This window comes from Wenzhouxiangella psychrophila, assembly GCF_042310375.1.
Taxonomy (GTDB): Bacteria; Pseudomonadota; Gammaproteobacteria; order Xanthomonadales; family Wenzhouxiangellaceae; genus Wenzhouxiangella.
Window position 1 is genome coordinate 55308 of sequence record NZ_JBHJMQ010000010.1, and the last position, 94402, is coordinate 149709.

At 63.8% G+C, this 94402-nt stretch carries 84 protein-coding genes (1 of these 84 running past the window's edge); 43 read left to right on the top strand and 41 right to left on the bottom strand.

Annotated features, from left to right (window positions below):
- Positions 1-377: the 3' portion of a nuclear transport factor 2 family protein gene (locus ACDC66_RS12490; RefSeq protein ID WP_376697063.1), read on the top strand. 94 nt of this gene lie to the left of the window's left edge; the window shows 377 of its 471 coding nt (coding positions 95-471); the start codon falls outside the window, past its left edge; the stop codon is at positions 375-377.
- A 3-nt stretch (positions 378-380) separates the two neighbouring features.
- Here ACDC66_RS12490 and ACDC66_RS12495 read toward each other — a convergent pair whose 3' ends face one another.
- From ACDC66_RS12495 to ACDC66_RS12505, 3 genes are read right to left on the bottom strand one after another with little or no spacing between them, the layout of a single operon-like run.
- A complete protein-coding gene (locus ACDC66_RS12495) occupies positions 381-1427 on the bottom strand; it encodes a synaptic vesicle VAT-1 family membrane protein (RefSeq protein WP_376697064.1) in 1047 nt (348 codons plus the stop codon).
- Entirely contained in the window at positions 1424-1759 is a 336-nt protein-coding gene (locus ACDC66_RS12500; protein ID WP_376697065.1) for an SET domain-containing protein, read from the bottom strand. The genes ACDC66_RS12495 and ACDC66_RS12500 overlap by 4 nt, the downstream gene beginning before the upstream one ends.
- Positions 1756-2847 (bottom strand): hypothetical protein, encoded by a 1092-nt coding sequence (locus ACDC66_RS12505; protein ID WP_376697066.1) that lies wholly within the window; start codon positions 2845-2847, stop codon positions 1756-1758. The genes ACDC66_RS12500 and ACDC66_RS12505 overlap by 4 nt, the downstream gene beginning before the upstream one ends.
- 15 nt (positions 2848-2862) lie before the next feature.
- Between ACDC66_RS12505 and ACDC66_RS12510 the strand changes: the two genes are divergently transcribed.
- On the top strand, positions 2863-3336 hold the full coding sequence (locus tag ACDC66_RS12510; RefSeq protein ID WP_376697067.1) for a GNAT family N-acetyltransferase: 474 nt from the start codon (positions 2863-2865) through the stop codon (positions 3334-3336).
- On the opposite strand, the gene ACDC66_RS12515 is transcribed toward ACDC66_RS12510, so the two are convergent.
- The gene (locus ACDC66_RS12515; RefSeq protein ID WP_376697068.1) at positions 3325-3894 is read right to left on the bottom strand and encodes a YkvA family protein; all 570 of its coding nucleotides are present in this window, start codon (positions 3892-3894) and stop codon (positions 3325-3327) included. The two genes, ACDC66_RS12510 and ACDC66_RS12515, sit on opposite strands and share 12 nt — an antisense overlap.
- 121 nt (positions 3895-4015) lie before the next feature.
- Positions 4016-4390, bottom strand: a complete 375-nt coding sequence (locus ACDC66_RS12520) for an MAPEG family protein (protein ID WP_376697069.1) — start codon at positions 4388-4390, stop codon at positions 4016-4018.
- Positions 4391-4563: 173 nt separating this feature from the next.
- On the opposite strand from ACDC66_RS12520, the gene ACDC66_RS12525 reads away from it, so the two are divergent.
- Positions 4564-6729 carry a putative bifunctional diguanylate cyclase/phosphodiesterase gene (locus tag ACDC66_RS12525; protein ID WP_376697070.1) on the top strand — a complete coding sequence of 722 codons (2166 nt, stop codon included), beginning with the start codon at positions 4564-4566 and terminating at the stop codon, positions 6727-6729.
- Here the strand turns inward: ACDC66_RS12525 and ACDC66_RS12530 are convergent.
- The 5 genes from ACDC66_RS12530 to ACDC66_RS12550 all read right to left on the bottom strand — a co-directional run bounded on the left by ACDC66_RS12530 (position 6709) and on the right by ACDC66_RS12550 (position 11911).
- Positions 6709-7740, bottom strand: a complete 1032-nt coding sequence (locus tag ACDC66_RS12530) for an FAD:protein FMN transferase (protein WP_376697071.1) — start codon at positions 7738-7740, stop codon at positions 6709-6711. The genes ACDC66_RS12525 and ACDC66_RS12530 overlap by 21 nt on opposite strands.
- Positions 7741-7775: 35 nt before the next feature.
- Entirely contained in the window at positions 7776-8210 is a 435-nt protein-coding gene (locus ACDC66_RS12535; protein WP_376697072.1) for an LEA type 2 family protein, read from the bottom strand.
- A 103-nt stretch (positions 8211-8313) separates the two neighbouring features.
- Positions 8314-9171: an ABC transporter permease gene (locus tag ACDC66_RS12540; protein ID WP_376697073.1), complete on the bottom strand. Its 858-nt coding sequence runs from the start codon at positions 9169-9171 to the stop codon at positions 8314-8316.
- Entirely contained in the window at positions 9168-10130 is a 963-nt protein-coding gene (locus ACDC66_RS12545; protein ID WP_376697074.1) for an ABC transporter permease, read from the bottom strand. Before ACDC66_RS12545 ends, ACDC66_RS12540 begins: the two co-directional genes overlap by 4 nt.
- Entirely contained in the window at positions 10127-11911 is a 1785-nt protein-coding gene (locus ACDC66_RS12550; protein WP_376697075.1) for an ABC transporter substrate-binding protein, read from the bottom strand. Before ACDC66_RS12550 ends, ACDC66_RS12545 begins: the two co-directional genes overlap by 4 nt.
- Positions 11912-12122: 211 nt before the next feature.
- On the opposite strand from ACDC66_RS12550, the gene ACDC66_RS12555 reads away from it, so the two are divergent.
- The 3 genes from ACDC66_RS12555 to ACDC66_RS12565 are packed head-to-tail and all read left to right on the top strand — an operon-like array spanning position 12123 to position 14525.
- Complete coding sequence (locus ACDC66_RS12555; RefSeq protein WP_376697076.1) at positions 12123-12869, top strand: EAL domain-containing protein; 747 nt, start codon at positions 12123-12125, stop codon at positions 12867-12869.
- 1 nt (position 12870) lies between these two features.
- A complete protein-coding gene (locus tag ACDC66_RS12560) occupies positions 12871-13725 on the top strand; it encodes a DUF6502 family protein (RefSeq protein ID WP_376697077.1) in 855 nt (284 codons plus the stop codon).
- Positions 13726-13766: 41 nt separating this feature from the next.
- The gene (locus tag ACDC66_RS12565; RefSeq protein ID WP_376697078.1) at positions 13767-14525 is read left to right on the top strand and encodes a hypothetical protein; all 759 of its coding nucleotides are present in this window, start codon (positions 13767-13769) and stop codon (positions 14523-14525) included.
- Between the two features lie 164 nt (positions 14526-14689).
- Here ACDC66_RS12565 and ACDC66_RS12570 read toward each other — a convergent pair whose 3' ends face one another.
- Positions 14690-15052, bottom strand: coding sequence for a SirB2 family protein (locus tag ACDC66_RS12570; RefSeq protein WP_376697079.1), 363 nt, complete (start codon positions 15050-15052; stop codon positions 14690-14692).
- Positions 15053-15165: 113 nt separating this feature from the next.
- On the opposite strand from ACDC66_RS12570, the gene ACDC66_RS12575 reads away from it, so the two are divergent.
- The gene (locus tag ACDC66_RS12575) at positions 15166-17061 is read left to right on the top strand and encodes an acetyl-CoA hydrolase/transferase C-terminal domain-containing protein (RefSeq protein WP_376697080.1); all 1896 of its coding nucleotides are present in this window, start codon (positions 15166-15168) and stop codon (positions 17059-17061) included.
- Positions 17062-17131: 70 nt separating this feature from the next.
- On the opposite strand, the gene ACDC66_RS12580 is transcribed toward ACDC66_RS12575, so the two are convergent.
- A complete protein-coding gene (locus tag ACDC66_RS12580) occupies positions 17132-17974 on the bottom strand; it encodes an alpha/beta hydrolase family protein (protein ID WP_376697081.1) in 843 nt (280 codons plus the stop codon).
- Between the two features lie 108 nt (positions 17975-18082).
- Between ACDC66_RS12580 and ACDC66_RS12585 the strand changes: the two genes are divergently transcribed.
- Positions 18083-18676, top strand: a complete 594-nt coding sequence (locus ACDC66_RS12585; RefSeq protein WP_376697082.1) for a carboxymuconolactone decarboxylase family protein — start codon at positions 18083-18085, stop codon at positions 18674-18676.
- Positions 18677-18740: 64 nt separating this feature from the next.
- Here ACDC66_RS12585 and ACDC66_RS12590 read toward each other — a convergent pair whose 3' ends face one another.
- Positions 18741-19766, bottom strand: coding sequence for a threonine aldolase family protein (locus ACDC66_RS12590; RefSeq protein ID WP_376697083.1), 1026 nt, complete (start codon positions 19764-19766; stop codon positions 18741-18743).
- A gap of 326 nt (positions 19767-20092) precedes the next feature.
- Between ACDC66_RS12590 and hrpA the strand changes: the two genes are divergently transcribed.
- The 3 genes from hrpA to ACDC66_RS12605 all read left to right on the top strand — a co-directional run bounded on the left by hrpA (position 20093) and on the right by ACDC66_RS12605 (position 27722).
- Positions 20093-23944, top strand: a complete 3852-nt coding sequence (gene hrpA / locus ACDC66_RS12595; RefSeq protein ID WP_376697084.1) for an ATP-dependent RNA helicase HrpA — start codon at positions 20093-20095, stop codon at positions 23942-23944.
- 153 nt (positions 23945-24097) lie between these two features.
- Positions 24098-25402, top strand: a complete 1305-nt coding sequence (locus ACDC66_RS12600; RefSeq protein ID WP_376697085.1) for a hypothetical protein — start codon at positions 24098-24100, stop codon at positions 25400-25402.
- 187 nt (positions 25403-25589) lie between these two features.
- Entirely contained in the window at positions 25590-27722 is a 2133-nt protein-coding gene (locus ACDC66_RS12605) for a RelA/SpoT family protein (protein WP_376697086.1), read from the top strand.
- Positions 27723-27925: 203 nt separating this feature from the next.
- Here ACDC66_RS12605 and ACDC66_RS12610 read toward each other — a convergent pair whose 3' ends face one another.
- A complete protein-coding gene (locus ACDC66_RS12610) occupies positions 27926-32413 on the bottom strand; it encodes a glycosyltransferase (RefSeq protein ID WP_376697087.1) in 4488 nt (1495 codons plus the stop codon).
- A 135-nt stretch (positions 32414-32548) separates the two neighbouring features.
- On the opposite strand from ACDC66_RS12610, the gene ACDC66_RS12615 reads away from it, so the two are divergent.
- Genes ACDC66_RS12615 through tsaB form a run of 4 tightly spaced genes read left to right on the top strand, consistent with a single transcriptional unit; the run spans position 32549 to position 37985 of the window.
- On the top strand, positions 32549-34831 hold the full coding sequence (locus ACDC66_RS12615; RefSeq protein WP_376697088.1) for a transglycosylase domain-containing protein: 2283 nt from the start codon (positions 32549-32551) through the stop codon (positions 34829-34831).
- Positions 34832-34874: 43 nt separating this feature from the next.
- Entirely contained in the window at positions 34875-35396 is a 522-nt protein-coding gene (locus ACDC66_RS12620) for a tetratricopeptide repeat protein (protein WP_376697089.1), read from the top strand.
- 28 nt (positions 35397-35424) lie between these two features.
- Positions 35425-37332 carry an ATP-dependent DNA helicase gene (locus tag ACDC66_RS12625; RefSeq protein ID WP_376697090.1) on the top strand — a complete coding sequence of 636 codons (1908 nt, stop codon included), beginning with the start codon at positions 35425-35427 and terminating at the stop codon, positions 37330-37332.
- Positions 37329-37985 (top strand): tRNA (adenosine(37)-N6)-threonylcarbamoyltransferase complex dimerization subunit type 1 TsaB, encoded by a 657-nt coding sequence (gene tsaB, locus ACDC66_RS12630; protein ID WP_376697091.1) that lies wholly within the window; start codon positions 37329-37331, stop codon positions 37983-37985. The genes ACDC66_RS12625 and tsaB overlap by 4 nt, the downstream gene beginning before the upstream one ends.
- Before the next feature lie 189 nt (positions 37986-38174).
- On the opposite strand, the gene ptsP is transcribed toward tsaB, so the two are convergent.
- The 14 genes from ptsP to ACDC66_RS12700 all read right to left on the bottom strand — a co-directional run bounded on the left by ptsP (position 38175) and on the right by ACDC66_RS12700 (position 49134).
- Positions 38175-39917, bottom strand: coding sequence for a phosphoenolpyruvate--protein phosphotransferase (ptsP, locus tag ACDC66_RS12635; protein WP_376697092.1), 1743 nt, complete (start codon positions 39915-39917; stop codon positions 38175-38177).
- Positions 39914-40183 carry an HPr family phosphocarrier protein gene (locus tag ACDC66_RS12640; protein WP_376697093.1) on the bottom strand — a complete coding sequence of 90 codons (270 nt, stop codon included), beginning with the start codon at positions 40181-40183 and terminating at the stop codon, positions 39914-39916. The genes ptsP and ACDC66_RS12640 overlap by 4 nt, the downstream gene beginning before the upstream one ends.
- Positions 40180-40557, bottom strand: a complete 378-nt coding sequence (locus ACDC66_RS12645; protein ID WP_376697094.1) for a PTS sugar transporter subunit IIA — start codon at positions 40555-40557, stop codon at positions 40180-40182. Before ACDC66_RS12645 ends, ACDC66_RS12640 begins: the two co-directional genes overlap by 4 nt.
- Positions 40554-41417 (bottom strand): RNase adapter RapZ, encoded by an 864-nt coding sequence (gene rapZ, locus ACDC66_RS12650; RefSeq protein WP_376697095.1) that lies wholly within the window; start codon positions 41415-41417, stop codon positions 40554-40556. Before rapZ ends, ACDC66_RS12645 begins: the two co-directional genes overlap by 4 nt.
- 13 nt (positions 41418-41430) lie before the next feature.
- Entirely contained in the window at positions 41431-42372 is a 942-nt protein-coding gene (gene hprK / locus ACDC66_RS12655) for an HPr(Ser) kinase/phosphatase (RefSeq protein ID WP_376697096.1), read from the bottom strand.
- Positions 42369-42839 carry a PTS sugar transporter subunit IIA gene (locus tag ACDC66_RS12660; RefSeq protein WP_376697097.1) on the bottom strand — a complete coding sequence of 157 codons (471 nt, stop codon included), beginning with the start codon at positions 42837-42839 and terminating at the stop codon, positions 42369-42371. The genes hprK and ACDC66_RS12660 overlap by 4 nt, the downstream gene beginning before the upstream one ends.
- A 31-nt stretch (positions 42840-42870) precedes the next feature.
- Positions 42871-43191, bottom strand: coding sequence for a ribosome hibernation-promoting factor, HPF/YfiA family (gene hpf / locus ACDC66_RS12665; protein ID WP_376697098.1), 321 nt, complete (start codon positions 43189-43191; stop codon positions 42871-42873).
- A 52-nt stretch (positions 43192-43243) separates the two neighbouring features.
- Complete coding sequence (locus ACDC66_RS12670) at positions 43244-44665, bottom strand: RNA polymerase factor sigma-54 (protein WP_376697099.1); 1422 nt, start codon at positions 44663-44665, stop codon at positions 43244-43246.
- Positions 44666-44879: 214 nt separating this feature from the next.
- The gene (gene lptB, locus ACDC66_RS12675; protein ID WP_376697100.1) at positions 44880-45599 is read right to left on the bottom strand and encodes an LPS export ABC transporter ATP-binding protein; all 720 of its coding nucleotides are present in this window, start codon (positions 45597-45599) and stop codon (positions 44880-44882) included.
- Positions 45600-45602: 3 nt separating this feature from the next.
- Complete coding sequence (gene lptA / locus ACDC66_RS12680) at positions 45603-46076, bottom strand: lipopolysaccharide transport periplasmic protein LptA (protein ID WP_376697101.1); 474 nt, start codon at positions 46074-46076, stop codon at positions 45603-45605.
- Positions 46042-46647 (bottom strand): LPS export ABC transporter periplasmic protein LptC, encoded by a 606-nt coding sequence (gene lptC / locus ACDC66_RS12685; protein ID WP_376697102.1) that lies wholly within the window; start codon positions 46645-46647, stop codon positions 46042-46044. The genes lptA and lptC overlap by 35 nt, the downstream gene beginning before the upstream one ends.
- Positions 46644-47147: a KdsC family phosphatase gene (locus ACDC66_RS12690; protein WP_376697103.1), complete on the bottom strand. Its 504-nt coding sequence runs from the start codon at positions 47145-47147 to the stop codon at positions 46644-46646. The genes lptC and ACDC66_RS12690 overlap by 4 nt, the downstream gene beginning before the upstream one ends.
- On the bottom strand, positions 47144-48121 hold the full coding sequence (locus ACDC66_RS12695) for a KpsF/GutQ family sugar-phosphate isomerase (RefSeq protein ID WP_376697104.1): 978 nt from the start codon (positions 48119-48121) through the stop codon (positions 47144-47146). The genes ACDC66_RS12690 and ACDC66_RS12695 overlap by 4 nt, the downstream gene beginning before the upstream one ends.
- A gap of 32 nt (positions 48122-48153) precedes the next feature.
- The gene (locus ACDC66_RS12700; RefSeq protein ID WP_376697105.1) at positions 48154-49134 is read right to left on the bottom strand and encodes a calcium/sodium antiporter; all 981 of its coding nucleotides are present in this window, start codon (positions 49132-49134) and stop codon (positions 48154-48156) included.
- A 70-nt stretch (positions 49135-49204) separates the two neighbouring features.
- On the opposite strand from ACDC66_RS12700, the gene ACDC66_RS12705 reads away from it, so the two are divergent.
- Both ACDC66_RS12705 and murA read left to right on the top strand, forming a co-directional pair.
- The gene (locus ACDC66_RS12705) at positions 49205-49486 is read left to right on the top strand and encodes a BolA/IbaG family iron-sulfur metabolism protein (protein WP_376697106.1); all 282 of its coding nucleotides are present in this window, start codon (positions 49205-49207) and stop codon (positions 49484-49486) included.
- A 5-nt stretch (positions 49487-49491) separates the two neighbouring features.
- A complete protein-coding gene (gene murA, locus ACDC66_RS12710; RefSeq protein WP_376697107.1) occupies positions 49492-50751 on the top strand; it encodes a UDP-N-acetylglucosamine 1-carboxyvinyltransferase in 1260 nt (419 codons plus the stop codon).
- A 24-nt stretch (positions 50752-50775) separates the two neighbouring features.
- Here murA and yidD read toward each other — a convergent pair whose 3' ends face one another.
- Complete coding sequence (gene yidD / locus ACDC66_RS12715) at positions 50776-51009, bottom strand: membrane protein insertion efficiency factor YidD (protein ID WP_376697108.1); 234 nt, start codon at positions 51007-51009, stop codon at positions 50776-50778.
- 79 nt (positions 51010-51088) lie between these two features.
- Between yidD and dksA the strand changes: the two genes are divergently transcribed.
- Complete coding sequence (gene dksA, locus ACDC66_RS12720; RefSeq protein WP_376697109.1) at positions 51089-51517, top strand: RNA polymerase-binding protein DksA; 429 nt, start codon at positions 51089-51091, stop codon at positions 51515-51517.
- Between the two features lie 313 nt (positions 51518-51830).
- On the opposite strand, the gene ACDC66_RS12725 is transcribed toward dksA, so the two are convergent.
- Positions 51831-52250: a SufE family protein gene (locus ACDC66_RS12725; RefSeq protein ID WP_376697110.1), complete on the bottom strand. Its 420-nt coding sequence runs from the start codon at positions 52248-52250 to the stop codon at positions 51831-51833.
- On the bottom strand, positions 52247-53626 hold the full coding sequence (gene cysS, locus ACDC66_RS12730; RefSeq protein WP_376697111.1) for a cysteine--tRNA ligase: 1380 nt from the start codon (positions 53624-53626) through the stop codon (positions 52247-52249). The genes ACDC66_RS12725 and cysS overlap by 4 nt, the downstream gene beginning before the upstream one ends.
- Before the next feature lie 71 nt (positions 53627-53697).
- Between cysS and pepQ the strand changes: the two genes are divergently transcribed.
- Complete coding sequence (gene pepQ / locus ACDC66_RS12735; RefSeq protein ID WP_376697112.1) at positions 53698-55035, top strand: Xaa-Pro dipeptidase; 1338 nt, start codon at positions 53698-53700, stop codon at positions 55033-55035.
- A gap of 227 nt (positions 55036-55262) precedes the next feature.
- Here the strand turns inward: pepQ and ACDC66_RS12740 are convergent, their stop codons facing one another.
- The gene (locus ACDC66_RS12740) at positions 55263-55700 is read right to left on the bottom strand and encodes a nucleoside deaminase (protein WP_376697113.1); all 438 of its coding nucleotides are present in this window, start codon (positions 55698-55700) and stop codon (positions 55263-55265) included.
- A 136-nt stretch (positions 55701-55836) separates the two neighbouring features.
- Between ACDC66_RS12740 and ACDC66_RS12745 the strand changes: the two genes are divergently transcribed.
- From ACDC66_RS12745 to ACDC66_RS12770, 6 genes are all read left to right on the top strand, one after another.
- Complete coding sequence (locus tag ACDC66_RS12745) at positions 55837-56715, top strand: hypothetical protein (RefSeq protein ID WP_376697114.1); 879 nt, start codon at positions 55837-55839, stop codon at positions 56713-56715.
- Between the two features lie 16 nt (positions 56716-56731).
- Positions 56732-57289 (top strand): RNA polymerase sigma factor, encoded by a 558-nt coding sequence (locus ACDC66_RS12750; RefSeq protein ID WP_376697115.1) that lies wholly within the window; start codon positions 56732-56734, stop codon positions 57287-57289.
- Positions 57282-57680 carry a hypothetical protein gene (locus ACDC66_RS12755; RefSeq protein ID WP_376697116.1) on the top strand — a complete coding sequence of 133 codons (399 nt, stop codon included), beginning with the start codon at positions 57282-57284 and terminating at the stop codon, positions 57678-57680. The genes ACDC66_RS12750 and ACDC66_RS12755 overlap by 8 nt, the downstream gene beginning before the upstream one ends.
- Before the next feature lie 272 nt (positions 57681-57952).
- Positions 57953-58627 carry a class I SAM-dependent methyltransferase gene (locus ACDC66_RS12760; protein ID WP_376697117.1) on the top strand — a complete coding sequence of 225 codons (675 nt, stop codon included), beginning with the start codon at positions 57953-57955 and terminating at the stop codon, positions 58625-58627.
- 116 nt (positions 58628-58743) lie between these two features.
- Entirely contained in the window at positions 58744-60696 is a 1953-nt protein-coding gene (locus tag ACDC66_RS12765) for a S9 family peptidase (protein ID WP_376697118.1), read from the top strand.
- 129 nt (positions 60697-60825) lie between these two features.
- Positions 60826-61710 carry a metallophosphoesterase family protein gene (locus ACDC66_RS12770; RefSeq protein ID WP_376697119.1) on the top strand — a complete coding sequence of 295 codons (885 nt, stop codon included), beginning with the start codon at positions 60826-60828 and terminating at the stop codon, positions 61708-61710.
- 38 nt (positions 61711-61748) lie between these two features.
- Here ACDC66_RS12770 and ACDC66_RS12775 read toward each other — a convergent pair whose 3' ends face one another.
- On the bottom strand, positions 61749-62690 hold the full coding sequence (locus ACDC66_RS12775) for a CHAD domain-containing protein (RefSeq protein WP_376697120.1): 942 nt from the start codon (positions 62688-62690) through the stop codon (positions 61749-61751).
- A 165-nt stretch (positions 62691-62855) separates the two neighbouring features.
- Here ACDC66_RS12775 and ACDC66_RS12780 point away from each other — a divergent pair, with 165 nt between their 5' ends.
- From ACDC66_RS12780 to ACDC66_RS12805, 6 genes are all read left to right on the top strand, one after another.
- Positions 62856-64166 (top strand): alkaline phosphatase PhoX, encoded by a 1311-nt coding sequence (locus ACDC66_RS12780; protein WP_376697121.1) that lies wholly within the window; start codon positions 62856-62858, stop codon positions 64164-64166.
- 17 nt (positions 64167-64183) lie between these two features.
- Entirely contained in the window at positions 64184-66565 is a 2382-nt protein-coding gene (locus tag ACDC66_RS12785) for a sialidase family protein (RefSeq protein WP_376697122.1), read from the top strand.
- A 133-nt stretch (positions 66566-66698) separates the two neighbouring features.
- Positions 66699-68618 (top strand): TonB-dependent receptor, encoded by a 1920-nt coding sequence (locus ACDC66_RS12790; protein ID WP_376697123.1) that lies wholly within the window; start codon positions 66699-66701, stop codon positions 68616-68618.
- A gap of 25 nt (positions 68619-68643) precedes the next feature.
- The gene (locus ACDC66_RS12795; protein WP_376697147.1) at positions 68644-69495 is read left to right on the top strand and encodes a TonB-dependent receptor domain-containing protein; all 852 of its coding nucleotides are present in this window, start codon (positions 68644-68646) and stop codon (positions 69493-69495) included.
- Positions 69496-69606: 111 nt separating this feature from the next.
- The gene (locus ACDC66_RS12800) at positions 69607-70512 is read left to right on the top strand and encodes a cation diffusion facilitator family transporter (protein ID WP_376697124.1); all 906 of its coding nucleotides are present in this window, start codon (positions 69607-69609) and stop codon (positions 70510-70512) included.
- Entirely contained in the window at positions 70512-70781 is a 270-nt protein-coding gene (locus ACDC66_RS12805; RefSeq protein ID WP_376697125.1) for a DksA/TraR family C4-type zinc finger protein, read from the top strand. Before ACDC66_RS12800 ends, ACDC66_RS12805 begins: the two co-directional genes overlap by 1 nt.
- 57 nt (positions 70782-70838) lie before the next feature.
- Here ACDC66_RS12805 and ACDC66_RS12810 read toward each other — a convergent pair whose 3' ends face one another.
- Positions 70839-71927, bottom strand: coding sequence for a TRAP transporter substrate-binding protein (locus ACDC66_RS12810; protein ID WP_376697126.1), 1089 nt, complete (start codon positions 71925-71927; stop codon positions 70839-70841).
- 158 nt (positions 71928-72085) lie between these two features.
- On the opposite strand from ACDC66_RS12810, the gene ACDC66_RS12815 reads away from it, so the two are divergent.
- The 3 genes from ACDC66_RS12815 (at position 72086) to ACDC66_RS12825 (ending at position 74922) form a co-directional block, all read left to right on the top strand.
- Complete coding sequence (locus ACDC66_RS12815) at positions 72086-72979, top strand: TRAP transporter small permease (protein WP_376697127.1); 894 nt, start codon at positions 72086-72088, stop codon at positions 72977-72979.
- Complete coding sequence (locus ACDC66_RS12820; RefSeq protein WP_376697128.1) at positions 72972-74303, top strand: TRAP transporter large permease; 1332 nt, start codon at positions 72972-72974, stop codon at positions 74301-74303. The genes ACDC66_RS12815 and ACDC66_RS12820 overlap by 8 nt, the downstream gene beginning before the upstream one ends.
- Before the next feature lie 79 nt (positions 74304-74382).
- Complete coding sequence (locus ACDC66_RS12825) at positions 74383-74922, top strand: glutathione peroxidase (RefSeq protein ID WP_376697129.1); 540 nt, start codon at positions 74383-74385, stop codon at positions 74920-74922.
- Between the two features lie 21 nt (positions 74923-74943).
- Here the strand turns inward: ACDC66_RS12825 and ACDC66_RS12830 are convergent, their stop codons facing one another.
- Both ACDC66_RS12830 and ACDC66_RS12835 read right to left on the bottom strand, forming a co-directional pair.
- Positions 74944-78264, bottom strand: a complete 3321-nt coding sequence (locus ACDC66_RS12830; RefSeq protein ID WP_376697130.1) for a UvrD-helicase domain-containing protein — start codon at positions 78262-78264, stop codon at positions 74944-74946.
- Positions 78257-80875 carry a PD-(D/E)XK nuclease family protein gene (locus tag ACDC66_RS12835; RefSeq protein ID WP_376697131.1) on the bottom strand — a complete coding sequence of 873 codons (2619 nt, stop codon included), beginning with the start codon at positions 80873-80875 and terminating at the stop codon, positions 78257-78259. The genes ACDC66_RS12830 and ACDC66_RS12835 overlap by 8 nt, the downstream gene beginning before the upstream one ends.
- 104 nt (positions 80876-80979) lie before the next feature.
- Between ACDC66_RS12835 and ACDC66_RS12840 the strand changes: the two genes are divergently transcribed.
- Positions 80980-81384 carry a DUF423 domain-containing protein gene (locus tag ACDC66_RS12840; protein ID WP_376697132.1) on the top strand — a complete coding sequence of 135 codons (405 nt, stop codon included), beginning with the start codon at positions 80980-80982 and terminating at the stop codon, positions 81382-81384.
- Between the two features lie 6 nt (positions 81385-81390).
- Here the strand turns inward: ACDC66_RS12840 and ACDC66_RS12845 are convergent, their stop codons facing one another.
- Positions 81391-81825: a hypothetical protein gene (locus ACDC66_RS12845; RefSeq protein WP_376697133.1), complete on the bottom strand. Its 435-nt coding sequence runs from the start codon at positions 81823-81825 to the stop codon at positions 81391-81393.
- 87 nt (positions 81826-81912) lie between these two features.
- Between ACDC66_RS12845 and ACDC66_RS12850 the strand changes: the two genes are divergently transcribed.
- The gene (locus ACDC66_RS12850) at positions 81913-82500 is read left to right on the top strand and encodes a DUF6940 family protein (RefSeq protein WP_376697134.1); all 588 of its coding nucleotides are present in this window, start codon (positions 81913-81915) and stop codon (positions 82498-82500) included.
- A gap of 61 nt (positions 82501-82561) precedes the next feature.
- On the opposite strand, the gene ACDC66_RS12855 is transcribed toward ACDC66_RS12850, so the two are convergent.
- Positions 82562-83428 (bottom strand): diacylglycerol/lipid kinase family protein, encoded by an 867-nt coding sequence (locus tag ACDC66_RS12855; protein ID WP_376697135.1) that lies wholly within the window; start codon positions 83426-83428, stop codon positions 82562-82564.
- Between the two features lie 137 nt (positions 83429-83565).
- Here ACDC66_RS12855 and ACDC66_RS12860 point away from each other — a divergent pair, with 137 nt between their 5' ends.
- The 3 genes from ACDC66_RS12860 to ACDC66_RS12870 all read left to right on the top strand — a co-directional run bounded on the left by ACDC66_RS12860 (position 83566) and on the right by ACDC66_RS12870 (position 85669).
- The gene (locus tag ACDC66_RS12860; RefSeq protein WP_376697136.1) at positions 83566-83991 is read left to right on the top strand and encodes an OsmC family protein; all 426 of its coding nucleotides are present in this window, start codon (positions 83566-83568) and stop codon (positions 83989-83991) included.
- 56 nt (positions 83992-84047) lie between these two features.
- Positions 84048-84695, top strand: coding sequence for a hypothetical protein (locus ACDC66_RS12865; protein WP_376697137.1), 648 nt, complete (start codon positions 84048-84050; stop codon positions 84693-84695).
- A gap of 65 nt (positions 84696-84760) precedes the next feature.
- Positions 84761-85669, top strand: coding sequence for an MBL fold metallo-hydrolase (locus tag ACDC66_RS12870; protein ID WP_376697138.1), 909 nt, complete (start codon positions 84761-84763; stop codon positions 85667-85669).
- Here ACDC66_RS12870 and ACDC66_RS12875 read toward each other — a convergent pair.
- Entirely contained in the window at positions 85642-86346 is a 705-nt protein-coding gene (locus ACDC66_RS12875; RefSeq protein WP_376697139.1) for a spermidine synthase, read from the bottom strand. The genes ACDC66_RS12870 and ACDC66_RS12875 overlap by 28 nt on opposite strands.
- A 126-nt stretch (positions 86347-86472) precedes the next feature.
- Positions 86473-88191 (bottom strand): winged helix-turn-helix domain-containing protein, encoded by a 1719-nt coding sequence (locus ACDC66_RS12880; protein ID WP_376697140.1) that lies wholly within the window; start codon positions 88189-88191, stop codon positions 86473-86475.
- A gap of 144 nt (positions 88192-88335) precedes the next feature.
- Between ACDC66_RS12880 and ACDC66_RS12885 the strand changes: the two genes are divergently transcribed.
- The gene (locus ACDC66_RS12885; protein WP_376697141.1) at positions 88336-89100 is read left to right on the top strand and encodes a hypothetical protein; all 765 of its coding nucleotides are present in this window, start codon (positions 88336-88338) and stop codon (positions 89098-89100) included.
- A gap of 117 nt (positions 89101-89217) precedes the next feature.
- The gene (locus ACDC66_RS12890; RefSeq protein ID WP_376697142.1) at positions 89218-90198 is read left to right on the top strand and encodes an amidohydrolase family protein; all 981 of its coding nucleotides are present in this window, start codon (positions 89218-89220) and stop codon (positions 90196-90198) included.
- 505 nt (positions 90199-90703) lie between these two features.
- Here the strand turns inward: ACDC66_RS12890 and ACDC66_RS12895 are convergent.
- On the bottom strand, positions 90704-91930 hold the full coding sequence (locus ACDC66_RS12895; protein WP_376697143.1) for a serine hydrolase domain-containing protein: 1227 nt from the start codon (positions 91928-91930) through the stop codon (positions 90704-90706).
- A gap of 168 nt (positions 91931-92098) precedes the next feature.
- Between ACDC66_RS12895 and ACDC66_RS12900 the strand changes: the two genes are divergently transcribed.
- Entirely contained in the window at positions 92099-92602 is a 504-nt protein-coding gene (locus ACDC66_RS12900; RefSeq protein ID WP_376697144.1) for a DUF2165 family protein, read from the top strand.
- Positions 92603-92641: 39 nt separating this feature from the next.
- Positions 92642-93790: a pyridoxal phosphate-dependent aminotransferase gene (locus ACDC66_RS12905; protein WP_376697145.1), complete on the top strand. Its 1149-nt coding sequence runs from the start codon at positions 92642-92644 to the stop codon at positions 93788-93790.
- Positions 93791-94402: the final 612 nt, after the last annotated feature.

Below are 94402 nucleotides of genomic sequence, written 5' to 3' on the forward strand. Positions count from 1 at the left end.
TTGCGCGCCTGCTCGAGGCTTTCCTGGACGGCGCCTCGGTCAATGATGCGGCCGTCCACGACCGGTTCTGGGCCGAGGACCTGATCTACACCAGTTCGGACGGGCAGCGTTTCGGCAAGGCCGAAATCATGGACTCGCTGGCCGAGACGGAAGGGGATGGTGCGGACGCGACGACACCGCCGCCTGATTATTCCGCCCGGGACGTAAGAATTCAGCTCCATGGCGACACCGCGGTGGTGACCTTTCGGCTGATCGCGCGGCAGGACGGGGAAGTCGTCGGCGAGTACTACAACACCGGCGTGTTCCGCCGCCGCGACACCGGCTGGCGAGCGGTGACCTGGCAGGCGACGAGAGCCGCGCAGCAGGTCGGAGAGTAGCGCTCAGGGAATCAGCGCGAGCTTGCCGAGCGTTTGTCCGGATTCGATCCGACGTTGCGCATCGGCGGCTTCGCCAAGTGGGTAGGATTCGACCGGGAGCGGCTGGAGACGCCCGTCGGCAAAGCGCTCGAGCAGCCACTGCATGCCTTCACGCATGGCCGGCGCGTGCGACTGCAGGAAGCTGAGGTTGGCTGCGAGTACGCTGCGATTGGTCTGCGTCATGTCCATTGGGTTGAAGCGCGGCGTGCGCAACCAGTCGCGAGCGAGCTTGAACCAGTTCAGCCGGCCGTTTTTCGGCAGCATGGAAGCGAAGCCGTAGACCACCAGCCGTCCGGTCGGTGCCAGGTGATCGTAGCTCTGTCTGAGCGTGGCCACGCCGTTGGCGTCGAAGACGGCATCAAAGCCCTCCGGTGCCAGCCGGGCCGCTTCTTTCCAGAGATCAGCGGTGGACTTGTCGATGACCTCGTGCGCGCCCATTGAGCGGGCGTGTTCAACCTTGTGAGAAGCGCCGACCACCCCGATTGCCTGTACTTCGGCCAGGCGAGCCAGCTGCAGCAGGGCCGATCCCACGCCGCCGGCGGCCGAGTGAACCAGCCATGTTTCGCCGGGCCGGGGGTAGACCTGCCCATGCACCATCCACCAGGCGGTCAGGAAGACCGTCGGCAACGTCGCGGCCTCCTCGAAACTCAACGCTGCCGGCTTGGCGAATACGCCTTCGGCAGGCAGCCGGAGATGGCTGCTGTAGCCGTTGAACAGGCTCAGGCCGATGACCTCGTCGCCGACCCGCCAGCCTTCGACGGAGTCGCCCAGGGCGGCAATCGTTCCGGCTACTTCGAATCCGGGCGTGATGGGATAACCGTGCAGTTTTTTCGCCGAGGCGTAGAGGCCCATGCGGATGATGCTATCGGCGTAGTTGATGCCGCAGGCCCGACAGGTGATGACCACCTCTCCCGGCCCGGGGTCGGGAATCGGTTCCCGGATCAGTTTGAGTGCTTCGAAGCCGCCCGGTCGTTCGATCACGATACGGCGCATGCGGCCGGCTGAGCTCACTCCTCCTCGTCCCAGCCGTAATCGAAGGTGATTTCCTCGTCCGTCTCGATCATGCGCAGGGCGTAAAGTTCATCGCCCCACCAGTCGGCGTTGGGCTCGGAAGAATGGTTGAGGAAACGCATCTCGTTGCGGCCGTTGATTCCTTCCCATTCTTCGGTTTCATCGTTCCATAGCCATAGCACATGCATGCCGTCGCGCCGGGTGTCAGGCCCCTCGTAGGTGCCGATGTAGTCGTCGGCTTCGATGCGCTGGCGCGCGAACAGGCCGCGGCCGTGGATCGGGGAGTCGGCCACGTAGGCCAGGGGATTGTCGTCGTATTTTTTCTGGCTCATGTTCTGGCCGGCCGCAGGCGGCCGGTCTCCGGGTCGGTGTGGAGTTGCTGGCTGGCATCGAAGTGCCTGAGTCCGCGTGCGGCAAGGTCACGCATCACCCGGTTGGCCGATTCCGGCCGCAGCGGATAGATATGCATCATGCGGCCGTCTTCGACCACCGTCCAGGCGAGAAGGCCGATATCGGGATGATGATGAACGGTGATGCCGTCGGTATGATCAATCGGGCCGGTCGACTCGATCATGCTGTAGTTATCGGGGTCGAAGACCACCGGCGCCTCCGGACGGGCGCGCCAGTCGACTCCGTGGCTGTCGAGCAGGGCGGTCAACGTGCGGAAGGCACGTAGCCAAAGGGCATAGTCGTCGTTGTCGCCGCTACACTGGTCGAGGCTGACGAAGGGGATGTCGACCCGTTGTCGTGATGGTTCCCAGTTTGCCCGCAGCCCGGCCGGCAGCTCGTGCTCGTGTTCGCGACCGGCGTCAACGAGAACCTGCTCGATCACGGGCCAGAAGCCGCCCAAGCCGGCGCCGTCGAGCTGTACGTGTTGCAGGGCGATCAGGTCGGCCAGGGTGAGCAACTGGCCGTGTACCGTCTCGAGCCCGGCGGATTCACTCAGCAGGGCGCGAGCAGGCGGGTCGATGCTGCCGCGTTCGAACAGCTCTGCTTCCAGTGCCTTCTCGAGGGCGTCGGCCTCGTCAGCCGGGCAGATCAGGGTAATCGGTAGTGCCAGGAACTGCCCCTGGGGCACCTGTTCGGGCGGCTGCAGGTTTTCGTGCGGCATTTGCGAGCGGTGCGCGCCAATAGCGAGGATGCGGGGCTCGAATCCCCGTTCGCGAAGGGTCGATTCGGCCAGTTCTTCCAGCGCCTGCCAGGCCGGAAAGCCCGGCTGCATCAGTTCGAAGGGTTCGAACAGGCTGGCCGCGAGTACCAGCATGGTTCGCTCGACGGCCGGGACGACGCGATGGAGGTCCTCGGCGAGATGGCCGGCGAGTCGTTCGGCCTCGTGCCGATCCAGGGTGCGCCGGGGCGGGTCGCCGGGCTGGATTTCCAGTCCGGCCAGCAGGCGGATATGATGCACGCTTTCACTCATGATTCGGACTTGTTCATGACCATGACCGAGCAGCTTTCATGGCGCGTGGAGCGCTTTGATGAACTGTCACTCGATCGACTCTACGCCATACTGGCCGCCCGGGTGGCGGTTTTCGTGGTTGAGCAGGATTGCCCCTACCAGGATCTCGATGGGCTCGATGGCTGTGGCCTGCACATCGGCGCCTGGTCGGGCGAGACCGTGCTGGCCTACGCCCGGTTGCTTCCGCCGGGCAAGCGATTTGCCGAGCCTTCGATCGGACGCGTGCTGACGACGCAGGCGGCACGGGGAACGGGCCTGGGCCGCGAACTGATGCGCCGGAGTATCGAGGCCGCCGGGCAGTGCTTTCCGGATAAGCCGTTGCGAATATCCGCCCAGCAATACCTGGAGCGTTTCTATGGCGAGCTCGGGTTCGAGACGGTCAGCGAGCCGTATCCGGAAGACGGCATTGCCCACGTTGAGATGTTTCGGCCCTGGCGTTCAGAAAAGTGAGAAAGGCGATTTGCCGCTGCCGCCACCGCCGCCGCCGCGGCGTCGCCGCCTGCGCATGCGAGACAGAAGGGCCTGTTCGCGCGATTCCAGGAAATCACCGCGATTGAGTTCCTCGGGCTTCATGCCGCGCCGCTGCGCTTCAGCATCGCGGTAATTGACGAAGTCCTTATAGGCGTCGATCTCGGGCTTGAGCTCGCGTGTCATCAGTTCAATCATGATGGCATCGTCGAGAAAGCCCAGGCCGGGAACGTGGTCCGGAATGAGATCCTGCGGGTCGTTGAAGTAGGCCAGAGCCGCGAGAACCCGCTGGCGTCCTACTTCCTGCATGCCCCAGCCTTCGTCTTCGAGCATATCGATGAGCAGGCCGAGCATGTCGAGGCGTCCGCGTACGAACTCGCTGCTCTTGCCCCGTCCGGAGGCTTCCTCGATCAGCTTTCGTGCGCCGGAGATAATCTGTTCAGGGTTTTGCTCCCTTGTGTTGTCCTTGGCCTTGCGGGCCATTTCGCGGAAGCGTTGGAGATCCTTTTCGGAAAAGTCGAGAGTGATTCTTAGGCTCATGGGTGGATTCCCTTGCAGTTCTTCAAGAGCGAGCGGGCCAAACGCATAGCCTAGATCGCCGCCCGCGGGGCGTCAATGGTTCCCGGTCCGCGCCCGCACCTGACCGGAGGTACCTTCAACATCAGGCGCCGGCGATGAATAGCCATACAGAGCAGATCATGCCGCCCAGCCACATCAGCGAGCGGGCCAGGTGGATGTCGGCGAGGTAGCAGATGCCGTAGGCAATGCGGAAAGCGATGAAGGCGATGGCCAGTGCATCGATCATCGGTTGGGCGGCGCCGGCCAGGTGCGCGACCAGGACGGCGGCTGCAAACAGCGGAAAAGCCTCGTGAGAATTCTGCTGAGCCCACCAGGCCCGCTTGCGGTAGCCGGTGACCGATTCGTACCAGTCCCTCGGACGACGATTGTTGAATGTCCTGTCGCCGGCCTTGGCAACGCCGGCGAGTACAAGCGGCATCACGCCGGCGATCAGCACGCACCAGAATGCAATGGTCATGATCTGTGAGCTCCCTCTAAAGACCTCATTTTACAACACTGGCTCAGAGCCGCCGCTGGCTTGCCGAACGCCGTCCCGGACAGTACTCTGGTCGTCAAACCAGGGTCGATAACAAAAAACGGGGACCCACACCAAATGATTTTCATGATATTCCACCCTGCTGGAAAGAGCGCGTGCGCGCCGGACTGAGCCTGCTCGCCGCACTTGCGGTTTTTTTGGGTGGGCAGCTCTTGCTGACCCGCACCATTCATGGTGAGCAGCAACGTGATGCTGAACTACAACGCTTCCTCGCGCTGCAGGAGTTGGCGGCGGTTCGGGCCCGGGTCGAAGGGGAGCTCAACGCCAACTTGATCAGTGTTCGAACTCTGCGAGCCCAGATTGCGCTCAATCCGGAGCTGGAGACAAGGCAGTTCGAGCGTCTGGTTTCGGAGCTATTGACTGCTGATCTGCATACCCGTCACATCGCCGCCGCGCCCGATCTCGTGGTGCGCTATATCTTTCCCAGGGAAGGCAATGAAGCGGCTTTGGGATTCGATTACCGCACCAATGCCGAACAATATCAATCGATCGAGACTGCCATCGATGCCGGTGAGATTGTCATCAATGGTCCCGTTGAACTGGTACAGGGCGGCCGCGCCCTGATCGGGCGCGTCCCGGTATACAAGCGCGCTGACGGTGAGTTCTGGGGCGTCATTTCGGTGGTCATCGACCACGAGCGCTTGTTCAGGGATGCGGGGCTGATGACATCCCAGCGCTGGCGGATCGGATTGCGCGGGCAGGACGGCAAGGGCATGTCGGGCCAGATCATGCTGGGGGAACCGGCCCTGTGGCAAGAGGAACCGGTAACGGTACCGGTTGAGCTGCCGGTTGGCAGTTGGGTGCTTGCAGCGGTGCCGGCCGACGGCAGTTGGGAAAGTCCACTCCTTTCCTATCGCTGGCAGTGGCTCATTGGATCCGGCCTGAACATGGCTCTGGGGCTGATGATTTTCGGATTGCTGGTCAGCCGACGCCGGTTGCAGGGCGCACTGTCGACGATCAGACACCAGGCGCGGTTCGACAGTCTGACCGAGCTCCCCAATCGCCAGTACTTCATGCACCAGCTCAGCGAGGCCATTTATCGGGCCAGGCGGGAACAGCGGCGATTCGCCCTGCTTTTTATCGATCTGGACCATTTCAAGGAGATCAACGACTCACTGGGGCACGATGCCGGTGACGAGCTCCTGCAAAGTATCAGCGAGCGTATTCGGGTGACCCTGCGTGGTCAGGACATGGTCGGTCGATTCGGTGGCGACGAGTTCGTCGTCTTGCTGCATGACTTGTCCGATCCCGTGGATGCCGAAATCGTGGCCGGCAAATTACTGCATGCGCTGCATCCGGCGCAGTCGATCCAGGGGCACGATGTGACCATCGACGGGTCGATTGGTATTGCGGTCTATCCCGAGGACGGTCACTCGGCCGGCGATTTGCTCAAGCACGCCGATCTGGCCATGTATGCAGCCAAGTCGGCGGGACGCGGCACCAGCCACTTCTTCAACGACTCGCTCCGGCAACGGGCCGATTCGCACTTGAAGCTGCACAATGAGATCAAGCAGGGGCTGGCGGAAGATCAGTTTCAGGTCTATTACCAGCCCATCGTGGAGGCAGCCAGCCGGCGCGTGGTTTGTGTCGAGGCGCTGTTGCGCTGGCAGCATCCCCGCCGTGGTCTGCTCGGACCGGGCCAGTTCATCCCGGTGGCCGAACGGACCGGCGTGATTCGCGACCTGGGAAATTTCGTACTGCGCAGGGGGTGCAAGGATCTCGCTTCGATGCTGGCGTCGGGGCTGGATATCCGCCTGGCGCTTAATCGTTCGCCCAGAGAATTCAATGACCGCCAGACGGTCATGCGCTGGCTGGAGATGATCGACGATAGCGGGGTTGCGCGCGAGCGACTGACCTTCGAAATCACCGAATCGGTACTCATGCCGGACCAGACCCGACAGCATCGGCTGTTGCGCCGGCTCAACGCCGAGGGTGTCAGCCTGGCCATCGACGACTTCGGTAAGGGCTACTCCTCGGTTACCTATCTGAGGAAGTTTCCCGTCGGTCAGATCAAGATCGATCGCGTTTTCGTTCAGGACATGAACGACGGTCCCGAGCAGCTCGCGCTGGTCGAAGCGCTTGCGAAGATGGCCCAGGCCCTCCACCTGCAGGTAGTGGCCGAGGGCGTGGAAACCGACGAACAGGCCGATCGTCTGACCGAGCTGGGCTGTCAGCTGTTGCAGGGCTTCCTGTTCGGTCGACCCATGCCGCTGAAGGAGTTGCTCGAACGCTTCGCCGCTTCAGCCTCGCCCGGAAAGTGAAATGACCTGAACGGTCCCGGGTTGCTGCTTGTGCCAGTGAATCCGCTCGGCCATTGCGGTCGTGATGTAAATGCTTCCGTCCGCGTTGACGCGCATCACGCGCTCGACGCCGAGGTCCCCGGCGATACGCGCCCACTCCGAGGGGCCGGCCACGGCCAGGGCCGTTGCGGCTGCGTCCGCGCTGCCGCCGTCGACATCGATGACGGTCACGGAGCTGACCTGATCGGCCGGGTAGCCGTCGCGCGGATCGATGATATGACCGTGGCGAATGCCCTCGTCCCGGCGATAGCGCCTGTAGTTGCCCGAAGTGAAGACGAACTCGCCGTCCTCGACGTCCAGCCGGGCCAGGTAATGGCCGCCTCCTCCGTCCGGGTGCTGTACGGCGGCTCGCCAGGGCCGGCTGCCGCGCCGGCCAATCACGCCCAGGTCGCCGCCGGCATTGACGATGGCGTGGTCGATGCCGTCTCGAGCAAGCATGTCGAGCGCCTTTGCAACCGCCACCCCCTTGATATAGGCCCCGAAGTCGAGCTGGACTGCCGGGTTGCTGCTCGATAGTGTTCGGTTGCCAAGTTCGAGGTCGCCCATCGATGGCGATTGCCTGACCAGGTCGGCAATGAGATTGTCGGCCGGCGCAGCCCCCTTGGGCAGATCGCTGGCGTGAAAGCCCCAGCTTGAAAGAAGTCGCCCGATGGCCGGGTTGAAGAGTCCGTTGCTGGCCGCCTCGAGGTCTCGCGCGCGCCTGATGATCTCGATGGTTTCGGGTGAGAGCTCGATCTCGCGACTTTCGGCAAGAGCGTCGTTGATGTCCCCGAGCATGCCGGGTTCCCAGGCATGCCATTGTCGATGCATTCGCTGGAATTCACGGTCGATGGCGGTTACTACATCGGGGTTGTCGTTCCCCGCACGCAACGTGATGGTGACTTCCGTACCGAAGGCGGCGAGGCGATGCTGCCTGAGTTCGGGCTCACGGTCGCACGCCGACAGCAGGCCCGCGACTAGCAGAAAAAACACCAGCATCCGCACGGTCGTGTCCGGCTAGTGGGCCATTAGCGAAAGCGGTCCGGTTGGCCGGGTACCGGATGCAGCCAGCCATTGGCGCGTGCCCTGCGCTTGGCGGAACTGCTGAGTGTCAATTGGGCTTCCAGGCTCCATGGCAGGCGCGCTACGTCACCTGTAGCCAGTTCGTTGAGTCGCTGCAGACCGGCTGGCTCGGCCGCGAGGGTGAAACGCAGGACCTCCCGGCCGCGCGACGAAATGATCAGCGGAAGATGCCGATCGCCTACTGCGAGCGGCTCGTCATCGAGCGTCAGCGTAATCGAGACGCCGTCGAGCTGCAGCGGCTCATCGTTGACGTTACGCAGGCCGAGCGCGACGATGACACCGTCGGATGTCTTCTCCAGCCCGTCGAGAGAAGCCTGTGGCGGCTGGTTGGTAACTTCACGAAGATTTCCGCTGCATGCCGCCAGCGTGATGAGAGCCATAAGGAGGGCCGCTAGTCTTTGGGTTGTTCGCTTCAACCGTGTCTCCCGCATCCGTGGTTGATTCTTCATGATGATAGTTCCTTCTGCGAGATCAATCCCGTCATCAGGGCAACCGTCGATGCGCTGATGCATGCGTTCTGGGGTCGATTCTTTCCTGTAGCCGGTCGGTCAGACGATTGATCGACAGCACGAGTCCGAACAGTGCCAGAGAAGCGGCCAGGAAATTGCCGTAGTGGCCGGCGAGTATTTCCTGGGAAGCCTCGGCGATCATGATGCCCCAGCTGATCGAGTTCTGCAGGCCGATGCCGAGAAAGCTCAGAACCACTTCCGCCTTGACGGCCGCAACGAACACCAGCGAGCACTGGACCAGCAGCAAGGACGCCAGGTTGGGCAGGATATGACGCAGAAGGATCCGGGGCGTGTTCAGGCCGCTCGCCCGGGCTGCGAGGATGAATTCCCGGTTTCTCAAGCGTATCGTTTCGGTGCGAACGAGTCGGGCCGTCAGCGTCCAGAAGCTCAGGATCATGGCCAGATGCATGGCGCCGGGCCAGCCCCGAAGCGCGACAGCAACGGCTGCAACAAACAGGTAGAACGGCACGGCGTCGATCGTGCCGATCAGCCAGGTCGCCACCCCGTCGATCGGCCGGTTCGCGAAAAAGCCGGCCACGCTGCCGACCAATGCCCCGAAGATCACTGTTGCCAGGGCAACGATCACGCCGACCTCGAAGGCAGTGGCGGCGCCGGCGAGCAGGCGTTGCAGCACGTCCTGGCCGAGCCGATTCGTGCCCAGCCAGTGCTGCCCCGAAGGCGGTTCGCGAAGTTCTCCGCTGATGGCTGCCCATTCGGTGCCCCACAGCCCCGTCCAGACGCCGGCGGCGGCCACCAGGTAGGCGAGCACGATAGCCAGGGGCAGCAACTCCGGCGCAGGACGCTGTCGCGTTGCAGGCGGCCGCCCCTTCATGTGCCGCGCGACCTCGGGTCGGCCAGCCCGGTAAGCAGGTCCGTGACGGTCAGGGCCAGTACAAACAGGATCGAAGACAGGCTAACGACGGCCATCAGGACGGGCTGGTCGCCCGACATGACGGCGTTCCAGGTGATCAGGCCGACGCCGGGAATGCCGAAGTGCGATTCGATGATCAGGCTGCCGGAGATGACGATCAGCGGGATCGCGACCAGAACACGGGTGAGGATCGGCGGCGCTGCCGCTCTCAGGACATAGCCGGTTGCGATGCGGCGTGCCTCGAAACCGTAGGCGCGTGCCGTGCGTACCGGTGGGTCGGCAAGTACGTCACGAAATACCGCGCGAAAGAATCGCAGGTTGTAGCCCATGTTCGCCGCAATCAGTGCCATGGTCGGCACCGCCACATGCATCAGGTAGTCGGTCGGAGTGTCCACACGCCAGCCGCGAACGGGAAACCAGTCGAGCCAGACGCCGAAGACGGCCTGGAGGGCGATAACGATGATGACCAGCGACAGGCTCATGCCGGTAGCCGAGGCGAGGTCGCAGAAGCGGTCCAGGCGGCCGCGCTGCCGCCAGGCGGCCGCCAGGGCCAGCACCAGGGCGAGGACGATTCCGAGCAGGAAGCCCGGTGCCAGCAACAACAGCGAAATGGGTGCCGTGCGGGCAAGCAGGTCGAGAACCGGTTCGCCGTTGGCGTAGCTATGGCCAAGATCAAGCCGAGCCAGGTTCATCAGGTAGCCGGCGTAGCGCAGCGGAAACGGTCGGTCCTGGCCGAGTGAGTGGCGTACCTGTTCGATCTGCTCGGGCGTGGGGTTTCGGCCGAGCTGTTCCCAGGCCGGATCGGGCCCGAAATGAACGGTCAGCGTGAAGCTGACGAGGGTGACGCCCAGCAGGAGCGCCATGGCGCTGCCCAGGCGTCGCGCAAGCTGCCGGCCGAGGGTGTCCCCCGCATGCCTCATCTCTCGACGGCCACATCCACAAAGCGCAGGAAGAAGCCACCGACCATTTCCCGGTCCGGCAGCATGCGCACGTGCCGTCTCCACAGGTGCAGGCGCGTTCTTGCCAGCGAGCCGATGATGACGCAGTCGTCAATAACCATCTGGTTGAGCCGACGATAGATCCGGGTGCGCTCGGGCCCCGGGGCCATGCTCGAGGCCCGTTCGAACAGGCGATCGAATTCCGGGTTGGCGTAATTCATGCTGTTGGCCCCCGGCGCGGCGTTCGGGCCGTAGAAAAGTTGCAGGGCGTACTGGGCATCCGGGTAGGCAAGGGTCCAGCCGAGCAGGAAGATATCCAGCTCGCCCCGGCCGATGGCGCGTGCGTACTCGCCGAAGCTGGCAAACGACCGTGGCCGGAAGCTGCCGTCCGGAAATCCGACGGCCTGCATCCAGGCGCGAAACTGCTCGAACATCTGCCGCTGCTGGACGCTTGCCTCGAGGCCATAGTTGAGCTGAGGAAGCGATTCGTCGTGCCAGCCGGCCGACTCGAGCCGCTCCATCGCGCGCTCGGGGCGATACCTGATGGATTCCCGGGCTGCTTCGGGGTCATGGCTGTCGAGTAGCGGCGGAATGACGCCGGGAAAGACCGCTCCCAGGCCGTGATAGAAGGCGCGGTTCTTTGCCGTCCAGTCGAACGCGTCGCGCATGGCGCAGCGAAGTTTGTGATTGCGCCGCTCGCGTTGTGGATCGTCGTTGTAGCCGATGGCCGGGTTGGCCATGTTGAATCCATGGAACACGAACCCGGCTTCCAGCCCGGTGAGGCTGTGGTAGCGCTCGCGAATGGACGGCCGGAGCGACAAGGGTTGACGTTGTTCCAGTACACGGTCGGCCATTTCCGGCGGCACCATGACGGCGTCCACGCCGCGGCTGGAGGCAAAGCTGCTCCAGCGAGCCGTCGGTTCGGTAATGAAGTGGATTTCCAGGCGGTCGAGCAAGGGGTAGGGCTGTCCGTCTATTGTCTCAAGCCCATACTCGGCGTGCCGGTCGGCGTCGTATCCTTCTTCGTCAAGATTGATGGTGCCCCGGTCGAAGTTCGGATTCGGTTCCAGAACGGCCAGGGATTCGTCGAAGCGTTGCAGCGTGAATGGGCCCGAACCGACCGGATTCACGCCGAACGATTCTCCGTAGTGCTCGACCGCTTCGTGCGGCACCACCGCCGAAAGCGCCATGGCCAGGGTATGCGGGAATTGGGGAAAGGCTTCGGTCAGCTCGATGCGAACGGTGCGGTCATCGATGGCCCGCAGTCCGGCGACCGGTTCCTGGGGATCGCTGATCTCAACGCCGTCTTCCAGCCCGGCGATGCGGTCGCGCCACAGCCACGCGCCGCGTGAGCGCGTCTCGGCCATGAAATGGCGTTTCATGGAGTAGACAACGTCCTGGGCGGTTACCCGCCGTCCGTGACTGCCCGGGAAAGCCGTGTCGTCCGCAAACCGGGCGTTTGCACGCAGTCGAATCCGGTAGACCCGCCCATCGTCCGAGACTTCCGGAAAGCCCTCGGCCAGATTGGGTGTGAGTTCGTAGGGGCGCTCCAGGTATTTGTAGCGATAAAGGGTATCGAACAGGTTCTTGACCAGGGTGGCGGCGTAGACATTGTCGGCATGCGCCGGATCCAGGCTGGTCGGCGCTCCGTCGATGGCATGCCGGTACACCTTTTCCTGGTGTCCGGTGCCCGGATCGGATGGCTGGCAGCCGACCGTTGCGAGCACGGCCAGCCAGAGCGCGGCCAGGCGAATGCTGGGCATCGATATCTCCCTTGTGTATCGGCTCGAATCACGGCCCTGGTGAAGGCTTGCCCCGGGGCCGGGACCGTTTGCGTGCGCATAACAGTAGCGGATGGCAGGGATCCCCCACAAGCGTCCATGTGCCGTCCCGTCGAAGGGGTTGCAATTTATGGCAAATGCCGATATTGTCAATAGCCAAAATTGGCAAACGCCCAAAAAGAGGAATGCCCGCATGGATGCTCAGGTCGCTCGCACACCGCCGCTGCAGGCAACGGCCGACTTCTGCACATTCGCCGTCCATGAGATTCGCGCGCTGGATTCGTCGAGCGATCGATTTGGCCGTGCACATCGTTGGTACGAGGCCTTGATTCGGCCTCACGGCCCGTATCGCAGCCGGTCGCCGGGCGAATTCATCGATCGGCTTTATCTCGAACGCCCGGTGGTGACGACCGACCTCGAAGTGCTGCGCCGAGTCGGTGCCTGGCTGATCGAGCGTGACGAGCCGACACGCATCAGCATCAACACGCACCCGGAATCGCTGACCAGCTCCCTGTTCGTGGAGACTGCGCTCGATTTTCAACGCAGAGCCCTCCAGGGCGGACACTCCATCTGCCTGGAGTTGATCGAATACGGTCGCAGCCGGGACAAGAATTCACTGGTGGCCAATGCGCAGCGCCTGCGCCGGGCGGGCTTGCTGATCGCGCTCGATGACTTTGGAAGCCGGGTCAACTGTTTCGATCTGTGCGCGGCCGGGATCGTCGACCTGCTCAAGATCGATACCAGTGTTACCAGCGCCGTGCACGTCGACCGCAACCAGCGCGCCATCGTGGAAAGCATCAAGACGCTTGGGCGGGGGCTCGGTGCAGGCGTGATTGCGGAAGGCGCCGAAACATCCGAACACGTGGAGGCACTGCGTTCACTCGGGGTCGAGTTCGCACAGGGCTTTTACTTCCACAAACCCCAAATGCTGGAGATCTGAGATGGCTGGTGCACTCGCTCACGAGCAACAGAATCAGGATATCGGGTGGCTGGTGGACGCGATGACGCGGATGGTGCGTCCCATCGTGCGGTTCGCGATCGGCCGGGTGTCCTGTGCGGCCCTGGTGAGCCTCGTCCGCGAGGTTTATGTGGAAGAGGCCAGAGACTACCTCGAACGGCAGAACCCGGATCGAAAAGTAACGCGTTCCGCGCTGGCCTTGCTGTGCGGCATGGACGGACGGGCCATCAAGACTTTCGAGGAGAACCCCGATCGGACCTATGCCGCTTCTGACGTCTGTTCCGAAGCCGCCATCCTGGAGATGTGGAACAAGGACGAGGCGTTCGCGGACAGTGAAACGGGTGAACCGGCCGAGCTTCTGATCCACGGTCCGCATGGCACTTTCCAGCGCCTCGTCAGCCGGGCCGCGGGGCGCGCGGTTACGCCGCAGACGGCGTTGGAGCGCTTGCTCGAAAGCGGCAATGTCGAGCTTCTGGAAGACGGCATGAAGGTTCGGCTTGTCGACCCTTTCTACAAGCCGGTCAAGGAGTCGGAGCGGACCGCTATCGAAGCGGGCAGCCTGGCCATCAACCGTCTGGGCAAGTCGGTCATTCACAACACCAGTGGCTTGCCCTCGAGTGCTTCGCCCTGGCTGCAGCAGGATCGCTGGTCCATGCGCATTCCGGCGCATCGGGTGGAAGAGTTGCGCAGCAACCTCAGAGAGGTTCTGCAACGACACATTCTGGAAGTCGAAAGCTGCATGGAGGCCGAGGAGAAGAAGCCTTCAGAGGTCTCCGAGTGTTCAGTAGGCGTGGGCTGGTATTACTGGGAAAGTCCTTCTGACCCGGATAGGTCCTGACCATCCCCTTTTCAATTCAATGCTTCAGGAAGGAGCGAATTATGGTGAACGTGATCGAAAAATCAGGTACAGGAATCGAGCGAAGCGGTACGGGTATTGAAAAATCCGGCACCGGCATCGAAAAGTCCGGAACGGGCCTTGTCCGCGCGACGGTGGTTCTGGCCGCGCTTGCCGCAATGCTGCTCAGCGTTACTGCGCTTGCCGCCGATACGCGGCTGGCGATTTCCGACAAGAACGGACACGCCATCGTCTCGGTTCACGGGGAGGATGGTGTGATGGTGGGCGCATCGACAGCTCCGATCGATGGGTCGGGTTATGCACGCATTCCACTGTATTCGGTACTTCAATCCGCGAACGACGTGTTTTCCATGGGGCTCATGGTGCAGGGGTCCGGCAGCGGGTCGGCCGGTGAGTCGGCCGGCTCCCGGGGCTCGAGCCTGCTGGTCCAGGGGTCGGGCAGCGGTGATGCCGGCGAGTCGTTCGAGAACGGAGGCCAGGTCCTGGTCCAGGGCTCGGGTAGCGGTTCTTCCGGCGAAAGCTGCAGTGACGGGCCGGGCCTGCTGGTTCAGGGCTCTGGCAGCGGTTCGTCGGGTGAAAGCTCGGGCTGCAGCGGTTCGGTGAATATCTGGGGCTATGCCGAGGTGGTCTTCGACCAGGCCGGTGCCCATGTCGTTGTCAATCAGGTTCAGGGAAGTCGGCAGGAGGAATTCCTCGTCGCCTTCCTGCCCGGGTCGAACGGTGAGTTTGCCTACTCGTCGGATCGGGGGCAAAGCAACCGTGGATTCGTGGCGACTCCCTGAGGTTTACCAAGACGTAACGCCAGAAACCGCGTTGCATGATTGTTGGGCGTTTGAGTCGTCAATCTCCCCCTTCCCGTTGACGGTTCATGCGTTGTTGGCTGCCCCGGCTCTGCCGGGGCTTTTTTATTTGTGGGACACTCCGCGCAGGGTTGTGCAGAGGCGTCCTACAGCGGCTTGTGTAGCGCCAATGCTGCGATCGTCACGAACACGATCAGTGCCAGCAGGTAGAAAGCCGTGGCGCGCGCCTGACGGTCGGCTCTGAAGGCGACTATTCCCAGCACGATGTAGGCGACCACGAGCAAGAGCTTGACGCCCAGCCAGGAGAGAACGGGCCAGCCCACGATGATCCACAGGGTGACGCCCGAGGCGAGCAGCAGCGTGTCGACGATATGCGGCGCGATCTTCCAGGCCTTGTGCTGCAGCGGCCGCACCAGCACGAGCCGGATGAATCCGCGCAGCGCAAAGCCGATTCCGCTGGTCAGCGCCAGGATAATGTGGATATTCTTCAGTAGCGGGTAGTAGTGCATGAGCAGGTCAGTTTGGGCACGGCTGCGCGGGAAATCCAGTGTGCGAGGATAGTGTGCGTGGGTGGTGTCCGATTGCCTGCATTCTATCGATAACGAGGACGGGACGAAACGGCGTGACTGAGAATACTACGGCACCGTATGAAGACCTGATCGACCGTATCATCGAGCGGGTCGGACGACGACTGGTGGTCGGCCTTCCACTGGGGCTCGGAAAGCCGAACCGGCTGGTCAACGCCCTCTACCGGCGCGCCTGCGATGATCGGGATCTGCAACTGGAGGTCGTCACGGCACTGTCGCTGGACCTGCCCGAGTCTTCGCACTGGCTTGCCAAGCGCCTGATGGATCCGGCCGTCGAACGGCTTTTCGGCGCCGATTACCCGCGACTGGATTACGTTAGAGACCAGCATGCCGGATCCGTACCGGACAACATCCGGATCACCGAATTCTACTTTCAGTCCGGGGCGGCGCTGGGCGTATCGCTCATGCAGCGCCACTACGTGTCGTCGAATTACACGCACGTGGCCCGTGACCTGGTCGGCCGCGGCATCAACCTGTTGCTGCAGCTCGTGGCCGGACCGGAGCAGGGTCGATACAGTCTGTCGTGCAATCCCGACGTGACCCTGGATGTCACGCAACGTCTGCGCGAGGAAGCTGACTGGCCCTGGATGGCGGTGGCCCAGGTCCACCCGGAGCTGCCGTTCATGCATGGCGACGCCGTGGTTGATGCCGATTTCTTCGATGAGGTGATCGACGAAGATCCGCGACAGCCGCTGTTTGCCGTGCCGCGCCCCTCCGTTTCGCTGCAGGATCATGCAGTGGGCGTTAACGCCTCACGCCTTCAGGCAGATGGCGGAACGCTCCAGATCGGTATTGGCTCGCTCAGCGACGCCCTGGTCAATGCCATGATTCATCGTCAGGCGGACAACCACGCCTACAGAGAATTGGTCGACCGGCTCGACGCGCCTTCGGCCAGTTTCGAGCATCTCGGCAGCTTCGACCAAGGGCTCTACGGCGCCAGCGAGATGTTCATGGACGGTTTCATGCATCTCTACCGGGCCGGGATTCTCAAGCGTGAGGTATTCGATGATCTCGAAACCCAACTGCGGCTCAACGCCGGCGAGTCCGTCGAACAGGCCGGCACGGGCGCTCTCATGGACGGCGGATTCTTCCTGGGCAGCGGCGAGTTCTACCGCTTTCTACGCGAGCTGGACGGTTCTGAATGTCCGCGCTTCCGGATGCACGGGGTGGGGCGGATCAACCAGCTCTACGGCGGGCAGGAAGCGCTGGAAGTCGCGCAGCGGCGGCATGCCTGTTTCATCAATACCTGCATGATGGTCACGGCGACCGGTGCGGCTGTCTCCGACGGACTGGCCGATTACCAGGTGGTTTCCGGCGTTGGCGGCCAGTACAACTTCGTGGCCATGGCGCATGCCATGGACGACGGGCGCTCGGTGTTGATGCTCCGTTCGACGCGCACGGACAGCAGCGGGGGTGCGTCATCTAACGTCGTCTGGGAGTACCCGCATACGACCATTCCGCGCCACCTTCGCGACCTGGTAGTGACGGAGTACGGTGTGGCCGAACTTCGTGGCCGCACCGACGAGGAATGCATCAAGGCGATGGTCGGCATCATGGATGCCCGTTTCCAGGACGAGCTGGTCGAGCAGGCGAAGCTGGCGGGCAAACTGGATGCCGACTGGGAAGTGCCTGCCGCGGCCCGGCGCAATACGCCGGCGCATCTCGAGCAGGCGTTCCAGGATTTTCGACCCATGTTTTCCGAGTATCCCTTCGGCAGTGACTTCACCGAAGTCGAGCAGCGTCTCATTCCCGCCCTGGAGCGCTTGAAGCGGCTATCGTCGGACAAGATGGGCCTGTTACGAGCCCTGCTACGTGGTCGGCCTGCAGCGCATGCCGAGGAGCTGGACCGGCTGGGTTTGGCTCGCCCGACTTCGTTCAGGGAGCGAGCGTACGCACGGCTTGTTGCCGCAATGCTGGAAGATGACGATTAACCCACCGTTTCCGTCATTCGAACATTGGTATTTCGAATTTGTTTGAGATTTGGTGCTTCGAATTTGGTGCTTAAAGCGTAATCCATTCCCCAATTGCCTCCGCCGTTCGTTCCGGCTGCTTCATCCACGCGTAATGATCTGCTTTTTGTGTATCGCCCTTGGCCTCGATGACCCGCATCGAGACATCGCACTTGCCCAGCTTGCCCAGAAGCCAATCCAGCGAACCGGGTGGCACGAACCAGTCGTCGGCCATATCCAGGGCCAATACCGGGACCTCGAGTGCCTGCAGGCCGGCTTCCAGGTCCATATCCACCCCTGAAGGTCGATATTGCCCGGAGCGCGCGCTGCGCGCCCAGTCGGCCATCACGTCTCGCGCTTCGTTGCCGGCAAAACCCACGCGTTTTCCGGGGTAGTAGCCGAAAATCGAACCCAGGGCGGGGAACGCGAACATGGTGGCCATCATTACCGCTTTCATGGGCCAGGGAAAGGCGCGCCAGTAGGGCGAACCGCCGGCGACGATTACCAGTCCCCGGCAGCCTTGTGCTTCGGAGGCGGCGCTCAGGCAGGCGAACTGCGAGCCCAGGCTGTGGCCGCCGAGCATGTGGCCTTTCGGGGCATGTTCCGTCACCGCCCGGCGGGCGGCGCCGATATCATCGATCAGTTCTCGGTAGCCCCAGTTCGACTGCCGGCTCGCGCGCAGACTCGACGAGCCATTGCCGCGCCATTCATGGATGAAAACCTCGATCCCGCGGTCTGCCAGTGAGCGGGCGAAACGGATGAACAGGCGTGCGCTCAGGCCCATGCCGGGCAGGAACAGCAGTGTGTGGCGAGGCTGCTCGGCGGCGACGTGGATCAGTTCGAAGCGATGGCCGTCGCGGGAAGTGACCGGGATGACGGGCTGGTCGTGGGGCATGGGGCTCGAAGTGTTAAGTGTTAAGTGTGAAGTGGGAAGTGACAGGTACTACTGAGGTTGGGTTGGGGTTTATAGTGGTTTGCTTTCATGGTACGGACGTTATTTCTTATGGCACATATTGATCCCTTGCCGGCAGATCATACCCCGGAGCTGGCTGAGACTTTCGAGCACTTCGAAGAGATTCTAGGCTTTGTGCCCAACAGCTTGCTGACCATGCAGCGGCGGCCGAAGATCGTGCAGGCCTTCGGCGAGTTGACCGCCGCGGTGATGGAGCCCGAAGGGAGCGTGGATCCGGCATTCAAGCGCCTGCTGGCGCATTTTGCCAGCCGTGCGGCCGGCTGCCAGTATTGCGAGGCCCATTCACTCGTGGCCGCGGGTATCAGCGGCCTGCCTGATGAAAAGCTCGAGGCGCTATGGGAATACCAGACCAGCGAGCACTACTCGGAAGCCGAGCGCGCGGCGCTGGATTTCGCGCTGGCCGCCGGCTCCGTGCCCAACGGCGTCGACGAGGAACTCATGGCGCGACTGAAGCAGCACTGGAGCGAGGACCAGATCGTCGAGCTACTGGCGGCCGTGTGCCTGTATGGCTTTCTCAACCGCTGGAACGATTCCATGGCCACCGACCTGGAAGACGGCCCGAAAGCGCTGGGCGAGAAGGTGCTCCAGTCGGGCGGCTGGACCGGCGGCAAGCACGTTAAGTGATGTTGGCTGGTTTGCTGGTTGGCTCGTTCGCTTGTTGATTGCGATTGCAGGTCGGCGTCGCGACCTACGAATCGAGTGCTTCGAGAAAAGCCGAGACCTGTTCCTGCGTGGTGGCCCATGAGCAAACCAGCCGCGCGAGATCGTCGTGGCCCGGCCAGATGTGGAACTGGAAGCCCTTTTCCTTGAGCGCGGCCAGCTTTTCGGGCGAGGCTTTCATGAAAACTTCGTTGGACTCGACCGGCCAGTACAGCGAGGCGCCCTCGATAGCTTCGATGCCCCGGGCGAGTTCCGTAGCACGCGCGTTGGCGATTCCGCCGAGCTCCAGCCACAGGTCGTCATCGAGCATGGCCAGCAGCTGGGCCGAGATATAGCGCATCTTCGAGAACAGGTGGCCGGCGCGCTTGCGTCGCCGCTCCATGCCTTCCAGCCATTCGGGGTGGCCGAACACGACGATCGCCTCGGCCGTCAGTGCCCCGTTCTTGGTCGCGCCGAAGGAGAGCACATTCACCCCGGCCTTCCAGGTGGTCTCGGCGGGATGGCAATCGAGGTGATGCACGGCGTTGGCGAAGCGTGCGCCGTCCATGTGCAGGTTCAGTCCCCGCTCGTGCGTGGCTTCGGCGATGGCCCTGATTTGCTCGGGCCGATAGCTTGTACCGCACTCGGTCGCCTGGGTGATCGACACGACCGAGGGCTTGACGTTGTGAACGCCGTGCGCGCCCGCGCTGTCGATGGTGGCCGCCACCGTATCGGCATCGAGCTTGCCGTTGTCGCCGGCAAGCGGCAGCAGCTTCGCGCCGCCGGAGAAGAATTCCGGCGCGCCGTTTTCGTCGTTGTGGATGTGGGCCAGCTCGTGACACAGCACCGCGCCCCAGGGCGGGCTCAGTTCGGCGATGGCCACACAGTTGGCCGCCGTGCCGGTGGCGATCGGCAAGACGCTGCAGTCGGTGTCGAACAGTTCCGAAAAGCGTTGATCAAGCTGCTTGCTGTAGCTGTCGTTGGAATAGGCGGTAGCAAAGCCCTCGTTGGCCCGCGAGATCGCCTCGATCATGGCCGGATGAGCCGGCGCTTCGTTGTCGCTGGTGAAATTCATGAATTGGGTTGGCTGGTTCGCTTGTTTGCTTGTTGGCTCGTTGAGTGATCGTACGGCACGAAATCGATGATTTGATGCCTATCGGCATTGCATTATGCCAGCCTGAGTGAGCACGCTGTGGAACCAGCGAACCAGCGAACCAGCGAACCAGCGAACCAGCGAACCAGCGAACCAGCGAACCAGCGAACCAGCGAACCAGCGAACCAGCGAACCAATAACGCCCCCACCGCGATGACGAACCCGGTCGCCGCGCACCGCGTTAGGGCCGGCATTTCCCGGCACCACCCGTTCCCACTCCACCCACCAAAAGGCGACAATACGCCCCCATGAGCAAGATCCCGACCTTCGATCCCGCCGAGGTGATGCAGCGCGACATTGCCGGGCTGAAGCGGCGTCACAAGCAGTTGGCGCGCTTTCGCGGTCCGGCCGAGAAGCGGCAGCGCCTGTTCGACGAATATCGGCAATGGCTGGATGATTCCCGGGCAAGGCGGCAGTTGCGGGCCGAGAACCGGCCCGACACCGGCGAGCCGCCCGATCTGCCGATCAGCGCGCATGCCGAAAGCATCGTCGAGGCCATCCGCGACAACCAGGTGGTGATCGTCGCCGGCGAGACGGGGTCGGGCAAATCGACCCAGTTGCCCAAGCTTTGCCTGAATGCCGGCCGCGGGGAGCGTGGCTTGATCGGCTGCACCCAGCCCAGGCGTATCGCGGCGCGCTCGGTGGCACGCCGCGTGGCGGAGGAACTGGACACCGACCTCGGCCAGGCAGTCGGTTTCCAGGTGCGCTTCACCGACCGGGTCTCCGACGAGAGCTATATCAAGTTCATGACCGACGGCATCCTGTTGGCCGAGGTCCATCACGATCGCCTGCTCGACGCCTACGACACCCTGATCATCGACGAGGCGCACGAGCGCAGCCTCAACATCGACTTCCTGCTCGGCTATCTCAAGCAACTGACACAACGCCGACCGGACCTGAAGATCATCATCACCTCGGCGACCATCGACACCGAGCGATTCGCCGAGCACTTCGACGGCGCCCCCGTGATCACCGTCGAGGGCCGCGGCTACCCGGTCGATATCCAGTACCAGGAACCGAATGAGAGCGAGGATCTGCCGCAGCAGGTGCGCCGGGCGGTCGACACGGTCAGCCGCATCGACTCGCGTGGCGATATCCTGGTCTTCCTGCCCGGCGAGCGCGAAATTTTCCAGGTCTCGAGGGCGCTCAAACGTGCCAACCTGTCGCACACCGAGGTGCTGCCGCTCTACGCCCGGCTGCCCTCGGCCAGCCAGGACCGGATCTTCAAGACCGGTAAGGGCCGGCGTATCGTGCTGGCGACCAACGTGGCCGAGACCTCCCTGACGGTGCCGGGCATCCGCTTCGTGATCGATTCGGGGCTTGCGCGGATTTCGCGTTACGCCGCGCACTCGAAGGTGCTGCGCCTGCCGGTCGAGCCGGTCTCGCAGGCCTCCTGCAACCAGCGCGCCGGGCGCTGCGGCCGCGTCGGACCGGGTACCTGCATCCGGCTTTTCGACGAGACTGATTTTCTCTCGCGCCCGGATTTCACCGAGCCGGAAATCCAGCGTGCCGGGCTGGTCGGCGTGGTGCTGGAGATGCTGGCCCTCGGATTGGGCGACCCCGAGGAATTCCCCTTCGTCGATGCGCCGCCTAAACGGCTGATCGGCGAAGCGCGCCAGAGCCTGTTCGAGCTTGGTGCGATCGATGAAGAGCGTCGACTGACGAAGCCGGGTCGCCAATTGGCGCGCCTGCCGGTTGATGTTCGCCACGCCCGCATGCTGGTCGAGGCCGCCGGGCGCGGCGCGCTGGCCGAAATGCTCGTGCTGGTTGCCGGCCTGTCGATCCCGGATGTCCGCGACCGCCCGCTGGACCAGCAGCAGGCCGCTGACCAGGCTCACCAGCAGTTCGTGGTCCAGGGTTCGGACTTCCTCACCCTGCTGGAATTGTGGCGGTGGTGGCAGGACGCACGGGCCGGGCACTCCCGCAGCCAGGCCGACAAGCTGGCCCGCAGGCATTTCCTCGCGCCCCAGCGCCTGCACGAGTGGGGGCAGCTGCACGGCCAGTTAAAGCAGATCGCCAGGGACGAGCGCTGGCGGGCGGGCAAGCTCGGCGCGGCCGAGCCGGAAGCGATTCATCGCAGCCTGCTGGCCGGGCTGCTGGGCATGGTGGGCCAGCACCAGGAGAGCGGCGAATACCAGGGCGCGCGCGGCCACAAGTTCCGCATCTTTCCCGGTTCCGTGCTGGCCAAGCGCAATCCCGGCTGGATCATGGCGGCCGAGCTCGTGGAGACGGCACGACCCTATGCACGCATGGTCGCGCCCGTGAAACCCGAATGGCTGGAGCAGCAGGGCGCGCACCTGCTCAAGCGCCGGGTATTCGACCCGCACTGGGACAAGCGCTCCGGGCGAGTGATGGGTTTCGAGCAGCTCAGCCTGCACGGCCTTGTGCTGGTCGAAAAGCGCCGGATTCACTTCGGGCCGCACGATCCGGACACCGCCCGCTCGATCTTCATCCGCCACGCCCTGGTTCGCGGCGAGATACATGCAAAGGCCGAGTTTCTCAAGCGCAATGCCGCGCTCAAGCGGGAACTGGCCGAGCACGAGCACAAGCGCCGCCGCCGCGACGTGCTGGCCGCCGAAGCCGAGTTGGAAGCTTTCTTCGCCGAACGTCTGCCGCCGGCGATCTACACCACCAAGGCCTTCGCCCGCTGGTACGAGAAACTCGACGAGGACGAGCGAGGGCGCTTGCTCTACGACCGCGCCACGCTATTGAGAGACGAGGCGCCGCTGGCCGGCCAGGAGGCTTTTCCCGAGTCGCTGGCGATGGAGCCGGAGCGCTTTCGTCTGCACTACCATTTCGATCCGGCCTCCGAGCGAGACGGCGTCACGCTGGACTGCCCATTGCACCTGCTCAACCGGCTCGAGCCCGGCCGATTGCAATGGCTGGTGCCCGGGCTGCTCGAGGAGAAGGTGACGGCCCTGATCGCCAGTCTGCCCAAGGCCAAGCGCCGTTCCCTGGTGCCGGCGGCCGACTACGCGCGTGCGGCCATCGAGTCCCTGGGACCACCCGAGGGAGCGCTGATCGACCGGCTGGCCGAGGCGCTCACGCGCATGTCGGGGATGGCCGTGGGGCCGGGCGATTTCAAGCTCGAAAAGCTGCCGAGACACCTGAATTTCCTGGTGCGCGTACAAGGCGAGGGCGGAAAAATACTGGGCCAGAGCCGGGAAATCGACGCGCTGATCGAACGCTTCAGTGACCAGGCCCGGCGCGAGTTCATGGATCGTCAGGCCGGAGAGTGGCAACAAGACGGGCTGGGCCCGGACGAGTTTCCCGACCTGCCCGAAGTGATCACGACCCGCGGCGGTCACCGCGCATGGCCGGCAGTGGTGGACCAGGGAAATCGCGTCGGCGTGCGACTTTTCGACAGTGTGTCGGATGCACGGCATGCTCATCGGGAAGGTTTACTGGTGATTCTTCGGGAAGCGCTACGCGACAAGTGGAAATATCTCAAGAAGAACCACGGCCTGTCGCGCGAGGCCCAGCTGGCCTGGACGCGCGTGGAGGATGTCGGCGCGCTTACCGAAGCACTGCGCAATCTGGTGCTGAGATATGCTCTGGGAGATGCCTGGGCGGTTCGGGACTCGGCCGCCTTCGATCACCTGGCGAGCGCCGTTCGTCGGGAATTGCTGGGAAATTACAGCGAACTGGCAAAGACTATCGATGAATGTCTTCGAAAATGGCATGAGCTATCGATGTGGATCGATTCCCTGGAGGAGGCCGTGCCGGCTGCATTCGAGGATATGCGAAGCCAGCTCGACGACCTGATGTACGCCGGTTTTCTCGACGACATCGAAGCCGACAGGCTGTCATGCTACCCGCGCTATCTTGAGGCGCTCCGCCTGCGACTGGAGGCGCTGGAGCTCGATCCCGTGCGCGACAAGCAGCGGATGGAAGAGGTGCAACCGTGGTGGCAGCGCTATTTCGACCACCTGGCCGAGGGTGGCTGGTACACTCCGGCGCTCGATCGCTATCGCTGGCTGATCGAGGAATATCGCGTCCAGCAGTTCGCGCAAAAGCTGGGAACGGCCGAGAAAACCTCGCGACAACGACTGGAATCGGCCTGGTACGAGGTGGCTGCCGAGAGCGGGGAAATTGCGTGACCAGTGTCTCAATTGTCTGACTGAAATACCTGAATTAACGGAACTTTTATGGATTGAGCATAGTCCCTTGACCGTAAAAGACAGTACAATGGCGCGCAAAGTGCCTGTTGCAAGGCGCACAGACCAGCCAGGAGAATTCCGATAGTGAGACCAGTGAAGTTCAAATTTGTATCGGCCCTAGTTCTCTCGGGCTTTTTTGCAATGGCCTCCGCCCAGACGATCGAGTCCAGCGGCATCTCGTTCAAAGTCGCCGGTTCGGATGGCTTCCCTATCCTTGATACTGGGGCAGGCAGCATTCTTGACTATGACTTGTCCAACAATCGCATCGATTTCAAGGTCGGTGCGACCGGCAGCCTGGAAGACCCTTTCTTCTGCTTCGATTTCTCCGATCCGGGCAGCGCTGCTGTAACCCTTAATGCTACGGATGCTAACGGGCACGTGGTGATGGATGCGGTGGGCCTGGCTTCCGAACTCAGCTACAAATTGGCTGACACCATTTCATTTTCGCCGTCGAATTCGGTGCAGTGCTTCTTCCAGAATAATACCGAGCAGAATCCCAATTTCGGCCTGTTCGGTGAACTGGCCGACAATCAGGCCACTGAAACTGTGGACGAAGGCTCGTTGTTTAGTGACAAGTTCGCGGCGTTTGCGGAACTGGATGTTCAGTATTCCAGCTTGCAAATCAATTCGCGCGAATCAATCGGTTTCGGCGATGTAGCGATTTCCCCGGGCGATGTCATTGATTACAAATTGGTGATCAAAAACACCGGCAATGCTGCTGCCGACGAATTAGCTTTCCAGGAAGTCTTTCCGGAATATCGGGACGTTAATGATCTGCCGGAATCTCACTTTACAGCAGCTTTGAGTGAGGGGGTTTGGCAATGCGTGCCTTCTGGTAATGCTGTTTGTCCCGGTACGGCAGTAGAAAATCCGGAAATCCCTGGTACTACCGAAGGATTTGGATATCTGCGATTTGAGCCTGGGTCTCTTGAATTGCCTGCCGGAACCTCCTCACTGACCTTTACCATTACTCGGCAGGTAATGATGGGGTCTGAGGGCTCCATAAACTTTTTTGCCGGTGCCGTTAATGGGCCAGGTAGTAACGCTAAGAACGCAGCCGCGAAAGCCAGCCTGTCCATTCTCGAGGAACCGGCCAGCATGGCGTTCGTTGAGCAGCCAACAGACGCTGTGTTGAACGAGCCGATCAATCCTGCGGTGACCATCGAATTGCTGGACGACAGCGGCGCACGACTGAATGTTGATAGCACTACGCCACTTGATCTTTACCTGTGGACCAGTGACGAAAGCAGTGCGAGCCGAATCAGGAATGGCGTAACCCCCGAGAATGGTTTGTACACTCTTGACAATATCGTGATCGAGACAGCGGGGGAGTACTTTCTGAGAGCTGATGTCGATGGCCTCGCAGACGTGGATAGTCAGACTTTTGTAGTCGACTGACAACAACCCAGCAGGCTTTTCAAATCTGGCATAGATGTCTTTGGGCATTTGCGAAATCCCGGGATGAAGGCCGTGGTGTTCCCCGCACCTACTCCCACTCCGCTTCGGCTGGAGCCCGGCTGTCTGGCCGATCGAGTGCAGAATGACGGATTCGACAGAGGGACTTGAAGCGGGTAAGGCTCGTTTCATGCAACTCATTTTGCGCTGGATCGAGAACTACGCGCAGAGAACGGGAAAATCCGTAGACCAATTGCAGCTATTGCTCCACGAGCTCGCCGAATCCCCCAGCACAAACTCGGAACAGACGCTATCCAGCATCTGGCACGCGCTTTCCGCCCTTTCCCGCATACGGCCCGAGCGAGCCGTCGTAGAAGCTACCATCCTCCTGCCGCAGGCCCTGGAGTCGCAGCAGTCCGATCCGGAGTTTCCTGCTGAGTGCTCGGAAGAAGTGGCCGGTCTCTTGGAGCAGCTCAGGACCCTGACCTTCTTCGGGCGGACCTACCTGCCGGACGACCAGGCCCGGGCCGAGGGTCTGAGGCAGTTGCTGATGGCGCTGGTGGCCGACGTTCGCGTGGTGCTGATCGCGCTCGCCTGGCAGATCGCACGCCTGCACGCGGCACGCGACGCTGACGAGGCCACCCGGCGCGAAGTGGCGCGCGAGACGCAGCTGATCCACGCACCGCTGGCCAATCGCCTGGGGATCTGGCAGTTCAAGTGGGAACTCGAGGATCTTTCTTTTCGCTATCTCGAACCCGATACCTATCGGCGCATCAGCCGGCTGGTGGCCGAGAAGCGTTCCGACCGGCAGGCCTTTATCGAGCGGTTCATGGCCCGCCTGCGGGAGCTACTCGGCGAGTCCGAAATCGCGGGCGATGTCAGCGGCCGGGCCAAGCACATCTACTCGATCTGGCGCAAGATGCAGCGCAAGGGGCTGGACTTTCATGAGCTTTTCGACGTGCGTGCCGTGCGGGTGCTGGTCGACACGGTGGAGCAGTGCTACACGGTGCTCGGTCTGGTTCACACGCAGTGGCAGCCGGTGCCGGGCGAGTTCGACGACTACATCACCAACCCCAAGTCCAATCTCTACCAGTCGCTGCACACAGCCGTGCGCACCGACAGTGGCCGGGTTGTGGAAGTGCAGATCCGCACGCACGAGATGCACCGTCACGCCGAGCTGGGCGTGGCGGCGCACTGGCGCTACAAGGAAGGCGGTCCACGCGACGATGCGCTGGAAAAGCGAATCGGCGCGATGCGCCAATTACTCGAAGCACAAGAAGAAGGCGACGACGAAGCCCTGCTGGAGAGCTTCAGCAACCTCACCACCGAGGATCGTGTCTATGTGCTGACCCCCAAGGGCGAGGTACGCGACCTGGCTGCTGGGGCGACGCCGCTGGATTTCGCCTACCTGATTCACACCGAGGTCGGGCACCGCTGTCGGGGTGCCCGGGTCAACGGCCGCATCGTGCCGTTGACCTACCAGCTTCGCAACGGCGATCGTGTCGAGATCCTCACCACCCGGGAGCCGCGGCCTTCGCGTGACTGGCTGGTTCCGCGCCTGGGCTACATCGGTACGGCGCGGGCACGGGCCAAGGTGCGGCAATGGTTCCGCCAGGCCAACCAGGACGAGAACCTTGCTGCCGGAAGGCAGGCGATCGAAGCCGAGTTTCGCCGGCTTGATCTCGACCTGGAGGAAATCCGGAAGGTGATGGAGAAGTTCAACGCCACGCGCGTCGAGGACCTCTATGTCAGCGTCGGTGCCGGCGACGTGACGGCCACCCAGGTCGCCCAGGCGGTCGAACGCCTGCATGCGCGCGAGCAAAAGGAAAGCGAGGGAATTTCGCTGCAGCGCCGACCCGCGGAACGCGACGGCGGCGACGACGTGCGCATCGAAGGCGTGGGCAGCCTGATGCATCATATGGCGCGATGCTGCCAGCCCGTTCCGGGTGACTCCATCGCCGGCTACATCACTCGGGGACGGGGGGTGAGCATCCATCGTCGGGACTGCCGGCAATTCATCAACCTTCAGGGAAGCCAGCCCGAGCGGGTACTCGACGTGCAGTGGGCCAGCGGGCCGCGCAGCCGCTATGCATCCCGAATCGTGATCCACGCCTGGGACCGGCGCGAGCTCATCAAGGACATCGGCACCTTGCTGGCGTCAGAGAAGGTCAACGTGACCGGGATGAACGCACGGCATGCCGATAGCGGCGATGAGGTCGAGATCGAGTTAACGGTCCAGGTGGAAGGCTTCGACCAACTCGCCACGCTGCTCAACCGCCTGCAGACCATTCCCAGCGTCACCGACGCAAGGCGGTTACGTTAGCCGGCAGGAAAATCTTATAAACGCGAAGACGCGAAGACGCAAAGAAAAATCATAAAACCAGGAAAGACATCAAAGATTAGAAATTGTCTGATTGGTTGAGAAGACTTCTGAGGATTAAGCACTGTTCATTGGGTTGGAACCAATACTGAAGAAACCTATTCTGTTTGCGTGTATTCGATGTCTTCCGTGTTTCTTAACTTCCTTCATTCTTCGCGTCTTTGCGTCTTTGCGTTTCCAAGGTTTTCTGGTTTATTGGATCCCATCAGCTCACAGATGGCGCGCCGGGCCGCATCAAAGCTGAAGTGTTCCTCGACGTTGGCCAGGCCGCCGTCGGATAGCTTCGTCCAAAGCGCTTCGTCGCTGTAGGCGCGTACGACGGCCCGGGCAAAGCTTTCGGTCGTGTCCGCGACGAGTACGTCCTCACCGTCCTGGAGATACATGCCTTCGGCCGCGCAGCCGGTGGCCACGACCGGCAGGCCCCAGGCCATCGCCTGGTTGACCTTGCCTTTCACGCCGGCGCCGTAGCGCAGTGGGGCGACTGAAAGCCGACAGCCTTCCAGGTAGGGCGTGAGATCGGCTACGAAGCCATGGATGACAACCCCCTCGCTGCGTCGTTCGCGCAGTGCATCAGGCATGCGGCTGCCGATGATGTGCAGGCGCGCATCGGGAATTTCCGTCCTCACCAGCGGCACGATCTCATCGATCAGCCACTCGACCGCATCCAGGTTGGGCGGATGCTGGAAGCCGCCGACGAACAACAGGTCGCGACGCTCCCCCCAGTCGCGACGACGACCGTGGATGCGGTGGATATTCGAGAGCACACGAATACGAGCGTCGGAAACCAGTTCCTCCAGCAATTCCTTTTCGACCGGACTGACGACCAACGTTGCGTCCGAGCGGCGAATGAGCGACAACTCGGCGTCACGCGTCTTGCGGGCCCGGCGCAAGGCTTTCTCATCGCCGGAGAATTCGGCCATGCGTTGTTCGCGCAGGAAGTGCAGGTCCACGGTGTCGAATATCACGTCGGCCGTGCGGCAATGCTTTCGAATGATGGCCAGCAAGGGTTCAAGCACATAATGACGGCTGACGAGCACATGGTCGATGCGTTGTCCGTGTTCGCCCAGCCAGTCCTCGATGTCGCTGATCCACGGATGGTGCGGCACCTCGATACCTTGCGCCTGCATATCGGGCGTATAGCGCGCGACCCAGGCCAGGTTCTCCGGAATGAAACTGACGCGGTATCCCAGGTCGCGCAGGATGGTGAGCATGGCCATCATGCGCATCGACCCGGAATCCTTGTCGGGCTCCGGGGTGATTGCGTCGACGACGAGCACATGGCCGCGGCTGCGGTGATGGCGGGCGCGGTACACGGCTTCCGTGGCTTCCGGGCCGGACACCGGTTCGGGCTGAAGACGCAGTTGCTTCTGCCAGCGCTTGAGAAACTTCTTTCGATTGACGGCCTGGTAGCGCTTGGTGCCGGATGATTCATCCTTGCCTGAACTGACCCCCTCGTGGTGCACGATGGTGCAGGCGGGTTGGTAGATAACCCGCAAACCGGATTCGCGTACGCGGAAACACAAGTCGGTGTCCTCGTAGTAGGCCGGTGCATAGTGCTTGTCGAAGCCGCCGAGCTGATCGAAGACGTTCCTTTCGATGGCCAGACAGGCGCCCGAGACGTAGTCGGCTTCGCTGGCGAAACTGTATTCGGGACGGTCGGGCAGGTCGCCGCGTCCGTAGTTCCAGCCGGATCCGTCCTTGAACACGATGCCGCCGGCTTCCTGCAATCGTCCGTCCGGGTAGACAAGCCGGGCACCGACAATTCCGGTGTTGGGGAAAGTCTTGAAGGTTTTCACCAGGGCTTCGAGCCAGCCAGCGGTTACGGTGGTGTCGTTGTTGAGAAATACCAGGTAATGCCCGCGTGCCACTTCGGCGCCGGCATTGCAGCTTGCGATGAAACCGCTGTTCTCGGCGTTGGTGACCACCTTCACGCCCCGACACTGTGCCAGGTATTCGCCTGTGCCATCCTCGGAGCAGTCGTCGACCACGATCAGTTCGAATGCTGCTGCACCGGCGTGATCGGCAACGGAGTTCATACAGGCCGAGGTGTAGTGCACCTTGTTGAACACCGGCACCACGATGCTGACGATCGGCTCGTCGGCCTGATCGAATGACACCGGATGCAGCTCTTCGCCGGGCACCTCCACCGTTTGCGGCATGAAGGGCATGTCACCCTGCGGGCCGGCCTGCTGCTGCATCAGTTCCAGCGTGCCCTTCGCGCCCTGGAAACGCAGGTTGTGGAAAAGTCGTTTCAGCAGGCGGGGCCAGCGCAGCGGATTGTAGACGCGTCGGAGTACAGCATTGGCGGCGATCCGGTTGGCGACCCGAATCGGGCGGGTCATCCGCCAGGACCGGCTTGCGAATACGGTCTGTAGCTCCCGGTCGAGGTGCTCCGCCCGGGCGAGCTGCGCTTCGGCATCGTTGCGTGCCAGCTGAAGCTCTCTTTCTGTGGATTGCAGCTGCTTTTCTGTGGTTTCCAACCGTTCTTGTCTATCTGCAAGGCGTTGCTGTGCCTCGGACAGGTGCTCCTTGTGCTCGAAGACTTCGCCTTCGAGCCGCTTTGCCCATTGCGTGCGTTCCCGGGCCAGGCGCTCCTGCTTCCGTGCCCAGTCGCTTCGTGCTTCCAGGTCGATGCGCAACGCTTCGACATCATTTCGCAACGCTGTGCGCTGTTGCCGCGCATCGACCAGTTCGGCGGTCGTGCCGGCATGCCGGAGCATGTCGTTGGTGGACGGGCCCGCTGCCGCAGGCACGGTCGTTTGCAGGTCCACGATGCTATCGAGTGACGAAAGCGTCTCGCTGATCGCCCCTTCGGCGGGAAGGGCGGCCCTCAGGGCTTCGAGCTGCTCGGGTTGCTCACGCAGCAGCTTGATGATGCCGACGAGGTCCTGAGGGTCAGGATCGAAAAGCATCCCGTCGGTTTCGTGGCGGATGCGTTCGACGAAGCTGCCCGTGCGAGTGGCCAGCGGTACGAGACCGAGCGCCCTGGTCTCGGTCAGCGTGTAGTTCCAGGTCTCGGCCACTGTGGACAGGAACAGTGCGGCCTGCGCGCCGATCCGAGCAAGATGGCTGGGTAATTCGTCGTGACGATAGTCGAGTACGATGTCGACATCGGGCTGGCCGAAAAAGCGCAGGCCGTGCTGGCCGCAGCCCAGGAGGGTGACTCGCGCGTGCTGTCGAAGGTCATTCAGCGCCGCCTCGAGCAGGCCCAGTCCCTTGCCCGGCGACAGCCGCCCCACGACAACCAGGTTGAGCCGGCCATCGGGCAGAGCCTGCGGCGCCACCGCTGGCGCGTCGGCCGGCCAGCCGGTAAAGCCGTGGGGAATGACCTTGGCCCGCTCCAGGGGGTCATCGACCAGGCGCCGCCAGCGCTCGAGTACGTGCTCGGCCGGTGCGGTGAGGACAACATCGTGTTCTCGGACGGTTTCGAGCCAGTCGTCGGCCAGCATTTGCCAGCGTTCCGCGCGATCTTCGGCAAACAGGAAACGGTCGCCGGAATCGTTGATGGCGCGATCCAGTTCAATCCGGCCGTCCTCACCGACCCACGAGAGCGGATCCTGGTCGAGTACGGGCCAGGCCGGGTAGTAATCGTGCAGCATTTCGACCGTCGGCAGGCCGGTGGCCAGCGAATCCAGGCTGTGCCCGATCAGTGAAGAGACGATGACCCTTGCCACACCGTAGCGCCGGACTACTGCGTTGAGTATCTCTCGATAGCGCGCGTGTTCGCTGTCCGTGCCGGCGATTGCCGGCGCCAGTGTCCACTGGTGAATACAACCGCGTCCGGGCCCGGCGGCGTAAAGCTTGAGCCACTGTCCGTGGACCATGCCGTCGGTTCGGCCGCCAGCCGAAAGCACCAGATGGTTGTTCGCTGTGTCGGCGGCGACCAGATCATCGATCCAGCGCGCCACGCCGCCGCCCCAGTCGTGGCTGATATGCAGTATCACCGGTCGCTCGTCGAAGCCGAACAACGGAATGGGAGTGGCACTGCCTTCCCCTGCCAGTCGCTCGACTGCGCCGCGCAGGTGGCCGAGCGCCGCGCACTGATCGGGCATGTCCGGTCGATGATCGCCATTGGCACGCGGGTCGCGGATCCAGAGACCGTCGTAAATCCAGCAATGGCCTCGTTCGGCCTGGCAGACGGCGTCTTCGACGTGGCCGGCCGGGATGATGGCCAGGCGCTCGGGTTGCAGACGCACGGGTGACCAGTGCAGGCCCGACGCGGCCTGGACAACGGTATCGATTCTTCCGGCTTCGGGGTCCATGAGGCCTGCAGCCGGATCCAGGCCGGGCTGATGGTTGCCTGGCAGGGTCAGCAGCGGCGGGCAATCCGGGGCATGCAGCACATGTTCGAGGCGGCCGCCGAATCGCTCGGGCAGCGCCAGGCCCGGCGCCAGTAGCACGACGTCGTCACTGGTGCGGCGTCGATCGATAGCGCCTAACCAGGTCCACCATGGGCCCCGGGTGCCGGGCAGAACCTCCAGGCTGGATGGCGCGGGGCCACCCTCGCTGGACACGATCTCGCCGGGCAGCTGCCGTCGCAGGGCCGCGATCCAATCGGGCTCGACCGTGACGCCCGGCTCGGTCAGGATGATGACCAACCCGGAGGCTTTGCTTGTGGTGTCGGTATCAGTCACCGGACTGGTGTGGCATGAGAACGTTGCTTCAAGTCGAAAGGTGGACGGTATACTGCCGCAACCGGTTCGGCCGGTCGAGCCCGTCTCCGCAAACGGGCAATTATCCTTCAACCACCGTCTTCTGTCATCTCGGGTATGGCCAGCAAGCCGCAGCGCCGCCGCAAGAATCGTCCAGGTTCGAGGAAGCCGCCGGCCACCGGGCGCTGGCCGCGCTGGATTGTCCGTCCGCTGTGGTTCGCGCTGGGGCTGGCTGTCGGCCTTCTGGGTCCATGGATCTGGTGGCTCGACCGGGAAGTGTCGTTGCGCTTCGCCGACCGGCACCTTGCCGAGGCTAGCCATGTCTACGCCCGCCCGCTGGAGTTGCACGACGGTCTGGCCTTTTCGCGCCGGGATTTGCTGATCGAACTGGAAGCAGCCGGTCTGCGCGCTGGTTCACCCCAAAGGCCGGGGCGTTTTCGTCTTGACGGCGAACGCATCGAGTTGCACCTGCCGGCATTCGACTTTCCGAATGACCCCCAGCCGGCGCAGCGCGTTTCCCTGAGGGTTCGAGACGATCGCATCCACCTCCCCGAAGAAACGCCGATCCTGCGTCTACCACCATCCGAGCTGGGCCGCATCCTGCCGCTGGACGACCGTGTACGCACGCCATTGGAGCTGGCCGAGTTCCCGCCCCAGCTGGTTGCGGGTGCCCAGGCGGTCGAGGATCGCCGCTTCAAGCATCATTTCGGCATCGACCTGCGCGGCCTGGTGCGGGCCATGTGGGCCAATTTTCGGGCCGGCCGGGTGGTGCAGGGCGGCAGCACCATTACCCAGCAACTGGTCAAGAACCTGTTTCTTTCACCCGAGCGCAGTCTGCTTCGCAAGTTTAATGAAGCGATCATGGCCGTGAGCCTGGAGCTGCGCTTTTCCAAGGCCGAAATTCTCGAGGCCTGGCTCAACGAGGTCTATATGGGCCAGGACGGACGCCGTGCGATTCACGGTTTCGGGCGCGCGGCCGAGTACTACTTCGGCCAGCCGCTCGCGGCGCTGGACGCCGGTCAACTTGCACTGCTGGTGGGAATGGCGCGCGGTGCTTCCTGGTATCACCCATTGCGCAATCCGGAGCGGGCACGTGCGCGTCGCGACCTCGTACTCGGCATGTTCCACGAGACCGGGCTGATCGACGAGGCGACACTGGAGCGCCAGCGCAGTGGCGGTCTGGGGCTGCGTCCTTCTCTGAGCTCGGGAGCAAGCCAGTACGGTGCCTTCATGGATCTGGTTGGCCGCCAACTACGAGCCGACTACCGAGAGCGCGACCTGCGCGGTAAGGGGCTGCGGATTTTCACGACGCTGTCGCCGTCTGCCCAGAAGCGCGCTGAAGCCGCGCTGGTCCAGGGGCTCGCCCGGGTCGAGCGTGAATCCGACTCATTGCAGGGCGCGATTGTTCTGCTCGAGCCAGACAGCGGTGAGGTCAGGGCGCTGGTGGGCGATCGTGTGCCGGGCCGCCAGGGCTTCAACCGTGCGCTCGATGCACGCCGCCAGGTCGGTTCGGTGATCAAGCCCCTGGTTTACCTGCTGGCGCTGAATCAACCGGAATCCTTCACACTGGTCACGCCGGTCGATGACGAGCCGCTAACCGTCGACATCCCGGGATCCGGGCCCTGGCAGCCGGTCAATCACGATCGGGTCAGCCACGGTACCGTCCCGCTGCTTGAAGCCCTGGCACAGTCATACAACCAGGCCAGCGTGCGCACCGGGCAGGCCGTCGGCGTCGACGCCCTGTTCGGCCTGATGCGTCAGCTCGGTGTGGCGCCTGGGCGCGAGGCGCATCCGGCGGCTTTTCTGGGGGCGGTCGATCTCACCCCGCTGCAGGTCGCCCAGCTCTACCAGCCGATTGCCGCCGGGGGCTACAGCGCAGCGGTTCGTTCCATCCGCGAGGTGGTGGATCCGGACGGCGAGACCGTCGCCCGCTACCCGCTCCGGCTCAAGTCGCTGCCGCAGCGCGAGGCGCTGGCACTGCTGGACTTCGCCCTCAGGCGCGTGGTGACGCACGGCACAGCACGTCCGCTGTCGCGGCTGCTGAACCACGACCCGGGCGTGCGCGGCAAGACCGGCACTACCAATGACCAGCGCGATGCCTGGTACGTGGGTTACACGAACGATTGGCTGGGCGTGGTCTGGGCCGGTCGCGACGACAACAAGCCTGCTGGCGTCGGAGGTGCCAGTACCGCTTTACCGGTCTGGGCTGGACTGTTCAACCAACTGCCCACCCGACCCGTGCGAACCGCCTGGCCTGACAGCATCGAGTGGTTCTGGGTCGAGTGGCCGCAGCCGAGACTGGCGGCCGAGTATTGCGAAGGGGCGGTGGCTATCCCCTTCATCGCCGGTAGCCAGCCCGAGGCCCTGTCGGACTGCCTGCAGCGACGCGGGAGACGTTGAATCCCTGTACCATTGAGCCAGTTGACTGGCTCATGGTCCTGGCATGCAATCGATCCGCTTCTTCCCCCGATTTCCGGCATTCGTAACGGCCGCGCTGATGGTGATGCTGACGCTGGCTTCATGTGCCCCCTGGCAGCCGACCCTGGATGACCCCGAAATTGCCGAACAGGTGCGTGCCCCCGAAGGCGGCGAATCGCGAGGTCTGCAGGTCTACCCGCTGCGCAACCCCGCCGTGCGTGAACTGGAGAGGGCGGCCGAGGCGGCCCGTTCGGACGGGAATTTCGACCGTGCCGAAGCCCTGCTCGAGCGGGCGCTTCGCATCGAGGGCCGCGACCCCGAGCTGCTTCAGCGCATGGCCGAGCTGCAGCTCTCACGCGGTCGCTGGGAACAGGCGGAGAGTTACGCCATGCGGTCGTGGGAGCTGGGACCGCAGGTGGGCGAGATCTGCCGGCGCAACTGGAAGACGATGGCCCTGGCGCGCGAGCGGGACGGTCAGGTCATCGCGGCCTCACAGGCGCGCGAGCGCGTCGAGATTTGTCCACTCGAACCACCCGAGCGGTACTGACCGGGTCGATGCGCATGGCGATAGGCGAATGAGCGAGTCGCTGGCCACGCTGTTCGGGCCCGACGGCGCGCTGGCTGATGCGCTACCGGCCTTCCGTCCGCGCGGCGGTCAACTCCTGCTGGCCGAGACCATCGACCGTTGCCTGGAAGCCGGGGAAGATCTGGTTGCCGAAGCGGCGACCGGTACCGGCAAGACATTGGCCTACCTGGTGCCCGTCCTGCTCAGGGGCGAGCGCACCATCATTTCCACCGGTACGCTCAACCTGCAGGACCAACTCTTCCGCCGCGACTTGCCGCTGGCGCTCAAGGCCCTTGGCGTGGAGCGCAAGGTGGCGCTGCTCAAGGGTCGGGCCAACTACCTGTGCCTGCAGCGGCTCGAGCGTCACATTTCGGAGCCCGAACTGTTCGAGGACGTGATGGGCGAGCTGCAGACCGTGCAGCGCTGGGCGCGGCATACCAACAGCGGCGAAATCAGCGAGATCGATGACATTCCGGGTTCCTCGCGCGTGTGGCCGCTGGTCACATCGACCCAGGACAATTGCCTGGGCAGCGACTGTCCCTTCCTGTCCGATTGCCATCTGGTTCATGCCCGGCGGCAGGCGCAGGAGGCCGATATCGTGGTGGTCAATCATCACCTGCTCTTCGCCGACATGGCGCTCAAGCAGACCGGCTTCGGCGAGGTGCTGCCCGGCGCGGAGACGGTTGTCATCGACGAGGCCCACCAGGTGCCCGAAACCGCCATGCGCTTTTTCTCGCGCGGCCTGAGCGCCTGGCAGGTGCGTGAACTCACCCGTGACACCCTGGCGGCCAGCGCCGGTGCGGCGGGCAGCCTGAAGCTGCTGCAGGCGCCCACGACCCACCTGCGCGCCGCCCTCGACCAGGCGGTGAGCGCCTGCGTGGATCTGCCGCGCCGCGGCGAATACTCGGCTCTGCGCGGCTGTCTGGACGAGTTCCAGGCCCTGGCCCGCTCACTCAATGACCTGGCTCGTGCGCTCGATCCGCTGGCCGAGCGCACGCGCGACCTGGCCAACTGCGCTGAGCGGGCGGTGGCCCTGCACGACGGCCTGCATGCGTTCCTGGAGGGCAAGGACGGTTACGTGCGCTGGTTCAGCAGCCGCAACGGGCGCTTCCAGCTCAATCTCACGCCGCTGGATGTGGCCGCGCCGTTGACCGAACTGCGTGAGCGCGTACCGGCGAGCTGGGTCATGACATCGGCTACGCTGGCGGTCAACGGACGCTTCGAACATTTCACGCGCCGGCTGGGTCTGGAATCGGCCGAGCAGCTGGTCGTCGAGAGTCCCTTCGATTATCCCAACCAGACGAGGCTGTGGATTCCAGAGAACCTGCCCGAGCCGCGCGACCCGTCGCATACCGAGCAATTGCTCGAACAGGCCCTTCCGCTACTGCGTGCCGCCGGCGGCAGGGGCTTTCTGCTGTTCACGGCCCACCGCGCGCTGCAACGTGCCGCGCAATGGCTGCGCTCACACACCGACTTCAACCTGCTGATCCAGGAAGACGCCCCGCGCCACGTGCTGCTCGAGCGCTTCCGCAACACGCCCAACAGCCTGCTGCTGGGGGCGGCCAGTTTCTGGGAGGGCGTGGACGTCCCCGGGCAGGCCCTGAGCGTGGTGGTGATCGACAAGCTGCCCTTCGCCGCACCCGACGACCCGGTGCTCGAGGCTACGCTCAAGGCGGTGCGCGAGGCGGGTGAGAATCCCTTCACCACCGTCCAGCTGCCGCAGGCGGTACTCGCACTCAAGCAGGGTGCCGGCCGTCTGATCCGACAGTGGAACGACTTCGGCGTTCTGGTTCTCGGTGACCCGCGCATCACGCAAAAGCCCTACGGGCGGCTGTTTCTCAAGAGCCTGCCGCCGATGACCCGTGCGGCCAGCGCGGCCGAAGCAGCTGAGTTCCTGCGCGAAAGGCTTGCAGCATGATCCGGCTGGGCATCGAGACGGCGACCGATTTCTGCTCCGTGGCCCTGGATGTCGACGGCGCTGTCAGCGTGCGCGAAGCCCTCGCGCCGCGACGCCATGCCGAGCTTCTGTTGCCCTGGGCCCGCGAGCTGCTGAATGAGCGCGGCATCGGCTTCGGCGACCTGGACGCGCTGGCCGTCTCGCGCGGTCCCGGCGGCTTTACCAGCCTGCGCATCGGCCTGGGCGTGGTCCAGGGCATCGCGCTCGCCCAGGAGCTGCCGATTTATGCCGTTTCGACGCTGGCGGCACTGGCGCATGCCGCCGATCCCGAAGCGCGGGCCGGCCACGTCCTGGCGGTTCTGGATGCGCGCATGTCCGAAGTTTATGCCGGGTTTTTCGAAAGTCGTGAGGGCCAGCATGTTCCCGTTACTCGAGAAGTCGTGGTGCCGCCGCGACGACTTGAGTTGCCACACGAGGGTCCGTGGCTCGCGGCCGGGTCGGGTCTGTCGAACTATGCGGATGAACTGGAAAGCGTTATGGCAGGAAAGGTAGCCGGGAAACGGCCCGAGGTCTGGCCGAATGCCCGCAGTGTGCTGGCACTGGCCGAAACGGTCGAGCCGGTGCATGCCTGGGAGCTCGAGCCTAAATACGTCAGGGATGACGTCGCCAACTAAATCAATTTTCTAAACTCCAATGCGACCTGCATCCCGCTGAGCCGCGTTTTGGCCATTCGGTTATTGGAATTTCGATTTTGTTTGGAAGTTGGTGCTTGGGATTTGGTGCTTCGTCTTTCGTCGCACATAACGTGAGCTATGCGGACCGGGACCACCAATGGCGGGTGGTCGAATACGGGATATCGTCTCTCAGCGTGCTCCGCCGTTATGTCGTAGTCGTTCCAGCAATTTGTCGCCGCGCTGGTCACCGCGGGCGCGAAAGCGCTCGACGATGTCGCGGCAGCGATCGGCGCTGGCCTCGACCAGGCTTTTCTTGACCGGGGCCACGTGCGCCGGCGGCATGCTGAAATGCTTTACGCCCAGGCCGAGCAGGAGCCGGGCAGCGCGTTCGTCGCCGGCCAGTTCTCCGCAGACGATCACTTCCACGTTCCGACGTTCTCCAACCTCGACGATGCGGCCGAGCAGCTCGACGATGGCCGGATGGGCCGGCTCGTAGAGGTAGCTGACCAACTCGTCCTGGCGGTCGATGGCCAGTACGTACTGGATCAGGTCATTTGTACCGATGGACAGGAAGTCCAGTTCGGTGGCCATGGCGTCGACGTTGAGGGCCGCCGCCGGTGTTTCGATCATGCCGCCGACGGGCAATTCGGGGTCGATCGCCAGGCCCTCGCCGCGTAGCGTCTCCCGGCACTGTGCGATCAACTGGCGTGCCTGGACGATTTCTTCGGTGTTGGTCAGCATCGGGAGGAGGATGCGGACCGGGCCTTCGACGGATGCCCGCAGGATGGCGCGCAACTGGTCGCGGAACAGGTCGGAGACCGACAATGAAAGGCGCAGGCCGCGCAGGCCCAGCGCGGGGTTGGGGCCGCGCGTGAGGGCCAGGGAATCGGGCAGTTTGTCGCCCCCGGCGTCCAGGGTGCGGATGGTGACCGGCTTGCCGGCCATGGCCCGGATCGCGTTGCAGTACGCGCGGTACTGGGCTTCCTCGTCGGGAATGTCCTCGTCGAGGAACAGGTACTCGGTGCGCATCAGCCCGATGCCGTCCACGCCGGCTTCCATGCATCGCTCGAACTCGATCGGCAGTTCGGCGTTGCCGTGCAACTGGAACTTCTTGCCGTCGGCGGTGCGCGAGGGCCGCGACAGGTAACGTTTTAGTTCGCTGCGGTGACGCTGGCTGGTCGACTTTTTTTCGGCGTAATGGCGCTCGAGGTTTTCGTCGGGATTGACCAGCACGGCGCCGTAGTGCCCGTCGAGGACCACCCGTTCGCCCTCGGCCAGCAGTTCCAGCGCATGGTGGACGCCCACGACCATCGGGATCTCCAGGCTGCGTGCCAGGATGGCGGTATGCGACCATGGCCCGCCGTGTTCGGTTACCAGGCCGGCTACCCGGCGCTGACTCAGGACGGTCAGATCGGCCGGCGTCAATTCGGCGGCGATCAGGATGGTGTCGTCGAGCCGGTGCGGCACCTGGGTGCTGAACAGCGCCGAGGGCTGGTCGGCCAGCTCGCGCTGGATCAGGCTGACGACCTGCTCGAGATCCTCGCGTCGCAGTGCCAGGTACTCGTCGTCGAGGCGGCGGAATTCCTCCTGGAGTTGTTCCCCTTGCTGCGCCAGGGCCCACTCGGCATTGATGTGTTGGTCGCGAATGCGCTCGCAGGCCGTATCGACCAGCATCGGATCCTTCAGGATCAGGCGGTGGGCCTCGAGCAGCTCACGCGCGGTTTCGCCGCCCGATTCGCCCACACGCTCGAGCACGCCCGACAGGAAGGCGTCGCCGCGCTTGACGGCGCGGTGGATACGCTCGATCTCGGCGTCGACCGCATCGCCTTCCAGGTGGTACTCGGGCAGGGCGAGTTCGCCCGGCGTGAGCCGGTGTACCTTGCCCAGGGCGATGCCCGAGGTCACGCCGATGCCCGTCAGGGTCAGGCTCATTCGCCTTCTCCGAAACGGTCGGCAACCAGGCCGGCGATGGCCTCGGCGGCGGCGTCCTCATCGGATCCGTCGACTTCCAGCGTGAGCCGGCTGCCGCAGGGCGCTGCCAGCAGCAGCACACCCATGATCGATTTGGCGTTGACGCGCTTGCCGCGGTGGCTCAGCCATACCTGGCTGTCGAAGCTCGAGGCGGTCTGGACCAGCTTGCTGGCCGCCCGCGCGTGCAGGCCCAGCCGGTTGACCAGTTCGAGCTCGATGTCTTTCATACCCGTACGATCCCCTGGCTGCCGCCGCTGGCGGCCAGCTCAGCCAGCTCGGCCGGTGGCTTGGCGGCGTGATTGATCACCTTCAGCAGCATCGGCAGGTTGAGCCCGGAAACGACCGGAATGCGGCGTTCAATGGCGGCCTGGCTGGCCAGATTGTGCGGGGTTGCCCCCGGCAGATCGGTGAGCACAAGGGCGCCCTGCGCATCCGCGCCGGCGGCGAGGGCAAGGCGAACTGCCTCGAGCGTTTTCTCGACCTCGGCGCGATAGCTGACCGCCACCGTAGTGACCTTCAGCGGACGGTCGAGAATGTTCTCCGCCTCGCGCCGGACGGCCTCGCCGAGCGCGTCGTGGGTGACCAGGATGATGCCGGTCACTGTTCCAGCTCCCGGTGGCTGACCAGGACGCGCATGCCTTCCTCGCGCAGTTCCCGCGCGATGCGATCGACAATGTAGACCGAGCGGTGCTGTCCGCCGGTGCAACCGATGGCCACGGTGACAAGGCTGCGCTGGTCTTCGGCCAGGGCGGGTAGCCAGCGCCGGATGAAGGTCAGAATGTCGCCGCAGAACTCATCGACGATCGGATGCGATTCGAGATATTCGCGCACCTGGGCTTCAAGGCCGGTGTGGGCCCGCAGGCCCGGTTGCCAATGTGGATTGGGCAGGCAACGCGCGTCGAAGACCATGTCGACATCACGCGGTACCCCTTTCTTGAAGGCAAAGGATTCGAGTACCAGGGACTGTACCGATTCGTTATCGGTAATGCCGATGGCGCGCCAGACCTGTCGCCGGAGCTGGTGGATGTTGCTCTCGGAAGTGTCGATGATCCAGTCGGCCTTCTCGCGGATGGGGGCGAGCAGCTTGCGCTCGGCCGCGATGGCCGTCTCCACGCCGCCGAGGTCGCTCAAGGGATGCCGGCGGCGCGTCTCGCTGAAGCGCCGCACCAGGACTTTTTCGTCGGTGTCGAGGTAGAGCAACTGGAAGGGCCGGTCGCCCGGCAGGGAATCGAGCAGTTGGGGAAGTTTCTCCAGGCCCTCGGGGCCCGAGCGGGCATCGATGCCGATGGCCACCCGCGGGTAGCGCTCCGGCTGGCTGTGGACCTCGCGGGCCAGATCGGGCAACAGACCGCCGGGCAGGTTGTCGACGCAGTAGTAGCCGAGGTCTTCGAGCGCGTGCAGGGCCACGGTCTTGCCGCTGCCCGACAGGCCGGAGATGATGATTAGCGGGCTAGACTGCATGATTTACCCGTCTTCATTGCTTGTCCGTCAAAAGCCTTCCGTGCCGCTCGACGAACTCCGCCGCCGCGTCAAAGCCTTTCATGCGCAGCATGAAATCGCGCACGGCGGCTTCGGCAATTACCGCCATGTTGCGGCCGGCCAGTACCGGCAGATTGATCTGGGGGATCTGCAGGTCGAGTACCTGGCGCTGTGCCTCGTCGCCCCGCAGCCGGTCGGCACCGGTGTGTTCGGGGCGCGGCATGTTGAGGTGGATGATCAGGCGCAGGTACTTGCTGGCCTTGATCGCGGCATCGCCGAACATGCGGCGGATGTTGAGGATGCCCAGGCCGCGCACTTCCAGGCACTCCTTGAGTACTGGCGGGCAGGAGCCCTCGACGATATCGGGTGTGAGCTGCGTGAATTCGGGCGCGTCGTCGGCGATCAGGCGGTGGCCGCGGGTGAGCAATTCCAGCGCCAGCTCGCTCTTGCCGGTACCCGACTCGCCGGTGATCAACACGCCGATGGTGAAGATCTCCATGAAAACGCCGTGCAGGGTCTCCCGGGCGGCAAGCCGCCGTGAGATCTGGTATTCGAGGAAATTGACGAGTTCCCAGTCATTCTGGCTGGAAGCCAGGATCGGGGTTTCGTTCTCGCGTGCGAGCTTGACCAGGTCGTCGGCCACTTCCAGGCCGTTGGCAACAATGATGGCGGCGGGGCGATCGTCCATGATCCGCGCCAGCGTTTCCCAGCGGGTACGGGAGTCCAGGCCTTCGAGCCAATCGAACTCTTCGCGACCGATGACCTGGACACGCGTCGAGTGGATTGGCGTGAGGAACCCGACCAGGGACGGTCGCGAATGGAAGCCGGTGGGCTCGATTTCGCGCTTGCCGGCCTCTGATTTGCCGCTGATCCAGCGCAGATCGAGGCGATCTGAAAACTGCTCGTAGAGTTCGGCCGGCGTGACGCGCTGAGTCATTGCGCCTGGGCGTCGGCCGGATTGGTCGACAGCAAGCGCAGCAGCTCGTCGGCATCATTGATGGAGCGCAAAGCGTCGCGCTGGGAATCGCGACCCAGGCGCTCAGCCATCTCGGCGAGCAGCCGCAGGTGAGCATCGGTACATTGCCCCGGCACTGCCAGGGCGAAAAAGAGATCGACCTTTTCGTGATCGGGGGCGTCGAAGTCGATCGGACGCTTGAGACGGATCATCGCGCCGGCGACGTTCTCCTGATTGTCGACGCGACCGTGCGGAATGGCCACGCCGTGGCCCAGGCCCGTTGATCCAAGACGCTCGCGCTGGCAAAGGCTGTCGAAAATATCCCGGGCATCGGCGCTGCCAGGGGCGGCGGCCAGCAGTTCGGCCGCCTTCTCCAGCAGGGTCTTCTTGCTCGAAACGGAGATATCGACCGCGATGCGGTCGGTCGAGAGCACGTCAACAAGCTGCATGAGATCGGACCCCTTTACCGAGCCACCGGGCTCAGCCGGCCTCGGCCGGGCGCGAATTGCGATGAGACGTGACTTTGTCCTTGTGTCGCCGGACCTGGCGGTCGAGTTTGTCCATGAGCGCGTCGATGGCGGCATACATGTCTTCGGACTTGGCCTCGGCATGGAGCGGGTTGGTGCGACCGCCAACCGTGATGGTGCCCTCGACGGTGTGCTCCAGCTTTTCGAGGTGCAGCACGATATGGCCCGAGATGAGATTGTCGAAGTGGCGTTCAAGACGCTCGCTCTTTTCGGCAATGTAGGCTTTCAGGGCCTGGGTGATTTCGATGTTCTGTCCAGTGACTTCGAGTTGCATCAGGTCGCTCCTAGTTGCGCAAGTCAATGTTAATACAGTCCGGTGCGGACGTTCAGCCCGTTTGCAGTCGAGCGGCCCGTCGACGCTGTGCCGAACCCGGGATGCCGAGTTGCTCACGGTACTTGGCCACCGTCCGTCGCGCCAGCCGGATACCGCCCTCGGCGAGTCGGTCGGCCAGTGCCTGGTCGGACAGCGGCTGGCGGGGAGGTTCCTCGGTAATCAGCCGGCGCACCCGAGCCTTGACCGCCGTGGCGGCGATCTGCTGACCGTCCTGCGTATCGATTCCGACCGAAAAGAAGTACTTGAGTTCGAAAACGCCGCGCGGGGTGTGGGCGTATTTCTGGGTGGTCGCGCGCGAGACGGTCGATTCGTGCACGCCGATGGACTCGGCCACCTCGCGTTGGAGCAGAGGTTTGAGCCCGGTTTCACCCTCGTTGAAGAAATCGTGCTGGCGCTCCACGATGGCCCGCGTGACCGCCTGCAGCGTCTGGTTGCGCATCTCCAGGCCGCTGATCAGCCAGCGCGCCTCCTGTAGCCGGTTGCTGAGGTATTTCTTGTCTTCGCCACGGGCCTGTTTGGCGAGTTTCATGTACATGCCGTTGAGCTGCAGGCCGGGGTCGTTGTCGGGGTTGAGCGTCACGCGCCAGCCGTCTTCGGAAGGGTGAATGTAGACATCGGGGACGATGTAGTTCTCGTCATCTCGGCCGAAACGCGAGCAGGGATGCGGGTTGCAGCGTCGGATGACGGCCAGGGCGGCCTGGATTTCGGGCTCGTCCATGCCGGTGGCGCGCATCATCGCCCGGATGTCCTGTTTGCCCAGATCCTCCAGGTGTCGCTCGACCAGATGGCAGGCCAGACCCAGTGCGGGGGTGCTCGACGGCATCGCCTTGAGTTGCACCAGCAGGCTCTCGCCCACGCTGCGACTGGCAACGCCGATCGGCTCGAAGTGCTGCACGCGTTCCAGAACCGCGGCCACCTCCTCGGTGCTGACCAGGTACTCCGGCGCCAGGGATGCGCGCAGCGTTGTGAGGTCATCCTGCAGGTAGCCGTCCTCGTCAAGCGCGTAAATGATAGCGCGTGCAATTGCCTCGTCGGTTCTGCTGAAACCGGCCAGGTTGACCTGCCAGAGCAAGTGCTGCTGCAAGGACTCGTCGGCACGGTCGCTGATGAACTCGTCATAGTTGGGCGCAGGGCCGGACGTGACCGAGTAGCCCTCCGGCAGGTCGTCGAATCCGTAGTCGTCGCCGTAATCGACTTCCAGGTCGCCGTCGAACTCCTCGCCGGCCGTGTCCTGGCCGTCGTCGGGAAGCGATTCTTCGCTGCGCTCGAGCATGGGGTTGGTGTCGAGCGCCTCGCGGATGGTCTGGCGCAACTCCACGCGGTTGAGCTGCAGCAGGGCAATGGCTTGCCGCAACTGCGGCGCCAGCTTGAGCTTCTGGCCCAGCTTGAGCTGGAGACTAGCACCCTGTTTCATGACTTCGATTCTACGCCCAAAAGCCAGAATCGGACCAGTTGGGGCTTCGGCGAAGCCGCAAAACCCATGGAACCACGGAAAGCACGGAAAAGCACGGAAAGCGAGCGGGGATCAAATGCCGCAGCTCGGGATCAGCGGATCCGCGATGCTCGAGAATGGGGCGTTCAGGTGGTGAAGGATGAGCAAGAGTCCGTGGTTACACGGTTTCAGGACTTCAGAGCCGGAATTCGCGCCCCAGATACACATTGCGCACATTCTCGTCGGCCATCACCGCTTCCGGGGCGCCGTGGGTCAGCAGTCGGCCTTCGCTGATGATGTAGGCGCGGTCACAAATGCCAAGGGTTTCGCGCACGTTGTGGTCGGTGATCAGGATGCCGATGTCGCGTTCGGTGAGGTGTTTGACGATGTGCTGGATTTCGCCCACCGAGATCGGGTCCACGCCGGCGAAGGGCTCGTCGAGGAGGATGTAGGAGGGGTTGGCGGCCAGGGCTCGGGCGATCTCCACGCGTCGGCGCTCGCCGCCGGACAGGCTGATGCCGGATTGGTCGGCCAGGTGGCTGACCGAGAACTCCTCCAGCAGGCGCCCGAGCTCGTTGCGCCGCTTGCTGCGGTCCAGTTCGCGCCTGAGTTCCAGCACGGCCATGATGTTGTCGGCTACCGACAGGCGCCGGAAAATCGAGGCTTCCTGCGGTAGATAACCCAGTCCGTAGCGGGATCTCTGGTTCATGCTCGAGCGGGTGATGTCTCGACCGTCCAGTTCGATTCGACCGCCGTCGGCGGTGACCAGGCCCACGACCATGTAAAAGCAGGTGGTCTTGCCGGCACCGTTGGGTCCGAGCAGGCCGACGATCTCACCCGTGTCGACCTGCATCGACATGCCGTGCACCACGGCACGTCCCTTGTAACGCTTGGCCAGTTGCTCGGCGATCAGCACGGGTCAGTTCGGCTCCGTCTCGTCATCGTCTTGATTATCGATTTCGTCGGGCTCGATGGTCATCTGGATGCCGCCGCGGCCTTCTGTCGCCTGGGTGTCGAGGTTGTAGACCAGTTCGTCGCCCGAGAATGTGCCGCGCGGTTCCTCGATATAGGCGTTGCCGATCAGGGTGATGGTTCTCGCGACCAGATCATAGATGACCTCGTCAGCATGGCCGGTGGTCTCGTCTCCGCTTTCCGTCGTCGCCCACCAGCGGACGGGGCTACCGAACAGTTCGACGCGCTTCAGGCCGTTCTCGCCGCGATACGTATACCCTTCGTCGGCCGTGACTTTCATGCCACCCCGGGTAATCTGCACGTTCTCCCGCAAGTGGGTGGCCCCGCTTGCATGGTCGTAGGTGGCGTTTTCCGCGTCGATGCCGACCCGGCCTTCAACCTGGGCTTCAGCCGTCGTCGCCAGGATCAGTGCCAGGGTCATCAGCAGCCACATCCCGGGCCGCCTCCGGTTCGAATTCGCCTTGTACGCCATCGGTCAGTTCCAGAAGGTTGTTGTCCAGTTCTATTCTCAGACCGCCGGATTGCAGCCTGGATTCCGCCTGCGTGATCGCCACGGACGTGTCCGAGGTGATTGTACGCGCGCGCCTGTCATAGCGCAGACGCTCGGTGCGGACCTCGATTTCGCCGCGCTCGCCGAGATGGACCAGGGTCACGTTGCCTTCGAGCACCAGCAATTCATCGTGACGCAGGATGCGGCCGTTGTCGGAGGCGCCGCGCCAGTCGGCCGCGCCGGGTTCGATGTGGAAGCGGGGCGACCGGAGGCGGGCGATGCGGTCCGCCCAGACGTGCTCCAGCCGGGGGCCCGACAGGGTGAGCTCGACCTGATCCTGGTTGTCGCGGAATTTGGCCGAATAGTCGCTGAGCGTGTAGTCGAACTGCGTGTCGGGCATGCTCACCGGTGGAGTGGCGCTTCGGTCGCTCGGCATCAGCCAGCGAATGCCCAGCGCCACGATCAGCGCCAGGCAGGCGATCAGCACCACCCGCCAGGTCACTCGAAGCGATCCTGCCAGGTATTCAGCAGGCCCTGGTCTGCGAGTATGCGCTCGCACACTTCGCGCACGGCCCCGTGACCGCCCGGGTTCTGGGTGACGAAATCGGCGCGCTGGCGAATCCATGTACTGGCATCGGCCGGCGCGCACTTGAAGCCGCAGCGCTGCATGGCCGGCCAGTCGACCAGGTCGTCGCCGGTGTAGGCGCACTGCTCGCCGGTGACCGACAGTCGCGCCATCAGCTCGTCGAGCGCAGCGGCCTTGTCGTCGCGGCCCTGGACGAGGTGCTCGATGCCCAGCTCGGCAGCGCGGCGGGCAACGATCGTTGAGTTGCGCGCCGTGATGATGGCGACGGTAATGCCGCTGTGCTGGAGGCCCTTGAGGCCAAGGCCGTCGCGGGTATGAAAGGTCTTGAGTTCTTCGCCAGCATCGCTGTAGGTAATGCGGCCATCGGTCATCACGCCGTCGACGTCGAAAATGGCCAGGCGGATGGGGGTGCTCATACCACGCCCGCCTGCAGCAGATCCTGGAAATTCAGCGCACCCACCAGTTGTCCGTCCTCGTCAGTGACCAGCACACCCTGGATGCGGTGGCTCTGCATCAGTTCAACCGCCGAGGCGGCCAGTTCATCGGCGCGAATGGTGCGCGGGTCCACGGTCATGATGTTTTCGGCTGCATTGCTGCGGATGTCGCCAAGATCGTCGACGTGGCGGCGCAGGTCGCCGTCGGTGACGATGCCGACCAGCGAGCCCCCGTCGTCGAGTACGGCGCACATGCCCAGGCGGCTGCGCGTCATTTGCATGATCGCTTCGGCGATGCTTTCGGCCTTGTTGATCGTGGGCAGTTCGTCACCGGTGTGCATCAGGTCGCTGATACGCAGCAGGAGTCGGCGCCCCAGGCTGCCGGCCGGGTGCGAGCGTGCGAAATCCTCGGCGGTGAAGCCGCGCGCGTCGAGCAGCGCGATGGCCAGTGCGTCGCCCAGTGCGAGCTGGGCCGACGTGGAAGCGGTGGGCGCCAGGCCGAGCGGGCAAGCCTCGCGGTCGACGCTGGTGTCGAGATGCACGTCGGCGTGCCGCGCCAGTGTCGAGGCGCGGTTGCCGGTCATGGCGATCAGGCGCACGCCCAGTCGCTTGAGGCCGGGCAGAAGCTGCAGGACTTCCTCGGTTTCGCCAGAGTTGGACAGGGCGAGCACGGTGTTGTGCTCGGCGATCATGCCCAGGTCGCCGTGGCTGGCTTCCGCCGGGTGCACGAAAAAGGCCGGGGTGCCGGTCGAGGCCAGCGTGGCGGCCAGCTTGTTGGCGATATGGCCGGACTTGCCCATGCCGGTGACCACGACGTGGCCCGGCCCCTCGAGAATCAGGCGGCAGGCGGTCACGAAGTGCTCGTCCAGGCGCTGAGCGAGCGAGCCGATCGCGCGGGCCTCGGTTTCGAGAACTTCGCCGGCGGCGTCGAGCAGGCGGCGGGCATCGATATTCATGGGTTCGATTCTAATCCACTAGCGCCCGGGCATCAGCGTGCCAGAACCGCCTCCCAGATCACCCAGGTCTGGTAGCCGAGATAGCCGGCGAACAGGACCAGGGCGGCCGGTCGGTTGATCAGCCCGTGGCCTTTGCGTCGCCAGGCCATCAACAGCAACAAGGCGGAGATCGCGAACATCACCAGCAGGTCGCGGTTAAGCAGCACAGGCTCGATGATCATCGGGTGGATCACTGCCGCGATGCCGAGCACGCCGAGCAGGTTGAACATGTTCGAACCCAGGATATTGCCGATGGCCAGGTCATCCTCGCGTTTGTAGGCTGAGGCGGCCGCGGCGGCAAGTTCCGGCAGGCTGGTGCCCAGTGCCACGACAGTCAGGCCGATGACGGCTTCCGAAACGCCTGCCAACAGCGCCAGCGTCACCGCCCCCTTGACCAGGACGTGGGCGCTGAGCGGCAGCAGTACCAGGCCGACCAGGGTCCACAGGACCGCGGTTCGCGTCGGCATGCCGGTGGGCACTTCCTCGGCGAGTGCGATGCTCATGGGGTCCTCGCCGCCGCTCTTGAGTCCGAGCATGACCATGCCGCCGATCAGTGCAGCAAGCCCGATCAGCAAGATGATGCCGTCACCACGGGAAAACTGGAGATCCCACATCAGGAACAGGGTGAGCAGCATGATCACCGCCAGCACCGGCACTTCGCGCTTGATCGTTGCCGATTCCACGCGCAGCGGATAGATCAGCGCGGTCAGGCCGAGGATAAGGCCGATGTTGGCGATATTCGAGCCCAGCGCATTACCGATGGCCAGCGAGGGTTTGCCCTCGAGTGATGCCATGGCCGAAACGATCATTTCCGGGGCCGAGGTGCCGAAACCGACGATGGTTAGCCCCACGATCAGCGTCGATACGCCGAAGTTGCGCGCACAGGCCGAGGCGCCGGCCACCAGGCGGTCGGCCGCCCAGATCAGCAGCACGAAGCCGGCGAGCAGTTGCAGGACAGCGATGGTGATCGTCATTCAGCTTCCAGAAAGGTTCGGGCAGGCGGGTGGGGCGATTGCGTTAAACTAGGTTCGCCGAGAACTTTCATTGGCCACCGATTTTCATTCCCCCGAGCAGATCATGGATGTCACCGCAATTGAAGCGCGTATTCTACAAGCAATGCCCGACGCGCGCGTCGAGGTCGAGTCGAACGACAACGTGCATTATGCCGCACGTATCGTGAGCGAATCGTTTGCAGGGCTTTCACGTGTTCAGCGCCACCGCCGGGTGCACGCCGCGGTCGGTGAAGCCCTGGGCCGCGAGATTCATGCCATGAGTCTCGATCTCAAGACCCCCGAGGAAGCCGGCCAGTCACCGGCACAAGGCTGATTCCCATGGCCCGAATCCAGATCGTCGGCGGTCGTCCGCTCGAAGGGTCAGTCGAGATTTCCGGCGCCAAGAACGCCGTACTCCCGATTCTGATGGCCGCGCTGCTCACCGAAGAACCTTGCCGACTCCAGGGCGTGCCGCATCTCAAGGACGTGACCACCACCATTGAATTGCTCGGCCAGATGGGCGTTTCGATTGCGCTGGGCGACCGTTTGAGCGTCGAATTGGACGCCTCGGAGATGGAAAGTGACGTTGCCCCCTATGACCTGGTCAAGACCATGCGTGCCTCCATCCTGGTGCTCGGCCCATTGCTGGCCCGGCGCGGCGCTGCCCAGGTCTCCCTGCCGGGTGGCTGCGCAATCGGCGCCCGCCCGGTGGATCTCCACCTCAAGGGTCTGGCAGCGCTTGGTGCCGACATCACGGTCGAGTCCGGTTATATCCAGGCCCGCGCGGAGCGTCTCAAGGGCGCTCGTATCGTGCTCGATACCGCCACCGTGACCGGTACCGAAAACCTCATGATGGCCGCGACCCTGGCCGAGGGCACGACCGTGATCGAAAACGCCGCACAGGAGCCCGAGGTGGCCGACCTGGCCGAATGCCTCAATTCGATGGGCGCCGGAATTTCGGGACACGGCAGCAATACCATCGTCATCGAAGGTGTCGAGCGCCTGTCTGGCTATGACTATGTCGTCGTGCCCGATCGCATCGAGGCGGGAACATTCCTGACCGCCGCAGCCATGACCGGGGGGCGCGTGCGCGCGCTCAACGCCGCGCCGCACACCCTGGATGCCGTACTGGCCAAACTCGAGGAAGCCGGCGGGCAGATCAGCACCGGTGAGAACTGGATCGAACTCGATATGGCCGGCCGGCGTCCGCGTGCTGTCAATGTGACCACGGCTCCTTATCCCGGCTTCCCCACCGACATGCAGGCGCAGTTCACCGCGCTCAATGCGATTGCCGAAGGTACGGGCATCGTGCGCGAGACGGTGTTCGAGAACCGTTTCATGCACGTGCTTGAACTGCAGCGCCTGGGTGCTGATATTCGCCTGGAAGGCAATTCGGTGGTCATCAAGGGCGTGGACCATCTGACTGCCGCGCCCCTGATGGCCACCGACCTGCGCGCCTCGGCCTGCCTGGTGCTGGCCGGGCTGGTGGCGCGGGGCGAGACGGTGATCGACCGGGTCTATCACATCGACCGCGGCTACGAGAACATCGAGGAAAAATTCCGCCAGCTCGGCGCTGATATTCGCCGTTTGGCCGGATGACAGCCCCGAATGTGCCCAGGGTGCTCAGGGCATTTCGTCATCTTCGTAGCCGGGCACCGGGTCCTTGCCCCCGGGGCAGAACGGATGGCAGCGCAGCAGGCGCTTGAGGGCCAGCCAGCTCCCCCGCCAGGCCCCGTACAGCTCGATCGCCTGCCTGGCGTAGATCGAGCAGGTCGGTTCAAAGCGACACTGACCGCCTATCCAGGGAGAGAGCACATAGCGGTAGGCGCGGATCAGGGCGAGTAATAACTTCTGCATGGGGGGTTGCCCGGAGTCGCTCTCTAGGATATATAATCGGCGGTTTTGCAACAACCTGGCTTGAAGAGGCCAACAGCTGATGTCCAGCAAGATTGTCGATTTGCCGGAAGGATACAAGCCTTCCGAGAAAGAAGAGTACATGTGCCAGGAGCACCTGGAATATTTCCGTCGCATGCTGCTCAAGTGGCGGGAAGACCTGATCCAGGAGTCCCAGGAGACGATCAATAACCTGCGCGGCGAAGTGCGTGACGTCGGCGATGAGGCCGAACGCGCCAGTCGCGAGACCGAGAACAGCCTGGAGCTTCGCACGCGCGACCGTTATCGCAAGCTGCTCAACAAGATCGACCAGGCCATCGCCCGCGTCGATGAAGGTACGTACGGCTACTGTGAGGAAACCGGCGAGGAAATCGGCCTGGCCCGCCTCGAAGCCCGGCCCATCGCGACGTTGTGCCTGGATGCCCAGGAGCGCTGGGAGATCAAGCAGAAGCAGATGCGCGACAGTCGCTGACGGCATCGCGGTTGCATCGCCATTCGATGTGAAAAAGCCCCGGCCGACCGGGGCTTTTTCATTGCGGTGCTTTCCAACTGGAGGGCATTTGCAGGCCTAGTTGCCACCGGTCGCGGTGGCGCCCTCGACAAGTCAAAGGCTGTTTCGCCCGGCCTGCTTCGCAGGCTCTTGCGGCGAGTTCCTTTTGCCGCGCGAGGCAAAAGGAATTCGCCGCAAGAGCGCGCGAAGCGCGCCGGGCGAAACAGAAGTTGACTGGTCGTGGCTCGCACCGCCCTCGGTGGCAACAGCCGAAAGTAAGCCGACGGACCGGCGGCTACGCGCGCTCGAGGGCCAACTTCGCTTGTCGACGAACCTCGCCGAGCATGGCATTGAGCCCGTTCGCCCGGGTTGGCGAGAGGTGCTGGCTCAGGCCGATATCGGCCACGAAGTGCGGTTCGGAGTCCAGGATTTCGCGGGCGCTGCGCCCGGAGTAGACCTTGAGCAGCAGGGCGATCAGGCCCGACACGATGGCGGCGTCGGAGTTGGCGCGGAACACCAGTTCGTCGGCATCCCCGTCTGTGAGCAGCCAGACCTGCGATTGGCAGCCGGCCAGCAGGTTTTCGTCGACCCTGTCTGCTGCGTCGAGTTCAGGCAGCTTTCGACCAAGGTCGATCAAGTACTGGTAACGGTCCATCCAGTCGTCGAACAGGCCGAATTCGTCGACAATCTCCTGTTGGGCCGATTCGATGCTCACGAGATTACCTTCCAGCGCGTGCCTTCCGGGCCGTCCTCGAGTTCGATGCCGCGCCCGGCCAGGTCGTCGCGAATGCGGTCGGCGGTGGCAAAGTCGCGCGATTTTCGGGCGGCGTTGCGTTCATCGATCAGGCGCTCGATCTCGGCTTCGTCCACGTCGGAATGGTCACTGCCGGGGCGCTGTTTGAACCAGTCTTCTGGATTACCCTGCAGCAGCCCGAGCATTTCCGCCGTCGCCTTCAGGCGGGCGGCAATCCGCGGTTGCTCGGACGGCTCGGCGCTGCCGAGCTTTCGCGCCAGCGCATTGACCTCGGCCAGTGCCGTGGGTGTATTGAGGTCGTCCTGCAGCGCTTCGATTGCCGGCGGGGCCGGTTCCACGGCCTGTTCGGCGGGCGGGTGATCGCGTAGCAGGCCGTAGAGGCGATCGAGGGTGGCGCGTGCCTGCTCAAGGGCTGTCACCGACCAGTCGAGGGGCTGGCGATAATGCGCCGAAAGCAGCACGTAGCGCATGACCTCCCCGGGCCATTCCTTGAGCAAGTCATGGACGATCAGGGTGTTGCCCAGCGATTTCGACATCTTGCGCTTGTCGACCGTGACAAAGCCGTTGTGCATCCAGTAGCGGGCGAAGTGGTCGGTGCCGTGCGCGCAGCGGCTCTGGGCGATCTCGTTTTCGTGGTGCGGGAAGATCAGGTCCTGGCCGCCGGCATGAATGTCGATGACCTCGCCCAGGTGGGCCGCGCTCATGGCCGAGCACTCGATGTGCCAGCCGGGACGGCCGCGGCCCCAGGGGCTTTCCCAGCCGGGTTGATCGTCGTCTGACGGTTTCCACAGAACGAAGTCGCCGGGGTGGCGCTTGTAGGGTGCGACTTCGACGCGCGCACCGGCGATCATCTCGCGCATGTCCCGGCGCGAGAGCTCACCGTAATCGCCCGCTGCCTCGATGCTGAACAGTACGTGGCCCTCGGCGATGTAGGCGCATTCCTTGTCGACCAGGCGCTCGATCATGGCGATGATCTCGTCGATGTGTTCGGTCGCGCGCGGTTCGATCGTCGGCTGGCCCACGCCCAGCGCGGCCATGTCTTCGTGATAGATGTCGGCGAAGCGGTGGGTGATGGTGTCGATCGGAACACCCTGTTCGGCTGCGGCCTTGTTGATCTTGTCGTCGACGTCGGTGATGTTGCGCGCGTAGACCACCTCCGGATAACGGCGCGAAAGCACGCGATAGAGCAGGTCGAAGATCACCGCCGGCCGGGCATTGCCGATATGGGCGTAGTTGTAGACCGTCGGACCGCAGGCATACATCGTCACGCGCTCGGGGTCGAGCGGGACGAAGTCTTCCTTCTGGCGGGTCAGCGTGTTGTATATCCGGATGGGCATCGCTAAAAGAAATTGCGCTTGCGCGCTAGAATGACAAGCATTGAATTCTAACTGATTGAGGCTTTCGTCCCATGCCCAACCCGGATGCGTTGCTCTACGCCCGCCACGTCGAACATCGACGTGAGGAAATCGATGAGATGCTCACCGAGCTCGGCTACGACGGCCTGCTGATTCACTCGGGCCGCCCGGAGAATCGGCTGTTCGACGATCAGCATCCGCCGTTTCGCGCGCACGGCCCCTTCGTGGCCCTGGTGCCGCGGCCGTTTGCGGTCGACAGCTTGCTCGAACTGCGTCCGGGGGAGCGCCCGAAGCTGTGGTACTGCCAGCCCGACGATTTCTGGCATATGCCGCCCGAGCCGCCGGGCGACTGGCTGACCGAAAGCCTCGAAGTCGAGATCGTGCGATCTGCGAACGACTGGGAGGAACGCTTCCGCCAGCAGCGCGCCCTGGCCGTCATCGGGGATGAGCGGGCGTTGGGCGAGTTGCTCGACGGTGCCGACCTCAACCCGCCTGAATTGATGTGGCGGCTGGACGAGATGCGAACGCGCAAGACCGCCTGGGAGCGGGACTGTATTGAACACGCCAATCGCCTGGCCGTCTCCGGCCACCTGGCGGCCGCCGAAGCCTTTCGGGCCGGCAAGAGCGAGCTCGAGATCCATCTCACCTACCTGGCCGCCATGGGCGAGGATCAGGACACGCTGCCCTACAGCAGTATCGTCGCCCTCAACGATCACGGCGCCGTGCTGCACTACCAGTTTCGCACGCCCGAGCGGCCGAAGCCGGTTTACAGCTTTCTGATCGACGCCGGGGCCGACTGGCGCGGCTACGCCGCCGATATCACGCGTACCTGGACAATGGACGAACACCGCGAGTTCGGCGACCTGATCGAAGCCGTTGACGCCGCCCAGCGACGCCTGGTGGACCGGGTCCGTGCCGGGCAGAACTTCGTCGATCTGCATATCGAGGCGCATCGCGCCATCGCCGCCGTGCTCGAGCAGGCCGGCATCGTGAACATGCCGCCCGAAGAGCAGGTCGAGTCCGGCGTGAGCGCGCATTTCCTGCCGCACGGGCTGGGCCACCATATCGGTGCGCAGGTTCACGACGTCGCCGGCCTCAAGGACCAATACGGGCAGGAACTGCCGCCGCCCGATCGCTATCCCGCGCTGCGGCTGACGCGCAAGCTCGAACCGGGCAATGTCGTGACGATCGAGCCGGGGCTTTATTTCATTCCGTCTTTCCTGGAGAAGCTGCGCGCCGGTGAGTACGCTTCCCGGGTGGACTGGCAGGCGATCGAGCGGCTCACGCCCTACGGCGGCGTCCGCATCGAGGACAACGTCCTGGTCAGCGAGGGTGAGCCGGTGAACTTCACCCGCCAGGCTTTTCTAGAGTCCCCGATAGGGAATCCTTAAACTCCTCGCCTTCTGGCGAAGGATTGCTCTCGTAATTTTCAAATTCCAAGCACCAATTCACAAACAAATCTCAATGACCGAATTTTCAATTGACCGAAACGAATCGGGGCGCTTCGAACGCCTGAGGCCATGTTTCGATCATTCAAACATTGGTACTTGTTTGAGAATTGGTGCCTGGTACTTGGACATTGATGTGGTGGCGCAATCGGGCGCAGAGGCCACTTGAGTCACTCACCGATATCTTCGTTCCATAGCTCGGGTGAGTCTTCGATGAACCGCTGCATCAATGACACGCATTCCGGGCTGTTTACGACTTTTACGTCCACGCCCTCGGCGCGCAAGTGGTCCTCGTCGCCCATGAAGGTGCGGTTCTCGCCGATGACCACGCGGGGGATGCCGTAGAGCAGGATGGCGCCCGAACACATGGGGCAGGGCGAGAGCGTGGTGTAGAGCGTGCTTTCCCGATAGACCCGGGCAGGCTGGCGCCCGGCATCTTCCAGCGCGTCCATCTCGCCGTGCAGCACCACGCTGCCCGATTGCACCCGCCGGTTATGGCCGCGCCCGATGATGCGTCCCTCGTGCACCAGCACCGAACCGATCGGAATCCCGCCTTCGGCTAGGCCCTGACGGGCCTCTTCGACGGCGGCCTGCATGAACTCATCCATGACTTGTGCCTCATGTGTTTGCGGTCGCCGATCAGCATACTCGGGGTTGTCGACTGAAACTCGATTGCTTGTAACCGATTTCGCTTCCCGGAGCTAAAAGGGGGTACACATCCATCCGATCACGAGGCAATCCACCATGAAACGATTCATCCTGATCACGCTCCTGCTGCTGCCCTTCACCGCTCCGGCGGCCGACGGAACGCTGGGTAAAGACAGCCCCTGGTTCGTGCAGGTCAACCTGGCGGCGATGCGCGGCGCGTCCGACGACGGTGCCCTCTACGGCTGGTTGCGGCGCGAGGTCATCGAGGATCTTGAAGAGGAGTTCGGCGAGGGTACGATCGACGAGCTCGATGCACTGGCCGTCTTCGGCGCCGGCCCGGATCGCGACGGTTTCAGCGTCATGGTCGAGGGGCGCCTCGACGAGGAAATGAGAGACACGGTGATCCGCCGGCTCGCCGCCGAGCCGCTGTCCGACGTTGATGGCGCCTACCTGGCCGGTGCCAACGGGGAGCTGGCCGAACGATTCGATCTCGAGATCGAGGGCGGCTCGCTGTATCTGGGCTTCGACGAAGATTCGGCCGTGATTGTAACCACCCGCCGGTCGCTGCTCGACGCCTTTCTCGCCGGCGACCGCTTCGGGCCGCTGGCGGCGAGCGACCTGCTGGTCGTCCGCGCCGAGCCGATGCTCTCCGGCGGTGTCGATACAGCGGCCCTGGGAGAGGGGCATGGCCACTGGGATTCACAGGTGATGCGCAACATCCGCCGGGCGGGATTCGCGTTGACCGACGCCGGCGGCGGCTATGACGTCCGCGTTGAATTGATCGCCGTCGACGGAGCCCAGGCCCAGGCGCTGCTGAACATCGTGCAGGGCCTGATCGGCCTGCAAACCCTGTCGGCGTCCGAAGGCGACCCCGAACTGTCCTTCCTCTCCTCGCTGAAGTCCGAGCGAGAAGGCGATCGCGTCAGCCTGTCGGTCAACGTCAGTGCGGACGAAATGCTCGAACTGCTGGACTGAGCGTGCCGCGCCGACGATGCACGCCGAGGCTGAACGTCGCTTGATCGAGCGGGCCCGGTCGGGCTCGCTCGAGGCGTTCGACGAACTGGTTAACGCCCACCGGGACCGTCTCTACCGGTTCGTGCTCGTGCGCGGCGCTACGCCCGCGGATGCCGAGGACATCGTTCAGGACGCCTTCCTGGCCGCCTGGCGGCATCTCGGCAGCTACCGGGAGCGCTGGCGATTTTCCACCTGGCTGTTCACCATCGCCCGCCGCCGGGCCGCCAGGCGGCAAGTCGATCACGTCGAACTGCCCGCCGTCTTGATCGACGCATCCGATGGTCCAAGAGAAAGCGCGCAGGGCGAACAGCGGCGAGACAATATCTGGCTGCTGGCGCGTGAACTGCTACCATCGTCCTGGTTCGACGTGTTGTGGCTGTATTACGCCGAAGACCGGAAAACCGGTGAAATCGCCCGCATCCTCGGGCGCTCCGTCGCCTGGGTGAAGGTCACGCTGCATCGATCGCGCAAGCGCCTGGCCGAGCGGATCGATGCCGACGACTGGTTGTCCGGGGAGGTTGCAACGAATGAATAGACAACAGCTCGAAGAACGACTGCAGGCCGATGCCGGACGCATCCAGGCCGATTGCCCGGAACGGGTCGGCCAGCGCGTTGCCGCGCGGATTCGGAATCTCCAAAGCCGGCCTTCACCGTTGCCATGGTTTCTGCGCCCGCCGGCCCTGGCCGGCGTCGCGGCCGCCCTGGTGATTAGTGCTGCCCTGTGGATTGCCGGGCAGCCGGGCGGGCCCGATGGAGCGGGCCTCGAAGAGGCGGGCTTGAATGTCGCGCCCGTCGTCGCCAGTTCCGACCGCCTGATGGCGTCGCGCGAGGCGGCGCTCGCCAACGAGCGGCGATTGCTCGAGCAGGACCTCAGAAATCTGCGTGACCAGGTCACGGCCACTTTCCTTCAAGACTCTAATGGCTAACTAGTGTACCCCGTCGCTATTCCTGTAACATTCAGCGGGCTGGAAAGTGCTTAGCTGCAAGGCATGTCTCGCAGGCAATGGCCTTAGCCCTTGTCAAGAGACATAACGCCGCAGATGAGCGCTTTCCAGCTCGCCCTTTGGGAGCGCGCCTGAGCCGATATTGCGGCGTTGCGACCCTTGTAAAGGGCTACGGCCATTCACTGCGGGTCGCGCCTTGCACTATCGGCTCAGGCGCACTCTGAATTTCACAGGAATAGCGACGGGGTACACTAATGACGAATCAGTCCATCGGCCTCAGCGAAGCGCTCCAGCGTTACATGCTCGAACACGGCTCCGGCGAGGATCCCCTCCTGGGTGAATTGCGGGAGGAGACGGCGAAACTGCCGCAGCACAACATGCAGATCGCCCCCGAGCAGGGCCAGTTCATGGCGCTGATGGCGCGCCTGATCGGCGCCAAGCGCTATATCGAAGTCGGTACCTTTACCGGGTACAGTGCGCTCGCCGTCACCCTGGCGATGCCGGATGACGGCCGGACCATTACCTGCGACACCAGCAGGGAGTGGACCGATATCGCTCGCCGCTATTGGCAGCGCGCCGGCGTGGACGAGCGCATCAAGCTGGAACTGCGCCCGGCGCTCAAGACCCTGGAAGAACTCCTGGTCTCCGGCTGCGAGGACACCTTCGATCTGGCCTTCATCGACGCCGACAAGACCGGCTACATCGACTATTTCGAGCGCTGCCACGAACTGGTGCGCCCCGGCGGCCTGATCATGATCGACAACACGCTGTGGGACGCCCGGGTGATCGACGACAAAGACGACGACGAGGACACGCAGGCCATTCGCAGTTTCAACGAATACCTGCGCGAACGTGAGGAAGTCGATGTCTCGATCGTGCCGATCGGCGACGGGCTGACGCTGGTACGCAAGGCCGAGGAAGCGTCATGAGCAAGCCCTGGGCCCCTGGGCAACGCTTCGCGGGCGCGCCGGCTTAGTAGCACTCTCACGTCGAGGTTCCGGTCAGTCGATATACTGTCCGGATACCCAACGCGATGAGAGTCTTCATGCGACGCCTGTTCCTTATCCCCGTTCTTTTCGCCCTGGCGACTGTCTGTGTCGGCGCCGAGGTCGACCGCCGCACTGCCAACTCCGGCAACGTGGTCCTCGAGGACGTTCCCGGGATCCCCGAATCCATCAGCGAGGCGCTCACGCGCTACCAGAACACCCGCTCGGCCGGTCTGATCGACTGGAGCGCTGACGGCAAGAGCCTCTACATCACCACGCGTTTCGCCGAGGTCAGCCAGTTTCATCGCGTCGACCGGCCCGGCGGGGCGCGTCACCAGCTCACCTGGTACGACGAGCCGGTCGGCGGCGCCGCGCGCCGCCCGGGCAGCGACACCCTGGCCTTCCTGATGGACGAAGGCGGCAGCGAATTCGACCAGATCTACCTGTTCGACCCGAAAGACGGCAGCCGCAAAATGATCAGCGACGGTGAGTCGCGCAACGGTGGCCTGGAATGGTCGCAGGACGGGCGCTACCTGGCCTTCCAGTCGACGCGCCGCAACGGTCGTTCCAACGATATCTGGATGTTCGATTTCGAGAACGAGCGCGAGGCCCAGCTCGTGCTCGAGGCGCCCGACGGCAGCTGGTGGGGTCCGGTCGAGTTTTCTTCCGACAACCAGAAACTGCTCGTCGTCCAGTATGTGAGCGTCAACGACTCGCGCATCCATGTCCTGGATTTGGGCTCCGGTGAATTGACGCGTATTGCCGGCAGCGAGGAAGATCCCTCGCGCAACCTGCCTTCTGGTTTCGACGCCGACGACAAGGGCGTGTATTTCAGCACCGACGCAGAGGGCGAATTCGCGCAGCTGGCCTGGCGTCCGCTCGACCCTGAAGGGGAGCCGCGCGTGATCACCGGCGACATTCCCTGGTCGGTGCAGGGCCTGGAGCTCAACCATGCCGGCGACGCGGGCGTGTTCGTCACCAACGAGGGCGGCATCAGCCGCCTGTACCGTTTCGATCCCGCCGATGACAGCTACGACCGCGTCGATGATGTGCCGGAGGGCCTGATCTATGGTGCCTCGTTCAGCGAGGACGACGAGTCGCTGGCGCTGGTGCTCAACAACCCGCGCTCGCCCAGCGATGTCCACGTCATGGGGTGGGACACGGGCAAGCTCACGCGCTGGACCTACAGCGAGGTCGGCGGCCTGGATACCGAACAGTTCGTGATGCCCGAGTTGATCAGCTACCCCACCTTCGACGAGGTCGACGGCGAGCCGCGCCAGATCCCGGCGTTCGTTTATCGCCCCGACGGCGAGGGTCCGCACCCGGTCATCATCCAGATCCACGGCGGGCCCGAAAGCCAGTCGCGCCCCGGTTTCTCCAGCACCTACCAGCTGTGGATCGACTACCTCGATGCGGCCGTCATCCGGCCCAACGTGCGCGGTTCGGCCGGCTACGGCAAGAGCTACCTGAGGCTCGACAACGGCATGCGGCGCGAGGACTCGGTTCGCGACATCGGCGCGCTGCTCGACTGGATCGAGACCCAGCCCGATCTCGACGCCGATCGCGTGGCGGTCTACGGGGGCAGCTACGGCGGCTACATGGTGCTCGCCAGCGCCGTTCACTACAGCGACCGGCTCAAGGCCGCCGTCGACATCGTCGGCATCAGCAACTTCGTGACCTTCCTGGAGAACACCGAGGACTACCGCCGCGACCTCAGACGCGTTGAATACGGTGACGAGCGTGACCCGGAAATGCGCGAGCATCTCGAGGCCATCAGCCCGCTCAACAACGTCGAGCAGATCGACGTGCCGATGTTCGTCGTCCAGGGCGAGAACGATCCGCGCGTGCCGGTCAGCGAGGCCGAGCAGGTCGTCGCCGCGCTGCGCGAGCAGGGCAGTCCGGTGTGGTACATGAACGCGCTCAACGAGGGTCACGGCTACCGCCGCAAGGAAAACCGCGATCTTTACAGCGAGGCCGTAGTGCTTTTCCTGGAGACCTTTCTCGTCGACTGATCCGCCAGCCACTCAGCGCGATACCGAACGGGCCCCGCTTCCGGCGGGGCCCTTTCTTTGGCGTCATCAGTCTGTGACCTGCCAGCGTTAAAAAGCAGGAACCAAACTCAAAATCCTGAAGGGAAAGTAATGACTTTAATGCGGAACGCCACCCTTGCCGTGGCGCTGATGTCGAGCCTGTTTATCGCTGCCTGCACACCGGCTGAAAGCGACAGGGAAGACGATATCGCACTGCGTTTCGCGGTTCTGGGCGACGCCGAACCCAAGCCCGAGCCGCAGTTTCCGAACATGGCCGCGGCGATCGATCACGTGAACCGGATGGCGGACTCGATGCATATTGATTTCGTGGTCGGCGTCGGTGACATCGCGCACAAGGGCACCGTCGTGCAGTACGAAAACGCCACGGCGGAGCTGCGGCGCCTGGCGCTTCCCTTCTATCCCATCATGGGTAACGAGGAGCACGGCAGCACGGTCGAACGGTACCTGAAGTACGCCAATCGCTGGGGTCGCGGCGGACAGGAATTGACCGAGCCGAGCTACGTGGTCGAGACCGAAGAGGTGGCGCTGGTGCTGGCATCGCCGGACTCGGGCCGTGATTTCGACGACCGGGGCATCGAATGGATGCTCGAGCGGATCAAGGCGCTGCAGCCCAAGCCGGTCTTGCTGATCGTGCACGGTGCCCAGGCGGGCGTCTACCCGGAGAATCCCGACAAGGGTATCCACCACGAAGGTTTCGCCGAGGTGGTGGCGCAACCGAACCTGGCTGCGGTCATTTCCGGTGACCTGCACATGGATATGGACCGGGTGGAACATTCCAAGGAGATCGATGGCGTGCACTACCTGCATATTCCGCCGCTGGAACGCACCAAGATTCCCGACGAAAGCCGCCATACGGCGATGTTGCGCGTTTTCACTCTCGACACCGACGGCGAGGTGCTGGTCGAGACCTACGAGGTGGGCGTCGAACAAGCGCTCGCCCGCCACGAATATCGTTTCGAGATCGAGGCCCGCTGAGTTCTACTGCGGGGGGGGCGGCGAAATCCCGGCCGGGATCAGTCCTCGACGTCCTGCGGCGCAGGGAACTCGAGCGCTTCGACCGGTGATTGCCAGGCATCGAAGTAAGTGCGGACACGCGCTTCGAGCTGTTTCGGCTTGTCGAACAGCAGGAACCGGCCATGCTGGAACGCGCGGGCGCGAAGCTCGGCACGGCGTCGCTCGATGAGTGCGCTCAGGGCCTGCAGCGTATCTTCGTCGGCAAAGCGATCCGGATCCGCGAGCAGCATTGCATGCAGTACCGCCAGGTCGTGTTCGTCGCCGAGCACATCCGACATGCGGTGGGCGGCCTTCGCCCAGGGTTTGATGAGTCCGGGCCAGCAGCCCTCCAGCAGCTGGGCGTGATACCAGTGGTACTTCATGCGCTTGCGCCATTCGTGCAACACGGCGGTGGTCGGCGTTTGTTCCGCCCGGGTCATGGCCTTGCGAGCCCTTCTGTATGTCTTTCGGGCGCCGGCGGCCACGGCGCGCCCGCCGTCGGTGCTCAGCGTCCAGTCGGTGATGCTGACGCGGCTGTCGGCCATCGTTTCCCTGAACCGGGCGATTCGGGCCTCGATGTCTTCCCCATCGCTGCCTTGGGTGTCGGCAAGCTCGGCCAGGTTCTCGCGGAGACCCCCAAAGGCCTCGGGGTCGACGGTGCCTTCGAACCGCTCGAGGAGCTGGTCGACCGTCTCGACGACCACTTGGGCATCGCGCAGGGACGACAACTCGCGCGCCGCATCGCGGTAGGTCGCGTTGACCCGTCGGTAATCGGGAAAAGCCGGCCTGACCAGCCGCGCCAGCGCGCGCAGCTTCTTGCATCGCGTGCGCGCCTGGTGAACGGTTTCGCTCCGATCGAGCGCGTCATCGTCGATTTCGTGCAATACCTTGTCGACCTGCTCGGTCGCGATGCGTCGGATTCCTGCCTCGACCGATTCGTCTCTGTACAGCCGATAGCCCATTGCATTGCACGCGTTAGGTGATGTCCAAGCCTAGCAGACCGTCACGACTTTAATGCGCCTGTAATCGGCAGACTTGATACTCAGGGCTCATCAGGTTCTGTCTAGCCCGCTCGCAAGCGCTGTGGCCCGTGCCCGGCAACCCTGCGCCCCGGAGGAGTCATCGTCATGAGCAAGCCCCGCCAGCCTGAAAACATCAATCGCCACCGTCGCCAGCTTCTGCGCCAGAGTCTCATCGCTTCGGGCGTGCTTGCGATCGGGCCGGGCCTGTGGGGTGTCACCGCGCAGGGTTCGCCGCGCTCGGCCAAGCCGCTGTCCTTGCGCAAGAAGGTCAGCAATATCCCGAATCTCTCCGGGACCCTGCACGAAGTGTTGGTGGAAAACGATCCCCGGACCCGGATGCGGGTCCCGCGCGGTTTCTCGGTGCGCCAGGTCGGGCGGACCGGGGAGCGGCCCGTCGACGGCTCGGACTATCGCTGGCATGCCGAGCCCGACGGCGGGGCCTGCTTCCCGATGGACGACGGCGGCTGGGTCTACGTGTCCAACGCCGAAGTCGGCACCTGGCGCCAGGGCGGCGTGGGCGCACTGCGTTTTGACGCGGACGGCCAGTTGGTCGACAGCTATTCGATCTGCACCGGCACGACCAACAATTGCGCCGGCGGACCCACGCCCTGGGGGACCTGGCTGACCTGCGAGGAAATCGACGAGGGCCTGGTCTACGAATGCGATCCCACCGGCAAGAAACTTGCGGTGCCCGCTCCGGCCATGGGCGTGTTCAAGCACGAGGCCGCGGCGGTCGATCCCGTTCATCGCCACATCTATCTCACCGAGGACGTCGAGGACGGCAACTTTTATCGGTTCGTGCCCGACCACTATCCGGAAGGCGGCCGTGCGGACCTTCGCAGTGGTCGGCTGGAGGTGGCCGCCGTCGCAGGTGACGACCCGCACGCGACGCGGCCAGTGGAATGGCGCGCCGTGCCCAACCCGATTCCGCGCCTGGGTGGCGACGATCCACAACGGCGCGAGAAGGCGACGCGCTACCAGGTCGCCGGGGCCGAGAAGTTCGACGGCGGCGAAGGGTGCTGGTTTCACGAGGGCATCGTCTATTTCACCACCAAGGGCGACAATCGCGTCTGGGCCCTGGACACCAATCGCAACGTCATCGACCTGGTTTACGACAAGCAAAGCGAGCAGGCTTTCAATCCCGGCATTGACAGCGTCGACAACGTGACGATTTCCGCCGGGGGCGACGTGGTGGTTGCCGAAGACGGCGACGAGATGCGCCTGGTCGTCGTCGGACCCGAGGTCAAGCCCTTTGAACTGGTCAACGTCGTCGGGCAGCGGGGTTCGGAAATCTGCGGCCCGGCCTTCGATCCGAATGGCGAGCGGCTGTATTTCAGTTCGCAGCGCGGCATCGCCGGGGACCACACCGACGGTCGCATCTACGAACTGCGCGGCCCGTTTTTTGTCGACGCCTGAGCGGAATTCCCAAAACCATGATCACCGAAAAGCCCTCTTTCCGTCTTGCTCCCACCGGGGCCCTGATGCCGTTGCTGGCGCTGCTTGCAGCGCTTTCATCGTCGGGCTGCAGCGACCGCGATCCGGTCGAGGAAAGCCAAAGCCAGGCCGCCGCAGATGAGCATGCCGTCGCGGAGCCCGCGGAGCCCGCGGAGCCCGCGGAGCCCGCGGAGGATGCCGGAGTAGACCGGCAGACGGCCTTCCGCGTCCGCTCGGATTTCACCGCCGGGCTCAACGACGATGCCGGCTGGGCCGGCGAGATCGACGAGGCGGTGACCGTCGAGGCCGACCGTCCCTTCCGCCTGCGCTTCGAAGTCACCGCGGCCGGTGATGATCCCGATCCGCGGCAGTATCAACTGGAGATGCGGCGCAATGGCGGCGACTGGGAACCGGTGCCGGCCGAGAACTTCCCGCAGCCTGAAAAGGTCCACGAATTTCCGCTGGAATCGCACGACGACGATGCCGGGCCGATCTGGCACGTCGAGGCGGGTGATGCGAGCTCGCTGCGCTGGAACGAAGATGAGGATGGCGGGTACCTGGAAGTTGCCGCCGATGATCAGCACCTGCTCGCACTGGGTCAGTACTCGGTGCAGTGGCAGCCGGTCGAGTTCGCCACCGAGATGCGCTTCGACGACGAACGCGGCAGCCGTGCCGGCCTGGTCTTCGACTACCGCGATGCGCAGAACTACTCGCGGGTCGACGTGATCGCGCCGGACACCGTTCGGCTGGTGCGCGTCGAGGGCGGGCGAGAGTCCGTGGTCGCCGAGCACCCGGCCGGTGTCGAGACCGGGCGCTGGCTCGAGCTCAAGGTAATTTTCGAGGGCGGCGACCTGGTGGTCGAATTCGATGACGAGGCGCTGGTGTTCTCCGAGCCGCTGAATGATGGTTTCCCCCCGCTTCTGGGCGTGTTCATGCCGAGCGACAGTGCTGCCGATTTCGAATCTTTCGTGGTCGAAGGCGAGCCGCGCACACCGCGCTCGAGCATCGTGGCCAGTCCGGTATTCGAGCACGGCGCGCCGACCACCGATCTCCTGCCGGTCTCCGATCGCCCGTTCACGGGTGGGTCGGGCATCAGCTTCGCCGAGCGCACGCCGGCCTGGTCGGGCGACGGCGGTCACGGCGAATGGGAATTCCCGATGGTGATCCGACACTTTTCCGACCGGGCGGCGCTCAACGAGTCCGGCGATCGCTTCGACTACCGCCTGATCGAGCCCGAAACCGGTGCGCTGGCCGCCGAGACCACCGCTTCGGTCACCCTGGACGTACCGGAAGGCCACCTTGGCGGCACCTTTGTGGAGACGCCGATGCGGATTGGACCCTGGCAGGCCGGCAGCGGCGATCTGTATTTCCTGATGGAGCCGTCCGAGACTTGGAACCGGCTGATGACCGTCAAGTCGTCCGACGGCGGCCGGTCCTGGCGGGAAGTCGACGGCGCCAATCGCCCGGCAACCGGGGATCTCGAAGGCTTCGCTTCGGTGCTCGCGGATGGTCGCATTCATATGCTGCACCAGACTTCCGACGATGTCTGGTATCACGCCTTCAATACCGCCGACCACCCCGACGCACCCGACACCTGGGCCGTGCGCGACGAGCGCCTCGCCTCGCCCGAGGAGCCGCCGACGCAGGTCGCCGACATCGCGGTTCGCGCCGACGGGAGCGTGGTGGCGGTCTATGGCGGGCCCGACGATATCCGCTTGCGTATCCGCAGCGCCGACGGTCAGTGGAGCGAGGCGCGCGTGATCGACGCCGAAGCCGACGCCGTCCTGTCCGGCCCCACATTGGCCCTCGGGCGCGAGGATGTCGTGCACCTGGCCTACACGAGCGGCGACGGCAGTGCCTGGTATCGCCGCATCCGGCCTGATGGCGCACTGGACGACCCATTCCGCCTTGCCTCCGATCTGGACACCGGCAGTGAAGACGTCGGTTCGATCCTGCCACTGCTCTACCTGCCGGAAAGCGATTCGGTCAGCGTGATTTACCGAGCGAGCGAAGGCCGACTGTTCGAGCGCCGCTCAAGCCGTGACGGTTCCTGGAGCGACCCGCTTGCCGTGTCCGATCGGCGCGTGGTTCAGAACGCCGTGGATTCGGACCAGACCGGCGCCGATGCCGTAGTCGATGGCGACAAGGTCCACGTCCTGTTTATCGAAGAAGGCACCGGTAGACTTTTGCATGTCGCTCGGCGGGGCGGCGAATGGAGCGAAACCGAGGTCGTGGTCGATGAAGGGACGGTCCAGTGGGTGCGCGGTTCAGTCCTTGAACGGCCCAGCGGCGGCCGGGCCTACGGGTTTGTCTACGATGCCGGCTCGGATGGCGGATCCGGCATGAACCGGTTCATGGAGCTCGATCTGTCCGAGGATTGACACCGTGCGCTGCCCGAATCGGTCAATCGACCGAAATATATCAGTCACAGCAAATTAACCGAGGGGTCACCCTTGCTACATCCCGGGCCTTGAGACTGGGGATCCAGACCAGCAATCAAACCGGGAGATTTTGATGATGTACCGAATAATCGTCGGCTGCGTTTTCGCATTGTCGATTATCACTTCTGTTTCCGCCCAGGATCAGACCGCCGATCTCGAAGGTACGGTCGTCGATGCTGAAGGCGAGTTCCGATTCGAGGGGGCACGGGTTCAGATTCTCGACACCGACCGGCGCACTTCCACCGACCGCCGCGGACGCTTCAGCTTCAGCGACCTGGAACCGGGCACCTATGAGCTTCGCGTGTCCTACATCGGCGCCGAACCGCAAACCGAGACGGTAGAGATCGTCGCCGGCGAAGACCAGCAGATCGAGGTCCGGCTGGGCGGAGCCGAAGATCTGGACCGGGTGGTGGTCGTCGGCCAGGCGGCAGCCCAGAGCGCTGCCCTGGCGCGCGAGCAGAGCGCAACCAACAACATCAACGTACTCTCGGCCGACGCCATCGGCCAGTTTCCCGACGACAACGTGGCCGAGGCACTGCAGCGCGTTTCCGGCCTGTCGCTGGAGCGGGACCAGGGGGAGGGTCGCTTCGTCACGATTCGCGGCGCTAACGCCGAGTTCAATACCACGACCATCAACGGGCTCCGGATTCCCGGCCCCGAGGACGATAGTCGCGCGGTGAATCTCGACGTCATCTCGTCCGACCTGGTCGAAAGTGTCGAGGTAACCAAGTCCCTGATGGCCAACCAGGACGCCGACGCCGTGGGCGGCAATATCGAGATCAAGACGCTCAGCGCTTTCGACCTCGGTAACTCGCTGACGGGTCGCATCGAAGGCAGCTACAACGAGCCGCTCGAGGAAACCAGTCCGCGCCTGGGCCTGACCGGAACACGGCTTCTGAGTGTCGGCGAAGGCGTCGACAATCTCGCCATTTCCGGATCCGTCAATTTCTACGATCGCAGCTTCGCGGTCGACAACGTCGAAGGCGGCGCGTGGCCGTTCGTCGACGATCCCGCCGGCGGCGGCGAGTTCCGTTCGCCCGAATCGGCCGAACAGCGCGACTATGAACTGTCCCGCAAGCGCATCGGCGGTGTGCTCAACTTCGACTTCCGCACCGAAGCCGGGACGGAGTACTACCTGCGAACGCTCTACAGCGAGTTCTCCGACAACGAGATCGAGCTCGAGCACGAATATCTCTTCGAAGACTCAACGCCGGTCGAGATCACGGCCGACTCGGGCTCGTTCACGGACGGCGAGGTCGAGCGGCGCGGCAAGGAAACGACGGCCACTCGCGAGATCCTCTCGGTCGTCTTCGGTTCGGAGACGAGCATCGGCCAGTGGGAAACCGACTACCAGGCCGGCTACTCCGAAGCGAGTACTTCCGAGCCCTTCTCACTTGGCACGGCCCTGATAGCCGGCGGCCTCGACATCGGCTATGACCTCAGCGGCGATCGGCGTACGCCGCGACTGTTTGGCGCCGATCTCGATTCGCTTGAAAATCTCGAAGCCTATGAACTCGACCTGGTGGAGCTTGAAAGCGACCAGACCGAGGAAGAGGAAGTCTCGCTTGAATTCAACGCCGGTCGATTCTTCGCCTGGAGCGGCAATCCCGGCCGCTTCCAGTTCGGCGCCAAGGCCCGTTTGCGCGAGAAGTTCAACGACGGCAACAACCGCAACTTCGAGTCCTTCGGCGGCGACTTCACGCTCGCCGACCTCGCCGGCCCCGGTTCGCGGGACTATCCACTCGGCCGCTTCGGGCCGTACGTGAGCACCGATATCCTGCGCCAGTTCTACTTCGACAACCGTGACAACTTCGAGATCAACCAGGCCGACTTCCTGCTCGACAGTGAGGGCGAGGACTATGACCTCGAAGAGGATATCTATGCCGCCTACGTGATGTCGGAGGTGACGTTCGGCGCGCTCGACCTGGTCGGGGGGCTTCGTATCGAGCATACCGATCAGTCGCAGGGGGGGGTTCCGGGCCGTCGTCAATGAAGACGTCGAGGACGGGCTTCCCACGATCGAGCCGGTCACGGCTAGCAACGACTACACCGACGTTTTCCCCAACCTGCAGGCGCTCTACAACATCAGCGATGAGTGGCAGTTGCGCGGTGCGTTGACCCGCACCATGGGGCGCCCCAACTTCGAGGCCGCCGGTGCACGACAGCTCGTCGAGATCGAAGGGGGCGATCGGGTCGCCGAGATCGGCAACCCCGATCTCGAACCCTTCTACTCCAACAACTTCGACCTGAAACTGAGCTACTACGGTGCCGACCGGCTGACCGTGGCTTCGGCAGGCATCTTCTACAAGGACATCGAGGACTTCTTCGTCTCGACCGACATCGCGGGGCAGTCACCCTGGGAGGATTTCGACGAGGTCTCGACAGTGATCAACGGTGACTCGGCCGAACTCTACGGCCTCGAGTTGAGCTACGTGCAACAGTTCGGCTTCCTGCCGGCACCCTGGGACGGGCTGCTGCTGATCGCCAACTACACGTACGTGGATTCCGAGGCCGAGGTGCCCTTCAGAACCAGCAGCATCCCGCTTCCCCGACAGTCTGACAATATTGTCAACCTGGCACTGGGCTATGACGGCGGCGGCCTGACGATGCGCCTGGCGGCCAACTACCGGGGCAAGTATTTCGACGAAATCGAGGACCCGGAGGACCCGACCCAGGATCGTTACGTTGAGGACGAAGTGCGCGTGGACTTCACTTCCGAGTACCAGATCACGGAAAACTGGAATGCAATCTTCAACGTGTCCAATATCACCGATGAAGTGTTCTACGCCTACCTCGGCGATCCGGATTTCTCCAACCAATACGACGAATTCGGCCGCACCTACGAGTTTGGTTTGAGATTCCGCTATTGAGGATGGTCAACTGAAATGATCGATCCGGAAGGGCCCCGCTTCGGCGGGGCTTTTTCGTGTTGGCGACGGTCGAAATGTTATTACTCGGCCCTGTTGCGGTAGATTACGGCTATGGATCCACACAACCACCACCCTCATCACCATGCTCCCTCCAGCCGAAGCGCGCTGATCGCGGCGCTGTGCCTGACGCTGGGTTTCGCGGCGGTCGAATTTTTCGCCGGTCTGTGGGCGGGATCGCTGGCGCTGGTCGCCGACGCCGGGCATATGCTCACCGATTCGTCCGCCCTGGGCCTGGCCGCCTTCGCCGCCTGGATTGCGGCACGTCCGGCCAGCGCCCGTCGCACCTGGGGCCATGGTCGTGCCGAGATACTGGCCGCCCTGGTCAACGGCGCGGTGATGCTGGTGCTGGTCGGCTCGATCGCCTGGCATGCCGTCGAGCGCTTCCAGGAGCCGCGCGAAGTCAGCGGTGCGGCGGTCATGGGCGTGGCCCTGGTCGGATTGGTCATCAATCTGCTGGTGTTCTACGTACTCAGCCGCGGCGAGAGCAATCTCAATGTGCGTGGCGCGATGCTTCACGTGCTCGGCGACCTCCTCGGTTCGGTCGCCGCACTGGCCTCGGGTATCGTCATTCTGGCCACCGGCTGGACGCCGATCGACCCGGTCCTGTCGCTGTTGATCTGCGCGCTGATCTTGATCGCGGCGCTGCGCCTCCTGCGTGAGGGCGTGCACGTGGTGATGGAAGGCGTGCCGGACGGGATGGATGTTGAGACCGTGCGGGCGACGATGTCCGAGGTCGCGGGCGTCAATGAGGTGCACGACCTGCATATCTGGCAAGTCTCCGGTCATCGTGTAGCGCTGTCGGCCCACGTCGTTATCGAGGATCTGGCCGCCTGGCCGCCGGTGCTCGAATCGCTCAACCGCATCCTCCTCGAGCGCCATGCCATCGATCATCCAACGCTGCAGCCGGAGCTGCCCGAATCCGGCGGCTGCGTCCACCAGCCGGAAGCGTGTCGCTGATGGCGGGTGGTTGGTCGACGGATGATGGCGTCCAGAAGCAGATCGACAGCACGGTCGAGGATGGTCTGGAGCGGGTTCGCAGCCGGATTCCGAAGGGCGAGAGCAGACGGGACTGCGCGGAGTGCGGTGAGCCAATCCCGGAAGCCCGCCGCAAGGCGCTGCCGGGGGTGAAGCTGTGTGTAGCCTGTCAGGAAGACCTGGACGAGGCGGAGACGAAAAGTTTCAGCGGCTACAACCGCCGTGGCAGCAAGGACAGTCAGCTGCGTTAATCGATTGGGGAGGGCGCCGGCCCGCTGTGCGGACCGGTGCAAAAAAGTCGTGGTTGATCAACCTTCCCCGTCGCCGTCCATTTCGGAATCGGCCTGTTCGATGCGCTCGAGCAGCGTATCGAGGATCTCCCGCCCCGTTTCTCCGGTCTGCTCGATATAGGTATCACGCACACCCAGGCTGGCTTCGCGGAATACCTCGCGCTCCTCTTCGGTCAGCTCGACCCACTCTGTGCCGCCTTCGTCGAGAATGGTCTGCAGGCGCTCCTCGTTGAACTGAATTTGTTCTTCGTCGATCCAGTCGACCAGTTCGTCGCGCACGTCGATCACCATCTGCCGCTGCTCATCCGAAAGTGAGTCAAACCACTGCTTGCTCGCAGCCAGGGTCGAGATGAACTGGGCGTGGCGGCCGGAAGTGAGTACATCCTGTTCCTCGTAGAAGCTCATTTCCTCGATCGCGAAGATCGGGTTGACCTGGCCGTCGATCTGGCCGAGCTGCAGGCCGCTGTAGACTTCCGAGTAGGGCATTGGCGTCGGATTGGCGCCGTAAGCGCGGTAGGACTCGACCAGGATCGGCGAGGTCATGGTGCGGATGCGGAAATCCTCGAAGTCATCGAGCGTGCGCAGCGGTTTGTCGGCGCTCCAGACCATCCAGCCCTCGGGAATGATGTCGAGCAGTTGCAGGTCCTCGTCGTTGTAAAGCGGCTGGAATAGCGAATAGACCGTGTCGTTGGAGAGCACTTCACGATTGACCTCGTTGTGCTCCGACAGCACGAAGTGCAGCGTGAAAACGCCGACTTCCGGAATCAGGTCGGCCAGGTGGCCGGGTGAGGCGAAGGTCAATTCGATACCGTCGCCCTGGGCCATTTCGGTCAGCTGCGAGGAGGTGCCCAGCGCGCCGTAAGGGTAGATTTCGATGTTGATGGCGCCGTCACTTCGCTCTTCGATGCGGCGCTTGAACTCCTGCGCGTAGGCATCCTGCACGCTGCCTTCGACTTCCTCGAGTGCGAAGCGCCAGGTCACCGCTTCGGTTTCGGGTTCAGCCGCATCGCCGTTGCCCGTTTGCTCATCCGGTGTCTGCCCGGAATCGCCGCAGGCGCTCAGCAGCAGTGCGAACAGCAACGTCAGTCCGAGATTGAGTCGTTTCATGATTTGCTCCCGAAAATGGAACCGATCATCAACATAACATGGCTCCGTCGCAATCTTCGTAGTCGAACCGGGAATGCTATGGCCGCCGTGTAGAATGTTGCAGCATCGAGGTCGTTGAGAGGGCAACTGATCATGATCGAAGCGACGGGCTGTGCGAAATGAGCGCCCCCGAACCGAGATCGCCGAGGTCGTGGCGTCAGGCCGTTCGCCGTCCGTTCAGCTGGTTCGACCGCGGGCTGGACTGGTTCGAGCGCTTTGTCCTGGTCACCGGCATTGCGGCCATGGCGATTGTCAGCGTGGTCAATGTCATTTCTCGAAACACCATTGGCTCGAGCCTGCAGTTCGCCAGTGATGTCACCCAGCTGCTGCTGGTGCTGGTTACCTTCATGGGGATCGGTATCGGCGCTCGGAACGCGCGCCATATCCGGGTTTCCGCCATCCACGACCTGCTGCCCGAAGTAGCGCAGAAAGTGCTGCTGACCGTTGTCGGTTTCGGTACCTCGGCGCTGCTTTTTCTGCTGGCCAACTACGGCTGGGCCTATGCGCAGTCAGCGCAGCGCAGCTGCCGTATTCTGTCCGAGACACTGGGCGCTACGCCGCTGTGGATCGGAATCGCGCTCACGCTGGTTGCCATGGTGCTCGGTGGTCATCTCATACGGATCATTGCCGAGGTCGGCGGCCGATTGCTCGGTGGCATGTCTCCCGTTCGCCGCAATCTCGTATTGCTTGCCGCCATTACCGCGGGACTGGCGATCGGCGCACTTCTGTTCGGGCTGTTCATCGAACTGGTCGACAATCGCAGCGGTCGTTGCCGGGTCACTTCCTCGACCGGCTTCCCGGTCTATCTGATCTATATGGTCGTGCCGCTGGGATTCTTCCTCGGTGGCGTTCAGTTCTTCCTTGCTGGCTTGCGCAACCTGGTCAGCCGGGACAATTACCTGTCCTGGTACCACCGCGACGAGTACGAAAGCGAAGAACAGGCCGCCGGGCAAACGTCCCTGGGCCGGATACCTGTCGAGCACGATGACAAGCGGGAGCAGGCCAATGACTGAGTTCTTCGAGTTGCTGGGATTGGCCGCGCTGAGCGACGGCCAGGTGGCCCTGGTGGCCGCCGCCGTCATGGTCGTGCTGTTGCTGATGGGCTTTCCGATGATGGTGCCGCTGATCGTGGGTGCCATGGTGCTGCTGTTTTCCCGGTTCGGCATGCTCGAGCCGAGAATGCTCGTCCAGCAGATGATCGGCGGGGTCGAGCAGAGCGTGCTGGTCGCGGTTCCGATGTTCATCCTGGCCGCGGATATCATGATCCAGGGAAAAACGGCCGATCGCCTGCTCGACCTGGTCAGCAAGTTCGTCGGCCACATCCGCGGCGGCTTGCCGGTGACCACGGCGGTGTCGTGCACCCTGTTCGGGGCGGTGTCGGGGTCGACCCAGGCCACCGTGGTGGCCATGGGCAAGCCGCTTCGACCGAAGCTGCTCGAGGCCGGCTATACGGATCGTTTCTCGATGGCGCTGATCATCAATTCGAGCGACATCGCACTGCTCATTCCGCCCTCGATTGGCATGATCATCTACGGTGTGGCATCCGGCACGTCCGTCGGCGAGTTGTTCATTGCCGGCATCGGGCCGGGGCTGATGATCCTGGCGCTGTTCGCGCTCTACTGTTACATCATTTCGGTCTGGAAAAAGATCCCCGCCCGCCCTGCCTCGAGCTGGCGCGAACGTCTGACCGCCCTGCGCCGCGCCGTATTGGCCTTCGGTTTTCCCGTCATCATCATCGGCGGTATCTATTCGGGTTACTTCAGTCCCACCGAGGCGGCTTCAATGTCGGTGGCCTATGCGCTGTTACTGGAGATGGTGATCTACCGCGAGGTCAAGCTTTCCGACCTGCCGGGGGTGGCCCTGTCGACCGGCATGATCACGGCGGTGGTGTTCATCCTGGTCGCCGCCGGCATGGGCTTTTCCTGGATCGTTTCATTCGCCCAGATACCGGAGCTTCTGTTGGGTGACGTGGTTGCCAATGCCGCCGACAACCCGTTGATGGTGCTGGCGCTGGTAGCCGTCGCCTACTTCATCGGCTGCATGTTTGTCGATCCCATCGTCGTCATCCTGATCCTCACGCCCATCTTCGCGCCGGCCATTCAGTCGGCCGGGCTGGATCCGGTCCATGTCGGCACCATCGTCGTGCTGCAGGCGGCCATCGGTTCGGCCACGCCGCCGTTCGGCTGCGACATCTTCACCGCTGTGGCCATCTTCCGCCGACCCTATCTCGACGTCATCGCCGGCACGCCGCCGTTCGTGCTGATCCTGTTGTTCTCAACGGTATTGCTGATCCTTTTTCCGCAGATCGCACTGTTCCTGCCCGAACTGATGCGGTGACGAGAAGCGCAAGCCGGCCTTCACCCTGCCGTGACCGCCTTCAGGGTGAAATGGCGACATTGCTTTCTGGAGAGATGATATGAGCATTCGAGCCATCCTCGCTTCGAGCATGTTCGGCCTGGCCGGCATCGCCGGGGCCGATTGCGGCAACCTGCTCGACTATTCGCATCGCGGTCTGGCGACATCGAAGGAAATCAACCTCTGCGAGGCCTATGGCGGGCAGGTCGTTCTGGTGGTCAACACCGCCAGCCAGTGCGGCTTCACGCCGCAGTTTAAAGGCCTCGAAAAGCTTTATCGGAAGTACAAGGCTGACGGGCTGGTGGTGCTCGGTTTTCCTTCCGATGATTTCAAGCAGGAACATGCCGATGAGGAAGCGACCGCCGATGTCTGCTACGTCAATTACGGCGTCAGCTTTCCGATGTTCGCGACCAGCCCGGTCAAGGGTGACAACGCCAACGCGCTCTTCAAGGCGCTCAGCGCGGCAACCGCCGGGCCGAGCTGGAACTTCAACAAGTACCTGATCGACCGAGATGGGAAGGTCGTCGAGCGCTTCACTTCATCGGTCACGCCGATGAACAGCCGACTGGAGCAACACCTCTCCGAACTCGTGGCGAGATAGGGCAGGGCGTTCGTTCCGGTTTCAGTCAGCTACCACCAGGCGGTCGTGCCGTGGCAGGTACAGCGCCGCCTTGATGTCGGTCTCGCCCATCTGCTCGAACAGGCGACGATACAGGTCCAGCTGGACGTTGTAGCGCTCGGCCTCCTCGCCCAGGAAGCGCTCCAGGTCGCCGCCGGCGTGGTAGCCCGACTTGTAGTCGATGATCCAGCGGGTGCCGTTGTCGTCGACAAAGGTGCGGTCGATCACCGCGTTGACCAGCTCGCCCTCGACGATGCCCGACAGGGGCAGTTCGCAGGCTGCCTGACGGTGCTCGCCGCTGAGAATCCAACGTCCGACCTCGCTGTGCAGGGTTCGGTCGAAGGCTTCCCGGATGGGTTCGACGGCCGCATCCAGCTCTGCGCTGCCCGTGCCCATGGCTTTTAGCAGGCCAGGGATACGCTGGCGCAGAGACTGCTGTTGTTGTTCGTCGAGGTTTTCGATCCCGATCTGCCCGATGCGCTCGAGCAGGCGATGCAGCACCGTGCCGATGCGCCGAACCTGCACGCCGGCCCAGTTGAATTCGATCTCGACCTCGCGTTCGCGCGGCGGCAGGGCCGGGCGCCAGTCCAGACGCTCGCCGACCGGGGGGCGCCAGTCCGGGCTGACCCGTCGCAGGCTCTGATCGGGACGATCCCCGTCTTCCGCGCCGCCTGCTTCGCTCGCGGGTGCTTCGTCGAGTGCGCGCACAAAAGCCTCGCCGCAGGTCGGCCACAGATCGGAAAGCAGGCTGCCCCCCGACGGCTTGATCGGATCCTTTTCCGGATCGAGCGAGGCGGACAGAATCAACTGCTCGCGCGCCCGCGTCGCGGCGACGTAGAGCAGGCGCTGGTGCTCATAGGCTTCGCGCTGCTTCTGTTCGGCGCCGATGAGCTTGATCAGGTCGGTGTTGTCGTCCTGCTCGGCCGATCTCAGCGGGGCGATCAGCACGCGCTCCTCGCCGGCCTCCGGGGTGAAGGGTAGCCAGTAGAGCAGTTCGCGGCTGTTGCCGCTGGTGCCGCGGTCCAGCCCCGGCAGCGCCACCAGATCCCATTCCAGGCCCTTGGCCCCGTGCATGGTCAGTATCTCGAGCTTGATCTTGTCGTTCGGTGGGTCGCCTTCGGTGTACTGCTCCTCGAGCAGTTCCATGAAAGCGTTCCAGTCTTCGAGCTGCCCCTGATCCTCGGCGGCCGAGAGCGTGTCCAGGTAGCCCGCGGCGTCGCGTTGCTCCGATTCGGGTTTCCTCAGAACATGCGGACCTCCAAGACGCCGCCAGGCGCCTTCGACCAGATCGCGCATCGTACGCTTGCGCCACATCGCCTGGGCCTGGCCGAGCGTCTCGAAGACCCGCTTTGCCCGCCCCCGGCCGTTCTGGCTCAGCCGCTCGAGCGCGTCGAAGGCGGTCAGCGAGCGCCCGTCGCCGGCCAGGGCGTGCAAATCGGCCAGGGTCAGGCCGCACATCGGCGAGCGCAGCACGGCCAGCACCGCGGCGGTGTCGGCCGGGTTGGCGATCGCCCGGGTGATCGCCAGCAGATCCTGCACCACCGGTCGCGTCAGCAGCGGATCGAGCTTGACCGCGCGGTAGGGCACACCGTAGCGCTCCAGGGCCGGCAGGATGTCGGCCAGGTGCGAGCGTGCCCGCACGATGATGGCCGCCTTGAAGCCCGGATCGTCGCTGCGTGCTTCGAGCACCCGGGCGAGGCGATCGACAATCGCGTCGGCTTCCGAGCGTCGGTCGGGGCGAGCAAGCACCTCCACCTGGCCGCCGGCTTCGCGGCCCGCCTCGAAGGGTGCGTAACTCACCGCGCCGGCGGAAATGTCTTCCGTTTCGGGAAAGATCGGGCCGAGCGAGGCGTTGACCCAGTCGACGATCTCGGCCTTCGAGCGGAAGTTGTGCGTCAGGCGGCAGGATTCGACCGCCTGCGCGCCGATGCCGTGCTCGCGCGTTCGCATGAACAGGCCGACCTCGGCCTCTCTGAAGCGATAGATCGATTGCATCGGGTCGCCAACCAGGAACAGGCTGCGTTCCTCGCCGGGCTGCCAGGCCCCGACCAGTTTCTCCAGCAGGTGATACTGACCCCAGTTGGTGTCCTGGTACTCATCGACCAGGATGTGTCGGATTCGGCGGTCGAGATAGAGGGCCAGGTCGGTATAGCCGGCCTCCTCGTCGCCCAGGCCGCGCAGGGCGGCCGCGCCGATGCCGGCGAAGTCGCTCTGACCGGTTTCGGCAAAGACCAGTTCCAGCTCCGCGGCCGTGGCCTCGAGCAAGCGGATCAGCGAGGCGAGTACCTCCCATTCCGCCTGCTCGTAGTGCGGCTCGGGCAGAGCGCGCGCCCGGTCGATCCAGGCGGACAGCGTGTCGTTGTCGCGTAGCCGGTCGAGCAGCGGCACGATCCGATCCTTGTGCTCGCTCTTGGGCGGAAACCCCTGGTTCTTGTTGGGACTGGCCCGCCAGGTGCCGTTGTTGGTCAGCAGGGCGAAGCCGAGCGCGCGCCACGACGGCAGGTCATCAGGTTCAGCGCCGGGCAGGCGGGTCAGGTCGGCCTCGTCCAGGGGCGAAGTGATTTCATCGGCCTGCAGGCTGCCGGCGGCCAGTCGCAGCAGTTCGAGCAGGGTATCGGCGTCCACGCCGGCCGCCGACAGGCCCTCGTCGAGCGCCCGTCGTGCGGCGGCGAGCTGGTCCGTCACCACCTCGCGCAGTACCTGCTCGAACTGATTCCGTTCCGGATGGCCGGTGATGCCCAGCGCGCGCAGCCACTGCTCGCGCTTGCCGAGCAGGGCGACCAGCAGATCCTCGATGTCCTGGCTGCGATGATCGCGCCACAAGAGCAGGCGCCGCACGTCGTCGGCCGGCTCTTCGCGCCTGTCGGCGTGGGCCAGTACCCGCCTTGCGGCCTCGCGGTAGAGCGCGCGGGTGTTTTCCGCCGGCGCCGGAACGGGGCCGAGCTTGCTGGCGACCGGCATGGTGCGCGCCAGGTAGTGATTGAAGCTGTCGATGGTACGGATCAGCAGGCGCTGTGGGTTGTCGAGCAGTCCCCACTCGGCCACCTTGTCAGCCACGGCACGGGCCTTGGCCAGCGCGGCTTCCTCGTGCGGTCCGGAGGCGGTGTAGTCGGGGTCCAGGAACTGCAGGATGCGCTCGCGCATCTCCGCGGCCGCCTTGCGCGTAAAGGTGATCGCCAGAATTTCCTCCGGCGCCTCGACCACGCCCAGCAGGCCCAGGTAGCGCTCGACCAGCAGGGTGGTCTTGCCCGAACCGGCAGGTGCCTGGACGATCACCGAGCGCTGCGGTTCGACGGCAAGCTGTCGCTGTTGCTGGTCACTCATTGTCGGCCTCCGGCAGAATCACGCGCTCGTTGATGCGGCAAAGGGCATGCAGGTGGCAGTACTTGCAGACCTGGTGATCGCGCGGGTGGACTTCGGACTTCCCGTCGCGAAAATCGGCAGCCAGGAACTCGAGGTGATCGCGCCAGTCGTCAACCAGTGACGGCCAGGATGCCGCGCCGCGAAATTTCGAGTTGCCCCTGATCTCGCCGATGACCGCCACGCCGGGAATGCCCGCGTCGACCTCGGCCAGGCCGTCGAAGCCCATGCTGTCAGGGCGCAGCCGGGCGAAGGCGATGGCCGCCGGACGCGGGTCCAGGCTGGCGGCATAGGCGGGAAGTTGCACGTCGGCCAGTCGCGCTTCGGGCACCCAGGCCCCCTTGCCCGCCGCGCCGGTCTTGTAGTCGATTACGACCGTTCCGCCGCCTTCGATCTCGTCGACGCGATCGATCTTGCCGGTCAGCGTCAGCCCGCCGAACGCCAGTTCGATGTCTGACTCCAGGGCGGTCACCGAAAACGCCGCGCGCTCACGCTCGATGGACAGCCACTTCGCCAGGGCGCGTTCCAGGCACTGGGCCTCGATCACCAGTCCCGCATCGGTAAGCGCCAGCGGGCTGCGCTTCGAGAATTCTTCCAGCGCGGCGTCGCGGGCGCTCGCGATTCGATCGGCCAGGGCGTCCTCGTCCAGCGCCTTCAGCGCGTCCAGTCCTTCCAGTCCCCGCCAGAAGCACTCCAGGGCCTTGTGCACCAGGCTGCCGCGATCTCGAGCGTCGAGCCCGGGCCGCGGCGGCATCAGTTCGCCCGCGCCCAGACGTGTCTCGGCAAATGCCTTGAACGGGCAGTCGGACTGGCGCTGAAGCACGGCGGTACCGCCGCGGACTTCACCACCGGGATGCGAAGGCGCCCGCGTGTCCTCGATCGCTTCGTCCATCGGCGCAGGCTCGAATGAGGCTGCGTCGGTGGCTTCCTCGACCGGGCAGTCGCCCAGAAGCGGCGTGAGATGACGGAGTTCGTCCTCGCTGCCGCGACTGTAGCTGCCCGTGACGACCGTGGCTGCGCGCGCCAGTCCGGTCAGCTCGGCACGCGCGCGATCCAGGGCGCCTTCGGCCGTGGCAGCGGGCACGGTCGCCTGCAGTCCGGCGGGGATGAAGGGATCGCGCTGCGTTGGCGACGGCCAGGTGTGGTGGTCCAGGCCGGTGATGCGGATGGCGTCGAAGCGCGAACCCAGCGCTTCCTCCACGCCCAGGATTTCCACCGGCGCGCCGGGATTGCGCTCGCGGAAGCTGGCGCCGGCGGCGCGTTCGCCGAGCCGGCGTAGCGCCTCGCTGCGCGAGATTGGACGTTCGATCACCAGGTCGAGGGCGCTGAAGTCCTCCAGCAGGTCGTGGAAGCGCTGCAGCACCTGGAACTCGCGGCTGTCGAGTGCGCGCCCGCGGCCGAAGCCGGCCGCTCCGAGCTCCTTCTGGAAACGCGCCACCCATCTCGAGGGCAGCGTCGCATCGCGGTGTTCGCGCCGCAGCAGTTCCCACTCGGCCATGCGTGTCGAAAGCTGTCGGGCGCCGCTGTGGCCGGCCTGCCAGGCAATCTGGCCGGCGTGCAGCCACCAGGGCCGGCGGCGTATTACCGTTGCCAGCGCCTCTGCACGGGCGCGGGTTTCCTCCTCCCGGCCGGCGAGAAAAGGCGAGCGCATCACCGCGGCGGCTTCCGGCTGGCTGATGCGATGTGGATCGATCCTGAGAAGTGTCAGGGCGTCGGCCACCAGGGCCCAGCGCGAGAGCGCGGGACCGAGCGAGACGTGCCAGGGCTCATCTCGACGGGCTTCCAGCGCGAAGCCGCCCGGATCGAACACCTGCCGGAAGACCCGTTCGACCGTACCCAGGCGCTGGCGCAGGTCGGGCACGACGATGGCGATGTTCTGGTCAATGTTCTCTTCCAGCCGGCCGCGGGCCCAGCGTGCGGCGGCGAGCAGTTCGTCTTCGTCTCCGGAATGGACCGAGATGGTTTCGAGTGCGACGGAATCCTGCGGCGCCGGCTCGCGCTCGATGCGGGTGCCGGCTGCCTCGGCGGCATCGAGAATGGCGCGTTGCAGCGGCGTCATCGGCAACTCGAACCCCGACAGGAGGACGGTCTGAGGCAGCGAGATCTCGCCGGCTGCGATCCGCTCGGGCAGTTGCCCAGCGAAACGCCACTCATCGAGAAGCTCCCGCTGCTCGCAGACCTCGACAAAGCGTCGGGCCCAGTCGCGAAAATGGCGGCTGTCCTCGCTGAGCATCAGCTCCGGCCAGTCCGCGGGGGCATCGATTCGGTACTCATGGACAAGCCGCCAACTGGCCGTGGCCATCTCGGCAACGCGCGGTTCGCCGATGAACACGTCGCGGTCGATCACTGACTGCCACAGAACCAGGGCCTGGGAGGCACTGATCGGGACCAGCGGGGCTTCAGTGGTCAGAAACCATTCGTCGCGTAGCCGGTTGATCCACGAGGAAAAGGCCAGCACTTCCGGCGATTGCCAGGCTTGCTCGCCGGCTGACTGCCGCGCCATCGCGTGGCGCTGCTTTTCGGCCCGCGCCAGACGCGCGGTAGGGGTGAGGATGAAAGTCTGCTCGCCAGTCATGAGCGAGCATTATGCCGAAGATTTTCTCAGAACCCGAGAATGACCGGGATGCAGGCATGGCGCTGCGCCATAATCGGCGGTAATCATTTGACGGAGGAGTTGCGATGAAATCGGTTGTGACGGGGGCCATCCTGGGCTTTCTCGCCGTGGTCGCTGGGGCGGCGACCGGACACGGGCCGGTTGCGGGGCTCGATGCGCAGGGCATGCGTCCGATACTCACGGCGCTGCGTTATCAGGAACTGGGCGCGGTGATGATCGTGATCACGGGACTGGCCGGCGTGCTCGTTGTATCGAAAGCGGTGGCGTTCCGGCTGGCCGTGTCGTCGTGGCTGTTCGTGGCCGGCACGTTGCTATTCAGTTTCAGTATCTACGCACGCACGATTCTGGACTTTGAATGGCTTGGCGCGGTCACGCCGGTCGGCGGGCTGTGCCACATGGCCGGCTGGTTCGCGCTGGGCTGGTCTGCGTTTGTTGGAATGCGCGGCAGTTCGAATTCATCGGACGATTGAGCGTGCTCAACTTCTTTCGAGCTGCTCCATCATTCGCCTACCGGCGGCGTCGGCTTGGTCCAGCGTCTCGTCCTCGAAGCCGGTTTTTCGAAGGACCTCGAGGCAGTCGAGAAGATCAGCTTCGCGGTTGGCCAGGGCGTGCTGCAGGTGGGTGTGGCGCTCGTGGTCGAGCCATTCGCGGAAGCGGTCGGCCAGGCGGGCGAGATCCTCGCGGTCGACGTTGACGTCGTGCGGTAGCAAGTCCTGTTGCCGGATGCGGATCTCCAGCGCTTCTGAGAGGCTGTTGAGCGCTTCGCGCCGCTTGTTCAGCCGATCCTTCAGTTCGCCGTCTTTGAGTAGCTCGTCGCAGGCATAGCCGTAGCGCTGCGCCAGCGTGCAGGCGTGGCCATGCGCGTCGATCAGGGCGGCCTGTTCATCGGAATAGACAGTGGGTTCGTTCATGGCCTCGGGGCTCCGGACAGGTTCGTCGAAGTTCGACCTACGGCAGTCTAGTTTCGCATAGCGGCAGCCCGATGGGATAATGGCCCCATGCGCTACCGTCCGAGTTCCGAAACGCTGGACGACCGGACCGTACGGCTGAACCTGGCCGGGTCTTCGGGGCTGCTGAGCTGGCGTGAAGTGCTGGCCGGGTGGCGCAGGGAACCAGAACTGGGCGAGATCCTCGGCCAGGCCCTGGCCGAACTGCGCTTTGTCGCCTTCCGCTGGGAGACACCGGCAATGACGCACGATCGTCTCGACACGCCATTCGAGTGTATGGCCGTTGACGATGCCTCCCTCGATGGCCGGGCCGAACCGGCCTCTTTTTCCGAGTATTTCCGTTCCGACCGGGACGTGGTTCGCTTTCCCAACCTGGGGGGCGACGCGACCATGGTCGTGCCCTGTCCGCGCGCGGACGAGAGCGCCTACGTCCACCTCGCGGCGTTTCTGCGTCGCGCACCACGCGACCAGCAGCGCGAACTTTGGCGAGTGGTTTCGGTGGCGATGAGCGAGCGGCTGGGCGATCGCCCGGTCTGGCTCAGTACGGCCGGCGGCGGCGTGGCCTGGCTGCACGTCAGGCTCGACGACCGGCCCAAGTACTACGCTCACGCTCCGTATCGCGATTCGCTTGTTGGCTGAGCTTCAAGCGTTTGGCAGCGACAAGCAGCTGTACCGATGCACTGGCATGTCGTGGCTCGTATCAGCGCGGCGCATAGATTGACAGACAGGACGGTATGACATGGCACTCGACCGGCGTTTCGGTCAGGAATTCGCCGTCGGCGGTGACATCCATCGTGGTATCGGTTTCGATGCTGATCTCGCTGCAGCGCCAGTGCGTGAGAGTATCGGCTGCGCGCGTCAAGCCGGAGCGAAATCTAAGCGCATTGCCCAGCAGGCTCAAGCGGCTTTGTTTCGGCACCAGCAGTACGTCCAGCCGTCCGTCGTCGAGCTTGGCGTCGTCGGCCACGGTCATGCCGCCGCCGTAGTTGATGCCGTTGGCAATCGTGATCTGGACGTACTCGCCTTCGCGCGTCCGCTCTTCGCTCTGGATGCGGGCCGAGAAGGCTGTCTCGCGTTGCAGGGCCTGGACGATGCCCTTGAGATAGGCCAGCAAGCCCAACTGCGATTTTGACCCGGAATCCATTTCTCGTGTCATCCGCGGGCCCAGGCCGATGCCAATGGCGTTGATGAAGCTCACGCCGTTGACACGGGCCACATCGAGGCGGCGCAAGTGACCGGCCTGGATGATATCGATGGCGCGGTCGAGTTTGCGGGGAATATCGAGCGAGCGCGCCAGGTCGTTGGCCGTGCCCAGCGGCAGCAGGCCGACTGGCCTGTCGACTTCCATCAGGGCGTCAAGGGCCAGGTTGACCGTTCCGTCGCCGCCGCCGAGGACAATGCGGTCGAATTCACCGCCGCGATGGCGGATCGTTTCGGGCAGGGCGCGCGGCTGATCGGGCCGCACCAGCTCGACAGGTCCGGTCTCGCGCAGGCGTTCGGCCGCCTGCTCGATGTCGTCGCCTCCGGAACGGCTGCCGGGGTTGGTGATGAGCAGGGTTGACGCCATATTTACTGGGTAGCCCGGTGCATATTTCACAAGCATACGCCGAACCGATGCGGCCGGCACGAGCCGGAACCGATGATGTCGAATCAACGCCGGGCACGTAGAATCATCAGGAAACCACTTCAACGAGGAGCGCAAACATGACCGTAAGAAAAGCCAATGCCCGATGGCAGGGTGATCTCAAGTCCGGCAAGGGCCGAATGGCGTTCGGTAGTGGCGCCTGGGAAGGCCAGTATTCCTTCAGCTCGCGTTTCGAGGAAGGCACCGGCAGCAATCCCGAGGAGTTGATCGCCGCCGCCCATGCGGGGTGCTTCTCGATGGCGCTGTCGAACATCCTGGCCGAGGCCGGTCACAAGCCCGATTCGGTCGAGACCGAAGCCCATGTGCATCTGGAAGTCGGCGACGACGGGCCCTCGATTACGCGCATCGAGCTGGTGACCGAGGCCGTGGTTCCGGGCATCGATGAAGGCGAGTTCCAGGAGCATGCCGAGGCCGCCAAGAAGGGCTGCCCGGTCTCGAAGCTCCTGACCGGGGCCGAGATCACGCTTGAAGCGACGCTGAACTAGGCCTTGACCAGTCCGGTCAGCGTGGCGCGGGTTCAATCCACCGGGTGGGGATTCCGATGACCGCCGCGATTGTCCGAACCGCAATTCTGGCCGTGATGGCCTGGGCCTGGCTTTACTGCAGTTCGGTTTTCTCGCCCTGGGCCGAAAGCGCCGAACCGAGATTGTGGCTCTACGACACGCTGATCTACACCGGCTTCGGGCTGGTATTGTGGGGAGCTGGCGAACTGCTGGTTCTGGTCATCACTCGTCGCGCCAGTGCCCTTCCGCTGTCGTTTGTTCTGCTGGCCGCGATTGCCGGCATGGCGCACTGGCTTTTGCATCATGCCGACATCGGGTGGCAATGGCGGGTAGGGCTGTCGTCACAAGCTCTGGTTTCATACCAGGAGCCGGTCTATGACGATCAGCGCCGCCGCGTCGGCTGGCTGCTGGTCGACACACAGCGTGCCCCCTGCGACAGCCAGGCCTGGTTATGGCTCGGACGCCCCTTTGGTGGCGGAACCGGCATCAACCGTGCCCTCGTCCACAGTCCCGGGGCTGCCCCGTTGACGCCGCAGTCCGGTGCCTTCGGCTTCGTTCGCGTCGACGAGGACTGGTGGATGGCCTATCAGCATCCCGAAAGGTTTCGCCCGGACGAGTCGGGATCCTGCACGCCCGGCAAGGTGTTGCCCTCGCATGCTTCCGGTCGCGCCTTTATCGACGGTTGAGCGGTGGTTTCATGCCTCTGATGTATTCTGAGTTTCAGGCTCGTCCATCACTCGGAGAATCGCCCGTGAACAAGAAATTCTTGAATCCCCTCGTCGCTGCGGCCTTGCTTGCCGCTTCGATTCCCGCCTTGGCGCAATCCATGGAAGACGTCGAGATCAACGTCGAGTCGGTTACCGACGACGTTCATGTCCTGACCGGCCGCGGGGGCAACCTCGGACTCGTCGTGACCGAGGAAGGTGCCTTCCTCGTCGACGATCAGTACGCACCCCTGACCGACAAGATCCTGGCGGCTATCCGCTCGGTCACCGACCAGCCGGTGAAGTTCGTGCTCAACACGCACTGGCACGGAGACCATACCGGCGGCAACGAGAACCTGGCTGAAAAGGGCACACTCGTGGTCGCGCACGACAATGTGCGCGAACGCATGTCGAGCGAGCAGGTGAACGAGTTCTTCGGCCGCACCACGCCGGCGTCTCCCGATGCGGCCTTGTCGGTGGTGACCTTCAACGACGCCATCTCCTTCCATCTGGGTGGACACGAGATCCGCAGCTTCCATGTGCCGAATGCGCATACCGACGGCGACTCAGTGGTTTACCTGCCCGGATCCAACGTCATTCACGCCGGCGACATCGTCTTCTACGGCCTGTACCCCTTCGTCGATGTTGATTCCGGCGGCAGCTTGTCCGGCATGATTTCGGCCGTCGAGCGCATTGCCGAACTGGCCGGCGACGACACGGCCATCATTACCGGCCACGGTGGACCGGTCATCGACCGCGAACAATTGCTCGGTTATCACCAGATGCTGACGACCGTCCAGGAGAGGCTCGGTAGCGCAATCGAAGAAGGCCTGTCCCTGGAGGAAATCCAGGCCGCCGGCATCACCGATGAATACGATGAGCAGTGGGGCGGCGGCTTCATCCCGCCCGATCGCTGGATCGAACTGCTTTACCGTGACGCGACGGAGACACCCTGATCATCGACAGTCCCGAACCAGATGAAGTGCCGCGCTCCCTTGCCGGCCCGGTGAGGCCGGACAACGCGCTCGTCGACCCGGAAGCCGGCCTGTTTCATGCGCTTGACGAACAGTCGGTCGGGCCCGGCCGACCATATCGACAGCACGCCGCCGGGCCGCAGTGAACGGGCAATGGCCGCCAGTCCGGCGGCCGAGTAGATCCAGTCGTTCTCGCGCCGGATCAGCGCCTCGGGCCCGTTGTCGACGTCGAGCATGATGGCGTCGAAGCCGGACTCGGGCTTGCGAATCACATCGCTGACATCGCCCACGTAGACGGTGGCTCTAGGATCGGACAGGGGGTGACCGGCCGGTTCGCCCATCAGGTCCCGGTTCCAATCGACAACCTCCGGCACCAGTTCGGCCACCACCACTTCGGCGTCGGGTCCGACGGCTTCCAGGGCGGATGCCAGGGTGAAACCCATGCCGAGCCCGCCGATCAGCAAGCGAGGGTTGGCGACGCCCTTGATCCGCGCGCAGGTCAACTCGGCCAGCGCCTTTTCCGATCCGTTGACGCGGCTGTTCATCAACTCGCCCCGGCCGGGAATGGTGATCGAGAACTTCACCTCGTGCTGATACAGCAGCATCTGCTTGTTCGTATCCGGGATGGTGGCGGTGCCGAGAAGAATGGAAGGTTTCATGAAGACTCGATGGAGTAGGGCGAGATGATTCTGTTGCGCGTCACTGACGGCATGCTGTCGGCGAAGCGTACCTGAACGGCCCAGGCTTGTCAGCGCCCAAGAATCGTCCGGGCCGGGGGCTACCTGCTACGAGGTCAGGCCGGCTTCCTCGAGGAATGGCTCGTAGCGTGCGTCGGAACGGATCGGGTCCATGACCGGGTCAACCCGCATCAGCATCAGATCGCGACTGCGATTGTGCAAGGCGCGTTTGAGCGCCTCGAATGCGCGCCCGTGATCTTCCAGACCGATATAGCCAAGGACCAACTGGTAGGGATCAACATAATCGCGGCTGCTCTGGTTCTCCAGCGCCGCGATGATCGCTTCGGCCCCGTTCCTCTGTCCCATACGCCCCAGCAACCAGGCCAGATCGCCTGAAAGGTCGGGCTCTTTCCCCGCCTGTTTCACCGCGTGTCGAAGCTCGGCCAGGGCCTGGTCCGGATCGCCGAGTTCGGCCAGCACGTATGCCAGGGCCCGGCGCGCGTGGGCGAAGTCCGGGTCCAGTGCAAGGGCATCGCGGTAGGCTTGCTCGGCCTGTGCAAAAAGACGCCCCCAATAGTGGATATAGCCCACATCAGTGAGAGTAATCAGTGACCGAGGATCGGCCTGCAACGCCCGTTTGATCTCGGCCAGGGCGGGCGCATTGTGTTCGCCTGCGGCAAGCGTGAGGGCGCGCAGGTGGCGGGCATTGCAACTGTCGGGATCGAGTTCGATGGCGCAATCCAGGCAATGGGCCGCGGCGGAAAAATCCCAGTCGTGGAAGAGATGAATCGCACCCATGATTTCGTGGCCGCGCGAGTAGTCGGGCGCCAGGGCCACGGCTTTTCCGGCCGCTTCCCGGGCGCTATCGAAAGCTTCTCGCGGCGGCGAGGCGCCGAAAATGCCCAGTGTCGACCAGGCGGCGGCCAGCCCCGCCAGCGACGGTGCATGGTCCGGTTGCAGTTCGAGCGCATGCTGGAAATGCCGGATGGCCTGCATCCAGGCCGGCAACGCCCATTTGTGCCAGCAGTACCAGCCCTTCATGCTCGCGATGTGGACTTCCGGGTCGTCGGTGCGGCGAGTGGCGCGGGTCGGGGCGGCATCGCCGGCCAGTTCCCCGGCAAAGGCTTCCGCAACCCGGCTGGATACGGCGTCTTCCACGGCAAATGGATCGCGGTCTGCGCTAGTGAATTGATCGGCCCACAAGCAACTGCCATCGGCGACCCGCAGCAGCCGAGTGCTGATCCGGATTCCCGCTGCGCCGGCCTGGAAGCTGCCTTCGAGTATCGCGTCAACCTGTAACTGTCGCCCGGCCTCGAGTGCATCCTGCCGCATTTCGGCATAGCGCATGACGGCGCTTGGCGGCCTGACCACCAGTCCTCCCAGACCGGCGAGAGCGGTAATCAGGGCATCGGCCATGCCAAGGCCGAAGTGCGCCTGTTCGGCATCATCCCCAAGATCGAGAAACGGTAGTACAGCAAGCGAAGCAGGTACCTGCGAAGTCGCCGAAGGGGCTGACGAGGCAACTTTCCCGACAAACCGGTAGCCGCGGCGCGGCACGGTTTCAATCCATTGGGCCTCTCCGGAGCCGCCCTCAAGTGCACGCCGCAACTCGTAAACGGTCTGCGAAAGATTGGATTCGCTGATGTCCTGGCGCGGCCACAGCCAGTCGAGTAACTCGGCCTTGCTGACCACCCGATCCCGATGCGCCAGCAATTGGCACAACAGGTCATAGGCCTTGGGCTTGAGCGGGATGACCTTGCCATTGCGGGTCAGTCGTTGCAGTGACGGCTCGACCACGAACTTGCCGAATGCCAGTCGCTTACTCACCGCAATCTCCATGTCCTGCTGACAACTTGCTGACGAGCCGTTGAAGACTGCGACGACCCTGCGGCGGCAATCTGGCCGTGCCGATGCGGAGCGGCTCCGGCCGCCGACCGACATCGCCATCCAAGACACACTAGGAGCAGCACGATGACTTCCACTCTACAGCCCGGCAATCACCGCATACTACCAAAACCGCACTACTTCACCGCTGTCGCCCTGACACTGCTTCTTTTCATGGCAACAGCGGCCCCGCTCGCCATGGGCAACGGACCCGTCAAGCTGGATTTCCCGTCGCAGTCCCCGGGCATCCCGGCCTACGCCCGCCTGGAACTGCTGATACCTGACTTCGACGTTCCCCACGACGACGACTGGGCGGCCATCGTCTTCTACCGCAATCCTGAATGCGTTCCTCTGGATTTCGATCTTGGCCAGTTTTTCCACTTTCCCGGTCCCGACGGTCCGGGCGCATTTGGATGCCAACTGCTGATCGAGGGCTCGGAACTGTGGACCAATGGGCCGGAGGAAGATCTGGCACCCGTGTATGCCCGTTCACGCAGTGCCGTGCCGGGCCTGCCCATCTGGTTTGTTGCCTGGCCGGAACTGAGCGAGTTGTTCGACGCCGGGACGGTCTACATCGACGAGATCGAAGCCCTGCCATCGCTCATCCGGGGACAGGCCTGGTGGTTCGAAGAATCGCTACACCCCAACGGTTCGGCGCCCGACCCGGCCATCAGCCTAAATGCGCGGGGCCGGCTGGAAAGCGGTGGCCGCTTCTTGCTTGATTGGCACTACCACGCCAATGCGGATGAAGACGAAGTGCTCATCGAGCTGGGACGGCCCGACCACCCTTCCAATACCCGGCCACCCAGCGTGATCTGCGTGATACATCCCTACCTTCCAGCGTGCTCATAGCAAGGCCCGGGTTCCTGATGCTTCCGGCGGGAACCCGATCTTTCTTCGGGTCCGTATTTCGCCGCTGACACGACACGGATCCAATCCTTTGTCACATCGCCACACCAGGAACGGACCATGAACGACAGACGATTGCTTGCGCTACTCTTTGTGTTGCCGATGCTCTCCCTGGCAGGCGACAGCGACTCGGTCCCGCCCATTATCGATATGCACCTTCATGCTTATCCAGCGGACCGGTTCGGTCCACCTCCTGTCGCCATCTGCGCACCGTTCAGGATCTTTCCGACCTGGAACACGGCCAGTCGGGGGGAGGGCGTGATGGCTGCGGCGGGCAGGTCCTACTGTGATCGTCCGCTGTATTCACCCACGACCGATAATGCGCTGCGCGAACAAACCATCCGCCTCCTCGAACGCCACAACATCGTCGGCGTCATCAGCGGTACGCCCGGGGATGTGCGTACCTGGCGCAAGGCCGCACCCGATCGCCTGATTCCCGGCCTGGAGCTGTTCGGTCCGGGTGTCGATGTCGCCCCGGATGATTTACGCCGATTGCATGCCGACGGTGAACTGAAAGTGCTGGCGGAAGTCGTTGGTCAGTACGCCGGTATCGGTCCGAAGGATCCGAAGATGGCGCCGTTCTGGGTGCTGGCCGAGGAGCTCGACCTTCCCGTCGGTATTCATATCCATCCCGGCCCGCCCGGAACACCTTACATGGGCGGCGCCACCCAGGGCCTGACTCGTCCGCTTGATCTCGACGACATCCTGATCGAATACCCGAATCTGCGGATCTACGTCATTCACGCCGGCTGGCCCCAACTCGACGACATGCTGACGCTGATGTACACCCACCCGCAGGTGCATGTCGACATCGGTGCACTGGTCAATATCCATCCACGGGCTGACTTCCATCGTTACCTGAAAGCCATCATCGAAGCCGGCTTTGGAAAACGCGTGATGTTTTCTTCTGACCAGATGATCTGGCCGGAGCTGATCGAAGGGGCCATCGAGTCGATCGAACAGGCGCCCTTTCTGAACGAAGAACAACGGCGCGACATCTTCTATAACAACGCAGCGCGCTTCCTGCGCCTTGAAGGATAAACTACGGGGTATCTGATTGAATCTGGAATATCCGCACCGCCGATCAATGCAGTCCTTGATGAATGATTCGAGGAAAAAAGTAAGGCGCATCATGGATTACTGGAGAGGCCTTCTGCATCGGTGTGTATTGAATCATAGGTGGCAACCGGCGTTGCACTGAAGGTTCGCCCTCAGACTCACAAGAGAATGATGCTTTTTGCCACCCTGTCCATCACGGGGCCGCCGTTGACACGCATCGGCCACTTCGATGCATTTCGAATCAGTGACGCTTTCGTGGTGAACGACGCAATTTACGGTCTCGGCGGCGTTCTTCTGCTGTATTCAGTGGTTCTGTTCCACGACATCCGGGTGCTGGGGCGTCCGCACGCGACCATACTTTGGGCGGCGCCATTGCAGTTCGGATTGATCGTCATCGCCGGTTTGATGGTGGCCAGGAGCGATTTCGGACAAGGCCTTGTTCTCTTTTGGGGCAAGGTGCCCCGGGCCGTAGCGCGGTCGAGCGATCCTAGTCGCCGGAAGCGACGGTTGCGGCGGCGGCGACTTCGCCGGGTCGGGAACCGGGCGTGGTTTTCTCGTCACGGACGATCATCGGCGGTTCGGCCAGCAATTCTTTCCAGAAATGCGCAGTCATGGCATTGAGCGCCGACGACTCGGCGTTTAACAGCACGGCAATACCGGTGCCGCGCTCGCGCGAGTAGCCCACCTGGGCGACGAAGCCGCGTACCCAGCCGCTGTGCATGAAAATGTCTTCGTCGCCGACGGTATAGATGCGCCATCCCAGCCCGTAGTGGGCGTTGGTCAGCAGGCCTCGCCAGCTCTTCTGGCGCATGTCCCGGGCTGTGTGCAGCCGCTTGCGGGTCAGTTCGCCGACCAGTCCCGGAGCGATCACGTCCGGGCGATGGCCCATCTGGGCGATCAGCCACTGGCCCAGATCGATGGCGCTTGCATTGATTCCGGCCGCGGGCGCCACGCGATAGTAGTTCTCGTTGACCTCGGTCGGCGCCCAGCGCTGGCGGCTCACCTTGACGTGCGGTTTCGCGCGGTTTTCGCTGGCCAGGAATTCGGCCATGCCGACCGAAGCCTGCTGCATCTCCAGTGGCTCGAACAGCCGTTCCCGCAGGAGCTCGGCATAGTCGCGCCCGGTGCTGGCCTCGATTGCCGGCTCGACCAGGGAAAACAGGACGTTCTGGTAGGTGTAGCACTGACCCGGTGGGCACATCGGCTCGACCCGGCCGAATTGCGGCAGGATCTGTTCGAGTGTGCGCCCGGCGTTGAGCAGGTTGTCATAGGCGTTGGGCACGATGCCCGCAGACTGGCCGAGCAGGTGCTCGAGGGTCAGTCGCTGCGCATGCTCGGGCCGGGCCAGGGTGAACTGCGGCACGAAGCGCCTGACCGGGTCATTCCAGCGCAAGGTACCTTCGGCGACGAGCTGGCCGGCAAGTAGGGCCGCGAAGGTCTTGGACACCGAGGCAATGCGAAACACGGTCTCGGGGGTGACGGCCCGGGTGCTGCCGCGCGTGAGCACGCCGAAACCGGTCGCATGCACGATGCGCCCGTCGCGCACGACCGCCCAGGCCGCGCCCGGAACGGCGGCAGACTCGAGGATCTGTCCGAATTCCCGGTCGAGCTGCGCCCATTCATGACCGCCGGACGCCTGCTGCGCGGCCGGCGTCGGGGCCGGCAGGGCGGTCAGCATCATCAGTGCCATCAGGGCTAGGGGCAGGCGGGGCATGGGCGGCTTTCACAAAGAAGATCGAGCCGCGATTATACGGCCTCGCCGGCCAGGGCCGGTCCGGATTGCACAGCTTGCGCCCGGCCGAGTCGCATCCCCGGGGGCGACGGAGTATATTCGGCCCGAGGGAAATGTCGCGTTTACCGGTCATCCGGGGAGGGAAAAGTCATGCCCATCCGACTGCTGAAAGTCGTTCTTGTCGTCTGCGTCGGGCTGCAGGCCCTGTTCTACGGCTTGCAGAACATCGTCAATCTCGAGGCTGCGCACGCGGTCATGGCCGCCGTCTTGTCGATGGCCGATCACGAGTACTACCACAATCATTTCGGTCCGCCGGTGACCGGCGTGCTGGTCTGGGTGGCGCTGTGGATCGTGATTCTCGGCGAGCTGCTCGCCGGCGTCTTGTGCCTGAAGGGCAGCTTTGACATGGTCCGCCGCCGGCACGATACGCCCGCTGTGTTCACCCACGCCAAGCAGTGGGCCGTCGTCGGCTGCGGCGTGGCCGTGGCGGTCTGGCTCGGCCTGTTCATGGCTATCGGCGGCGCGTACTTCCAGATGTGGCAGACCGAGCTCGGTATCAACTCGCTCGAGGGTGCGTTCATGTACGTCGTGTCCTCGGGCATCGTGCTGCTGTTCGTCAACATGCCCGACGAGGCGCCAGGCCACACCGTGTAGCGTGTAACCTGTAGGCCGGTATCGAATCACTGATCGACCATGCCGAGATTTCCGAACATCGCCGAGTCCGCGCAGGGCGTGAAGGGCTCGGTCTATTCCGGACTGAAGAAAAAGCCCGCTTCCGGCAAGCCGCCGGTGCCGTTGCACGTCGGCGACACCTGGATGGAGCCGGCCGAGGGCTGCCGCATGCAGGATCTCACCGTCCAGGACCACCCCGGCATGCACCGCTACTCGCCCGTGCCGGGCTACCCGCAGCTTCGCGATCGCATCGCCGAGGTCCACGGCGAGCGCACCGGCATACAAACCGAACGCGGTCAGGTGGTGGTCACCGGCGGTGCGACGGCCGGCCTGGCGGCCGTGGTCGGCGCGCTGGTATCACCCGGCGAGGAAGTGCTTCTGGTCGCGCCTTACTGGCCGCTGATCGCCGGCAGTGTCAGGGCCTTCGGCGCCACGCCGGTGGACGTGCCGATGATGACCGAGATCGACTCGGCCGAAAAAGCCGTCGAGCGACTGAAGCAGCACCGCACGGACAAGACCGTCGCCGTCTACTGGAACACCCCGCACAATCCCACCGGACGACTGCTGCCGCGCGAGTGGCTGGAAGCCATGAGCGCGTGGGCCAGAAAGAACGACCTGTGGATCTTCTCCGATGATGTTTACGAAGACTACGTCTACGACGGCGAGCACACCTATACCCGATCTGTCTCGCCGGACAACACCATCTCGGTACACAGTTTCTCGAAAGCCTACGGCATGGCCGGCAACCGCTGCGGCTACCTGGCCGGGCCCGACGAAGCCATCGATGCGGTCAAGCGCATCATGACCAACATCAACTACTCGGCCTGCTCGGCCTCGCAGCTGGCGGCACTCAACGCCCTCAACGGCGCCGCCGACGAGTGGGTCGCCAACGCCCGCGAAAAGTACGCGCAACTCGGGAAGGAAGCGGCCGAAGCGCTCGATCTACCAGCACCCAAAGGCAGCACCTTCCTGTTCCCGGACGTCGCGCACGCCCTCGATGACCGCGGCCTAGACGGCCTGCTCGGCGACCTCGCAGAAGCCGGCGTGCTGGTCGCCCCCGGCCCGAGCTTCGGGCCCTACAAACACCACGTAAGGCTCTGCTTCACCGCCGCGCCCCCAAAAGAAATCCACCGCGGCATCGAAATCCTGGCGTCCAAGCTAAGCAAATAAGACATGGTCCCGGCCTCCAAGCCGGGGCCTGACGCTCCGGAAAATTTTTGTCGTCCCGGCCGAAGCGAAGCGCAGAGCCGGGACCTCGCACGCAACAGACCAGCACGGCCTATCGACAACCGAGTATCCCCCACGCTGGCACCACCCAAATCACCTGTGCTAGCCTCAAACCTCTTCCGGCCCTTCTTGGGAAGGGGCAGGGCCGGAAGTTGATTTGAAAGAGGAGGGAGATCGTGGGCAATCACGATCCGTTGTTCACCCATGGCGTTGGCGGCACCATCCGTCCCGATGTTTCCGTTTTCTCTCGGCCCAGCATCCGAGTCAGTTGGCGTGCTGCGCTATGCCAGCTCTTGTCATCTGACGCCAACCGACTTTTTCGCCGCATAGCATGCGAGCTCGCAAGCGGAACTCGAGGGAAGTCAGGATGATGAGGCGGGCGAACAGCGCGGCGCGCAGATTAAACGGCGAAATGGCCGTAATAATCGCTATGACCCACTTCCGCCACCTAATTACTAGTTATAGCACTTGTGCTTTTCAGCATCCGGCTCGTTGCCAAACGTCGAGCAGTCGATTCGCCTAGCTCCGTGCGGGCAGCGAGCAAGGGGCAGCGTC

What these genes read in the sequence shown, in the direction of transcription:
- ACDC66_RS12500 (WP_376697065.1), bottom strand. Translation starts at nt 1,759, where the DNA reads ATGAGCCAGAAAAAATACGACGACAATCCCCTGGCCTACGTGGCCGAC.
- ACDC66_RS12505 (WP_376697066.1), bottom strand. Translation starts at nt 2,847, where the DNA reads ATGAGTGAAAGCGTGCATCATATCCGCCTGCTGGCCGGACTGGAAATC.
- ACDC66_RS12510 (WP_376697067.1), top strand. Translation starts at nt 2,863, where the DNA reads ATGACCATGACCGAGCAGCTTTCATGGCGCGTGGAGCGCTTTGATGAA.
- ACDC66_RS12515 (WP_376697068.1), bottom strand. Translation starts at nt 3,894, where the DNA reads ATGAGCCTAAGAATCACTCTCGACTTTTCCGAAAAGGATCTCCAACGC.
- ACDC66_RS12520 (WP_376697069.1), bottom strand. Translation starts at nt 4,390, where the DNA reads ATGACCATTGCATTCTGGTGCGTGCTGATCGCCGGCGTGATGCCGCTT.
- ACDC66_RS12535 (WP_376697072.1), bottom strand. Translation starts at nt 8,210, where the DNA reads ATGGCTCTCATCACGCTGGCGGCATGCAGCGGAAATCTTCGTGAAGTT.
- ACDC66_RS12540 (WP_376697073.1), bottom strand. Translation starts at nt 9,171, where the DNA reads ATGAAGGGGCGGCCGCCTGCAACGCGACAGCGTCCTGCGCCGGAGTTG.
- ACDC66_RS12545 (WP_376697074.1), bottom strand. Translation starts at nt 10,130, where the DNA reads ATGAGGCATGCGGGGGACACCCTCGGCCGGCAGCTTGCGCGACGCCTG.
- ACDC66_RS12550 (WP_376697075.1), bottom strand. Translation starts at nt 11,911, where the DNA reads ATGCCCAGCATTCGCCTGGCCGCGCTCTGGCTGGCCGTGCTCGCAACG.
- ACDC66_RS12555 (WP_376697076.1), top strand. Translation starts at nt 12,123, where the DNA reads ATGGATGCTCAGGTCGCTCGCACACCGCCGCTGCAGGCAACGGCCGAC.
- ACDC66_RS12560 (WP_376697077.1), top strand. Translation starts at nt 12,871, where the DNA reads ATGGCTGGTGCACTCGCTCACGAGCAACAGAATCAGGATATCGGGTGG.
- ACDC66_RS12565 (WP_376697078.1), top strand. Translation starts at nt 13,767, where the DNA reads ATGGTGAACGTGATCGAAAAATCAGGTACAGGAATCGAGCGAAGCGGT.
- ACDC66_RS12570 (WP_376697079.1), bottom strand. Translation starts at nt 15,052, where the DNA reads ATGCACTACTACCCGCTACTGAAGAATATCCACATTATCCTGGCGCTG.
- ACDC66_RS12580 (WP_376697081.1), bottom strand. Translation starts at nt 17,974, where the DNA reads ATGCCCCACGACCAGCCCGTCATCCCGGTCACTTCCCGCGACGGCCAT.
- ACDC66_RS12585 (WP_376697082.1), top strand. Translation starts at nt 18,083, where the DNA reads ATGGCACATATTGATCCCTTGCCGGCAGATCATACCCCGGAGCTGGCT.
- ACDC66_RS12590 (WP_376697083.1), bottom strand. Translation starts at nt 19,766, where the DNA reads ATGAATTTCACCAGCGACAACGAAGCGCCGGCTCATCCGGCCATGATC.
- hrpA (WP_376697084.1), top strand. Translation starts at nt 20,093, where the DNA reads ATGAGCAAGATCCCGACCTTCGATCCCGCCGAGGTGATGCAGCGCGAC.
- ACDC66_RS12605 (WP_376697086.1), top strand. Translation starts at nt 25,590, where the DNA reads ATGCAACTCATTTTGCGCTGGATCGAGAACTACGCGCAGAGAACGGGA.
- ACDC66_RS12615 (WP_376697088.1), top strand. Translation starts at nt 32,549, where the DNA reads ATGGCCAGCAAGCCGCAGCGCCGCCGCAAGAATCGTCCAGGTTCGAGG.
- ACDC66_RS12620 (WP_376697089.1), top strand. Translation starts at nt 34,875, where the DNA reads ATGCAATCGATCCGCTTCTTCCCCCGATTTCCGGCATTCGTAACGGCC.
- ACDC66_RS12625 (WP_376697090.1), top strand. Translation starts at nt 35,425, where the DNA reads ATGAGCGAGTCGCTGGCCACGCTGTTCGGGCCCGACGGCGCGCTGGCT.
- tsaB (WP_376697091.1), top strand. Translation starts at nt 37,329, where the DNA reads ATGATCCGGCTGGGCATCGAGACGGCGACCGATTTCTGCTCCGTGGCC.
- ptsP (WP_376697092.1), bottom strand. Translation starts at nt 39,917, where the DNA reads ATGAGCCTGACCCTGACGGGCATCGGCGTGACCTCGGGCATCGCCCTG.
- ACDC66_RS12640 (WP_376697093.1), bottom strand. Translation starts at nt 40,183, where the DNA reads ATGAAAGACATCGAGCTCGAACTGGTCAACCGGCTGGGCCTGCACGCG.
- rapZ (WP_376697095.1), bottom strand. Translation starts at nt 41,417, where the DNA reads ATGCAGTCTAGCCCGCTAATCATCATCTCCGGCCTGTCGGGCAGCGGC.
- hprK (WP_376697096.1), bottom strand. Translation starts at nt 42,372, where the DNA reads ATGACTCAGCGCGTCACGCCGGCCGAACTCTACGAGCAGTTTTCAGAT.
- ACDC66_RS12660 (WP_376697097.1), bottom strand. Translation starts at nt 42,839, where the DNA reads ATGCAGCTTGTTGACGTGCTCTCGACCGACCGCATCGCGGTCGATATC.
- hpf (WP_376697098.1), bottom strand. Translation starts at nt 43,191, where the DNA reads ATGCAACTCGAAGTCACTGGACAGAACATCGAAATCACCCAGGCCCTG.
- ACDC66_RS12670 (WP_376697099.1), bottom strand. Translation starts at nt 44,665, where the DNA reads ATGAAACAGGGTGCTAGTCTCCAGCTCAAGCTGGGCCAGAAGCTCAAG.
- lptA (WP_376697101.1), bottom strand. Translation starts at nt 46,076, where the DNA reads ATGACCCTGGCACTGATCCTGGCGACGACGGCTGAAGCCCAGGTTGAA.
- ACDC66_RS12690 (WP_376697103.1), bottom strand. Translation starts at nt 47,147, where the DNA reads ATGAGCACCCCCATCCGCCTGGCCATTTTCGACGTCGACGGCGTGATG.
- ACDC66_RS12695 (WP_376697104.1), bottom strand. Translation starts at nt 48,121, where the DNA reads ATGAATATCGATGCCCGCCGCCTGCTCGACGCCGCCGGCGAAGTTCTC.
- ACDC66_RS12700 (WP_376697105.1), bottom strand. Translation starts at nt 49,134, where the DNA reads ATGACGATCACCATCGCTGTCCTGCAACTGCTCGCCGGCTTCGTGCTG.
- murA (WP_376697107.1), top strand. Translation starts at nt 49,492, where the DNA reads ATGGCCCGAATCCAGATCGTCGGCGGTCGTCCGCTCGAAGGGTCAGTC.
- yidD (WP_376697108.1), bottom strand. Translation starts at nt 51,009, where the DNA reads ATGCAGAAGTTATTACTCGCCCTGATCCGCGCCTACCGCTATGTGCTC.
- dksA (WP_376697109.1), top strand. Translation starts at nt 51,089, where the DNA reads ATGTCCAGCAAGATTGTCGATTTGCCGGAAGGATACAAGCCTTCCGAG.
- cysS (WP_376697111.1), bottom strand. Translation starts at nt 53,626, where the DNA reads ATGCCCATCCGGATATACAACACGCTGACCCGCCAGAAGGAAGACTTC.
- pepQ (WP_376697112.1), top strand. Translation starts at nt 53,698, where the DNA reads ATGCCCAACCCGGATGCGTTGCTCTACGCCCGCCACGTCGAACATCGA.
- ACDC66_RS12740 (WP_376697113.1), bottom strand. Translation starts at nt 55,700, where the DNA reads ATGGATGAGTTCATGCAGGCCGCCGTCGAAGAGGCCCGTCAGGGCCTA.
- ACDC66_RS12745 (WP_376697114.1), top strand. Translation starts at nt 55,837, where the DNA reads ATGAAACGATTCATCCTGATCACGCTCCTGCTGCTGCCCTTCACCGCT.
- ACDC66_RS12750 (WP_376697115.1), top strand. Translation starts at nt 56,732, where the DNA reads ATGCACGCCGAGGCTGAACGTCGCTTGATCGAGCGGGCCCGGTCGGGC.
- ACDC66_RS12755 (WP_376697116.1), top strand. Translation starts at nt 57,282, where the DNA reads ATGAATAGACAACAGCTCGAAGAACGACTGCAGGCCGATGCCGGACGC.
- ACDC66_RS12760 (WP_376697117.1), top strand. Translation starts at nt 57,953, where the DNA reads ATGACGAATCAGTCCATCGGCCTCAGCGAAGCGCTCCAGCGTTACATG.
- ACDC66_RS12765 (WP_376697118.1), top strand. Translation starts at nt 58,744, where the DNA reads ATGCGACGCCTGTTCCTTATCCCCGTTCTTTTCGCCCTGGCGACTGTC.
- ACDC66_RS12770 (WP_376697119.1), top strand. Translation starts at nt 60,826, where the DNA reads ATGACTTTAATGCGGAACGCCACCCTTGCCGTGGCGCTGATGTCGAGC.
- ACDC66_RS12775 (WP_376697120.1), bottom strand. Translation starts at nt 62,690, where the DNA reads ATGGGCTATCGGCTGTACAGAGACGAATCGGTCGAGGCAGGAATCCGA.
- ACDC66_RS12780 (WP_376697121.1), top strand. Translation starts at nt 62,856, where the DNA reads ATGAGCAAGCCCCGCCAGCCTGAAAACATCAATCGCCACCGTCGCCAG.
- ACDC66_RS12785 (WP_376697122.1), top strand. Translation starts at nt 64,184, where the DNA reads ATGATCACCGAAAAGCCCTCTTTCCGTCTTGCTCCCACCGGGGCCCTG.
- ACDC66_RS12790 (WP_376697123.1), top strand. Translation starts at nt 66,699, where the DNA reads ATGATGTACCGAATAATCGTCGGCTGCGTTTTCGCATTGTCGATTATC.
- ACDC66_RS12800 (WP_376697124.1), top strand. Translation starts at nt 69,607, where the DNA reads ATGGATCCACACAACCACCACCCTCATCACCATGCTCCCTCCAGCCGA.
- ACDC66_RS12805 (WP_376697125.1), top strand. Translation starts at nt 70,512, where the DNA reads ATGGCGGGTGGTTGGTCGACGGATGATGGCGTCCAGAAGCAGATCGAC.
- ACDC66_RS12810 (WP_376697126.1), bottom strand. Translation starts at nt 71,927, where the DNA reads ATGAAACGACTCAATCTCGGACTGACGTTGCTGTTCGCACTGCTGCTG.
- ACDC66_RS12815 (WP_376697127.1), top strand. Translation starts at nt 72,086, where the DNA reads ATGAGCGCCCCCGAACCGAGATCGCCGAGGTCGTGGCGTCAGGCCGTT.
- ACDC66_RS12820 (WP_376697128.1), top strand. Translation starts at nt 72,972, where the DNA reads ATGACTGAGTTCTTCGAGTTGCTGGGATTGGCCGCGCTGAGCGACGGC.
- ACDC66_RS12825 (WP_376697129.1), top strand. Translation starts at nt 74,383, where the DNA reads ATGAGCATTCGAGCCATCCTCGCTTCGAGCATGTTCGGCCTGGCCGGC.
- ACDC66_RS12830 (WP_376697130.1), bottom strand. Translation starts at nt 78,264, where the DNA reads ATGAGTGACCAGCAACAGCGACAGCTTGCCGTCGAACCGCAGCGCTCG.
- ACDC66_RS12835 (WP_376697131.1), bottom strand. Translation starts at nt 80,875, where the DNA reads ATGACTGGCGAGCAGACTTTCATCCTCACCCCTACCGCGCGTCTGGCG.
- ACDC66_RS12840 (WP_376697132.1), top strand. Translation starts at nt 80,980, where the DNA reads ATGAAATCGGTTGTGACGGGGGCCATCCTGGGCTTTCTCGCCGTGGTC.
- ACDC66_RS12845 (WP_376697133.1), bottom strand. Translation starts at nt 81,825, where the DNA reads ATGAACGAACCCACTGTCTATTCCGATGAACAGGCCGCCCTGATCGAC.
- ACDC66_RS12850 (WP_376697134.1), top strand. Translation starts at nt 81,913, where the DNA reads ATGCGCTACCGTCCGAGTTCCGAAACGCTGGACGACCGGACCGTACGG.
- ACDC66_RS12855 (WP_376697135.1), bottom strand. Translation starts at nt 83,428, where the DNA reads ATGGCGTCAACCCTGCTCATCACCAACCCCGGCAGCCGTTCCGGAGGC.
- ACDC66_RS12860 (WP_376697136.1), top strand. Translation starts at nt 83,566, where the DNA reads ATGACCGTAAGAAAAGCCAATGCCCGATGGCAGGGTGATCTCAAGTCC.
- ACDC66_RS12865 (WP_376697137.1), top strand. Translation starts at nt 84,048, where the DNA reads ATGACCGCCGCGATTGTCCGAACCGCAATTCTGGCCGTGATGGCCTGG.
- ACDC66_RS12875 (WP_376697139.1), bottom strand. Translation starts at nt 86,346, where the DNA reads ATGAAACCTTCCATTCTTCTCGGCACCGCCACCATCCCGGATACGAAC.
- ACDC66_RS12885 (WP_376697141.1), top strand. Translation starts at nt 88,336, where the DNA reads ATGACTTCCACTCTACAGCCCGGCAATCACCGCATACTACCAAAACCG.
- ACDC66_RS12890 (WP_376697142.1), top strand. Translation starts at nt 89,218, where the DNA reads ATGAACGACAGACGATTGCTTGCGCTACTCTTTGTGTTGCCGATGCTC.
- ACDC66_RS12895 (WP_376697143.1), bottom strand. Translation starts at nt 91,930, where the DNA reads ATGCCCCGCCTGCCCCTAGCCCTGATGGCACTGATGATGCTGACCGCC.
- ACDC66_RS12900 (WP_376697144.1), top strand. Translation starts at nt 92,099, where the DNA reads ATGCCCATCCGACTGCTGAAAGTCGTTCTTGTCGTCTGCGTCGGGCTG.
- ACDC66_RS12905 (WP_376697145.1), top strand. Translation starts at nt 92,642, where the DNA reads ATGCCGAGATTTCCGAACATCGCCGAGTCCGCGCAGGGCGTGAAGGGC.